The 115,343-nt window shown below is 73.1% G+C and carries 93 protein-coding genes and 3 pseudogenes; 49 read left to right on the forward strand and 47 right to left on the reverse strand.

The features are described 5' to 3' along the window. Positions 1-134 precede the first annotated feature (134 nt). The 3 genes from JT723_RS10995 to JT723_RS11005 are packed head-to-tail and all read right to left on the reverse strand — an operon-like array spanning position 135 to position 3,301. Positions 135-1,715 carry a CpaE/TadZ family protein gene (locus tag JT723_RS10995; RefSeq protein ID WP_205044369.1) on the reverse strand — a complete coding sequence of 527 codons (1,581 nt, stop codon included), beginning with the start codon at positions 1,713-1,715 and terminating at the stop codon, positions 135-137. Beyond that, positions 1,712-2,440 carry a Flp pilus assembly protein CpaB gene (gene cpaB / locus JT723_RS11000; RefSeq protein WP_205044370.1) on the reverse strand — a complete coding sequence of 243 codons (729 nt, stop codon included), beginning with the start codon at positions 2,438-2,440 and terminating at the stop codon, positions 1,712-1,714. Before cpaB ends, JT723_RS10995 begins: the two co-directional genes overlap by 4 nt. Positions 2,441-2,452: 12 nt before the next feature. Continuing rightward, positions 2,453-3,301, reverse strand: coding sequence for a hypothetical protein (locus JT723_RS11005; RefSeq protein ID WP_205044371.1), 849 nt, complete (start codon positions 3,299-3,301; stop codon positions 2,453-2,455). A 266-nt stretch (positions 3,302-3,567) separates the two neighbouring features. Between JT723_RS11005 and JT723_RS11010 the strand changes: the two genes are divergently transcribed. After that, entirely contained in the window at positions 3,568-5,109 is a 1,542-nt protein-coding gene (locus JT723_RS11010) for a chitinase (RefSeq protein ID WP_205044372.1), read from the forward strand. Positions 5,110-5,279: 170 nt separating this feature from the next. Here JT723_RS11010 and JT723_RS11015 read toward each other — a convergent pair whose 3' ends face one another. From JT723_RS11015 to JT723_RS11025, 3 genes are read right to left on the reverse strand one after another with little or no spacing between them, the layout of a single operon-like run. After that, positions 5,280-5,693, reverse strand: coding sequence for a RidA family protein (locus JT723_RS11015; protein WP_205044373.1), 414 nt, complete (start codon positions 5,691-5,693; stop codon positions 5,280-5,282). Continuing rightward, positions 5,693-6,472: an IclR family transcriptional regulator gene (locus JT723_RS11020; RefSeq protein WP_205044374.1), complete on the reverse strand. Its 780-nt coding sequence runs from the start codon at positions 6,470-6,472 to the stop codon at positions 5,693-5,695. The genes JT723_RS11015 and JT723_RS11020 overlap by 1 nt, the downstream gene beginning before the upstream one ends. After that, positions 6,469-7,494, reverse strand: a complete 1,026-nt coding sequence (locus tag JT723_RS11025) for a sugar kinase (RefSeq protein WP_205044375.1) — start codon at positions 7,492-7,494, stop codon at positions 6,469-6,471. The genes JT723_RS11020 and JT723_RS11025 overlap by 4 nt, the downstream gene beginning before the upstream one ends. A 162-nt stretch (positions 7,495-7,656) precedes the next feature. On the opposite strand from JT723_RS11025, the gene JT723_RS11030 reads away from it, so the two are divergent. Both JT723_RS11030 and JT723_RS11035 read left to right on the forward strand, forming a co-directional pair. Continuing rightward, positions 7,657-8,931 (forward strand): alanine racemase, encoded by a 1,275-nt coding sequence (locus JT723_RS11030; RefSeq protein ID WP_205044376.1) that lies wholly within the window; start codon positions 7,657-7,659, stop codon positions 8,929-8,931. Between the two features lie 390 nt (positions 8,932-9,321). Then, complete coding sequence (locus JT723_RS11035) at positions 9,322-10,893, forward strand: N-acyl-D-amino-acid deacylase family protein (protein ID WP_205044377.1); 1,572 nt, start codon at positions 9,322-9,324, stop codon at positions 10,891-10,893. Here the strand turns inward: JT723_RS11035 and JT723_RS11040 are convergent. Continuing rightward, positions 10,826-12,775 (reverse strand): P-loop NTPase fold protein, encoded by a 1,950-nt coding sequence (locus JT723_RS11040; RefSeq protein ID WP_205044378.1) that lies wholly within the window; start codon positions 12,773-12,775, stop codon positions 10,826-10,828. The two genes, JT723_RS11035 and JT723_RS11040, sit on opposite strands and share 68 nt — an antisense overlap. A 90-nt stretch (positions 12,776-12,865) precedes the next feature. Here JT723_RS11040 and JT723_RS11045 point away from each other — a divergent pair, with 90 nt between their 5' ends. Further along, the gene (locus JT723_RS11045) at positions 12,866-14,077 is read left to right on the forward strand and encodes a pyridoxal phosphate-dependent aminotransferase (protein WP_205044379.1); all 1,212 of its coding nucleotides are present in this window, start codon (positions 12,866-12,868) and stop codon (positions 14,075-14,077) included. A gap of 215 nt (positions 14,078-14,292) precedes the next feature. Here JT723_RS11045 and JT723_RS11050 read toward each other — a convergent pair whose 3' ends face one another. Beyond that, positions 14,293-16,134 carry a phosphoenolpyruvate carboxykinase (GTP) gene (locus JT723_RS11050; protein WP_205044380.1) on the reverse strand — a complete coding sequence of 614 codons (1,842 nt, stop codon included), beginning with the start codon at positions 16,132-16,134 and terminating at the stop codon, positions 14,293-14,295. Positions 16,135-16,410: 276 nt separating this feature from the next. Here JT723_RS11050 and trhA point away from each other — a divergent pair, with 276 nt between their 5' ends. The 3 genes from trhA to JT723_RS11065 all read left to right on the forward strand — a co-directional run bounded on the left by trhA (position 16,411) and on the right by JT723_RS11065 (position 19,467). Continuing rightward, on the forward strand, positions 16,411-17,082 hold the full coding sequence (trhA, locus tag JT723_RS11055; protein ID WP_240165455.1) for a PAQR family membrane homeostasis protein TrhA: 672 nt from the start codon (positions 16,411-16,413) through the stop codon (positions 17,080-17,082). Positions 17,083-17,222: 140 nt separating this feature from the next. After that, entirely contained in the window at positions 17,223-18,842 is a 1,620-nt protein-coding gene (locus tag JT723_RS11060) for an MFS transporter (protein ID WP_205044382.1), read from the forward strand. Between the two features lie 4 nt (positions 18,843-18,846). Continuing rightward, complete coding sequence (locus tag JT723_RS11065) at positions 18,847-19,467, forward strand: TetR/AcrR family transcriptional regulator (RefSeq protein ID WP_205044383.1); 621 nt, start codon at positions 18,847-18,849, stop codon at positions 19,465-19,467. Between the two features lie 406 nt (positions 19,468-19,873). Here JT723_RS11065 and JT723_RS11070 read toward each other — a convergent pair whose 3' ends face one another. Beyond that, positions 19,874-21,907: a thioredoxin domain-containing protein gene (locus JT723_RS11070; RefSeq protein WP_205044384.1), complete on the reverse strand. Its 2,034-nt coding sequence runs from the start codon at positions 21,905-21,907 to the stop codon at positions 19,874-19,876. A gap of 287 nt (positions 21,908-22,194) precedes the next feature. Here JT723_RS11070 and JT723_RS11075 point away from each other — a divergent pair, with 287 nt between their 5' ends. The 10 genes from JT723_RS11075 (at position 22,195) to JT723_RS11120 (ending at position 33,790) form a co-directional block, all read left to right on the forward strand. After that, complete coding sequence (locus tag JT723_RS11075) at positions 22,195-24,078, forward strand: NAD-dependent epimerase/dehydratase family protein (protein WP_205044385.1); 1,884 nt, start codon at positions 22,195-22,197, stop codon at positions 24,076-24,078. Then, positions 24,078-25,073, forward strand: coding sequence for a selenoneine biosynthesis selenosugar synthase SenB (gene senB / locus JT723_RS11080; RefSeq protein ID WP_205044386.1), 996 nt, complete (start codon positions 24,078-24,080; stop codon positions 25,071-25,073). The genes JT723_RS11075 and senB overlap by 1 nt, the downstream gene beginning before the upstream one ends. Beyond that, positions 25,070-26,443, forward strand: a complete 1,374-nt coding sequence (locus JT723_RS11085; protein ID WP_205044387.1) for a YcaO-like family protein — start codon at positions 25,070-25,072, stop codon at positions 26,441-26,443. The genes senB and JT723_RS11085 overlap by 4 nt, the downstream gene beginning before the upstream one ends. Continuing rightward, positions 26,440-27,108 (forward strand): TfuA-like protein, encoded by a 669-nt coding sequence (locus tag JT723_RS11090; RefSeq protein ID WP_205044388.1) that lies wholly within the window; start codon positions 26,440-26,442, stop codon positions 27,106-27,108. Before JT723_RS11085 ends, JT723_RS11090 begins: the two co-directional genes overlap by 4 nt. 9 nt (positions 27,109-27,117) lie before the next feature. Continuing rightward, entirely contained in the window at positions 27,118-27,267 is a 150-nt protein-coding gene (locus JT723_RS11095; RefSeq protein WP_205044389.1) for a hypothetical protein, read from the forward strand. Beyond that, the gene (locus JT723_RS11100; protein ID WP_205044390.1) at positions 27,264-28,664 is read left to right on the forward strand and encodes an MFS transporter; all 1,401 of its coding nucleotides are present in this window, start codon (positions 27,264-27,266) and stop codon (positions 28,662-28,664) included. Before JT723_RS11095 ends, JT723_RS11100 begins: the two co-directional genes overlap by 4 nt. Positions 28,665-28,684: 20 nt before the next feature. Then, positions 28,685-29,980 carry a nucleotide sugar dehydrogenase gene (locus JT723_RS11105; protein ID WP_205044391.1) on the forward strand — a complete coding sequence of 432 codons (1,296 nt, stop codon included), beginning with the start codon at positions 28,685-28,687 and terminating at the stop codon, positions 29,978-29,980. Between the two features lie 61 nt (positions 29,981-30,041). Beyond that, positions 30,042-31,856 (forward strand): asparagine synthase (glutamine-hydrolyzing), encoded by a 1,815-nt coding sequence (gene asnB / locus JT723_RS11110; RefSeq protein ID WP_205044392.1) that lies wholly within the window; start codon positions 30,042-30,044, stop codon positions 31,854-31,856. Continuing rightward, positions 31,853-32,578: a tyrosine-protein phosphatase gene (locus JT723_RS11115; RefSeq protein ID WP_205044393.1), complete on the forward strand. Its 726-nt coding sequence runs from the start codon at positions 31,853-31,855 to the stop codon at positions 32,576-32,578. The genes asnB and JT723_RS11115 overlap by 4 nt, the downstream gene beginning before the upstream one ends. A gap of 486 nt (positions 32,579-33,064) precedes the next feature. Then, positions 33,065-33,790 (forward strand): response regulator transcription factor, encoded by a 726-nt coding sequence (locus JT723_RS11120; protein ID WP_205044394.1) that lies wholly within the window; start codon positions 33,065-33,067, stop codon positions 33,788-33,790. Positions 33,791-33,925: 135 nt separating this feature from the next. Here JT723_RS11120 and JT723_RS35025 read toward each other — a convergent pair whose 3' ends face one another. Together JT723_RS35025 and JT723_RS11130 are read right to left on the reverse strand one after the other, a co-directional pair. Further along, positions 33,926-34,243: a helix-turn-helix domain-containing protein gene (locus tag JT723_RS35025; RefSeq protein ID WP_205044395.1), complete on the reverse strand. Its 318-nt coding sequence runs from the start codon at positions 34,241-34,243 to the stop codon at positions 33,926-33,928. Next, complete coding sequence (locus JT723_RS11130) at positions 34,240-34,602, reverse strand: type II toxin-antitoxin system RelE/ParE family toxin (RefSeq protein ID WP_205044396.1); 363 nt, start codon at positions 34,600-34,602, stop codon at positions 34,240-34,242. Before JT723_RS11130 ends, JT723_RS35025 begins: the two co-directional genes overlap by 4 nt. 140 nt (positions 34,603-34,742) lie before the next feature. Between JT723_RS11130 and JT723_RS11135 the strand changes: the two genes are divergently transcribed. The 4 genes and pseudogenes from JT723_RS11135 (at position 34,743) to JT723_RS11145 (ending at position 40,680) form a co-directional block, all read left to right on the forward strand. Further along, positions 34,743-35,099 carry a YciI family protein gene (locus JT723_RS11135; protein ID WP_205044397.1) on the forward strand — a complete coding sequence of 119 codons (357 nt, stop codon included), beginning with the start codon at positions 34,743-34,745 and terminating at the stop codon, positions 35,097-35,099. A 70-nt stretch (positions 35,100-35,169) separates the two neighbouring features. After that, a complete protein-coding gene (locus tag JT723_RS11140; protein WP_372441274.1) occupies positions 35,170-36,498 on the forward strand; it encodes an RNA polymerase sigma factor in 1,329 nt (442 codons plus the stop codon). Positions 36,499-36,810: 312 nt separating this feature from the next. After that, a pseudogene (locus JT723_RS36410) lies at positions 36,811-36,972 on the forward strand (S26 family signal peptidase); the annotation flags it as partial. Positions 36,973-37,491: 519 nt separating this feature from the next. After that, the gene (locus JT723_RS11145) at positions 37,492-40,680 is read left to right on the forward strand and encodes an ATP-binding protein (RefSeq protein ID WP_205044602.1); all 3,189 of its coding nucleotides are present in this window, start codon (positions 37,492-37,494) and stop codon (positions 40,678-40,680) included. A gap of 599 nt (positions 40,681-41,279) precedes the next feature. Here the strand turns inward: JT723_RS11145 and JT723_RS11150 are convergent. Beyond that, positions 41,280-41,525, reverse strand: a complete 246-nt coding sequence (locus JT723_RS11150; RefSeq protein WP_205044398.1) for a hypothetical protein — start codon at positions 41,523-41,525, stop codon at positions 41,280-41,282. Between the two features lie 6 nt (positions 41,526-41,531). Then, positions 41,532-42,404, reverse strand: a complete 873-nt coding sequence (mca, locus tag JT723_RS11155; RefSeq protein ID WP_205044399.1) for a mycothiol conjugate amidase Mca — start codon at positions 42,402-42,404, stop codon at positions 41,532-41,534. A gap of 136 nt (positions 42,405-42,540) precedes the next feature. On the opposite strand from mca, the gene JT723_RS11160 reads away from it, so the two are divergent. Continuing rightward, positions 42,541-42,963, forward strand: a complete 423-nt coding sequence (locus tag JT723_RS11160) for a DUF4307 domain-containing protein (protein ID WP_205044400.1) — start codon at positions 42,541-42,543, stop codon at positions 42,961-42,963. Between the two features lie 114 nt (positions 42,964-43,077). Further along, complete coding sequence (gene greA / locus JT723_RS11165) at positions 43,078-43,575, forward strand: transcription elongation factor GreA (protein WP_205044401.1); 498 nt, start codon at positions 43,078-43,080, stop codon at positions 43,573-43,575. A 100-nt stretch (positions 43,576-43,675) separates the two neighbouring features. Here greA and JT723_RS11170 read toward each other — a convergent pair whose 3' ends face one another. From JT723_RS11170 to ilvA, 3 genes are all read right to left on the reverse strand, one after another. Beyond that, positions 43,676-44,470: an ABC transporter permease gene (locus tag JT723_RS11170; RefSeq protein WP_205044603.1), complete on the reverse strand. Its 795-nt coding sequence runs from the start codon at positions 44,468-44,470 to the stop codon at positions 43,676-43,678. A gap of 59 nt (positions 44,471-44,529) precedes the next feature. Continuing rightward, entirely contained in the window at positions 44,530-45,546 is a 1,017-nt protein-coding gene (locus tag JT723_RS11175) for an ATP-binding cassette domain-containing protein (protein WP_205044402.1), read from the reverse strand. 193 nt (positions 45,547-45,739) lie between these two features. After that, the gene (gene ilvA, locus JT723_RS11180; RefSeq protein ID WP_205044403.1) at positions 45,740-46,969 is read right to left on the reverse strand and encodes a threonine ammonia-lyase; all 1,230 of its coding nucleotides are present in this window, start codon (positions 46,967-46,969) and stop codon (positions 45,740-45,742) included. 218 nt (positions 46,970-47,187) lie between these two features. Between ilvA and JT723_RS11185 the strand changes: the two genes are divergently transcribed. The 3 genes from JT723_RS11185 to JT723_RS11195 are packed head-to-tail and all read left to right on the forward strand — an operon-like array spanning position 47,188 to position 48,643. Next, on the forward strand, positions 47,188-47,745 hold the full coding sequence (locus tag JT723_RS11185; RefSeq protein ID WP_205044404.1) for a MarR family winged helix-turn-helix transcriptional regulator: 558 nt from the start codon (positions 47,188-47,190) through the stop codon (positions 47,743-47,745). Between the two features lie 32 nt (positions 47,746-47,777). Then, positions 47,778-48,350: a sigma factor-like helix-turn-helix DNA-binding protein gene (locus tag JT723_RS11190; protein WP_205044405.1), complete on the forward strand. Its 573-nt coding sequence runs from the start codon at positions 47,778-47,780 to the stop codon at positions 48,348-48,350. After that, positions 48,347-48,643: a hypothetical protein gene (locus JT723_RS11195; RefSeq protein WP_205044406.1), complete on the forward strand. Its 297-nt coding sequence runs from the start codon at positions 48,347-48,349 to the stop codon at positions 48,641-48,643. The genes JT723_RS11190 and JT723_RS11195 overlap by 4 nt, the downstream gene beginning before the upstream one ends. 14 nt (positions 48,644-48,657) lie before the next feature. Here the strand turns inward: JT723_RS11195 and JT723_RS11200 are convergent, their stop codons facing one another. After that, on the reverse strand, positions 48,658-49,800 hold the full coding sequence (locus tag JT723_RS11200; protein ID WP_205044407.1) for a cystathionine gamma-synthase: 1,143 nt from the start codon (positions 49,798-49,800) through the stop codon (positions 48,658-48,660). A gap of 127 nt (positions 49,801-49,927) precedes the next feature. Then, on the reverse strand, positions 49,928-51,994 hold the full coding sequence (locus JT723_RS11205) for a glycosyl hydrolase family 28-related protein (protein ID WP_205044408.1): 2,067 nt from the start codon (positions 51,992-51,994) through the stop codon (positions 49,928-49,930). Positions 51,995-52,402: 408 nt separating this feature from the next. Between JT723_RS11205 and JT723_RS11210 the strand changes: the two genes are divergently transcribed. After that, entirely contained in the window at positions 52,403-53,275 is an 873-nt protein-coding gene (locus JT723_RS11210) for a phosphatase PAP2 family protein (protein ID WP_205044604.1), read from the forward strand. 75 nt (positions 53,276-53,350) lie between these two features. On the opposite strand, the gene xylA is transcribed toward JT723_RS11210, so the two are convergent. Then, a complete protein-coding gene (gene xylA / locus JT723_RS11215) occupies positions 53,351-54,532 on the reverse strand; it encodes a xylose isomerase (RefSeq protein ID WP_205044409.1) in 1,182 nt (393 codons plus the stop codon). Positions 54,533-54,634: 102 nt separating this feature from the next. Here xylA and xylB point away from each other — a divergent pair, with 102 nt between their 5' ends. Further along, the gene (gene xylB / locus JT723_RS11220; RefSeq protein ID WP_205044410.1) at positions 54,635-56,053 is read left to right on the forward strand and encodes a xylulokinase; all 1,419 of its coding nucleotides are present in this window, start codon (positions 54,635-54,637) and stop codon (positions 56,051-56,053) included. 657 nt (positions 56,054-56,710) lie between these two features. Further along, positions 56,711-57,877 carry an ROK family protein gene (locus tag JT723_RS11225; RefSeq protein ID WP_205044605.1) on the forward strand — a complete coding sequence of 389 codons (1,167 nt, stop codon included), beginning with the start codon at positions 56,711-56,713 and terminating at the stop codon, positions 57,875-57,877. On the opposite strand, the gene JT723_RS11230 is transcribed toward JT723_RS11225, so the two are convergent. Further along, complete coding sequence (locus JT723_RS11230; protein WP_251512389.1) at positions 57,825-59,177, reverse strand: L,D-transpeptidase; 1,353 nt, start codon at positions 59,175-59,177, stop codon at positions 57,825-57,827. The two genes, JT723_RS11225 and JT723_RS11230, sit on opposite strands and share 53 nt — an antisense overlap. Positions 59,178-59,532: 355 nt before the next feature. On the opposite strand from JT723_RS11230, the gene JT723_RS11235 reads away from it, so the two are divergent. Next, positions 59,533-59,775, forward strand: a complete 243-nt coding sequence (locus tag JT723_RS11235) for a hypothetical protein (protein ID WP_251512387.1) — start codon at positions 59,533-59,535, stop codon at positions 59,773-59,775. A 25-nt stretch (positions 59,776-59,800) separates the two neighbouring features. On the opposite strand, the gene hutH is transcribed toward JT723_RS11235, so the two are convergent. From hutH to JT723_RS11280, 9 genes are all read right to left on the reverse strand, one after another. Then, entirely contained in the window at positions 59,801-61,381 is a 1,581-nt protein-coding gene (hutH, locus tag JT723_RS11240) for a histidine ammonia-lyase (RefSeq protein ID WP_205044412.1), read from the reverse strand. A gap of 328 nt (positions 61,382-61,709) precedes the next feature. Further along, positions 61,710-62,870 carry a GGDEF domain-containing protein gene (locus JT723_RS11245; RefSeq protein ID WP_205044413.1) on the reverse strand — a complete coding sequence of 387 codons (1,161 nt, stop codon included), beginning with the start codon at positions 62,868-62,870 and terminating at the stop codon, positions 61,710-61,712. Between the two features lie 605 nt (positions 62,871-63,475). Further along, on the reverse strand, positions 63,476-64,276 hold the full coding sequence (locus JT723_RS11250; RefSeq protein ID WP_205044414.1) for an enoyl-CoA hydratase/isomerase family protein: 801 nt from the start codon (positions 64,274-64,276) through the stop codon (positions 63,476-63,478). A gap of 34 nt (positions 64,277-64,310) precedes the next feature. Continuing rightward, positions 64,311-69,716, reverse strand: a complete 5,406-nt coding sequence (locus JT723_RS11255; protein ID WP_205044415.1) for a non-ribosomal peptide synthetase/MFS transporter — start codon at positions 69,714-69,716, stop codon at positions 64,311-64,313. Next, complete coding sequence (locus JT723_RS11260) at positions 69,716-70,855, reverse strand: 2-oxo acid dehydrogenase subunit E2 (protein ID WP_205044416.1); 1,140 nt, start codon at positions 70,853-70,855, stop codon at positions 69,716-69,718. The genes JT723_RS11255 and JT723_RS11260 overlap by 1 nt, the downstream gene beginning before the upstream one ends. Next, positions 70,848-71,822 (reverse strand): alpha-ketoacid dehydrogenase subunit beta, encoded by a 975-nt coding sequence (locus tag JT723_RS11265; RefSeq protein WP_205044417.1) that lies wholly within the window; start codon positions 71,820-71,822, stop codon positions 70,848-70,850. Before JT723_RS11265 ends, JT723_RS11260 begins: the two co-directional genes overlap by 8 nt. Before the next feature lie 40 nt (positions 71,823-71,862). After that, the gene (locus JT723_RS11270) at positions 71,863-72,810 is read right to left on the reverse strand and encodes a thiamine pyrophosphate-dependent dehydrogenase E1 component subunit alpha (protein ID WP_251512385.1); all 948 of its coding nucleotides are present in this window, start codon (positions 72,808-72,810) and stop codon (positions 71,863-71,865) included. Next, the gene (locus JT723_RS35030) at positions 72,807-74,255 is read right to left on the reverse strand and encodes a condensation domain-containing protein (protein ID WP_240165456.1); all 1,449 of its coding nucleotides are present in this window, start codon (positions 74,253-74,255) and stop codon (positions 72,807-72,809) included. The genes JT723_RS11270 and JT723_RS35030 overlap by 4 nt, the downstream gene beginning before the upstream one ends. After that, entirely contained in the window at positions 74,252-75,646 is a 1,395-nt protein-coding gene (locus JT723_RS11280; protein ID WP_251512383.1) for a class I adenylate-forming enzyme family protein, read from the reverse strand. Before JT723_RS11280 ends, JT723_RS35030 begins: the two co-directional genes overlap by 4 nt. A gap of 260 nt (positions 75,647-75,906) precedes the next feature. Between JT723_RS11280 and JT723_RS11285 the strand changes: the two genes are divergently transcribed. Genes JT723_RS11285 through JT723_RS11295 form a run of 3 tightly spaced genes read left to right on the forward strand, consistent with a single transcriptional unit; the run spans position 75,907 to position 83,521 of the window. Then, complete coding sequence (locus tag JT723_RS11285) at positions 75,907-81,861, forward strand: non-ribosomal peptide synthetase (protein ID WP_205044419.1); 5,955 nt, start codon at positions 75,907-75,909, stop codon at positions 81,859-81,861. Next, a complete protein-coding gene (locus tag JT723_RS11290; protein WP_251512381.1) occupies positions 81,858-82,106 on the forward strand; it encodes an acyl carrier protein in 249 nt (82 codons plus the stop codon). Before JT723_RS11285 ends, JT723_RS11290 begins: the two co-directional genes overlap by 4 nt. Then, on the forward strand, positions 82,106-83,521 hold the full coding sequence (locus JT723_RS11295) for a condensation domain-containing protein (protein ID WP_205044420.1): 1,416 nt from the start codon (positions 82,106-82,108) through the stop codon (positions 83,519-83,521). The genes JT723_RS11290 and JT723_RS11295 overlap by 1 nt, the downstream gene beginning before the upstream one ends. Positions 83,522-84,068: 547 nt before the next feature. On the opposite strand, the gene JT723_RS11300 is transcribed toward JT723_RS11295, so the two are convergent. Continuing rightward, the gene (locus tag JT723_RS11300; protein ID WP_251512380.1) at positions 84,069-85,280 is read right to left on the reverse strand and encodes an adenylate/guanylate cyclase domain-containing protein; all 1,212 of its coding nucleotides are present in this window, start codon (positions 85,278-85,280) and stop codon (positions 84,069-84,071) included. Between the two features lie 282 nt (positions 85,281-85,562). Further along, positions 85,563-86,444: a biotin--[acetyl-CoA-carboxylase] ligase gene (locus JT723_RS11305; protein WP_205044421.1), complete on the reverse strand. Its 882-nt coding sequence runs from the start codon at positions 86,442-86,444 to the stop codon at positions 85,563-85,565. A gap of 234 nt (positions 86,445-86,678) precedes the next feature. On the opposite strand from JT723_RS11305, the gene JT723_RS11310 reads away from it, so the two are divergent. From JT723_RS11310 to JT723_RS11320, 4 genes are all read left to right on the forward strand, one after another. Next, positions 86,679-88,268 (forward strand): acyl-CoA carboxylase subunit beta, encoded by a 1,590-nt coding sequence (locus JT723_RS11310; RefSeq protein ID WP_205044422.1) that lies wholly within the window; start codon positions 86,679-86,681, stop codon positions 88,266-88,268. A 34-nt stretch (positions 88,269-88,302) separates the two neighbouring features. After that, positions 88,303-88,521 (forward strand): acyl-CoA carboxylase subunit epsilon, encoded by a 219-nt coding sequence (locus JT723_RS11315; RefSeq protein WP_205044423.1) that lies wholly within the window; start codon positions 88,303-88,305, stop codon positions 88,519-88,521. A gap of 49 nt (positions 88,522-88,570) precedes the next feature. After that, the gene (gene mmpB / locus JT723_RS36415) at positions 88,571-88,708 is read left to right on the forward strand and encodes a morphogenic membrane protein MmpB (protein ID WP_372441276.1); all 138 of its coding nucleotides are present in this window, start codon (positions 88,571-88,573) and stop codon (positions 88,706-88,708) included. Positions 88,709-88,789: 81 nt separating this feature from the next. Continuing rightward, on the forward strand, positions 88,790-89,398 hold the full coding sequence (locus JT723_RS11320; RefSeq protein WP_205044424.1) for a nucleoside triphosphate pyrophosphatase: 609 nt from the start codon (positions 88,790-88,792) through the stop codon (positions 89,396-89,398). On the opposite strand, the gene JT723_RS11325 is transcribed toward JT723_RS11320, so the two are convergent. Next, complete coding sequence (locus JT723_RS11325) at positions 89,379-89,837, reverse strand: hypothetical protein (RefSeq protein WP_205044425.1); 459 nt, start codon at positions 89,835-89,837, stop codon at positions 89,379-89,381. The two genes, JT723_RS11320 and JT723_RS11325, sit on opposite strands and share 20 nt — an antisense overlap. A gap of 398 nt (positions 89,838-90,235) precedes the next feature. Between JT723_RS11325 and JT723_RS11330 the strand changes: the two genes are divergently transcribed. Beyond that, positions 90,236-91,993: an acetyl/propionyl/methylcrotonyl-CoA carboxylase subunit alpha gene (locus tag JT723_RS11330; protein ID WP_205044611.1), complete on the forward strand. Its 1,758-nt coding sequence runs from the start codon at positions 90,236-90,238 to the stop codon at positions 91,991-91,993. Positions 91,994-92,077: 84 nt separating this feature from the next. On the opposite strand, the gene JT723_RS11335 is transcribed toward JT723_RS11330, so the two are convergent. Beyond that, positions 92,078-93,511, reverse strand: coding sequence for an MFS transporter (locus JT723_RS11335; RefSeq protein ID WP_205044426.1), 1,434 nt, complete (start codon positions 93,509-93,511; stop codon positions 92,078-92,080). 124 nt (positions 93,512-93,635) lie between these two features. On the opposite strand from JT723_RS11335, the gene JT723_RS11340 reads away from it, so the two are divergent. Continuing rightward, entirely contained in the window at positions 93,636-94,175 is a 540-nt protein-coding gene (locus tag JT723_RS11340; protein WP_205044427.1) for a TetR/AcrR family transcriptional regulator, read from the forward strand. Positions 94,176-94,238: 63 nt separating this feature from the next. On the opposite strand, the gene JT723_RS11345 is transcribed toward JT723_RS11340, so the two are convergent. After that, on the reverse strand, positions 94,239-95,081 hold the full coding sequence (locus JT723_RS11345) for a DeoR/GlpR family DNA-binding transcription regulator (RefSeq protein ID WP_205044612.1): 843 nt from the start codon (positions 95,079-95,081) through the stop codon (positions 94,239-94,241). A gap of 421 nt (positions 95,082-95,502) precedes the next feature. On the opposite strand from JT723_RS11345, the gene JT723_RS11350 reads away from it, so the two are divergent. Beyond that, complete coding sequence (locus JT723_RS11350; protein ID WP_205044428.1) at positions 95,503-96,273, forward strand: hypothetical protein; 771 nt, start codon at positions 95,503-95,505, stop codon at positions 96,271-96,273. A 49-nt stretch (positions 96,274-96,322) separates the two neighbouring features. Here the strand turns inward: JT723_RS11350 and JT723_RS11355 are convergent, their stop codons facing one another. Further along, entirely contained in the window at positions 96,323-97,783 is a 1,461-nt protein-coding gene (locus tag JT723_RS11355) for an NAD(P)H-quinone dehydrogenase (protein WP_205044429.1), read from the reverse strand. A 99-nt stretch (positions 97,784-97,882) separates the two neighbouring features. On the opposite strand from JT723_RS11355, the gene JT723_RS11360 reads away from it, so the two are divergent. From JT723_RS11360 to JT723_RS11375, 4 genes and pseudogenes are all read left to right on the forward strand, one after another. Beyond that, entirely contained in the window at positions 97,883-98,320 is a 438-nt protein-coding gene (locus JT723_RS11360; RefSeq protein WP_205044430.1) for a gamma-glutamylcyclotransferase family protein, read from the forward strand. 113 nt (positions 98,321-98,433) lie between these two features. Further along, entirely contained in the window at positions 98,434-99,243 is an 810-nt protein-coding gene (locus tag JT723_RS11365) for a purine-nucleoside phosphorylase (protein WP_205044431.1), read from the forward strand. Positions 99,244-99,414: 171 nt separating this feature from the next. Further along, entirely contained in the window at positions 99,415-101,067 is a 1,653-nt protein-coding gene (locus tag JT723_RS11370) for a phospho-sugar mutase (protein WP_205044432.1), read from the forward strand. Between the two features lie 130 nt (positions 101,068-101,197). Further along, a pseudogene (locus JT723_RS11375) lies at positions 101,198-101,412 on the forward strand (serine/threonine-protein kinase); the annotation flags it as partial. A 17-nt stretch (positions 101,413-101,429) separates the two neighbouring features. Here JT723_RS11375 and JT723_RS11380 read toward each other — a convergent pair. Further along, a complete protein-coding gene (locus JT723_RS11380) occupies positions 101,430-102,050 on the reverse strand; it encodes an ATP-binding protein (RefSeq protein ID WP_205044433.1) in 621 nt (206 codons plus the stop codon). A gap of 79 nt (positions 102,051-102,129) precedes the next feature. Here JT723_RS11380 and JT723_RS11385 point away from each other — a divergent pair, with 79 nt between their 5' ends. Next, positions 102,130-102,507 (forward strand): hypothetical protein, encoded by a 378-nt coding sequence (locus tag JT723_RS11385; protein WP_205044434.1) that lies wholly within the window; start codon positions 102,130-102,132, stop codon positions 102,505-102,507. A 45-nt stretch (positions 102,508-102,552) separates the two neighbouring features. Here the strand turns inward: JT723_RS11385 and JT723_RS11390 are convergent, their stop codons facing one another. From JT723_RS11390 to deoC, 3 genes are read right to left on the reverse strand one after another with little or no spacing between them, the layout of a single operon-like run. Next, positions 102,553-103,431 carry an aldehyde dehydrogenase family protein gene (locus tag JT723_RS11390; protein WP_205044435.1) on the reverse strand — a complete coding sequence of 293 codons (879 nt, stop codon included), beginning with the start codon at positions 103,429-103,431 and terminating at the stop codon, positions 102,553-102,555. Continuing rightward, positions 103,424-104,863, reverse strand: coding sequence for an aldehyde dehydrogenase family protein (locus JT723_RS11395; protein ID WP_205044436.1), 1,440 nt, complete (start codon positions 104,861-104,863; stop codon positions 103,424-103,426). The genes JT723_RS11390 and JT723_RS11395 overlap by 8 nt, the downstream gene beginning before the upstream one ends. 3 nt (positions 104,864-104,866) lie before the next feature. Further along, positions 104,867-105,865, reverse strand: coding sequence for a deoxyribose-phosphate aldolase (deoC, locus tag JT723_RS11400; RefSeq protein WP_205044613.1), 999 nt, complete (start codon positions 105,863-105,865; stop codon positions 104,867-104,869). 530 nt (positions 105,866-106,395) lie between these two features. Here deoC and JT723_RS11405 point away from each other — a divergent pair. After that, positions 106,396-107,112 carry a PH domain-containing protein gene (locus tag JT723_RS11405; RefSeq protein WP_205044437.1) on the forward strand — a complete coding sequence of 239 codons (717 nt, stop codon included), beginning with the start codon at positions 106,396-106,398 and terminating at the stop codon, positions 107,110-107,112. Positions 107,113-107,133: 21 nt separating this feature from the next. Here JT723_RS11405 and JT723_RS11410 read toward each other — a convergent pair whose 3' ends face one another. The 3 genes and pseudogenes from JT723_RS11410 to JT723_RS36420 all read right to left on the reverse strand — a co-directional run. Next, entirely contained in the window at positions 107,134-108,186 is a 1,053-nt protein-coding gene (locus JT723_RS11410; RefSeq protein WP_205044438.1) for a CU044_5270 family protein, read from the reverse strand. Further along, positions 108,179-108,778, reverse strand: a complete 600-nt coding sequence (locus JT723_RS11415) for an RNA polymerase sigma factor (protein ID WP_205044439.1) — start codon at positions 108,776-108,778, stop codon at positions 108,179-108,181. The genes JT723_RS11410 and JT723_RS11415 overlap by 8 nt, the downstream gene beginning before the upstream one ends. 147 nt (positions 108,779-108,925) lie before the next feature. Then, a pseudogene (locus tag JT723_RS36420) lies at positions 108,926-109,057 on the reverse strand (aminoglycoside phosphotransferase); the annotation flags it as partial. 1 nt (position 109,058) lies between these two features. On the opposite strand from JT723_RS36420, the gene JT723_RS11420 reads away from it, so the two are divergent. After that, positions 109,059-109,193, forward strand: coding sequence for a hypothetical protein (locus JT723_RS11420; RefSeq protein ID WP_372441278.1), 135 nt, complete (start codon positions 109,059-109,061; stop codon positions 109,191-109,193). Positions 109,194-109,209: 16 nt separating this feature from the next. Here JT723_RS11420 and JT723_RS11425 read toward each other — a convergent pair whose 3' ends face one another. Further along, the gene (locus JT723_RS11425) at positions 109,210-109,902 is read right to left on the reverse strand and encodes a dienelactone hydrolase family protein (RefSeq protein ID WP_240165459.1); all 693 of its coding nucleotides are present in this window, start codon (positions 109,900-109,902) and stop codon (positions 109,210-109,212) included. A 221-nt stretch (positions 109,903-110,123) separates the two neighbouring features. Between JT723_RS11425 and JT723_RS11430 the strand changes: the two genes are divergently transcribed. After that, positions 110,124-111,287, forward strand: a complete 1,164-nt coding sequence (locus JT723_RS11430) for an adenosine deaminase (protein WP_205044441.1) — start codon at positions 110,124-110,126, stop codon at positions 111,285-111,287. 94 nt (positions 111,288-111,381) lie between these two features. Further along, positions 111,382-111,684, forward strand: coding sequence for an ATP-binding protein (locus tag JT723_RS11435; RefSeq protein ID WP_205044442.1), 303 nt, complete (start codon positions 111,382-111,384; stop codon positions 111,682-111,684). A 101-nt stretch (positions 111,685-111,785) separates the two neighbouring features. On the opposite strand, the gene JT723_RS11440 is transcribed toward JT723_RS11435, so the two are convergent. From JT723_RS11440 to JT723_RS11455, 4 genes are all read right to left on the reverse strand, one after another. Next, positions 111,786-112,358, reverse strand: a complete 573-nt coding sequence (locus JT723_RS11440; protein ID WP_205044614.1) for a VanZ family protein — start codon at positions 112,356-112,358, stop codon at positions 111,786-111,788. 77 nt (positions 112,359-112,435) lie between these two features. Next, complete coding sequence (locus tag JT723_RS11445) at positions 112,436-113,050, reverse strand: hypothetical protein (protein ID WP_205044443.1); 615 nt, start codon at positions 113,048-113,050, stop codon at positions 112,436-112,438. Further along, a complete protein-coding gene (locus JT723_RS11450; RefSeq protein ID WP_372441280.1) occupies positions 113,047-114,606 on the reverse strand; it encodes an ATP-binding protein in 1,560 nt (519 codons plus the stop codon). The genes JT723_RS11445 and JT723_RS11450 overlap by 4 nt, the downstream gene beginning before the upstream one ends. Then, positions 114,603-115,280 (reverse strand): response regulator, encoded by a 678-nt coding sequence (locus JT723_RS11455; RefSeq protein ID WP_198535922.1) that lies wholly within the window; start codon positions 115,278-115,280, stop codon positions 114,603-114,605. Before JT723_RS11455 ends, JT723_RS11450 begins: the two co-directional genes overlap by 4 nt. Positions 115,281-115,343: the final 63 nt, after the last annotated feature.

Below are 115,343 nucleotides of genomic sequence, written 5' to 3' on the forward strand. Positions count from 1 at the left end.
CAGAGGCACCCCCCAGGCGGCCTGCCCGGGGGCGGACAGCGCGCCCACGCGGCGCCAGCCGCAGATCAGACGCAGCCCCGCGCCCCTAAGAGCTCGGCCCCGCCGCAAGGGCGCCGTAAGGCGCGGGAGGGAGGTCATCGGGTCGGCCGTTCGTCGACCGTTTTGGCGTGGCCGTGGACGTGGAAGGGGAAGTCGATCGTGCCGGGGAAGAGGACGGGGACCTTGAGGGTGACGGTGGCCTCCACGGTGCCGTCGCCGTTGCGGTGGGCGTCGGTGTGCGCGTCGCCGGACCACGCGCCGGGGAGGTCGGATGCCGCGGCGTCCGCGCCGGCCGACTGCGGGTCGGAGGAGACGGCGGCGGCCCTCGCCGCCTGATCGGCGGCGTTGCCGGCCAGCGTGAAGGTGTAACCCGTGAGCACCGCCTGCCAGACCAGGATCAGGGTGATCAGGATGATCGGGGTCATCCCGAGGGTCTCCAGGGTGACCTGGCCGCGGTCGCCGCCGCGGCGGGACTTCTTGCCGCGGGGCGCGGGGAGGGATGCCCCGGTCACGAGGCCGAGTTCGCCGGCCAGGGACCAGATGCCGGCCTTGACGGTGGAGCGGGCGTCGAGGTCGTGGAGGCGGCCGGCGTCGATGACGGGCTGGAGTTCGCGGAAGGCGGCGGGGACGGTGGACGCGGCGATGCGGGTGCCGGTGATGCGGCCGACCAGGGTGGGCTGGATCTCGGTGGCGCGGGTGTGGCGGTTGACGACGGTGGTGGTGTCCTGCGGTTTGCGGATCTGGAGCCGGTCCCACATGCGGACCATGCGCTTGGCGGCGCGGACGGCGACGACGTCGGGCGTGGTCACCAGGACCGCGGTGTCGGCGACCTCGACGGCGGCCGCGTTGGCACTGGTCATCTGGGTGCCGCAGTCGACGACGACGACCTCGTAGCGCTGCCGGAGTGCGGCCAGGACGAGGCGGGCGGCGCGGTCGGTGACGTCCTCGCCGCGTTCGCCGTCGGCGGGGGCGAGCAGCAGGGCGGGGCCGGACTCGTGGACGTACATGGCGTCGTGCAGGACCCGGGAGGACACGTCGGCGATGTCGGCGAGGTCGGCGACGGAGCGGCGGAACTGCACGTCGAGGTAGGAGGCGATGTCGCCGCCCTGCAGGTCGAGGTCGACCAGGGCGGTGGAGCGGCCGGAGGCGTGGGCGGCGAGCGCGAGGTGGACGGCGGTGACGGTGGTGCCGACGCCGCCCTTGGCGCCGGCGACGGCGACCACGGTGCCGCCCGCGACGGCGGGCAGGGCGGCGCGCTGCGGGCCGAGGTGGCGGCGCACCCCGGCGGCCCAGGTGGCGGCGGCGTCCACCCGGGCGCCCAACTCGTCGTAGGACAGCGGGAGTCCGACGACACCGCGGGCGCCGGAGTTCATCGCGGCGGCGAGGACGGCGGGGCCGGGGTCGGGGGTGAGCAGGATGACGCCGACGGCGGGGAAGCGCAGCGCGATGTCGCGGACGAGGTCGAGCGCGGGCATCGGGCCGATCGTCTCGTGGACGACGACGACTTCGGGGAGTTCCTCGACGCCGGTCTCGGCGGCGCGGGCCAGCAGGTCGAGCAGCGCGGTGGAGTCGTGGACCGCGGGTGCCGGTTCCGCGCCGGGGAGTTGGCCGAGCAGCCCGAGCAGCGCGCGGGCCGCGTCGGGGTCCGAGGTGCCGGCGACGATGCGTACGGTCACGGGCGGCCGCCTCCTCCGCTGCCGCTGTCGCCGGCGAGCGTGTAGTCGCGGGCGCTGTCCGGCGGGGCGCTGGTGTCGCCGGGGGCGACCAGCGCGAGGCGGACGTGCTCGGCGAACGATTCGGCGTAGGCGACGCGTTGGGCGTCCTCGGCGTCGAGGGCGAAGGTGATGGGCACGCCCTCGGTGGACAGCCGCTGGGCGTCGGCGTTCTTGTCGAAGGCCTTGATCTCGCCGACGTCGATGACCTGGGCGGCGGCCACGATGATGCGGGAGGTGTCGGGGTCGGTGTCCTTGCGCCCGGCGAAGGTGGCGAAGATGTTGACCTTGGCGCCGGGGGTGATCTTGCCCGCGACGCCGGTCTCGGCGTCGATCATGATGGCGATCTCCATCTGCCCCGGCCGCAGTCGGGGCCGGGCGGCGACCATGTCGGTCTGCAGCAGCGAGCCCTTCTTGAGGGCGACGGCGGCGATCTTGCCCTGCACCTGGCCGAGGTCGCGGACCGCGGTGTCCGGCAGCCAGCGCGAGGGCACCCGTATCTGCCGTATGTTCGCGCTGCCGATCTGCTGGTAGGCGGGCACGTCGGCGGACAGTTCGTACGCCGTGACCTTCTCCCCGACCTCGGACCGTGCGTCGTTGACGACGGCGAGCACCCCGGCGAAGGCGGCGACCGCACACACGGCGGAGACCACCAGGAGGACGACACCACGGCGCTGACGTGAGTTCATGTGCGGGCGGACCTATCGCTTGTGGGGTTCGAGTTGGGGGCGGCGCGGGGTCTCCACGGCGCGGCCGCGGGGGTCGGCGGCGTGCTTGGCCGGGGTCTGCCGGTCCGCGAGCCGGGTGGCGCAGAACAGGCACTGGTCGCCGATGACTTCGAGCCCGCACCAGGTGCAGGTGTCGCGCCGCACGGAGGTGACGAGCTGGTAGAGCATGCCGACGTCGGCGATGTAGGCGGTGAACTCGACGAGTTTCCCGGTACCCCACCAGCGGGCCGAGTCGGGCGGCAGCGGCACTTCGCGCAGGTGCTGGGAGCGCCAGGCGGCGGCGAGCGGGCCGGTGATCCAGCCCGGGTCGAGGCCCTTGCCCGCGACGGCCAGCTGCGTCTGGTAGCCGGGTCCCTGCGGGATCGTGGTGGGGTCGGCCTCGCCGAGGTAGGGCTCGGGGTGCGCGAGGACCGCGAAGTGCCGCCCGGGCACGAGGGACTTGACGTGGCTGCCGACGCCGACGGGTACGCGGTCGAGCTTGGCGACCGAGCCGAGCAGGGCGCCGGAGTAGAGGTAGTACGACAGCAGGCGGGCCGCGCCGGCCAGGACGCCGGGGCCGAGGTCGGTGCCGGCCAGCTGCCGCAGCTGCTCGCCGAGCAGTGCCCTGGCCAGCGGCGGCAGGGAGAGCGGCACGATCGCCAGCCGGTCGGCCTCCAGGGCGGACCGTACGGTGTGCAGCCGGCGCCTGACCGGGTCGTCGGCCTCGGCGGGGGCGAGCGCGACGACGTGGCCGTGGGCGTCGAGCGCGGCGGCGACCCGCGTCACGTGCTCCTCCAGCGGAAGTGCGAGGTCGTCCGACGTGACCGTGATGACGCTCAGCATCCGGAACCTCCCCCTTTCCGCCTGTTCTGCGCGTGTGGCCTGGCGATTTCCGCTCGCCAGCTTATCGATGTGTAGCGGGTTGGGTGCGCAAAGTTGCGGATCGGCGACGGTGAACGGCAGCTGTCCGCAAGAGGTCTTGACAACCCAATTGGTCTGGACCAACTTTCTCCCTTACCGGGCCATCCCCGGTGATCCCGACGGCCTGCCCGGCTTTCCGGGTCCCGCACTCCCACCACCCCCCAACTCCTTGCCCCCAGGAGGCAGTCGTGGAACGTGCATCGCACGCGAATCGAACCAGCCACACGCACCGCAGATCGACCGTCAGGCAGCGTACGGTCGCTGCGCTGAGCGCGGCGGCGGTGATCGGCGCGGGCGTAGCGGTCGTCACCGTCGGCAGCGCGAGCGCCGCCACCACCAACCTGGTCGCCAACCCCGGCTTCGAGAGCGGGCTGTCGAACTGGACCTGCACCGCGGGCAGCGGCGCCGCCGTCTCCAGCCCCGTGCACTCCGGCTCCGCCGCCCTCAAGGCGACCCCGTCGAACAGCGACACCGGGCAGTGCTCGCAGACCGTCAGCGTGCAGCCCAACTCCCAGTACACGCTGAGCGCGTGGGTCCAGGGCAGTTACGTCTACATCGGCGCCAGCGGCACCGGCGGCACCGACCCGTCGACCTGGACGCCCGGCGCGTCCTCCTACCAGCAGCTCAGCGTCAACTTCACCACCGGCGCGAGCACGCACTCGGTGACCGTCTACACGCACGGCTGGTACGCGCAGCCCGCCTACTTCGCCGACGACATCACGCTGTCCGGCCCCGGCGGCTCGACCACCCCGCCCACGACGCCGACCACCACACCCCCGACGACCCCGACGACGACTCCCCCGACCACCCCGACCACGACCCCGCCGACCACCACACCGCCGTCCACCGGCCTGCCCAAGCACGTGGTCACCGGTTACTGGCAGAACTTCGACAACGGCGCCACCGTGCAGACCATCGCGCAGGTGCAGAGCCAGTACGACATCATCGCCGTGGCCTTCGCCGACGCGACGACGACACCCGGTGCGGTGTCCTTCACCCTGGACCCCTCGCTCGGCTACAGCGTCGCGCAGTTCAAGGCCGACATCGCGGCCAAGCAGGCCGCGGGCAAGAAGGTGATCGTCTCGGTCGGCGGCCAGAACGGCACGATCTCGGTACGCGACTCCGCCTCGGCGACCAACTTCGCCAACAGCGTGTACTCGCTGATGCAGACCTACGGGTTCAACGGGGTCGACATCGACCTGGAGAACGGCATCGACTCGACGTACATGCCGCAGGCGCTGCGGGCGCTGAGCGCCAAGGCGGGCTCGGGCCTGATCATCACGATGGCGCCGCAGACGATCGACATGCTGTCGGCCGGCAGTGACTACCTGGCGACCGCGCTGAAGGTCAAGGACATCCTGACGATCGTCAACACGCAGTACTACAACAGCGGTTCGATGAACGGCTGCGACGGCGGCGTCTACAGCCAGGGCTCGGTGGACTTCATCACCACGCTGGCGTGCACCGCGATCCAGGCCGGCCTGTCACCGTCCCAGGTCGGCATCGGCACCCCGGCGTCCACCAGCGCGGCGGGCTCGGGCTACGTCAGCCCGAGCGTCGTCGACAACGCACTCGACTGCCTCGCCAAGGGCACCGGCTGCGGCAGCTTCCACCCGTCCACCACCTGGCCCGGCATCGGCGGCGCGATGACCTGGTCCACCAACTGGGACGCCTCCGCCGGCAACACCTGGTCCAACGGCGTCGGCCCCCACGTCCACTCCATGCCGTGACGGCACGTCATTAAGGGGCGCGGGGAACTGCGCGCGCAACCCACCACCGGCCGGTGGTCCGGCACGGACGGAACTGCCCCTTCGGGGCGGTGACGACCCGCGCGTGGTCGGTGGCTGGGCGCGCAGTTCCCCGCGCCCCTGAAAAACGCTCGCCCGCCAGGGCAGAAAGGTCAGCCCAGCACGGCCAGGGCGTCGATCTCGACGAGGAGCCCGGCCGGGAGGCCGACGTACACGGTCGTACGGGCGGCCGGCGGACCAGCAAGCGCAGCGAAATATTCGTCGTACAGCTCGTTGAACTCCGCGAAGTGACCCGTGTCGGTCAGGTACACCCGCACCATCACCGCGTCCTCCCAGGAGGCGCCGCCCGCCTCCAGCACCGAGCTGACGTTGGCCAGGGTCTGCAGGACCTGGGAGCGCAGGTCGGGACCGGCCGGGGTCGGGGCCCGGCCCTCGACGGCCGGGAGGAAGCCGACCTGTCCTGCGACCTGGAGGATGTTCCCCTTGCGCACCCCGTGCGAGAACTTCGCCGGGGGCGCGGTGTGGGTCGGCGGGGTGACCGCCGTCTTGGCGGTGTCGTGGGACATCAGGTCGCACCTTTCGTCGCGGGCTGGTGGTGGGCGGGTGTCACGCCCGACAGTTCGGCGCCGATCGCCTCGGCGGTCCGCAGGACGAGCGGCCGCAGCCGCAGCAACTCCTCCGCGCTGACGACCACGTTGGGCGCGGACACGGACATGGCCGCGCAGACCCGCCCGTCGGGGCCGTGCAGCGGTGCGCCGACGCAGTTGATGGACTCCTCGTGGCCGCCCAGGTCGCTCGCCCAGCCCTGCTCGCGCACCCGGGCCAGCTCGGCGAGGAAGGCGCCCGCGTCGGGGGTCGAACGCGGGGTGTAGCGCGGGTAGTCGAGGCCTTCGGCGACCGCCCGGCGCTCGGGCTCCGGCAGGTCGGCGAGCAGCAGTTTGGCGACGGCGGCGACCGTGATGGCGACCGGGCGGCCGATCCGCGAGTACATGCGCACCGGGTAGCGGCTCTCCACCTTGTCGATGTAGACGACCTCGCCCTGCTCGTAGACGGCCAAGTGCACGGTGTGGCCGGTGCGTTCGTTGAGTGCGGCCAGGTGCGGGTGGGCGATGCCGCGGATGTCCAGCGCCTCGACGGCCTGCTGGGCGAGCGCGAACAGCCGGGCGCCGAGCCGGTAGCGCTGGTCCTGCTGCCGGTAGACCAGGCCGTGGTCGTGCAGGGTGCGCAGCAGCCGCAGCGCGGTGGACTTGTGGACGTCGAGCCGGGTGGCGACCTGCTCCAGGCTCGCGGGTCCCTCGGCGAGCAGCGGCAGGATGGTCAGCGCGCGGTCGACGGTCTGGCTCACCGCGCCACCTCCTCGTCCTGCCGTGTCCACCCGGGGCCGAGTCGCAGTCTGCCCCATGCGGTGTCGTCCAGTGCGGCCAGGCCGTCGGCGTGGCCGCGGGCGGGCGGCGCCGCGAGGTCGCCCGGCACGGTCAGTGCGGCGGCGGCCAGCAGGTGCCCGTGCCGCAGCCGGTCGCGCAGCGGCAGGCCGCGCAGCGTCGCGGACAGGAAGCCGGCCGCGAAGGCGTCGCCCGCGCCGACGTGGGCGACCACGTCCACTGCGGGTGCCGGTACGTGCACGCGCTCGCCGCCGCTGAAGGCGGTGGCGCCGGCCGCGCCCTGCTTGACCACGACGGTCGCCGGTTCCGGCAGCGCGGCCCTGATCGCGTCGGCGTCCGCAAGGCCCCAGGCGGCCTGCGCCTCGTCCTCACCGACGAAGACCAGGTCGCAGCCGCGGGCGATCTCCGCCAGCAGCCACGGGTCGGCGCCGTGCCACAGCGCGGGCCGGTGGTTGACGTCGAAGGACACCAGCGGGCGGCCGGGTTCGCGGTGGGTGAGCCGCCGCATCAGCGACGCGCAGGTGGCCGACAGGGCGCAGGTGATCCCGGTCAGGTGCAGCACCCGCCCGGCCCACACGTCCCTGCGCTGCACCAGTGCGGGCGACAGGGCGGAGGCGGCGGAGCCCTTGCGGTAGTAGACGACCTCGGCGCGGCCCGGCGCCGCGTCCACGGTGGTGGCGCGCTCGCCCGCGGTGCGGAAGTAGATGCCGGTGGGGCGGTGCGGGTCGCGCTGGACCGCGCCGACGTCCACCCCCGCGGCGGCGATCGCGGCGACCAGGTGGTCGCCGAAGCCGTCGGCGCCGACGCGGCTGACCCAGCGGGCGCTGTGCCCGGCGCGGGCCAGGGTGCACGCGACGTTCGACTCGGCACCGCCGATGGACCGGTGGAAGGCGGGTACGTCCGCCAGCCGCCCGTCCTGGCTCGGCACGAAGGTCACCATGGACTCCCCCAGGCATACGACGTCCACGGTCGGCGTCACGCTCATGCTCGCTCTCACTGGGGTAGGGCTGCGGGTACTGCTCCTGCGCGACTGCGGTACGGCACTGCGGCCGTTGACCAGGCACAGGCCCGGATGTTAGACAGCTCGAAACACCATACGCAATGGCCGTTGCGCATGCTGCAACGCCCTGCGGGCTACGGAGGGTGCATGGACGTCGTCGCCGAACGGGTCGCCGCGCTGCGCGGGGAACGCGTCGACCACCGCTTCAAGGGCCTGCCGCCGGACGCGGCAGGACTCACCGTCGGCGAACTCGCCGCCCAGCGGCGCACCCTCACCGACGGCGGCTTCACCACCCCGCTGCTCGTCCTGTCCGCGGAAGCGCTCGACCACAACCTCGGCGTACTCGAACACTGGACGGCACAGCGCGGCCTCGCCTTCGCCCCGCACGGCAAGACGTCCATGGCCCCGCAGCTCTTCGCCCGCCAACTGGAGCGCGGCGCCTGGGGCATCACCGTCGCCGTACCCCACCAGGTGCGGGTCTGCCGGGCCTTCGGCGTCCCCCGGATCTTCCTCGCCAACGAACTCGTCGACGCCGCCGCGCTGCGCTGGATCGGCGCGGAACTCGACGCCGACCCCGGCTTCGAGTTCGTCGCCTACGTCGACTCCGTGCGCGGCGTCCAGCTCATGCAGGACGCGCTCGCCGCCGCAGGCGTACGCCGGCAGGTCGACGTCGTCGTGGAGCTGGGCGCGGGGGACGGCGCCCGGACCGGGGCGCGTACCGAGGCGGACTGCGCCGCCGTCGCCGCCGCCGTCGCCGCGGCCGGGCAGCTGCGGCTCGTCGGCGTCGCCGGATACGAGGCCGAGGTCCCCGACGCCGGCCCCGAACAGGTACGCGCCTGGCTGCGGCGGCTCGTCGCGCTCGCCGCGGAGCTGGACCGGGGCGGTGCGTTCGGCGGCGCCGAGCAGATCGTGGTCAGCGCGGGCGGCTCCGCGTGGTTCGACGCGGTCGCCGATGTCTTCGCCGGCATCGGCGGGATGTCGCGGCCCGTGCTGCCGCTGCTGCGGTCGGGGGCGTACGTGACGCACGACGACGCGCACTACGCCCGGGTCACGCCCTTCACCCGGGTGCCCGGGCACCTGGAGCCGGCCTTCCGGCTGTGGGCGCAGGTCGTCTCCCGGCCCGAGCCGGGGCAGGCCTTCCTCAACGCGGGGAAGCGGGACGTGCCGTACGACCTCGGGCTGCCCACGCCCGTGGCCGTGCGGTCCGCTGCGGGGCTGCGCCCCGCGCCCGCCGGGCTCGGCGTCAGCCGGCTGTCCGACCAGCACGCGTGGCTTTCCGTGCCGCCGGACGACGGGATCGAGGTCGGGGACCTCGTGTGCCTCGGGCTTTCGCACCCGTGCACCACCTTCGAGAAGTGGCCGCTCATTCCCGTCGCCACGGCCGACGGCACGATCACGGACTACGTCCGCACCTTCTTCTAGCCCCCGAGCGCCCCCCGGCGGTGGGTTGCGCGCGCAGTTCCCCCCGCCCCTGGGTGATTGCCCCTTGCTGTAGGCAGTCGCCTTTCCCACCGTCGCGGCTGGTCTCGCAGTTCCCCGAGCCCCTGAGGTCCTGCCACTTGCTGTGGCGTTGCTTCTTTCCCACTCCTCGGGCTGGGCGCGCAGTTCCCCGCGCCCCTAAAAACGCTCGCCCTCCTGCCCAGAGGGCGCCGCCTGCTGGCGCCAGCTCTGCGGGGAGAGGGCACCCCTCAGGAGGCGCTGGGGGTACCCCCAGGCGAAGCTCTGGGGGCGGAACTGCGCGACCAGCCACCCACCGGCCGAAAGGTGCAAGCCCACAGCAGGTGGCACCCACCCAGGGGCTAGGGTCCTGGTATGGACCTGGTCGTGCGGGGTGTCCGCGTGGTGGACGGGAGCGGGGCGCCCGCGTTCACGGGCGACGTCGCCGTCGAGGACGGGCGGATCGCCGAGGTGCGGCGAGGGCGCGGCAGGGGGCCGGCCGGGGGCAGGGTCGTCGATGGGCGCGGGCTCGTGCTCGCGCCCGGCTTCATCGACATGCACGCGCACAGCGACCTGGCCCTGCTGACGGACCCGGCCCACGAGGCGAAGGCGGCCCAGGGCGTCACCCTGGAGGTCCTGGGCCAGGACGGCCTGTCGTACGCGCCCGCCGACGACCGCACCCTGGAGACGCTGCGCACCCTGATCGCCGGGTGGAACGGCGACGGCTCGGACGTCGAGTTCGACTGGCGCACCGTCGGCGGCTACCTGGACCGCCTGGACCGCGGCGTCGCGGTCAACGCCGCCTACCTCGTACCGCAGGGCACCGTCCGGATGGCGGTGGTCGGCTGGGAGGACCGGCCGGCGACGCCGGACGAGTTGCGCAGGATGAAGCAGCTGGTCGCGGAGGGTATGGAGCAGGGCGCGGTGGGGATGTCGTCGGGCCTGACGTACACCCCGGGGATGTACGCCCCCGACACCGAGCTGACGGAGTTGTGCCGGGTGGTCGCAGAGCACGGCGGCTACTACTGCCCGCACCACCGTTCGTACGGCGCCGGGGCGCTGCGCGCGTACGAGGAGATGATCGCCGTCGCGACGGACGCGGGCTGCCCGCTGCACCTGGCGCACGCGACGATGAACTTCGACGTCAACGCCGGCCGCGCCCCGGATCTGCTCGACGTGCTGGACAAGGCGCTCGCGGACGGCGCGGACATCACCCTGGACAGCTACCCGTACACCGCCGGGTGTACGACGCTGGTGGCGCTGCTGCCGAGCTGGGCGGCGGTCGGCGGCCCGGAGGCCACGCTGGCCAGGCTGCGCGACGCGCCCACCGCGGAGCGGATCAGGCACGCCCTGGAGGTCGAGGGCTCCGACGGCTGCCACGGGGTGCCGGTGGACTGGTCGACCGTCGAGGTGTCGGGCACCGCGGACCCGGCGCTGGCCGACCGCGTCGGCACCCGGCTGAGCGGCTGGCCCGCGGCCCGCGACCTGCTGCTGGCCGACCGGCTCGGCACCACGATCCTGCAGCACGTCGGCGACGAGCGGAACGTGCGCACGGTGATGCGCCACCGCACGCACACCGCCGGCTCCGACGGCATCCTGCACGGCAGCAAGCCGCACCCGCGGGCGTACGGCACCTTCCCGCACTACCTGGGGCACTACGTGCGCGAGCTGGGCGTGCTCGGCCTGGAGGAGTGCGTCGCCCACATGACCGGCCGCCCCGCCGCCCGGCTGCGGCTGCCGGACCGGGGCCTGGTCCGCGAGGGCCACCGCGCCGACCTGGTCCTCTTCGACCCGGACACGGTCGCCTCGGGCGCGACCTACGACCGGCCGCGCACCCTGCCGACAGGCATCCCCTACGTCCTGGTCGACGGTCGCTTCGTCATCGAGGACGGCCGTCGGACGGACGTGCTGGCGGGGCGGTCCGTGCGCTCGGCAGGCCGGCCCTGACTCTGTCGAGGTGATCGAGGAGGTCCCCGAAGTTCACGGTCACGTCGAGCGCCCCCACCTCGCGGGCCTTCGCCAGCCGCGCCTGAGTGGCCTCCGAGCTGTAGTAGACGACGGGTCCGGTGTACGTCCGCTCGGCGCGCAGCCGCCGCACGTAGTCGAAGCCCGCCTCGCGCTCGCGGCCCCGCTGGATGTCGGAGACCATCACGTCCGGCACGAAGGCGGCGATGGCGTCGTCGGCTTCGTCCTCGTCACCGGCCACTTTGACGATGGCGCCCGAAAGGCGCAGGAAGGACGCCCCGGCCACCTCGATGTTCCCCGGCTGGTCGTCCACCCACAGCACGCGCATCCCGGCGTACCGCCGCCGGTTCGGGCGCTCCTCCAGGCCGAACGCCCGGTCGACGACCGGCTGCGGCAGGCCGTAGCTGCTCTCGGGTTCCGGGTCGGGGACCGGCACGGGCACCGGCAGCAGCTGCAGGCGGGCGACCAGCTCCCCCGTCCCGTCCAGGGCCAGCAGCTCGTCCAGCAGCGAGGTGAAGCCCCGGTCGGCGGCGAGCCGCGGGAAGTCCGCGGGCAGCCGGCGCTCCAAGTCGGGCAGCGCGTCCTGCAGGGCGGCCGGGTGGAAGGCCACCTCGTGGTACGTCAGCTGCGCGGTCATCCGGTCGGCGTCCTCGGCGGGCGGGCCGGCTGCGTCCGGCGGGCGGTGCGCCAGCGCCCGCAGCAGCCGGTAGTCGCGGAACTCGGTGAGGGTGTCCCGCTCCGAGGGCGCCCGCGGGATGGTCATCATGCGGTAGAAGTCGGCGTAGAAGTACTGGAGCAGCAGCACCCGCAGCACCGCCTGCGGGCCGAAGTCGCGCCAGGCCGGGTTGAGGGTCGCTTCCAGCACGAAGCCGTTGACCAGGCGTTTGATACGCCGGGGGTTGCGCCCCGAGCGTTCGATCAGCAGCCGGGTGAGGTCGCCGTCGAGGTAGGCGGAGATGCCCGCGTGCCGGGCGCAGCGCTCGACGTAGGCGGTGATGTCGCGGTCGGCGGCCGCCGGGACGCGGTAGACGGTCTGGAAGATCTTCTCCATGAAGGCCGACGCGGCGGGCGACAGGTCGCGCAGCAGCCCGCCGGGGGCCAGCGCCGAGCGGTCGCAGCCGATGACGAAGGCAAGGCCGGGCACGTCGAGGTACAGCTTGAGCGCCTCGCACACCGCGAGCACGGTCTCCTCGGAGCAGCGGTCGAGGTCGTCGATGAAGACCACGAGCAGCCGCCCGCCGGTGCTGCCGGGACCGCGCTGCGCCCAGTCGTCGACCATGCGGCGCAGCACGTTGCGCATCTCGTTGCGGGTACGGGCGTCGGCGCTCATCCGGTTCCACAGCTCGTTGACCGGCCCGGCCGCCTGGAAGAGGCCCGCGGCGGCGGTCAGCAGCGCGCGCAGCGTGCCGGCCAGCGGGCGGTTGCCGCGCAGTTTGTTCAGACCGCGGCGCAGCACGTTCGGGTCGAGGCCGGTCAGCACCGACTTGATCAGGCCTTCGAGCACGTCACCGCCGGAACCGGAGGCGGTCCACGCGTTGTACCAGACCTGGCTGACCCCCCGCTCCCCGCGCAGCCGGCAGTCGGTCAGCCGCATCAGGCTGGACTTGCCCATGCCCCACCCGCCGTCGACGGCGAGCGTGAAGGGCGTGGAGCGGCGGGAGGACACCAGCAGCCGGCACAGCCGCTCCGCGGTCTCGGTCGCACCCAGCGCGTCCTGCTCACCGCCCGCCACCGGCTCGTCACCGAGCAGCGAGAACCCCGCCGCCTCCGGCGCCCCGCTGCCGTCGGCCGGCAGTCCCTGCCGCGGCCACGGCTGCTCCCCCAGGTCACCGGGAGGAGGCGGCGCGGCAGGCGGCGGAGGCACGCCACCAGTGTCCCAGCGAGGCCCTGCCGCGTCCCCCGGGTGGCGAAAAACACCGCGCGGCGGACGTGACCTGCCCGTAAGGTGACCGGCATGCAGGTGATCCAGTCCACGAAGCTCGCAAACGTCTGTTACGAGATCCGGGGTCCGGTTCTTGAGGAGGCGATGCGGCTGGAGGCGGCCGGACACCGCATCCTCAAGCTGAACACCGGGAATCCGGCCGGGTTCGGGTTCGAGTGCCCGCCCGAGATCCTTGAGGACATGCTGCGCACCCTGAAGGACGCGCACGGATACGGCGACGCCAAGGGTCTGCTGTCGGCACGCCGGGCGGTGATGCAGCACTACCAGACCAAGGGCATCCCGCTGGACGTCGAGGACGTCTACCTCGGCAACGGCGTGTCCGAGCTGATCCAGATGTCGATGCAGGCGCTGCTGGACGACGGCGACGAGGTGCTGGTCCCCGCGCCCGACTACCCGCTGTGGACGGCCTCGGTCGCCCTGGCCGGCGGCACCGCGGTGCACTACCGGTGCGACGAGCAGTCCGACTGGATGCCGGACCTGGCAGACATCGAGCGCAAGGTGACCGACCGCACCAAGGCGATCGTGATCATCAACCCGAACAACCCGACCGGTGCGGTGTACGACGAGGAGCTGCTGCGCGGGCTCACCGACATCGCACGCCGGCACCGCCTGGTGGTCTGCTCCGACGAGATCTACGACAAGATCCTCTACGACGACGCCACCCACACCCCGACCGCGGCCATCGCCCCCGACCTGCTCACCCTGACCTTCAACGGCCTGTCCAAGGCCTACCGGGTGGCCGGCTACCGCAGCGGCTGGATGGCGGTGTGCGGCCCCAAGACGCACGCGGGCAGCTACATCGAGGGCCTGACGATCCTGGCCAACATGCGGCTGTGCGCCAACATGCCGGCCCAGCACGCGATCGCCACCGCGCTCGGCGGGCACCAGTCGATCACCTCGCTGGTGCTGCCCGGCGGGCGGCTCGCCGCCCAGCGGGACGCCACGTACGAGGCGCTGACCGCCATCCCCGGCGTGACCTGCGTCAAGCCCAAGGGCGCGCTGTACGCCTTCCCGCGGCTCGACCCGCAGGTCTACAAGATCAAGGACGACCGGCAGATGGTCCTCGACCTGCTGCGGGCCGAGAAGATCATGATCGTCCACGGGACCGGGTTCAACTGGATCGAACCCGACCACTTCAGGATCGTCACGCTGCCGCGTGCGGAGGACCTGACCGAGGCCATCGGCCGTATCGGCCGCTTCCTGGACGGCTACTCGCAGCGTTAGCGCTGCCGCGCGGGCCGAGCGTTTTAGGGGCGCGGGGAACTGCGCGCCAAGCCGTCCTCCGGCCGGTGGTCCCGAGCGAAGCGAGATGGGGGCACCCCCAGGCGGAGCTCTGGGGGAGGACCGAACAGCCCCTTTCGGACGGTGGCGACGTGCAGCCCGTCGTGGGCTGGTCGCGCAGTTCCCCGCGCCCCTGGTGGTTGCCCTCCAGGGCAGGGTCAGCCCAGGCGGGCGACCAGGGCCTCGTACTCGGCCCAGAGCTCGGGCGGGGTGTGATCCCCGAAGGTCGAAAGGTGGCCGGGCATCAGCGCGGCCTCCTCGCGCCAGACCTCGGGGTCGACGGACAGGAGCAGGTCGAGGTCGGACGGGGCGAGGCCGAGACCCTCGGTGTCGAGGGCGCCCGGGGCCGGGAGGATGCCGATGGGGGTGCGGACCCCCTCCGCCGTACCGTCGAGGCGCTCGACGATCCACTTCAGCACGCGGCTGTTCTCGCCGAAGCCGGGCCAGACGAAGCGGCCGTCCGCGTCCTTCCTGAACCAGTTGACGTAGTAGATCGCCGGCAGCTTCGCCGGGTCGTGGGCCTTGCCCACCTCCAGCCAGTGCGCGAAGTAGTCGCCCATGTTGTAGCCGCAGAAGGGCAGCATCGCGAACGGGTCGCGGCGCAGTTCGCCGACCTTGCCCTCGGCGGCGGCGGTCTTCTCGCTGGCGATGTTCGCGCCGAGGAAGACGCCGTGCTGCCAGTCGAAGGACTCGGTGACCAGCGGTACGGCCGAGGCGCGGCGCCCGCCGAAGAGGATCGCGGAGATCGGGACGCCGCGCGGGTCCTCCCACTCGGGGGCGATGATCGGGCACTGCCCGGCCGGGACGGTGAAGCGGGCGTTGGGGTGGGCGGCGGGCGTGCCGGACGCGGGGGTCCAGTCGTTGCCCTTCCAGTCGGTGAGGTGCGCCGGGGGTTCCTCGGTCATGCCCTCCCACCACACGTCGCCGTCGTCGGTGAGGGCGACGTTGGTGAAGACGGAGTTGGCGTACATCGTCTTCATGGCGTTGGCGTTGGTGTGCTCGCCGGTGCCGGGGGCGACGCCGAAGAAGCCGGCCTCGGGGTTGATGGCGTACAGGCGGCCGTCGTCGCCGAAGCGCATCCAGGCGATGTCGTCGCCGATGGTCTCGACGCTCCAGCCGGAGATGGTGGGCTCCAGCATCGCCAGGTTGGTCTTGCCGCACGCGGAGGGGAAGGCGGCGGCGACGTAGCGGGCCTGCCCGCGGGGCGGGGTGAGCTTGAGGATCAGCATGTGCTCGGCCAGCCAGCCCTCGTCGCGGGCCATGACCGAGGCGATACGCAGGGCGTAGCACTTCTTGCCGAGCAGGGCGTTGCCGCCGTAGCCGGAGCCGTAGGACCAGATCTCCCGGTCCTCGGGGAAGTGCGAGATGTACTTGGTGTCGCTGCAGGGCCACGGCACGTCGGCCTGGCCCTCGGCGAGGGGTGCGCCGACGGAGTGGACGGCCTTGACGAAGTCGCCGTCGGTGCCCAGTTCGTCCAACACGGCGCGGCCCATCCGGGTCATCGTGCGCATGGACACGGCGACGTAGGCGGAGTCGGTGATCTCCACGCCCATCGCGGACAGCGGCGAGCCGAGCGGCCCCATGCAGAAGGGCACGACGTACATGGTCCGGCCGCGCATCGACCCGCGGAAGAGACCTCCCCCAGAGCCTCCGGCCTGGGAGGTAGCCCCATCTCCGCTAAAGATCTCCCGCATCTCCGCGGGGTCCTTCCAGTGGTTGGTGGGGCCTGCGTCCTCCTCGCGGGCGGAGCAGATGAACGTACGGTCCTCGACGCGCGCCACGTCGGAGGGGTCGGAGGCCGCGTGGTACGAGTTCGGCCGCAGGGTCGGATCGAGCCTGGTGAAGGTGCCCTTGGCGACGAGTTCCGCCGCCAGCAGGTCGTACTCCGCCTGCGAGCCGTCGCACCAGACGACCTCGTCGGGCTGGGTGAGTTCGGCGATCTCGCCGACCCATCGGATCAGTTCCTGGTGTTCGGTGGGAGCCGCAATACCGCGCGCCACGATCGCTCCGTCCCGCCGGGTCCGCACAGACCGGCGTGAGAGTTGAGGGTTGGTTCGGCCCCTTGGGGGCTGCGGCCCGGACGCGTTCGTGGAGTGCTCATCCGGTACCGACCGCACTCATATGAGTGTGAGGCCGATCGAATGAGTCTGTCCAGAGGAGCGGAAGTGAGCCCCGCCACGGCCGCGACGACGCCCGCACCCGTGGCCTGCGACAGGGCAACCTACGGTGACGTAGGTAGGATTGACGCCATGAGCGCCGTCGATCACACTGCAGAAATGCCATCCGACATCGACGGTCCCGAGCCGCCCACACCCATAAAGCCCAAGCTCAGAGGGTGGCTGCACGCGGGCATGTTCCCCGCGGTGCTGATCTCGGGTGTGGTGCTCACCGCCTTCGCGCAGAGCACCAGGGGGCGCATCGCGTGTGCCGTCTTCACGGTGTCGGCGTGTGCGCTCTTCGGTGTCAGCGCCCTCTACCACCGCGGTGACTGGGGTCCGCGCGGCGCCGGAATTTTGCGCCGGCTTGACCATGCGAACATCTTCCTGATCATCGCCGGCACCTACACACCGCTGGCGATACTGCTGCTGCCGGGCGGTACGTCCCATCTGCTGCTGTGGCTGGTGTGGGCAGGAGCGCTGGCCGGAATCGCCTTCCGGGTCTTCTGGGTCGGCGCGCCCCGCTGGCTGTACACGCCCTGCTACATCGCGCTGGGCTGGGTCGCGGTCTTCTTCCTGCCGGACTTCCTGCGCACCGGCGGTGTCGCCGTGCTGGTCTGCGTGATCGTCGGCGGGGTGCTCTACAGCACGGGGGCCGCGGTCTACGGCTTCAAGCGGCCCAACCCGTCGCCGCGCTGGTTCGGCTTCCACGAGGTCTTCCACTCGTTCACGCTGGCCGCCTTCATCGTCCACTACGTCGGCATCTCGCTGGTGGCCTACACCCACGGCTGACAGCCGGCGGCGCGCCCGCACAGGCCCGTACCCCCTCGGGGGGTGCGGGCCTTTCTGCTGTCGGGTTGGCAGGACTCGGTGCGAGAGCTACTCTTTTTTGAGAGTCACTACCAATTGATGTTCTCTCGCAGGAGACCGCGATGTCCGCTCCCCCGACCGCTTCACCGACCGCTTCACCGACCGCTTCACCGACCGCTCCTTCGCAGCCCGACCCCCGGCGCTGGCTCGCCCTGGTCGCACTCAGCCTGAGCATGCTGGTGCTCAGCTTCGACACCACGATCCTCAACGTGGCCCTGCCGACGATGGCCGACCGGATCGGCGCGGACACCGGCGACATGCAGTGGATCGTCGACTCCTACACCGTCGTCTTCGCCGCCCTGATGCTGCCCGCCGGCCTGCTCGGCGACCGCTTCGGACGGCGCACGATGCTCGTCGCGGGCCTGGCGGTCTTCCTGGCCGGCTCGCTGCTCGGCTCCCTCGTCCACAGCCCGGGACCCGTCATCGCCGCCCGGACGGTCATGGGCCTCGGCGGTGCCTTCGTGATGCCGCTCGCGCTGTCGGTGATCCCGTCGCTGTTCGGCCCCGCAGAACGCCCCAGGGCGGTCGCCATCGCCAGCACCGCGATGGCCTTCGGTATGCCGCTCGGGCCGATCATCGGCGGCGCGCTCCTCGAGCACTTCTGGTGGGGCTCGGTCTTCCTGGTCAACATCCCGCTGGTCGCGCTCGCCATCGCCGCGTGCTTCGCGCTGCTGCCCGAGACCACCGACCCGGCCGCCCCGCGGGTGCGCGCCACCAGCACCTTCTGCACCGCCGCGGGCCTGGGCGCACTCGTCTACGGCATCATCGAGGCGCCCACCCGCGGCTGGGGCGACCCGCTCGTCGCCGCCATGCTCGCCGCCGGAGCCGTCCTGCTGGCCACGCTCGTCCTGCGCGAGCGCAGCGTCGAACGGCCCATGCTCGACATGGGCCTGCTGCGGCAGCGCGGCTTCCTGTGGAACACCGTCGCCGCCACCCTGGTCAGCTTCATCCTCACCGGCATGGTCTTCGTCCTGCCCTCCTACCTGCAGAGCACTCTCGGCTACGACGCCCTCGGCACCGGGCTGCGGCTGCTGCCGATGATGGGCGGGCTCATGGTCGCCGCCCGGATCGCCCCCGCGCTCACCGCCAAGGGCGGGCCGCGCCCGGTGATCGTCGCGGGCCTGCTGGTCCTGGCCGCCGGCGCCTTCCTCGGCGCCACCACCGCCGACGGCGACGGATACAGCCGCACCGCCGGATGGCTGGCCGTCGCGGGCGTCGGCTTCGGCCTGTCCATCGTCCCGGCCATGAACAGCGCACTCGGCGCGCTGCCCAGAGAGCGCGCCGGCAGCGGCTCGGGCCTGCTCCAGACGCTGCGGCAGACCGGGGCCGCCGTCGGCGTCGCGATCCTCGGCAGCGTGCTCGCCGCCGGCTACACCGGGCGGCTCGACACCGCGGGGCTGTCCCCGGACGCCGCGGCCACCGCACGCGACTCCCTCGTCGGCGCGCACGCGGTCGCCGCGCGGCTCGGCGACCGCGCGCTCGCCGCGTCCGCGGACTCCTCCTACCTGCACGGCATGAACCTCACGCTGGTCGTGTGCGGGGCGGCCGCACTGGTCACCGCACTGCTGGTGGCCGCCTTCCTCCCCAACCCCCGCCAGGAGCGCACCGCGGCACCGCCCGCCGCCCAGGGTGCGGAGGGCGCCGACACGATGGCCGCGCGGCCCGCGGATGCCCGACAATGACGTCATGTCCCCTCGAACCCCCGACGCCACCGCCCCCCGGGCCGGACTGCGGGAACGCAAGAAGATCCAGACCCGGCTGGCGATCCGCGAGTCCGCCTTTCGGCTCTTCGCCGAGCACGGATACGACGCCACGCCGGTGGACCGGATCGCGGCGGACGCGGACGTGTCGCCCAGCACCGTCTTCCGCTACTTCCCGACGAAGGAGGACATCGTCCTCACGGACGAGTACGACGACGTGATGGCGGACAAGCTGCGGGCCAGGCCCGAGGGCGAGGCACCGCTGGTGTCAGTGCGGATGGTGCTGCACGAGCTGTTCAGCACCGTACTCAACGACCCCGCCCAGCGGGCGGAGCTGGTGCTGCGCGAGCAGCTCGTACGCGACGTGCCGGCGATTCGTGCGCGCGCGCACGAATCGTTCTCGCTGACCGGGCGGCTGCTCGGCGGCATCATCGCCAGCCGCACCGGGCGGACCGCTGACGCGCTCGAAGTCCGGGTCTTCACCGCGGCGGTGTTCGCCGCGATTCATGAGGCCACGATGTTCTGGGTCGAGAAGGCGCCGGACGAGGACCTCCTGGTCCTCATCGACCGCTCCCTCCGCATCCTCACCCGCGGCCTCGCCATCTGACCCCCGGGGGGGTCACCCCCCGCCCCAGGGTGATTGCCACTTGCTGTGCGCTTGCACCTTCCGGTGCGTGGGTGATTGGGCGCGCAGTTCCCCGCGCCCCTGAAAAACGCTCACCCTGCAGGGCGAGGGCACCCCACCAGGGGCGCGGGGAACTGCGCGCCCAGCCCGGGCGGACGGGAAGAAAGCGACGCCACCGCAAGTGGCAATCACCCAGGCGCCCCCACCGGCGGAAAGGTGAACGCCCGCCGCAAGAGGCACCCACCCAGGGGCGCGGGGAACTGCGAGACAAGCCCCAACGGTGCTGGGGCCGACCGCCCACCGCAAGGGGCAGGGCCTAAGGGGCGCGGGGAACTGCGCGCGCAACCCGCCACCGGGTCGCAGACCCGCCACCGGGTCGCAGGTGAGGTCACCCCTGAGAGCGGAGCTGGCTCCGCAAGGCGCGGGGGTCGGACGTCGGCGCGTCGCAGACGAAGTGGCGGCAGACGTACGCGGCGGCCCGACCGGCCCGGGTAGGCCGGTCGTGGAGGAGCGGGAACTCCGTGGAACCCTCCTCGCCGACGGCGACGACCGCCCCGGGCGCACCGCCCAGCAGAGCCGTGCGGTGCAGTTCCGCCGTGAGCGGATCACCGGTGCCGCCGACCACGGCGACCTCGCGCGGCCCGTCGAGCGCGGCTTCCGCGACGGCGAGGCCCCAGCCGATGAAGCGCGGCGCCCGCGCGGCGAGCACGCCGACGACGCCGAGCGCCCGTTCCGCCGCGGTGCGGTGCGGCTCGGCCGCGGTGTGAGCGGCGTAGGAGAGCAGCGCCCCGGCGGCGGCCGTCCACCCGGAGGGCGTGGCGTTGTCCGTGGGGTCCTGGGGCCGCCGGATCAGGGCCTCCGCATCGTCGGCGGTGTCGTACAGCGTCCCGTCGTCGGCGGTGAAGTGGTGCAGGACGGAGTCCAGCAGGAGTCCCGCGAAGTCGAGCCAGACCCCTTCGCCGGTGACGGAGGCGAGCGCGAGGAAGCCTTCCGCGACGTCGGCGTAGTCCTCCAGGACGCCGTCGTTGGTGCCGGCGACCCCGTCGCGCGAGGTGCGGGTGAGCCGGCCGCGGCCGTCGATGTGGACGCGGACCAGCAGGTCGGCGGCGTCGACGGCGGCCTGCACGAGGTCGGTGCGGTCGAAGTACGCCCCGGTCTCGGCGAGTGCGGCGATGGCCAGGCCGTTCCAGGCGGCGACGACCTTGTCGTCGCGGCCCGGGCGGGGGCGCCGGTCGCGGGCGGCGAGCAGCCGTTCACGCACGGAGGCGACGCGTTCTGCGTCCACCACCCGCCCGTTCTGCGGGAGTTGCAGGACGGAGGCGCCTTCCTCGAAGGTGCCCTCCGGGGTGACGCCGAAGTAGTCGGCGGCGAATTCGCCGTCGGCTTCGCCGAGCTCGGCGGCGAGTTGGGCGGGCGTCCACACGTAGTAAGCGCCTTCGGCGTGCTTCCCGGTGCCGTCGTCGCTGTCGGCGTCCAGCGCGGAGGCGAACCCGCCCTCTTCTGTGGCGAGTTCGCCGACGATGAAGTCGGCGGTCTCCAGGGCGACCCGGCGGGCCAGGTCGGATCCCGTGGTCCGCCACAGGTGCGCGTAGACCCGGGTGAGCAGCGCGTTGTCGTACAGCATCTTCTCGAAGTGCGGGACGGTCCAGTCGCGGTCGACGCTGTAGCGGGCGAAGCCGCCGCCGAGCTGGTCGTAGATGCCGCCGCGGGCCATGGCCTCGCAGGTGTCGCGGGCCATCTGGAGCGCGCCTTCCGCGCCGGTGCGGGCGTGGTGGCGCAGCAGGAACTCCAGCGCCATCGACGGCGGGAACTTCGGTGCGCCGCCGAACCCGCCGCGCCGGGCGTCGTACTCGCGGGTGAGCCCGAGCAGTGCGGCGCTCATCTCGGCGTCGCCGGGCGGCACGGCGGCGCCGTAGGCCCCGGCCCGGTCGGCGAGGTCGCGCACGATGCGCCCTGCGACGTCGCCGACCTCCTCGCGGCGGTCCCGCCAGGCGGTGACGACGCCCTCCAGCACGTCCATGAAGCCGGGCATGCCCTGCCGCGCCCGCGGCGGGAAGTACGTACCGAAGTAGAAGGGCTCGCCGTCGGGGGTGAGGAAGACCGTCATGGGCCAGCCGCCCTGCCCGGTCGCGGCCTGCACGGCCTCCATGTACACCGCGTCGACGTCGGGCCGCTCCTCCCGGTCGACCTTGACGCAGACGAAGTGCTCGTTGAGATACGCGGCCGTCGACTCGTCCTCGAAGGACTCGTGCGCCATGACGTGGCACCAGTGGCAGGCGGAATATCCCACGCTGAGCAGCACCGGCACGCCGCGCTTGCGGGCCTGCTCGAACGCGTCCCGTCCCCACGGCCACCAGTCCACCGGGTTGTCGGCGTGCTGCAGCAGATAGGGCGATGTCGCATCCCCGAGTCGGTTCACCATGTCACCCTCTCACGGTCCCGTGTGCGGAGCCTGCTTCCGGCGGCCGCGGGCGGGGTGGGCCGCCGGGGGCCGGGCGGAGACGGGGGCAAGGGTGGCGCCGTACAACCTTTTCTGCGGTACCGCACGGTTGCGACAGGGGAGTGTCAATTCCCCGCAAGGAAGCGCTGTCGGCCGGCCGCGGTGCCTAGCCTCCTGGGTGGCGGGGGCCGGGATCAGCAGTGGCCCCCGTGTGGTCCCACACGGAGGGAAGACCGATGCGGATGATGCCCCGGCTCAGCGGTGCCGTCATGGCACATCCCAGACGCCGGCGTGAGGCGGAGGTGCTGGCGGGGCTGGATGCGACGGGGCGGCTGCGGGTCGTCCTCGACCCCGAGCCCGAGGGGCCGCCCACCGCGCTGCGGACCGCGGCCGCCGCGTGGGCCGCGGTGGAGCCCGGCGCCACCCACCACCTGGTCCTGCAGGACGACGTGCAGCTGGCCGACGGCTTCTTCGAGCACGCGGCCGAGGCGGCCCGGGTCGCCCCGGACGACGCCGTCGCCTTCTACACCAACTGGAACTCCCGCAACGGCGCCGCCGTCCGCGCCGCCGCCCTGACCGGGGCGTCCTGGGCGGAGGCGCTGGACGAGTACGCGCCCTGCGTCGCCCTGATGCTGCCGGCTCAGGTCGCCGCGGGCTACGGCGGCTTCGCCGCGGGGGACGGGGCGGGCTGGCCGTACGACGTGCTGATGTACCGCCACCTGCGGGCGAGCGGGACCCGGCTGCGTATCGCCGTGCCGAACACGGTCGAGCACTCGGGCCTGCCCAGCATCGCGGGCAACGCGGCCCACGGGCTGCGGCGTGCCGCGGTGTTCGCCGCCGCGGCGCCCGGCGCGGGCACGGCGGACTGCGCGGCCCTGACGGTCGTGCCCTTCCTCAAGCACGGGACCGCCCAGTGCGCGGTGCGGACCGGCTCGGGTTCTGGCCTCGGGTCCAACTCCGGCTCCGGCTCCGGCTCCGGCTGGGAGTACCTGGAGACCGAGCGGTATCTGCGCCGGGCCGGCTGGTCGTTGCGGGCGGTGCGCGCGGACTTCGAGGCCGCGGGCGCCGCCGGCGCGCTTCCCCCGCGGGCCGCGTGGAACACCTGGCTGACCGCCTTCGCCCTGGGCACCGCCCTGCGGGCGCACGGCGGCGGCGACGCGCCGCACGGCGACGCGGCCCTGCGGACCCTGGGTCCCGGCGGGGTGTGCGACGACCTGTCGCCCGCGCAGATCGAGTCGGCCGCCGACGCGCTGCACGCGCTGAGCAAGGCCGGTGTCGAGGCGGGGCGCAGCGCGGGGAGCCGGCTGCGCAGGACCGGTGTCACCGCGACGGTGACCGCGGCCCCCGTCACCGCGGTGACCGGCGCGGGCGGGGACTTCGCCCGCGGCATCGGCCTGCTACTGGGCGACCTCGGGCACGCGGTGCACTTCCTGCCGGGGCCGGTGAGCGCGGCCGACCTGCGCGGATGCGACCGTGTCGCCTACCTCGCCGACGGCCTGGCCGCAGGCGGCACGCAGCCGCCCGGCGTGGACGAGGTCCTGCGGGCGGCGGCGGAGGCCGGGGTGCGCCGGCTGGTGTACGTCGGCACGGCCGCGGCCTGCGGCGGCACCGTCGTACCGGAAGGGCCGCTGGCGGAGCCGGACGAGGGCGACCCGGGCCGGGGGCAGTGGCTGGCGGAGTCGGCCGTCGCCCGGTGGGCGGCGCAGGGGCGTACCGCGACCGTGCTGCGTACGGCGGAACCGGTCGGCCCGCACGCGCCGGCCGGCACGGTGACCGCCGACTGGATCCTGCGCGCCTGGACCCGCAGGGACCTCCCGCTGGAGTCCGACCGGCTGCACCAGCTGGTGGACCACCGTGACCTGGCAGCCGCCGTGCACGCGGCGCTCACCGGCCCGGCGGGCACACCCGGCGCGGCCCCGCAGGTCGTGCACATCGTCTCGGCCGTGCACGACGAGGACGCCTGGGCGGCGCAGGTCGCCGCGGTGACCCGGCCCACCGCACGGACGGTGCCGGCGCAGCGCGGCTCCGGCCGCCTGCCGGCCCTGGAGACGGGCCTGGCGGGCGCCCTGCTCGGCTGGAAACCGACGGCACCGCTGGCCGACGGGCTGCGCGCGCAGGCCCAGTGGCTGGCCTATGACACGGAGTGTTGTTGATGAAGATCCTGATGGCCAGCCCGGAGCCGCCGGCCAGCGACTACGGCAACGGCGTGACCGCCCGCAGGTGGGCGGGCATGCTGCGGGAACTGGGCCACGACGTACTGATATCCCTGGGCTACGAGGGCGGCGGCTACGACGCGCTGGTGGCCCTGCACGCCGGCCGCAGCGCCGAGTGCATCCGCCGCTTCGCCGCCGAGCACCCCGGCGCCCCGATCGTCATCGGACTGACCGGCACCGATCTCTACCCGGACTTCGCCACCAGCGGTGTGGACCCGGCCGTACTGGAACTGGCCGACCGGTTCGTCACCCTGCAGAGCCACGGCGTGCAGCAGCTCCCGCCGCAACTGCGGCCCCGGGCACGGGTGATCACCCAGTCCCTGCCGCCGGTCCCCGCCGCCGAGCCGCGCACCGACTGCTTCGAGGTCGCCTTCCTCGCCCACGTCCGCCCGGTCAAGGACCCGCTGCTGCCCGCGAAGGCGGTACGGCTGCTGCCCGCGGACTCGCGGATCGCCCTGACCCACGCGGGCGGCGCCCGTGACGAGGCGTCGCAGCGCGAGGTGGCCGCCGAGGCCGCGGACAACCCCCGCTACACCTGGCTGGGCGCGCTGCCGCGCGCCGACGCGCTGCAGGTGCTGGCCAGGAGCCGCCTGCTGGTGCTCTCCTCGCGGCACGAGGGCGGCGCGAACGTGGTCACCGAGGCGCTCGCCGTGGGGGTGCCGGTGATCTCCACGCACATCCCGGGCTCGACCGGCCTGCTCGGCGACGACTACCCCGGATACTTCCCGGTCGGCGACGCCGACGCCCTCGCCGCGGCCCTCTACGCCGCCGAGCGGAACGACGGCGGCGTGTACGACCGGATGAAGGAACGCTGCGGCGCTCTGCGGCACCTCGCGGAGCCCGGCCGCGAGAAGCACGCATGGGCCGAACTGTGGGCCGAACTGCGGGCCGAACAACCTTCCCTTACCGAGCGTGTCAGGAGAGGACAGCCGTGAAGCTCCGAGACTCCGTACCCAAGGTGAACGGCGGCGGCGTGCACCGGGAGTACACCTCCGCGCAGACCTACGAACGGGTCCGCCCGCACCTGCGGCGGATGGGGGTGACGAGGGTGGCCGAGATCACCTGGCTCGACCGGATCGGCATCCCGGTCTACAACGCCATCGCCCCCCGCTCCAACGACATCATCTCCGTCTACAACGGCAAGGGCCTGAGCCAGTCGGACGCCAGGACGTCCGCGGTCATGGAGGCGGTGGAGCGTTTCTCCGCGGGCCTGCCGATCCGCCCGTCGGTGATCGCCTCGTACGCGGAGCTGGTGAAGGCCGGCCGCACCGTGCTCGACCCGCGCGAGAACCTGATCACCCTGTCCAGGTACTACCGCGACGACACCCCCATCTCCTGGGTGGAGGCGCACGACCTGATGAGCGGTGACGCGGTGCTGGTCCCGCAGGACTGCGTGGCCTACTCGCTGGCCTCGCACGAGCCGCCGACGTACGAGGTCTCCACGACCAACGGCCTGGCCTCGGGCAACAGCCTGGAGGAGGCGATCTGCCACGCGCTGACCGAACTGGTCGAGCGCGACTCGATGACCGGCGCGGAACTGGTGAGCAACCAGCTGTGCCAGATCCTGGAGAAGGGCATACTCGCCGACCGGCAGCCCGAGGAGCTGACCGACCTGCTCAAGGAGGCCCACCCGCACGTCGACCCCGACAGCCTGCCGCCCAAGGCGCTGGCCCTGGTCAAGCTCTTCAGGGACGCGGGCCTCGAACTGCGGGTCGTGCACCTGACCTCGGACCTGGGCATCCCCAGCTTCCTCGCGGCGACCTCGGAGGAGATCAGCCCGACCACCTCGCAGGGGCACGGCGGCTTCGGCACCCACCCCGACGCGGAGGTCGCGATCATCCGGGCGATCACCGAGTGCGCGCAGAGCCGGGCCGTCGACATCCAGGCGATGCGCGAGGACATCCGGCTGCCCGACGAGGATGTCAGCAAGTACCAGAAGCACGTGCAGCGTTCGTCGACGATCGACAAGGGCGCGTGGGCCTGGCGCCCGCTGCGCAAGGTCGTGGACTTCGCGGACATCCCCTCCTGTCGCACCGGCGACGTCATGGACGACATGCGCTTCATGCTCGACCGCTTCCGGGAGTGCGGCATCACCCGCGCGCTCGCGGTGGACCTCTCGCCGCCCGGGATACCGGTGACGGTGGTGCGGGTGATGGTCCCGCAGTTGGAGTCGTGGGCGGTGGACCACGGCAGGATCGGCGCGCGCGGCGCCGCGGCATGGAACCGGGCGCTGGCCGAACTCTCGGCGCTCCAGCAGAAGTTGCAGCAGGAGCAGGACGACGAGGAGCAGGGGGTGCCGGCATGAGTGCCGTGGTGTTCATCGGTCCGAGCATCAGCCGGGAGGAGGCGGCGGCGGCGCTGGACGCGGAGTTCCTGCCGCCGGTCAAGCGCGGCGACATCGCGGAGCTGCTGGCCCGCCCGGAACCGCCCGAGGCCATCGGCATCGTGGACGGGAAGTTCCTGCAGAGCATGTGCATCTCCCCCAAGGAGGTGCTGGAGGCCATGGACGCGGGCGTGGCCATGTTCGGCTCGTCCAGCATGGGCGCGCTGCGGGCGGCCGAGTGCGAGCCCTTCGGCATGGTCGGGGTCGGGAAGATCTTCGACGAGTACGTGACCGGGCGGATCGACGCCGACGACGAGGTCGCGGTGGTCTACGACGAGAAGTCCGGCACCGCACTGTCCGAGCCGATGGTCAACCTGCGCTTCGCGGTCGCCGCGGGACTGGAGGCCGAGGCATTCTCCCCCGCGACCGGGGACCGCTTCCTGGACATCGCCAAGGGCCTGTACTTCCCGCAGCGCAACGCCCGCACGGTGCTGATGCTGCTGCGCAGGGAGCTGGACGCGGCCGAGTACGACCGGGTCGCCGGCTACTTCACCGAGTCGGCGCCCGACACCAAGCGCGACGACGCACTGCTGCTGCTGGCCCGTATGCGGGAGCGCCTCGGCGGCTCTTCCGCCCCCACCGCCTGAGGAGAGACCGTGCCCACCGGTACCGCACTGAACGACCTGACCGTGTCCGACCCCGAGGAGCTGCAGGAGTTCCTGGAGCAGGTCAGCGCCGAGTCCGGCGGCGGGATCGTCGCCACGATGGAGTCGCTGACCACCACGATCATGACGTCCATCGAATGAGCACTCCCACCCTGTCCGCTCCGGTGGCGGAGGAGGGGCTGTTCTCCCCCCGCTACCGGGGCAGCAGTCTGGCCTTCGCCGGGGTGATGTTCCTGGTGGGCTTCGCCGCGCTGGCGCTGGTCACCACCATGCCGGTGGCGGTGCGCTCGCTCGACGGCCTCGGCCAGTACCCGCTGGCCTTCGGCAGCTTCGTGACGGCCGCCCTGTTCGGCAGCGTGCTGGCCGGCCGGCTCAACGACACCTACGGGCCGCGCCGCCCGCTGGCCGCGGGACTCGTGCTGTCGGTGGGCGCCCTGGTGGTGTGCGGTGCGGCGCACTCGGTCTGGGTGCTGATCGCCGGGCGGTGCCTGGACGGGCTCGCCGGCAGCCTCGTCGTGGTCTCGGTGAACGTGACCGTGGCGCGTACGTACCCCTCCGGGCTCCGGCCGCGCGCGCTGTCGCTGATGAGCGTGTGCTGGATCGTGCCGTCGATGGCCGGTCCGCCCGTCGCGGGCGTGGTCGCCTCTGCGACGTCCTGGCGGTGGGTCTTCCTCGGCCTCGCGGTGCTCACCGCGGTCGTGGCCGCGGCCGCGGTCGTGCTGGCCAGGCACCGGATCGCCGACGCCGAGAACGATTCCGGAGAGGACGGCGCCGACACCGACTGGCAGCGGGTGGGCCTGTCGGCGCTGCTCGCGCTGGGGGCGGGGCTGCTGGTCTACGCCGGCTCCGGCCTGCACCCGGCGCAGGTCGCCGCCGCCGTGGTCGGCCTGGTGCTGCTGGTGCCGACCGCGCCCCGGCTGCTGCCGCCCGGCGCGCTGCGGGCCGCGGCCGGGCTGCCCACGGTGGTGCTGCTCAGCGGCCTGTGCTCGGGGGTGTACTTCACCCTGGAGTCCTTCGTCCCGCTGCTGCTGATCAACCACCGGCACGTCCCCGTGTCCCTCGCTGGCACCGCCTTCACCGGCGCGACCATCGGCTGGGCCGGCGCCTCCTGGCTCCAGGGCCACGTCTGGTCGGCGGTGCCGCGGCACCGCCTGGCGGCCGTCGGGACGGCGATGACCACCACCGCGACCGTGGTCGCCGCGCTCGGCGTGCCGCACGCGGCACCACGGCTGACCGCGGGCCTGGCCCTGGTGGTGGCGGGGGCGGGCATGGGCCTGGTCGCGCCCAGCCTGACCGTGCTGGCATTCGAGTACTGCCGCCCCGAGGAGCAGGGCCGCTACAGCGCGGCCCTGCAGGTGGCGCAGTCGCTGGGCCAGGTGCTGGTCATGGGCCTGGCCGGCGCGCTCTACGGCGCCGGCACCTCGGGCGGGCGGGCCGGCGGCGCCTTCGCCGCGGTCTTCGCCCTGCTCTTCGTCCTCGCCGCGGGCACGCGTCTGCTGGCACCGCGGACGACTCCCGCACGCACCGCAGCGCACTGAATTCCCCACGGAGGTTGACGATGCACACCGACAGTTCACCCGTGCCCGGCGAGGGCACCGCTCGGCAGGGCCTGGTCGTCGTCGGCCTGGGGTACGTCGGGCTGCCCCTGGCCCGGGAGGCGAGCCTGGCAGGCCTTTCCGTCACCGGCCTGGACCGCGACCCGGACGTCGCCGCCGCCCTGATGGCCGGCCGCTCGCACATCGACGACATCAGCGACGCCCAGGTGGCGCGGATGCTCGCGGCGGGCTTCCGGGCCACCGCGGACGAAGAGGTGCTGGCGGGCGCCGGCACCGTGGTGATCTGCGTGCCCACCCCGCTGACCGCCGACGGCGGCCCCGACCTCGGGGCGGTACGCGCGGCGTCCGCCGCGGTGTCCCGGCACCTGCGCCCCGGGACGCTGGTGGTGCTGGAGTCCACCAGCTACCCGGGCACCACCGAGGAGGTGGTCCTGCCGATCCTGGAGGAGTCGGGGCTCACCGCGGGCCGCGACTTCCGGCTCGCCTTCTCGCCCGAGCGGGTCGACCCGGGCAACGCCGTCTACGGCATCCGCAACACCCCCAAGGTGGTCGGCGGGCTCACCGCGGCCTGCACCGGCGCGGCCGCCGCCTTCTACGGCGCCTTCGTCGACAAGGTGGTCGAGGCGAAGGGCACCCGCGAGGCGGAGATGGCCAAGCTGCTGGAGAACACCTACCGGCATGTGAACATCGCCCTGGTCAACGAGATGGCGGTGTTCTGCCACGAGCTGGGCATCGACCTGTGGGACGCCATCGACTGCGCCGCCACCAAGCCCTTCGGCTTCCAGGCCTTCCGCCCAGGACCCGGCGTCGGCGGGCACTGCATCCCGATCGACCCCAACTACCTGTCGTACAAGGTCCGCACCCTCGGCTACCCCTTCCGCTTCGTTGAGCTGGCGCAGGAGATCAACGCGCGCATGCCGCGGTATGTGGTCGAGCGCGCCCTGCACCTGCTCAACCGTGCGGGCAAGCCGCTGGAGGGCTCGCGCGTCCTGCTGCTCGGCGTGACCTACAAGGCGGACATCGCCGACGAACGCGAGTCCCCGGCCCGCCGGGTCGCGGCGGGCCTGCGCCAACTGGGCGCCCAGGTGCGCTTCCACGACCCGCACGTCCGGCACTGGACGGTGGACGGCACCGAAGTGCCGCGGGACGAGCCGGAGTCGGGGGCGGCGCAGGCGGACCTGACGGTCCTGCTGCAGGCGCACGCCGGCTACGACCTGGACGCGATCGAGGCGGCGGCGGGGCTGCTGCTCGACACCCGGGGCAAGGTGCGGCCGCGCGCGGGCGTCGAGGCGCTGTGAGCGCCACCGACCTGCACCGCAGGAGTCACCGCAGGAGTTCGACCAGAGCCAGGAGGACGTGATGTGTGGCATCGCCGGATGGGTCGACTACGCGGCCGATCTGACGCAGGACCGGGACACGCTGCTGGCCATGGTGCGCACCATGGCGCCGCGCGGCCCCGACGACGAGGGGCTGTGGCTGTCGCCGCACGCGGCGCTCGGCCACCGCCGGCTGTCGGTGATCGACCTCGAAGGCAGCCGGCAGCCGATGGCCGCGGCGGCCGGGGCCGAGTCCGCGGTCCTCACCTACAGCGGAGAGGTCTACAACTACCGGCAGCTGCGCGCCGAACTGCGCTCCGCAGGACAGGAGTTCAGCACCGCGGGCGACACCGAGGCGGTGCTGCGCAGCTTCCTGGCCAGGGGCGCGGACGCGGTCGCCGGGCTCGACGGGATCTTCGCCTTCGCGGTGTGGGACGTGCACCGCGAGGAACTCCTGCTGGTCCGCGACCGGATGGGCGTCAAACCGCTCTACTACTGCCCGACGCCGACCGGTGTGGTCTTCGGCTCGGAACCCAAGGCGCTGCTCGCCCACCCGGCGGTCGGCCGCGAGGTCGACGGCGACGGTCTGCGCGACATCCTGTCGGTGGCCAAGAACCCCGGGCACGCGGTCTTCCGCGGCATGTACGAGGTGCCCCCCGGCTGCATGCTGCGGGTCGGCCGCGGCGGTTCCGTGCTGCACCGCTACTGGCAGCTGGAGGTCCGCGAGCACACCGACGACCTGCCGGCGACCGTGCAGCGGGTGCGCGGGCTGCTGGAGGACGTGGTCGCCGCGCAGCTGCGGGCCGACGTACCGCTGTGCACCCTGCTGTCCGGCGGCCTGGACTCCAGCACCCTCACCGCCTTCGCCGCGGCGGCCGCGGCAGCCGGCGGGGCCGACCCGGTGCGCTCCTTCGCGGTGCGCAGCGAGCCGTCCGCCAACGACGACCACGTCTACGCCCGGCTGCTGGCCGGCCACGTCGGCTCCCGGCACACCGAGGTGCTGGTCGACACCGCGGGCCTGCTCGATGCGGGGCTGCGGGCCGGCGTACTGTCCGCGTACGACCTGCCGCTGGCCAAGGGCGACGAACACGCCTCGCTGCTGCTGCTGTTCGAGAAGGTCAAGCAGCACTCCACGGTGGCGCTGTCCGGCGAGTGCGGCGACGAGGTCTTCGGCGGCTACCGCTGGCAGCGCAACCCCGACGCCGTGCACTCCGGCACCTTCCCCTGGGTCCACTCGGGCCGCCACCGGCACCGCGGGCTGGACGACCTGCTCGCCCCCGACCTGCTCAAGGGCCTGGACCTGGCCGCGTACGAGCAGGACAGCCACGCCTCCGCGGTCGCCGAGATCGACACCGGCTCCCTCGCCGACCCGGTCGAGGCCCGCTTCCGCGAGGTGACCTACCTGGCGCTGACCCGGCACGCGCAGGTGCTCTTCGACCGCAAGGACCGGCTCAGCATGGCGCACGGCCTGGAGGTGCGGGTCCCCTTCGCGGCCCACGAGCTGGTCGAGTACACCTTCAACATCCCCTGGGCGCTGAAGAGTTTCGACGGCAGGGAGAAGAGCCTGCTGCGGGCGGCCGGCCGGGAGCTGCTGCCCGAGGCGGTCTCCGCGCGGGTCAAGACCCCCTACCCCTCGGTCGTGGACACCGGCTACGACGCAGGACTGCGCGCGCAGCTGGCCGCCGCGGTACGCGGCGGCACCGCGCCGCTGCTGCCCTACCTGGACGACGGCCTGGTACGCGACGTGCGCCGGCGCGGTGCCGACGCGCTGCCCGGCGAGCTGAGCCGGGCGGCACTGGAGACGGTGCTGCAACTGGACTCCTGGCTCGCCGAGTACCGGGTGCGGGTGGCGCTGTGAACCGGCACCTGGAGTGGGAGGGCTGCTTCAACACCCGTGACCTGGGCGGTCTGCCCGCCGCCGGCGGCCGGTTCACCGCGCCGGGGGCGGTGGTCCGCACCGACGCGGTGGAAAGGCTCACCGAGAAGGGCTGGCTGCAGCTGTGGGAGTACGGCGTCCGCACGGTGGTCGACCTGCGCAATCCCGACGAGCACGGCGCGGACGCCGCGCCGCGCCCGCCGGGCCTGACGACCCTGGCGCTGCCGCTCGCACCGCCGCAGGACGGCGGTGCGCCCGCCGACCTGTGGAGCACCGGCATCCAGGGCACCCCGCTGCACTACCCGCAGCTGCTGGCGGAGTTCCCGCAGCGCACCGCCCGGGTGGTGCGGGCGGTGGCCCTGGCCGAGCCCGGCGGGATCGCCGTGCACTGCGTGGCCGGGCGGGACCGCACCGGGCTGGTCAGCCTGCTGCTGCTGGCGCTCGCCGGGGTGCCGGCCGCCGCCATCGCCGCCGACTACGAGCTGAGCGCGGAGCGGCTGCCCGGTCTCTTCGCGGCGGTCGGCGAACCGGACCGGCAGGCCGAGCTGGAGGCGCCGCTGCGGCGGGCCGGAACCACCGCCGCAGCGGCCGTCGTCGCGGCGGTGACGTCGTTGGACCCGGTGGAGCACCTGCGCGCCGGGGGCCTGTCGGACGCCGAGATCCAGGCGGCGCGCACCCGGCTGACCACCGGCCGCCTGCCGTGAACGGCGGACGGCGCGGCCCCGTGGAGGCCGCGCCGTCGGTGTGCGGGAATGCCTGCGGCCGGACACGGCTGCGGAAGTGCGGCGGACGTGCTCGCGAAGTGCGACATGTGCAGCTCTCCTGTCGAATGAGTCGCCGGGAGCTGCCAGCAGAGCACGGTCTCGGACCCTCGCCCCCGTAGGTCCGCGCGGCAATATACAGACATCCGAGTTCGCATCACAAGTGGCCCTGCGTCGATCTTGGAATGGTTTCAACAGAGCTATAGCAAAGCAGCAGAAGGGATATTTCCGAGCATTCCGCTGGATTCGGAGTCCCGCAATCCGCTTTCGTATACGACCATGGCGGCGGCCGGCCCCGCGCGCGGGCAACACGCCCGGGCAACCTCAATTCCATTGACAATCCGACAAGTATGTGTTTGTTATTTTGAGCGCACCGCAAACTTTTATCGGCCTGCCATACCGTGACCATGACCCCGCCTGGAGGATCACATGACCACGCAGGTTGCACCCGCCCTGGGTCCGGCGGACGCCCCGGACGGACGACACCGGGCCACCCTGCGATTACTGGTGGTCGAAAGTGACGCCAGGGCGAGCGACGCGCTGCTCAGGGGCCTGATCCGGCAGGGGTACGCCGCCCACGCGGTCTCCAGCGGCGCGGAGGCGCTGCGGGCGCACTTCGACGCCGACATGGTCCTGCTCGACCTCGACCTCCCCGACCTGGACGGCCTTGAGGTGTGCCGGCGGATCCGCGCCGCGGCCAACACCCCCGTCATCGCGGTGACCGCCCGCGACTCCGAGTTCGACCGGGTGCTCGGCCTGCAGGCCGGCTCCGACGACTACATCGTCAAGCCGTACGGGTTCCGCGAGCTGCTGGCCCGGATCGAGGCGGTGATGCGGCGCGTGCGGCCGCAGCCGCTGCCCGTGCAGACCATCGAGCACGGCCCGCTGCACATCGAACCCGCCGCCCGCAGGGCCACCCTGGCCGGCGAGCCGCTCGACCTGACCCGCAAGGAGTTCGACCTGCTCGTGCTGCTGGCGACGAAGATGCACTCGGTGGTGAGCCGGCAGCAGATCATGGCGCAGGTCTGGGAGGACCCCTGTTCGCCGCACGGCAGGACCGTCGACACGCATGTCAGCACACTACGCAGCAAACTCGGCTCGAACAGCTGGATCGTCACCGTCCGTGGCGTCGGTTTCCGACTCGGCCACGCCTAGCCCGCGGGCCGCGGGTCGCGTAAAAAACGTTCCTTTGTTGAAATCAATAATTTCCGGGTTCCCGGAATCCGATATCCGGACTTTACTCTGCCGATGCTCGTGCCGATGAACCAGGGGAATTGCGTGACGCCTGCTTCACGCGATGGCGGCGATGTCTCCGTCGTCGAAGTAGATCGCCTGGTGCAGGCGGCCGCCCAGTGCCGTGGCAAACCGGGCCAGCACTTCCTGACCGGAAATCTGGCCCCGCTCGATCTGCGAGACACGCCCCTTGGTGACGCCCATGCGGTCGGCCACATCCTGCTGCGTCAGCCCGCGGGCGCGACGCAGCTCGGCGAGGCGTCGCCCGGTGACCACCGCGAGCAGTTCCTCCTTGCCCGCCCGTACGGCGTCCTCGCCGCCGGCCCGTTCGACGTGCTCGGCGCGGATGTCCTGCCAGCGCGTGAAGCCACTCACGATCCCGCTCCTTCTGTCTTGGTTCGTTCCCTCACATACATCTCGTAGCGCTGCTCGGCCAGTGGAACGGCCTCTCGGTACCACTCGTTCCACTGGCCGGCCTTGTCCCCTGCCACCGGCAGGATGCTCGACCGCCAGGGGTCGAAGGCGAAGAGGATACGCACACTGCCCGGGCGCAACTCTTTCAGATCGGCCATCACCGAGCCATGGATGGTGTCCACCAGCGGGCGCCCCAGACCCGGTCCGCCCTCGGCGAGTGCGTCCAGCGCCTGGACCACCCGGGCGTGCGCCGCGTCGTCAAGGCCGCCGATCCAGTCGCGCACCTCGTCGACAAGGTAGATGTCCCATTCGCCGCTCACCTCCCAAGTATAGCAGGAGCTATACCCAAGAAATTTCTGCTCCGCCGTGTCGATTCCCGCCTCGCCCGCTCGACGCGTCGGTGAGGGCACGGTGAAGTGCCCCGGACAGCACAGCGGACGGACGGAAAGAGGACACCACGATGCGCTACATGATGCTGCTGCGACTCGACCCCGCGAAGGCGCCGGCCGGCGGTCCCAGCGAGGAGCTGATGACCGAGATGGGCGCACTGCTGGAGGAGATGACCAAGGCCGGCGTGCTGCTCGACACCGGCGGGCTGCAGCCGGCCGGCGAGGGCGGCGTCATCCGGCAGGCGGGCGGGAAGCAGACCGTGCTGGACGGGCCGTTCACCGAGGCCAAGGAGGTCATCGGAGGCTACGCCATGTTCCAGACGAAGTCGGCGGAGGAGGCGGCGCAGTGGGCCTCGCGCTTCCTGGCCATCCACGGCGACGAGTGGGAGATCACGGCCGAGGTCCGGCAGGTGGAGGAGCCCGCGTAAGGGCGTACGGGTGCAGCCGCGGGGCGGGCCGCTTTGCGCGGACGCCCCGCGGCTGCTGTGATGGGGGGTCGTGACAGCAGCCGACCGCACGGGGACCGGGCCGCCGCACGCGGAACCCGGACCCGACCGGGCGCGGCGGGCGGTGGAGGCGGTGTGGCGCATCGAGTCGCCGCGGCTGATCGCCGGGCTGACCCGGCTGGTGCACGACATAGGCGTCGCCGAGGAACTGGCGCAGGACGCGCTGGTCTCGGCCCTTGAGCAGTGGCCGCGCGACGGGGTGCCGCGCAACCCCGGCGCCTGGCTGATGACCACCGCCAAGCGGCGCGGCATCGACCTGATCCGGCGCAACGAGACCTTCGCGCGCAAGCTGCAACTGCTGGGCCACGAACTGGAGACCGCCCAGGGCGCGGCGGTCTTCGACGGACCCGGGGACGCGGCGCAGGACGCCGCCGCCATCGAGGACGACCTGCTGCGGCTGGTCTTCGTCGCCTGCCACCCGGTGCTGTCCCGCGAGGCCCGCGTCGCCCTGACGCTGCGGCTGCTCGGCGGGCTGACGACCGACGAGGTCGCGCGGGCCTTCCTGGTCGCGGAGCCCACGGTGGCCCAGCGGATCGTACGGGCCAAGCGCACCCTGGCGAAGGAGAAGGTGCCCTTCGAGGTGCCGCAGGGCGCGGAGCTCGCGGTACGGCTGGCGTCGGTGCTCGAAGTGGTCTACCTGATCTTCAACGAGGGCTACTCGGCGACCGCCGGCGACGACTGGATGCGGCCGGGCCTGTGCGAGGACGCGGTACGGCTGGCCCGGGTGCTCCAGGGGCTGATGCCCGCCGAGCCCGAGGTGCACGGCCTGGCGGCGCTGCTCGAAGTGCAGGCCTCGCGGTCCGCGGCCCGCATCAGGGACGGCGCCCCGGTGACGCTGCTCGACCAGGACCGCAGGCGCTGGGACCAGTTGCTGATCCGCCGCGGTTTCGCGGCGCTGGCCCGCGCCGAGGTGGCGGCCAGGGCGCGCGGGGCGGCGCCGGGACCGTACGCGCTGCAGGCCGCGATCGCCGCCTGCCACGCCCAGGCGGTACGGGCCGAGGACACCGACTGGCCGCGGATTGCCGGGCTGTACCGGGCGCTGGCAGCCACCGCGCCCTCCCCCGTGGTCGAGCTGAACCGTGCCGTCGCGGTCGGCATGGCCGAAGGCCCCGCAGCCGGCCTCGCCCTGGCCGACGCGCTCGCCGCGAGCGGCGAACTGGCCGGCTACCACCTGCTGCCGAGCGTCCGCGGCGACCTGCTGGCCCGGCTGGGGCGTACGGCCGAGGCGCGCGCGGAGTTCGTCCGCGCGGCCGGGCTGACCCGCAACGGCGCCGAGCAGGCGCTGCTGCTGCGCCGGGCCGCGGACCTCGACGAGGCATGAGGCCGGGCGGCTCCTGAGGCCGGGCCGCCGGAACTGAGAAGGCCCCTTCCGGCCGCGGGGTGTTGACGGCCGGGGAACGCGGATGCCAGGGTCACGGGAACGCCTTCCCCCCGGCCGGCGCCTGCTGGTGCTCCGCACACCCCTGGCCCGGATCCGGGTACGCCCCGGCACGGTGGTCGTCCTCCGCCTCCCCCGCACCGGCCCGGACGCGCCGGAGCCGCCGCTGGTCGTCAAACACGTTGCCGGTCGCGCGGGCGACCCGGTCCCCCCCGAGGTCCGCCCGGCCCTCCCCCCTCCGCCACCCGCGTCCCCCGCGGCCAGGTGATCGTCCTCGGCGACAACCCGTCGACCAGCACGGATTCCCGTACCTGGGGCTACGTCACTTCCTCCACGATCACCGCCATCCTCCTCACCCCCCTCCCCCCACCCGCCGGCGGTCCGGCTCCAAACCGAACAGCCCCTTTCCGCCGGTGACCCCCCGCACGCCCGGTGGGGGCTGGTCGCGCCGTTCCCCGCGCCCCTGAAAAACGCTCACCGCCCTGCGCAAGGGCACCTTTGCCCGGGAGGGCGCCATACAGGGGCGCGGGGCTGCATCTGATCTGCGCCTGGCGGCGCGTGGGCGCGGCCAGCCTCCCCCAGCGCTTCGCCTGGGGGGTGCCCCCACTCGCTTCGCTCGCCGGCCGGTGGTCCGGCACGAACCGAACAGCCCCCTTCGGGCGGAGACGACACGCGCCCCCAAAAACGCTCACCCTCCGCGAAGAGGGCACCCATCAGGGGCGCGGGGAACTGCGCGGCCAGCCCACCACCGGCCGGTGGTCCGGCACGAACCGAACAGCCCCCTTCGGGCGGAGACGACCCGCGCCCCTGAAAACGCGCCGCCCTGCGGAGGGGCGAGCCCATAGCCGGGGAAGGGGTGTGGGGGGTGGTGGGGGTGGGCACGAAACTTGTCCGACGGAATGCCGGGAGGACGATGTGCCGGAGTCACGAATCGCACTGCGGGAAGCCGACCGCGCCGCCGCGGAGAGGCTGTTGGCGCGGCTGGCCGCCGAGCAGGGCGCCGGGGACGCGGTGTTGCGGCGGGCGCGGGAGCGGTTCGACGAGATAAGCGGCACGGCGGCGGTCGAATACGCCGCCTACCGGCGTGCGTTGGAGGCAAGGCAGCCCGCGCCGCCGGCCCCCGGCTCGGGTGCCGCGAGCCGGACCGCGGGCGGCCTGGTGACCGGGGTGGCCGCGGCGGTCGCCTTCGGCGTGGACCTGGGGCACGGGCTGTCCGTGGGCGCGGCCCTGGTGACCGGGGCCGCGGTGGGTGCCGCGGGGGTCGCGACGCTGGGCACCGCGGCCGCCAGGGGCCGGGCGGCCCGCAGGTCCGCGGCGCCCGAACGCGGCGCGCCCGGCGGCGCGGAGCAGTTGCGGCTGCTGTGGCTGGCCGCACTGGAGCGGCGCGGGGTGCGGCCCTTCCTGGAGGCGGCGCCGCCCGCGAAGCCCGCGGAGGCCAAGCCGCCGCGACGTACCGGCGGCGACCGCAGCGCGGCGGCCCGCACGCGTGCGGTGCTGGAGCAGTCCTTCGGCCAGCTCCCGGCGGCGGACGGTGTCTTCACCGGCCGCACCGCGGAGATGGCGCAGATCTCGCAGGCCGTGCACCAGGCCCGCGCGGCGGTGGCCGGGCAGCCCACGGTGATGGTGCTGCACGGCCCGCCGGGCAGCGGCCGCTCGACGCTGGCGCTGCGTGCGGCACGGGAGTTGAAGGACCAGTTCCGCGGTGCGTGCGTGGTGGACCTGCGGGGCGCGGGCGACGGGCGGGCCCCGCTGCCGGTGCGCGACGCCCTGCTGCACCTGCTGAACCGGCTGGGGGCGCCGCGCGACCAGCTGCTGTTCAGGGAGCGGCAGGACCGGCAGGACCACGGCCAGCACCTGCGCCGGCTCAGCGAGCAGTACCAGCAGCACATGGCGGGCGTACCCGTGGTGATCGTGCTGGACGACGCGACCGACCCCGAGCAGGTGCGGGCGCTGGTGCCTGAGCGTTCGGAGAGCCTGGTGCTGGTCACCGCGCGTGAGCCGCTGGCGCTGGCGATGGACGGCGCCCGGGTGCGCCACCTGGAGGTGGCCCCGCTGTCGCAGGCGGGCACGCAGGACCTGCTGGGCCGGCTGGCCGAGTCCTCGGGGCTGCCGCATCCGGACGCCGGGCAGGCGGAGCGGCTGCGGGGGCTGTGCGCGGGTCTTCCGCTGGCGCTGCGGATAGCGGGTTCCGCGCTGGGCGACCACCACGGCCCGGCGCGGCTCGCCGACGACATCGAGGTGTTCGGGCCGCGTGACCCGGTGGACCGGGTGCTGGCGCTGCGCTACCACGACCAGCCGGAGCCCAACCGCCGGCTGCTGCGTCGCCTGGCGCTGGCGGGCCGGGCGAGTTTCGGGGCAGCGGCGGCGGCCGCGCTGATGGCCACCGACGACCAGGAGGCGGCCCGCCGGCTCGGGGAGCTGGCGGCGGCCGGGCTGATCGACAACGTCCGCGGCAACCGCTACCGCCCGCACGATCTGGTGCGGGCGTTCGCCGCGGAGCGGCTGCTGGACGAGGAGGACCCGGTCGAGCGGGCCGCCGCCCACGAGCGGCTGATCCGCTCGTACGCCGACCTGGCCAACACCGTGGTGCGACTGGTCGAGGGCAAGACCTCGACCAGGGCAGGGCGCTTCGGGCAGCACGGCTTCTCCTCGCTGGACCTGGCGCTGCGCTGGCTGGACGAGGAGTCCAGCTTCATCACGGCCGCACTGCGCGAGACCGAGGGCGTCGACCGGTCCGCGGTCCAGGCGCTGCTGGGCGCGCTGTGCGACTACTGCCTGCTGCGCGGCGACCTCTACCGGCTGGGCGAGATCAGCGAGATGGCGCAGGCCCAGCAGGCGCGGCAGCCCAGGTCGGGGCCTGACGAGGACCGTTCCGTGCTGGTGCGCTCGGTGCAGTGGCGTACCGGCATCGCGGCACGGCAGTTGGGCGACCTGGACAAGTCCAAGTCCACGCTGAGCACGGTGGTGGACCTCTACTTCGAGGCGCAGCACCCGGCGGGCGCGGCCCGCGCGCTGGACAGCCTCGGCATCACCCTGCACCACCAGGGCAACCTGCGCGAGGCCGAGGTCAAGCTGCGGGAGGCACTGGCCATCCAGGCCGACCCGGAGCTGGAGGAGGACCGGGCCTGGACGATGCACGCGCTGGGCGCGGTGCTGCGCGACATGGGCCAGCTCGACAGCGCCCTGGCGCTGCTCCAGGAGTCGCTGGCCCTGCACCGGGCCAACGAGAGCGTGCAGGGCGAGGCGTGGGCGCACCTCCAGCTCGGCCAGGTCCATCTGCGGCTCGGCCGCCTCGACCTGGGCGAGGCGGAGCTGCGGGCGGCCGGCCAGTCCTACGCCCTGGCCCGCGATCCGCGCGGCACCGCCTGGACGATGACGCAGCTGGCCCGGGCCAGGCTGCTGCGCGGGGAGCCCCGCGAGGCGGCCCGCGACCTGGACGAGGCGGTGCAGCGGCACCGGGCGAGCGAGGACGCCCGCGGCGAGGCGTGGACGCTGTACTACCTGGGGCAGGCCCTGGAGGAGTGCGGCGACACCGATGCGGCGCTGCGCACCCTGGAGCGGTCCCGTTCGATGTTCTCCCGCATGCGGGACGTGTACGGCCTGGCCTGCGCCCGGCACCACTCGGCGCGCGTCACCCGCGACCAGCGCGCCGCCAGGACCGGCAACCTGCGCAACAGCGGTTTCGCCCGGCAGCTGCTGCAGGACGCCAGGCAGGACTTCCGGCGGATCGGCGTGGAGCACGGCGAGGCCTGGTCGTGCGTGGAACTTGCGGTCATCGACGCCGGCAACGAGCGCATCGTGGAGGCGCTGACCCTGCTGGAGGAGGCCTACCAGCTCTTCGGCGGCCTCGGTGACCGGCGCGGGCAGGAATGGGCGGCGTTCCTGCGCGCGACGTTGCTCCCGCTCGTCGCCGCGGGCGGCAGCGTCGACCAGGCGCTGGCGATCCTGCACGACCTCGCGGGCCGCGAGGGTTTTCCGGGTCGCGACCCGGATCTCGACGAGTACGTCGCCGCGTATGCGCTGCTGCTCCAACGCGGGGCCGCTGCCGCGGGGGCCACGTGGGAGGCCTGGCGCCTCGGCATGACCCCGACCCGCAACTCCCGCACGGTCCTCGCCCCCACCTAGGCCGTGTTTTGGAAGTCCCGCCTGCCCCGCGACGCCTGGCACGCACGCTCGCTGCGTTGTCGGAGTCGTCCGAGTAGACCCACTACGAGGACGACCCTCCGCCTTGCGATCGCACGCACCAGACGCCGCGGGACCCGCCCTGTGGGCGGACGGCGCTACTTCCAAAACACGGCCTAGCCCCTACGCGGGGCGGCGCCCTTCCGCGGGCCGCGGTGGCTCGTGCGGTCCCCCTTCCGCAGGGGGTGCTTCTCGCTGGCCGCGTGACCTGGGGTGGGTGCCCGCTGCGCCGGGCGGTGCTCTTCGCGGGCCGCTGGGCTCCTCGCCGCGCTTGCCTGCGACGGCGCCCCTCAGGGGCGCGGGGAACTGCGCGCCCAGCCCCCACCGGGCGCGCGGGTCGTCACCGACCCAAAGGGGCTGTTCGGTCCGTGCCGGGCCACCGGCCGGTGGGGGCTGGTCGCGCCCACGCGGCGCCAGCCGCACATCAGACGCAGCCCCGCGCCCCTGAAAAGCACCGCCCAGCGCAGGGGCACCCCCCTCAGCCCGCGGCCGGCGGAAGGCCCGGCCCCGCCGAAGACGCACCCTGCGCAAGGGAGAGGCGCTTACCCCCGCCGGGGGGACTTGGGGTCGGTGGGGTGGGGCACCGCAGGGGGTGGTGCCTGCTCCTCGAAGTCGATCTTCTTCATCTGCTTGCCCATGTTCTTCATGAGCATCCACAGCCCGAAGGCGATCGCAGCGAAGATCACGAATCCGAGGAGCCCGGGCGTCACCTTGTCCTGGTTGACCTCGGCGAGGGAGACCAGGGGGCGGCCGAGAGCGTGGGCATGGGTTGCTGTCACGCCGCCCATTGTCCCTCAGGCCTCGCGGACGCCCGCAAAGAGGTCGTCCTCGGGGAGCGAGACGTCGACGCGGGTCTTGGCGAGCTCGTAGTCCTCGGTGGGCCAGATCTCCCGCTGGAGGTCCATGGGGACGCGGAACCAGCCGCCGTCGGGGTCGATCTGGGTGGCGTGGGCGAGCAGCGCCTTGTCGCGGATCTCGAAGAAGTCCGCGCAGGGCACGTGGGTGGAGATGTTGCGCTCGGGCCTGGCGAACTCGTCCCAGCGCTTGAGCCACTCCCCGTAGGGGGACTCCATGCCGCGGGCCTCGATCGCCTCGTGCAGGGCCAGGGTGCGGGCCTTGTTGAAGCCCTGGTTGTAGTAGAGCTTGAGCGGCGTCCAGGGCTCCCCGGCCTCGGGGTAGCGGGTGGGGTCGCCGGCCGCGTCGAAGGCCACCATGGTGATCTTGTGGGTCATGATGTGGTCGGGGTGCGGGTAGCCGCCGTTCTCGTCGTAGGTGGTGATCACCTGCGGCTTGAACTCGCGGATCAGCTTGACCAGCGCGCCGGCCGCCTCGTCGACGTCCTGCAGGCCGAAGCAGCCCTCGGGCAGCGGCGGCAGCGGGTCGCCCTCGGGCAGCCCGGAGTCGACGAATCCGAGCCAGGCCTGCTTGACGCCGAGGATCTCCCTGGCCTCGTCCATCTCCTTGGCGCGCACCTCGTGGATGTGCTCCTCGATGTACTTGTCGCCCTGGAGTTTGGGGTTGAGCACGGAGCCGCGCTCGCCGCCGGTGCAGGTGGCCACCAGTACGTCCACCCCTTCTGACACGTACTTGGCCATGGTGGCGGCACCCTTGCTCGACTCGTCGTCGGGGTGAGCGTGTACGGCCATCAGTCGAAGCTGCTCAGTCAAGGCTGGTGTCCTCAAAGTCCCGTTGGGTTGTGCCATTGGTCGTGGGGCCCCCTCGGTGGGCGCAGGGGGAACGCCTTCTATAGTGACCGAGCGAGGGGACGAATAATTCCGCGGTCAGTGAACGGGAGTAACGATCATGACGGCTGTCCAGGCCGGTCCGCACGGTTCCCCGCCCGACGGACGCTACGGCCCCGGTGCGGACGCCCGCGCGGACCGCAGGCTGAGGATCGCCGCGGTCGTGGCAGGTGTGCTGGTCGCGGCGGGTGTGGGGTGGTACGGCTACGACACGCTGAGCGGTGACAAGGTCAGCGGGCAGGTGGTGGCCTTCGAGGCGGTCTCGGACCAGGCCCTGCAGATCCACCTGGAGGTCCACAAGGGCGCGGGCACCGTCGCGGTGTGCACGGTCCGCTCGGTGGGCACCGACCACGCCGAGGTGGGCCGCAAGGACGTACGCCTGGCGCAGCACAGCAAGCAGGTCGACACGGTCGTCACGGTCCGCACGACCGCCCGCGGCGAGACCGGCGAACTGGTCGGCTGCAGCGTCGCGCCGCGCGGCTGACCCGCCCGCCGCTTACCCGCTCCCGTCTGTCGCCGGTAATTGTTAGGCTCGTGGTTTCGTCCCGGCTACCGGTGGCAATGCAATTCTTCACGACTGTACCGACGAGGAGCTCCTGTGACCCAGACCAGCGACAACGTCACCTGGCTGACCCAGGCGGCGTACGACCAGCTCAAGGCCGAGCTGGAGCATCTGTCTGGTCCCGCGCGCGCCGAGATCGTCGCCAAGATCGAGGAAGCCCGCCAGGAAGGCGATCTCAAGGAGAACGCGGGCTATCACGCGGCGCGTGAGGACCAGGGCAAGCTGGAGCTGCGCATCCGGCAGCTCAACCAGATCCTGGAGACCGCCAAGGTCGGCGAGGCCCCCGCGGACGACGGTGTGGTGGCCCCCGGCATGGTCGTCACGATCGCCTTCGACGGCGACCCGGACGACACCACGACCTTCCTGCTCGGCTCCCGCGAGGGCATCTCCAGCGACCTGGAGACGTACTCGCCGCAGTCCCCGCTGGGCCGCGGGGTCACCGGCAAGCGCAAGGGCGACGAGGCCACGTACGAGCTGCCGAACGGCAAGAGCGCGTCGGTGACGATCCTCGACGTCAGGCCGTACCAGGGCTGACCGCAGCGAGCAGACGTACGAGCCCCCGGCGGATGACCGCCGGGGGCTCGCTGTCGTGCACGGGGACGCCGTACGCCGTGGATGCCGTACGGCAGCGGCCTTACGCCGTCGCCGAGCGGTACTTGCGGACCGCCCAGGTGCGGAAGACCGCGATGATGACCACCGACCAGGCCAGCGACGCCCACACCGGGTGCTCCATCGGCCAGGCGTCGGACGGGGACACGCCCGGGTTGCCGAAGAGCACGCGGCAGGCCTGGACGGTCGCGGAGAACGGGTTCCAGTCGGCGACCGGCTGGAGCCAGCCCGGCATCTGCGAGGAGTCCACGAAGGCGTTGGAGACGAAGGTGACCGGGAAGAGCCAGATCAGGCCGCCGGATGTGGCCGCCTCGGGGGAGCGCACCGACAGGCCGATGAGCGCGCCGATCCAGGAGAAGGCGTAGCCGAGCAGGAGCAGCAGCGCGAAGGCGCCGAACATCTTCGGGATGCCGTTGTGGATGCGCCAGCCGACCAGCAGGCCGACGCAGGCGAGCACCACCACGGTCAGCGCGGTCTGCACCAGGTCGGCCAGGGTGCGGCCGGTCAGGACCGCGCCGCGGGACATCGGCAGCGAGCGGAAGCGGTCGATGAGGCCCTTGCTCATGTCGTCCGCGATGCCCGCGCCGGCGCCCGCGGTGGCGAAGGTGACGGTCTGCGCGAAGATGCCGGCCATCAGGAAGTTGCGGTAGTCGGTGGCGCTGAGCGAGCCGCCGACGGCGACGGAGCCGCCGAAGACGTAGCTGAAGAGCACCACGAACATGATCGGCTGGATGAGGCCGAAGATCACGACCTCGGGGATGCGGATCATCCGGCGCAGGTTGCGCTTGGCGACGACCAGTGAGTCGTGCGCGGACTGCATGACGCCGCCGCGGGCGTGCGGGGCCAGCGTCAGCTGGGGGGTGGTGTCGGTCGCGGCACTCACTTGACGGCCTCCTTGACGTCCGCGGCGGCCGTGCCCTCGCCGGCGCCGTCCTCGCTGTCGCCGTTCTCCGGCGCCTCGGCCGCGTGGCCCGTGAGCGAGATGAACACGTCGTCCAGGGTCGGGCGGCGCAGGCCGATGTCGTCGATCTCGATGCCCTGGGAGTCCAGGTCGCGGATCACCTCGGCGAGCAGCTTGGCGCCGCCGGTGACGGGGACCGTGATCTGCCGGGTGTGCTGCTCGACCTTGACCTCGCCCTTGCCGTGGACGGCGATGGCGCGGGCGGCGTCGTCGATGCGGTCCCGCTCGTGCACGACGACCTCGACGCGCTCGCCGCCGATCTGCGCCTTGAGCTGGTCGGAGGTGCCGCGCGCGATGACCTTGCCGTGGTCGATGACGCAGATGTCGTGGGCGAGGTGGTCGGCCTCCTCCAGATACTGGGTGGTGAGCAGCAGCGTGGTGCCGCCCGCGACCAGTTCCTGGATGACCTCCCACAGCTGCTGCCGGTTGCGCGGGTCGAGCCCGGTGGTGGGCTCGTCCATGAACATCACCGGCGGGCTGACGACCAGGGCCGCGGCCAGGTCGAGCCGGCGGCGCATGCCGCCGGAGTAGGTCTTGGAGACGCGGTTGGCGGCCTCGGTGAGGTTGAACCGCTCCAGCAGCTCGTCTGCCCGCCTGCGGGCGGCCCTGGGGCTGAGCTGGTACAGCTCGCCGACCATCTGGATGTTCTCCCGGCCGGTGAGGAACTCGTCCACGGCCGCGAACTGGCCCGACAGGCCGATGTGCCGGCGTACCTCGTTGGGGTGCTTGAGCACGTCGATGCCGGCGACGGTGGCCCGGCCGCTGTCCGGCTGCAGAAGTGTGGTCAGGACGCGCACCGCGGTGGTCTTGCCCGCCCCGTTGGGACCGAGCAAACCGAGGACCGTGCCCTCCGGCACGTCAAGGTCCACTCCCCCCAGTGCCCTGACATCACCGAAGGTCTTGACCAGACCCTCGGCATAGATGGCGCCCGGCATTTTTTCGCTCCTGTCCGTTGCTTTCGCTGTGTGCTGTCACGGCTGTACGACCGGTCCCGCAGCCGAAACTCATCGGCCGATGATCGCCGGATGCCCCGCGGTGTGCGAACGGATTACCGGGCACCCTCGCGATATGGCGACGATGCCAGACGCGATATATCGCGTCAACCCCCGGCAAGCGGTCCCGCGGTCGTCAGGCGATCACGACGTAACCCGCGTCCTCGAGCGCCGCGCCGACCGCGGCGCAGTGCTCGGGACCCTTGGTCTCCAGGTGCAGCTCGACCTCCGCCTCGGTGAGCCCGAGGCGCGGGTCGGTCCGCACATGACTGACGTCGAGCACGTTAGCGTCGACCACTGACAGCACCCCCAGAAGCGTGGCGAGCGCCCCCGGCCGGTCGGTCAGCCGCAGCCGCAGCGACAGGTAGCGGCCGGCCGCGGACATGCCGTGCCGCAGGATGCGCTGCATCAGCAGCGGGTCCACGTTGCCGCCGGACAGCAGCGCCACGACGGGTCCCTCGTACGCGTGCGGCGCCGCCAGCAGCGCCGCCACCGGGCTGGCACCGGCCGGCTCCACGACCAGCTTGGCCCGCTCCAGGCACAGCAGCAGGGCCGAGGACAGCTGGTCCTCCGAGACCGTCACGACGTCGTCGAGCAGGTCCCTGATCACCGCGAAGGGCACGTCGCCCGGGCGGCCCACCATGATGCCGTCGGCCATGGTGGCCACCGACCCCAGCGAGACCGGGTGGCCCGCGGTCAGCGAGGGCGGGTAGGCGGCGGCGCCGGCCGCCTGCACACCCACCACCCGCACGTCGGGCCGCAGCGCCTTGACCGCGACCGCGACACCTGCGGCGAGCCCGCCGCCGCCCACGCCCACCAGGATGGTGCGCACCTCGGGGCACTGCTCCAGGATCTCCAGGCCCACCGTGCCCTGCCCGGCGATGATGTCCGGGTGGTCGAAGGGGTGGATGAAGACCGCGCCGGTCTGCTCGGCGTACTCGATCGCGGCCCGCAGCGTCTCGTCCACGACCGCGCCGTGCAGCCGGACCTCGGCTCCGTAGTCGCGGGTCGCGGCGACCTTCGGCAGCGGGGCGCCCACCGGCATGAAGACGGTCGAGCGCACCCCGAGCAGCGAGGCCGCGAGCGCGACGCCTTGCGCGTGGTTGCCCGCGCTGGCCGCGACCACGCCCGCGGCGCGCTCCTCGGGGCTCAGGCCGGCGATCCGCACGTAGGCGCCGCGGATCTTGAAGGAGCCGGTGCGCTGCAGGTTCTCGCACTTGAGGTGCACCGGTGCACCGACCAGCGACGACAGGTGCCGGCTGGTTTCCATGGCGGTCATCCGGGCCACGCCGGAGAGCATTTTGTGGGCGCCGCGCACGTCGTCGAGGGTGATCGGGTGGGGCGCGGCAGAAGACGGTCGGTCCATGGGACCAGTCTCGCAGTCCCGCGCCCGCGCCACGCCCGGGGCACGACCGGGGCACGACCGGGGCAGGGGTGCGCCGGGCGACCTTCACAGTGGGGTCATCAGCCGATTGCGGTTTGTGCGTGCAGGGTCACTCGGGCAGCCGGTCCGCGTACTCTTCTCCCAACTTCCCGCCGTCCGATCGCCCTTCGCAGGACCGACAGAACGCGAGCTTCAAGGTCATGTCCAAACCGACGGAGACCTCGTCAGAACTCCTTGAGCGCCTCCAGCACCAGGTGGCCCTTTTCGCCCGCCGCGCGGAACAGACCCGGCTCGGCGGTGTGGGCAAGGCCCGCAACTCGATGGACCGCGCCGCCTATCTGCTGCTCAACCGGCTCGACCGGGAGGGTCCCATGGGGGTCAAGGCGCTGGCCGAGTCCATGGGCATCGACTCCTCCACGGTCACCCGGCAGGTCGCGCCGCTGGTCGACACCGGCCTGGTCAAGCGCACCTCGCACCCGGACGACGGCCGGGCGGTGGTGCTCGCGGTCTCACCGCGCGGCCGCGGCCGGCTCGACGAGGTGCGCGACTCGCGCCGCCGGCTGATGGCCCAGGTCACCGACGGCTGGTCGGACGGCGAGCGGGAGGTCTTCACCGACCTGCTCGTCAGGTTCAACACCGCGCTCGCCGACTGGCACGCGGGACTCGGCAGAGGCGACGACGAGGCGCCGGGAGCGGCGGAAGATGCCCCGCGGGCCAATGGTGCGTACGAACCGCAGGGGGACACGCAAGGGGCTTGACCTCGAACACCTGGTTGCCGTCCCATGGCCGCGTGGGGAAGCGCCGGGCCGCAGCCGAGATCCGACGGGACGCCGAATTCGCGGCGTTCACCGCCGGGGCGGCGGGCCGACTGCTGCACACCGCCACGCTGCTCACCGGCGACCGGGAGCAGGCCGAGCGGCTGCTGACCGCGACCCTGGCCCGTACGTACGCCGACTGGCTGCGGCTGCGCGCGGACGACCCCTACGACCAGGCGCGGGCGGAGCTGGTACGCCGCTTCGCCTGCCGCCCGTGGTGGCGGCGCCCGCGCGGCGGCGTGCTGGCGCGGCTCACCGCACAGGAGCGCCTGGTGGTCACGATGCGCTACTTCGAGGGCGTCGCGGAGGAGCAGACCGCGGCCCAGCTCGGGCTGCCCACCGACCGGGTCAGGGCGATCGGCGCCCGGGCCACCGCGACCCTGCGGTCCCGCCGCTACGACCCGGCGGGACCCGCGCCGCGGGCCGCGGACCGCACGGAGGGCCGCCCGCCGTCGGGAAGACCCCAGGAACCCGCGCGTACGGTCGCCGAGGCCCGCGACCGCGCGGACCGGGCCGCCCGGAGGGCCGCGGAGAAGGTGGCGCCGTGAGGGCGCCGAACCGGCGCGACGACGAGGTGCGCCAGCTGCTCGACACCCCGCACCCGGTGGTGCCGGCCGGCCTGGTGGCCTCGGCTGCCGCACGCGGCCGGCGTACGGTACGCCGCCGCCGGCTCGCGCGGCAGGTGCTGTGGGTGCTGCTGGTGGCCGCGGTGGTGGCCGGCATCGTGCTGGCCGTCGTCACCTGGCCCGACCGCCAGGACCCGGCGGGCGGCGACACCGGCGACGGCACATGGTGGTCGCCGGTGGGCATGGGCCCGATCTCGGCGCCCTTCCTGCGGTAGCCCAGGTCCTGTGCTCAGGCCAGGGCCTGGCTGAGGTCGGCCAGCAGGTCGTCCGCCGCCTCGATGCCGACCGACAGCCGCACCAGGTCGGCGGGCACCTCCAGAGCGGACCCGGCGACCGAGGCGTGCGTCATCCGGCCCGGGTGCTCGATCAGCGACTCGACACCGCCCAGCGACTCGCCGAGGGTGAAGAGCTTCGCACGGTCGCACACCGCGACGGCCGCCTCCTCGCCGCCCTCGACCCGGAAGGACACCATGCCGCCGAAGGCCTTCATCTGCTTGGCGGCGACCTCGTGGCCCGGGTGCTCGGGCAGCCCCGGGTAGTAGACCTGCGTCACCTTCGGGTGCGCGGACAGCAGGTGCGCGACCCGGGAGGCGTTCTCGCTGTGCCGGTCCATGCGCACCGCGAGGGTCTTGATGCCGCGCATCACCAGCCAGGCGTCGAAGGGGCCGGCGACGGCGCCCATCGCGTTCTGGTGGTAGGCCAGCTCCTCGCCGAGGGCGGCGTCCGAGGTCACCAGGGCGCCGCCGACCACGTCGGAGTGGCCGCCCATGTACTTGGTGGTCGAGTGCACCACCACGTCGGCGCCCAGCGACAGCGGCTGCTGCAGGTAGGGGCTGGCGAACGTGTTGTCGACCACGAGCCGCACACCGGCCTGCCGGGCCACCCCGGCGAGCGCGGCGATGTCGGTGATCCCCAGCAGCGGGTTGGACGGTGTCTCGACCCAGATCAGCCTGGTCTCCGGGCGCACCGCCGCACGTACCGCCTGCACGTCGGAGGTGTCGGCCACCGACCAGGCCACGCCCCAGCGCTCCACGACCTTCGCGAACAGCCGGAAGGTGCCGCCGTAGGCGTCGTCGGGGATCACCACGTGGTCGCCCGGGGCGAGCACGGTACGCAGCAGGCAGTCCTCGGCCGCCAGTCCCGACGCGAAGGCCAGGCCGCGGGTGCCGCCTTCCAGCGCCGCCAGGTTCTGTTCGAGCGCCGTCCTGGTCGGGTTCGCCGACCTGCTGTACTCGTAGCCGCCGCGCAGGCCGCCGACGCCGTCCTGCTTGTAGGTCGACACCTGGTAGATCGGTGTGACGACGGCGCCGGTCTGCGCGTCGGCCGGCTGCCCCGCGTGGATGGCCAGGGTCTCGAAGTGCTGATCGCTCATGCCGCCGAGCGTAGTGCCCCCGGGACGCCGCCCCCGGCAAGCGCTCCGGCGGCGGCCGGGTCCGCGGCTGCGGGCAGCCGTCCGGCCGGCCGCGGTGAACGCGACCGGCCGGGGCGGGTGTTGCCGGTTACTGCCAGAGCGACGGGGCCGGCGGGGGCACCACGTCGGGGCGGTCGTCGCAGGTGATGGTGTTGGGCAGCTCCCAGGGCGCCAGCCACGGGCCCGTGGTGCCGCCGCCGTCGTTGCTGCCGAGGTCGGTGACGGCGAACTCCGAGCCGGTGGCGGGGAAGTTGAAGGAGCCGCAGTTGTTGATGCCGACGGCGCCGACATTGCGCGCGTCGACGTTCTCGAAGGTCGCGCCGCCGGCGGCCCGGGCGCTGAGCACCGAGGTGCCGGTGCCGTCGACCTGGATGTCCTTGAAGTGGACGCCGGTGATCGAGTAGAGGTCCTTCACCGGGAAGTCGGTGACCAGCATGATCGCGTTGTAGGTGCTGTCCAGGAAGTGGTCGCCGGTCACCTGGATGTCGGCGTCGATGTTCTTCTCCAGCGCGTAGATCCAGATCGCGCCGAGCCCGATGTTCCAGTTCAGCTCGTACGTACCGGCCCTGACCGTGGTGTTGTCGGTGATCGCCAGCCTGCCGGTGAAGGCCTCGGCGCCGAAGCGCGAGCCGACGTGCAGGGCGCTGCCCTCGCGGATCGGGTCGGCGATCAGGTTCGCCGAGACGGTGTTGTCGGTGCCGCCGTAGACCGCGATGCCGTTGGCCAGCACCGGGGTCTGCACGGTGTTGTGGTCGACGGTGTTGCCCGCGTCCTCGGTCTTCTCCGACCACATCGCGATCGCGTCGTCACCGGTGTTGCGCAGGAAGTTGCCGGAGATCACCGAACGCGTCACCCCGGTGTGGAAGTTGATGCCGTCGGCGATCTGGTCGACGATCACGTTTCCGGTGATCTTGAGGTTGGTCATCGGCCCGTCGAACCACATGCCGACCTTGGTGTGCTGGATGTACAGGCCGTCGATCGTGGAGTTGCTCAGCGACCCGCCGATCCCGTTGACCTGGTCGGTGTCGATGCGCTCGCGCACGTCGCCCTGGATCGCGAAACCCGACAGGTGGACGTCGGAACTGCCGCCCGCCGCCGCCTCCTTGCCGTAGAAGCCGACCCCGGTGTGCACGCTCCCGTCGGGGGCCGGGGTCGCCAGGTCCACCTGGTGGCCCTTGATGACCGTGTACCAGCTGCCCGCGCCCTCGATGGTGACGTGGTCGACGACGATGTGCCGGTCGACCTGGTAGGTGCCCGGCGGGATGTAGACCTTCAGGTGCGTGCGCCGGGCGAAGGCGACGGCCTTGTCGATCGCGTCGGCCGAGTCGCGGCGGCCGGTCGGGTCGGCGCCGAAGAGCAGCACGTTCGCGGCCGGCAGGTCCACCTTCGGCGGCGCGACCAGCTGCGAGTCCATCAGGTCGACGGTGGTGGCCGCGGCGCCGGCCGGCACGCTCAGCCGCACGGTCTGCCCGGCCCGGTAGGTGCGGCCCAGCAGCAGCCGCTGCTCGTCGTAGAAGTGGTTGGGCCGGAAGGGCTTGGCGAAGACCGGCGCCGGGGTGGTCGCCTCCGGTACGCAGCCGCACTCGGTGACCCACCAGTCGGGGTGGGTGATGTCGGCGGTGGGGTCGTTCGAGAACGGGTAGAGGTTGTACAGCCAGGCGTACTGCGAGGTCAGCGTCATGGTGCGGGCCGCACCGCCGTCGACGCTGACCTTCAGCGGCGATGTCCGGCCGCCGCCGGCGGGGGCGTCGGGGATGCTGTAGCGCACGGTGACCGCGTTGGCCGCGCTCGGCAGCGTGAAGTCGACGTACTGCCCCGGCTGCAGCGTCACCGCGCTGCGGCCCGAGGCCTCGGCGGGCAGCGTGTAGGCGTCGCGGCCCGGGCCGATGACGGTGCCGTTCGTCACGGCGTTCTCCGCCTCCTGCTCGGCGAAGCCGACGTCCGCGCCGCGGCCCGCGGTCAGCGCCGGGTCCAGGGCGGCCCTGGTCACCACGGCCTTGCCGGCGCCGCGCGCCGGCGCCCCGGCCACCGCGGTGCCGCCGCCCAGCACGCCGAGCGCGGCCGCCGCCGCGGTCACCGACGCGACCGTGACGGCGGCTCTTCGCCGCGGACCTGACGACCATCTCGCCACAGCACCGGTGATGCTCCGTGACATCGAAAGCTCGATTCTCTCCGGCCACGCTCAGGTGGGGGTTCCGCTCACCCCGGCAGCCACCGGGGTGAGCCGAACCTAGGACGGCGACGTCCGGTTCCACAAGGTTCGTGCATGCGTATTTTCGCATCCTTGCCGCACAACTTCATTGGCCTGCGCAGTTTTTGCGCGATTCCGTGGCGTGCGGTGCGACCCGCGGGTGGGCGGAAAGGGTTGAGCGGGCGTGGCGTGGGATTGACCTCACGGACATTTCGGCGAGGTTTTGCGAGGATGGCCCGGAGCGGTCGGCTTCACGTCGGGTCTGCGGGGCAGGCGGAGGGGCGAACGCTGCGTCCGGGCTGTCGGTGGATTCGATGGAGGGGCAGGGGCTGCGGTATGGGGCTGGGGCTGGGCAACGGGATGTCGTCGGTGATGGCCGCCAAGCACCCCTTCCCCAGACCGCCCAGATTCCCGCTGCCGGCCAGACTCCCCCAGCTGCTCCCCGAGTTGGTGCTGCTCTTCACCGTCAACGCGGTGTACAAGTACGGCCGCAGGGTCGCCAACGGCCACACCGACGAGGCCTACCACCACGCGGACGGCGTCTGGTCGTTCGAACGCCGGGTGCACCTGCCCAGCGAACAGGCCGTGCAGAAGCTGCTGCTGCACAGCGAGACGCTGGTCCACACCGCCAACTACCTCTACGCCACGGTGCACTTCCCGGCGATGGTGGTCTTCCTCGGCTGGATGTTCGTCAAGAAGCGGGCGCACTACCTGTGGATCAGGCGGGCCATCGTCATCCAGACGATGCTGGCGCTGATCGGCCACCTGTTCTTCCCGCTGGCCCCGCCGCGCCTGCTGCCGGGCGACGGCATGGTCGACACCGCGGCGGTCTACGGACCCGCCGTGTACGGCAAGCCGGAGAGCGGCTCCATGGCCAACCAGTTCGCGGCGATGCCGTCGCTGCACGTCGGCTGGGCGCTGGCCATCGCGGTCGGGCTGATCGCCGCGTACCGCTCGCGCCTGCGGTGGCTGTGGCTGCTGCACCCGCTGGTCACCATGCTGGTGGTGGTCGGCACCGCCAACCACTACTGGCTGGACTGCCTGGTCGGCTCCGCCTTGCTGGGCGTGGCCCTCGCGGTCATCCCCGGCCCGGTCACCGACCCGCCGGCGCCCCGCCCGGGCCGCGCCCACTGGGCGTGGCCGCTGCGCCGCGCGAGCGTGCCGGGCCCGTCCGTCCTGCCCCTGTCCGCGGCAGCCGGACCTTCCCAGCGTCGTGGCCGGTCGCGCAGTTCCCCGCGCCCCTGATGGCGTGCCCTCTGGGCAAAGAGCGACCGTCTTCCGGGGGCGCGGGGAAGGGATTCCCCGCGCCCCCGGCGGGGCTCAGCGGGCGCCGAGCAGGTGCTCCATCGCCAGCTGGTCGAGGTGCTCGAACGCCATGCCGCGCGCGGCGGCGGCGTCCACGTCGAAGTCCTCGAACGCGGACTTGTCGGCCAGCAGGCCGGCCAGGCCCTCGCCCTCGGCGAGGGTGGGCTGCGCGAGCTGGTCCAGGCGCGCGGCCACCAGGGCCTCCTGGACGGCCGGGTCGGCGCGGAAGGCGGCGGCCCGGTCCTTGAGGATCAGGTAGTTGCGCATGCAGCCGGCGGCCGACGCCCACACACCGTCGTAGTCCTCGGTGCGCGGCGGCTTGAAGTCGAAGTGCCGCGGACCCTGGTAGCCCGCCGACTCCAGCAGGTCCACCAGCCAGAAGGCCGAGCGCAGGTCACCGGCGCCGAAGCGCAGGTCCTGGTCGTACTTGATGCCGGTCTGGCCGTTGAGGTCGATGTGGAAGAGCTTGCCGTGCCACAGCGCCTGGGCGATGCCGTGCGGGAAGTTCAGCCCGGCCATCTGCTCGTGGCCGACCTCCGGGTTGACGCCGACCAGCTCGGGGCGCTCCAGGGTGTTGATGAACGCCAGCGCGTGGCCGACGGTCGGCAGCAGGATGTCGCCGCGCGGCTCGTTCGGCTTGGGCTCGATGGCGAACCTGATGTCGTAGCCCTTCTCGGTGACGTAGTCGCCGAGCAGGTCGAAGGCCTCCTTGAAGCGGTCCAGCGCGACCCGCACGTCCTTGGCGGCGCCGGACTCGGCGCCCTCGCGCCCGCCCCACGCGACATAGACCTTGGCGCCCAGCTCGGCGGCCAGGTCGATGTTGCGGATGGTCTTGCGCAGCGCGTAGCGGCGTACGTCGCGGTCGTTGGCGGTGAAGCCGCCGTCCTTGAAGACCGGGTGCGTGAAGAGGTTCGTGGTCGCCATCGGGACCGTCAGCCCGGTGGCGTCGAGCGCCGCACGGAAGCGCTTGATGTGCGCGTCGCGCTCGGCGTCGGAGGACCCGAACGGGATCAGGTCGTCGTCGTGGAACGTCACGCCGTACGCACCGAGCTCGGCGAGCTTGGTGACGGTCTCGACCGGGTCGAGCGGCGCGCGGGTCGCCTCACCGAAGGGGTCGCGCCCCTGCCAGCCCACCGTCCACAGGCCGAAGGTGAACTTGTGCTCGGGACCCGGGGTGAGGTTCGTCTCGGAAGTCATTACGGCTCGCTCCTATTCGTCAGACTGTTGAACAAATTAGTATGCGAGGCCGATGATGGGAAGTGGCAGCTCACTACGGGCTCCGGAAGGGACAGGAATCACATGGGGTCGGACAGCGCATCGCAGGTCGTACTCGGGGTCGACAGTTCCACGCAGTCCACGAAGGTGCTGGCGGTGGACGTCGAGACCGGTGAGGTGCTGGCCTCCGGCCAGGCACGGCACACCGTGAGCAGCGGCGCGGGACGGGAGACCGATCCTGAGGTCTGGTGGACCGCACTGCAATCCGCACTGGGCCAGACGGGCGAATGGGCCGGCCGCGCCGAGGCGGTCTCGGTCGGCGGGCAGCAGCACGGCCTGGTCGTGCTCGACGCCGCCGGGCGGCCGCTGCGGCCCGCCATGCTGTGGAACGACGTGCGGTCCGCGCCGCAGGCCGCGGCCCTCGTCGACAAGTACGGCGCCGGGCACTGGGCCCAGCGCTTCGGCTCCGTGCCGGGGGCCAGCTTCACCGTCTCCAAGTGGGCCTGGCTCGCCGAGCACGAGCCCGAGACCGCGGCCGCCGCCCGCGCCGTCCGCCTCCCCCACGACTTCCTCACCGAACGCCTCTCCGGCGCCGCCGTCACCGACCGCGGCGACGTCTCCGGGACCGGCTGGTGGCGCTCCGACACCGAGGCCTACGACCACGGGCTGCTCGCCGAGATCGGGCTCGACCCCGAACTCCTTCCCGCCGTCCTCGGCCCCGGCGAACAGGCCGGCACCGTACGCGACGGGCTCGGCCTGCGGCCCGGCGCGATCGTCGCCGCCGGCACCGGCGACAACGCCGCCGCCGCACTCGGCCTCGGCCTCACCCCCGGCCGGGCCGCCCTCAGCCTCGGCACCTCCGGCACCGTCTACGCGGTGTCGCGGCAGCGGCCCACCGACGCCACCGGGGTCGTCGCCGGGTTCGCCGCCGCCGACGGCGGGTGGCTGCCACTCGCGTGCACCCTCAACTGCACGCTCGCCGTCGACAAGGTGGCCGCGCTGCTCGGCCGCGAGCGGGAGGACGTCGAGCCCGGCGGCTCGGTCGCCTTCCTGCCCTTCCTCGACGGCGAACGCACGCCGAACCTGCCGTACGCGTCCGGCCTGCTCACCGGGCTGCGGCACGACACCACCGCCGGGCAGATCCTGCAGGGCGCGTACGACGGTGCGGTGTACGCGCTGCTCGGCGCGCTCGACCAGGTCCTCGCCGTGGACGGCGGCGCACCCTCCGACGAGCCGCTGATCGTCATCGGCGGGGGGTCGCGGGGGGCCGCGTGGCTGGAGACGGTGCGGAGGCTTTCCGGGCGGGCGGTGCAAGTCCCCGACGCCGGGGAACTCGTCGCCCTGGGCGCGGCCGTGCAGGCCGCCTCCGCGCTCACCGGCGAGCCCGCCCACGCGATCGCGGCTCGCTGGTCCACCACGTCGGGCCGCGTCCACCCGGCCCTCCCCCAGGACCACGCCACCCTCACCCGCCTTGCGTCCGCCATCCCCCTGGCGTCCGCCTAGGCCCTCCCGGGGGGTGCCCTCTCCCCCGGCGGCGAGTCGGTCGCGCAGTTCCGCCCCCAGAGCTTCGCCTGGGGGTACCCCCAGCGCCTCCTGGGTGACTGCCGCTTGCGGTGGGCTTGCACCTTCCGGTCCGTCGTGGCTGGGCGCGCAGTTCCCCGCGCCCCTGGGCGACTGCCACTTGCGGTGAGCTTGCACCTTCCGGTCCGTCGCGGCTGGGCGCGCAGTCCCCCGCGCCCCTGGGCGACTGCCACCTGCGGTGGGCTTGCACCTTCCGGTGCGTGGGGGCTGGGCGCGCAGTTCCCCGCGCCCCTGATGGTTGCCCTCTTCCCGCAGGGCCGGCGCCTTCAGGTGGCGCCCTCTGCCTGCGAGGGTGAGCGTTTTTCAGGGGCGCGGGGCTGCATTTGATGTGCGGCTGACGCCGCGCGGGCGCGACCAGCCCCCAGGGCTAGGGGCAGGACCTGAAGGGGCGCGGGGAACTGCGCGCGCAACCCCCCCGCCGGGGGAGAGGGGCTCGCCCCGGGCGGGGCGGGGGGCTGGCAGGGTGAAGGATGCAGGGCGGGGCTGCGGCCCCGACGTCACAACCGGACCGGAGGTCACATCGTGGGGAAAGCCACCGGCGCACAAGCCGGTCTCCGCCGCCGGAACATGGCGCTGGTCATGAAGGCCCTCGCCGCGGGCGAGAACGTGACGCGGGCCGCGGTCGCCGCGGAGGTCGGCCTGACCCGGGCCACCGTCTCGACGCTGGTGGACGAGCTGCTGGCAGCTGGCCTGGTGGAGGAGCTGGGCGCGCAGCGCCCCGGCACGGTGGGCCGCCCCGGCACGGTCCTGGCCCTGTCCGGGACGGGTCCCGCCGGCATCGGGGCGGAGATCGGCGTGGACCACCTGGCCGCGTGCGCGGTGGACCTGCACGGCAGGGTGCGGGCGCGCGCCGAGCGCCCGGCGGCGAACCGCACCCGCCCGGCCGCCGCGGTCCTGGCGGAGCTGGCGGAGCTGACGGAGGGCGTCGTCGCGGAGGCGGCGGAGTCCGGCCTGCGGCCGGTGCGGACGACGGTCGCGGTGCCCGGCCTGATCGGCGAGGACCGCGGCACGGTGCTGCGGGCGCCGAACCTCGGCTGGGAGGACGTACCGCTGGCCGCGGCTTTCGGCGCGGACGCGGCCGTGGAGAACGAGGCGAACCTCGGCGCCCTGGCCGAGCTGTGGCTGGGCGGCCACGACGGCCGCCTGACGGATTTCGTGCACGTGTCCGCCGAGATCGGCATCGGTGCCGCCCTGGTCGTGGAGGGCCGCCTGTTCCGCGGTGCCCGCGGCTTCGCGGGCGAGCTGGGCCATGTGCCGGTGCGCCCTGAGGGGCCGCGCTGTTCGTGCGGTGCGAACGGCTGTCTTGAGACCTACGCTGGCGAGGAGGCGCTGCTGCGTGCGGCCGGTGTGCGTACGGGACGCGGCCCGGCACTGAAAGCGGCGGCTGTCGCGGGCGACCCCGCGGCACTGCGTGCGCTGGAGGAGGCAGGCGCCGCCCTGGGTATAGCCCTCAGCGGTGCGGTCAACCTGCTCGACCCGCAGGCCGTGGTGGTCGGCGGCCCGCTCGCGGACCTCGCGCCCTGGCTGCTGCCGGGCGTGCGCCGCGAGCTCGCCGCCCGCGTCACGGACCGCCAGTGGCGGGCGCAGGACGTGCTGGTCTCCCGCCTCGGGCACGACGGCGTGCTGCGCGGGGCCGCCTACAGCTCGGTGCGTACCGTGCTGGACGACCCCGCGACGTGGATCCGTACCGCTCTTACAGAGCCGAGCCTGCCAGCCACTGGCTCCACGTCATGTTCCAGCCGTTGAGGCCGTTGCTGGGCTGGATGACCTTGTCGGGCGAGTTGACGACGGTGACGACATCGCCGACCAGCGAGTTGTCGAAGAACCACGCGGCGTCGGTGCTCGGGTCCTTGCCGCCCTTGACGTCCTCGATGCCGATGCAGCCGTGGCTGGTGTTGGCGTGGCCGAAGACGGACGGGTCGCCCCAGTAGTTGCCGTGGATGAAGGTGCCGGAGTTGCTCAGGCGCATGGCGTGCGGCACGTCGGGGATGTCGTACTCGCCCTTGCCGTCGTCGTCGGTGAAGCCGACGGTGGCGCCGTTCATGCGGGTGGTCTGGTCCTTCTCCTCGATGACCAGCTGGCCGTCGTAGGTGGTGTGGCCCTCGCCGCCGGCGGATATCGGGATCGTCCTGACGACCTGGCCGTCGCGGACGACGGTCATCATGTGCGATTTGGTGTCGACGGTGGAGACCTGGGAGCGGCCCACGTCGAAGCCGACGGTCTTGTGCTGGACGCCGTAGACGCCGGGTGCGCCCTTGACGCCCCTGAGGTTCAGGTCGAGCGTGACGTGCGAGCCGGCGACCCAGTAGGACTGCGGGCGCAGGTCGAGCCGCTTGGCGCTGAACCAGTGGCCGACCACCTGCTGCCCGCTGCTGGACGTCACGGTGACGCCCCGCTGCACGGCGGCCCGGTCGGCCTTGGAAATGGCGTGGTCGAAGTTGACCGACACCGGCATGCCGACGCCGACGGTGGAGCCGTCCTCGGGTGTGAAGTAGCCGACGAAGGTGGACGGCTTGGCCGCGGCGGTCGCGAAGGTGGCGGTCGCGGCGGCGGGCCGTCCCTGCGTGTCGGCGGCGGCCGCGGCTATCGAGTACTGCGTGCTGTGCGCGAGCGCCTTGGACGGGGTCCAGCTCTTCTTGTCGGCGGACAGCTTGCCCGCGACGGTGTGCCCGGTGGCCTTGGACTTCATGGTCACCGAGGTCAGCGTGCCGCCGCTGACCGACACCTTGACCGCACCGCTGACCTTGGCGCCGGTGGCGCCGGACTTCGGGGTGATGGTGATCTTCGCGGCGGATGTGTGCTTGGCCGCCGCCGCGTCCTGGCTCGCCTGGCTGAGCGCGGACGGCGTCTGGGACGGCGTAGGCGCCTGCGTGGTGGGCGCGGAGCTGGCCGCGGCCTTGCTGTCCGCGTGCCCGCCGCCCCCGGTGCTGCACGCGGTGACGGCGACACTGCCGCCGATCAGCACCGCGGCGGCCGCAGCGAGGGTGCGGCGCTTGGTGATCTTCGGGTGCTTGGCGGGGGCAGTTCCGTTGTCGGGCGGCGTCACGCATCTCTCCAATGCGGGTGGGGTCCCCCGCGGCGGCACCACGGGCTTCTTCCGTCCCCATGGAAACAGCCACTCCGGAGCAAATCACCCTTTCCGGGCATAATTGTGGCCTTTCCCACGCCGCCCCCTCCCGGGGCGCCCCGCACGCCACCCTCCGTGCCCGCCGGACTCCGCCGCGTGGATGCGGCCGGGCGCCCTGCGGCGGCAGGTGCGGGCCGTGCGGCTGATCAGGGGAGAGCGGGGACGGTGGGGCGGGAGGCGACTTCCCAAGCAGTGGCCTGAGTCACTACGATCGGCCACCACGGTCAAGTCGTCGCAACCCCTGGGGGTTCCATTGGCCTCGCCCCGCCCTTACGTGGCCGCCGCCGCAGCTTCCGTGCTGGCCGCGCTGTACTTCGTACCGTCCGCGAGCGCCAGCCCCCAGCACGCGCCCGCGACGTCCGCGCACGCCGCACCGGCCTCGGCGCAGCACCTCGACCTGGCCGACACCGGCAGCATCGACACCAAGCCGTACGTCATCGGCGGCTCCGCCTTCCTGGTGGCCGGCGCCGCCCTGGTCGTCGACGCGACCCGGCGCGCACGCCGGGCCGCGCTCTGACCTGCGACGTCACACGGCAGGCGCTCTACGCCAGCGGTCCCGTGACGGTCTCCGCCGCCCGGACCAGGCCACCTGACCGTACGAAGGCGTGGGCCGCCTCCAGGTCGGGGGCCAGGAAGCGGTCCCTGCCAGGACCCGGCACCCCCGCCTCCCGTACAGCCGCGAGCACCGCCGCCGTCGCGGGCGCGGGCCGGCCGCCCGCCGTCGCCCTGATCTCCAGCGCCCGGGTCGCCGCGAACATCTCCACCGCGATCACCCGCGCCAGCGCGTCCACCGCGGTACGCAGCTTGCGCGCCGCCGACCAGCCCATCGACACGTGGTCCTCCTGCATCGCAGAGGACGGGATCGAGTCGACCGAGGCCGGCACCGCCAGCCGCTTCATCTCGCTGACCAGCGCGGCCTGCGTGTACTGGGCGATCATCAGCCCGGAGTCCACCCCCGGGTCGTCGGCCAGGAAGGGCGGCAGGCCGTGCGACCTGTTCTTGTCCAGCAGCCGGTCCGTGCGCCGCTCGGCGATCGAGCCGAGGTCGGCGGCGGCGATCGCGAGGAAGTCCAGGACGTAGCCGACGGGGGCGCCGTGGAAGTTGCCGTTCGACTCCACGCGCCCTCCCCCAGAGCCTCCGGCCTGGGAGGTGCCCCCATCCAGGACGACGGGGTTGTCGACGGCCGCCGCCAGCTCGCGGTCCGCGACCAGCCGGGCGTGCGCCAGGGTGTCCCGGCCCGCACCCGCCACCTGCGGGGCGCACCGGATCGAGTACGCGTCCTGCACGCGGGGCGCGTCGTCCTGGTGGTGCCCGGTCAGCCCCGACCCCGCCAGCACCTTCGCCATGTTCGCCGCGGCAGCCGCCTGCCCCGGGTGCGGGCGGATGGCGTGCAGCTCCGGCGCCAGCACCCGCTCGGTGCCCAGCAGCGCCTCCAGGGACAGGGCGGCCGTGATGTCCGCCGCGGTGAACAGGCCCGCGAGGTCCGCACACGCCATCACCAGCATGCCGAGCATGCCGTCGGTGCCGTTGATGAGGGCAAGGCCCTCCTTCTCCCGCAGCTCGACCGGCTCGATGCCGTGCGCCGCCAGCAGCTCGGCCGCCGGGCGCACCTGGCCGTCCCGGCCTTCCGCCTCGCCCTCGCCCATCAGCACCTGGGCGCAGTGCGCCAGCGGCGCGAGGTCGCCGGAGCAGCCGAGGCTGCCGTACTCGTGGACCACGGGCGTGATGCCCGCGTTCAGCAGCGCGGCCATCGTCTCCGCGACGAGCGGGCGCACGCCGGTGCGGCCCGACGCGAGCGTCTTGAGCCGCAGGAACATCAGCGCGCGGACCACCTCGCGCTCCACGCGCGGGCCCATGCCGGCGGCGTGCGAGCGCACGAGCGAGCGCTGGAGCTGCGCTCGCAGTTCGGGGGAGATGTGGCGCACTGCCAGTGCGCCGAAGCCGGTGGAGACGCCGTACACCGGTTCCGGCTTCGCCGCGAGGGCGTCCACGGTGGCCCGTGCCGCCGCCATGCCCTCGCGGGCGGCCTCGCCCAGTTCGACCGCGGCGCCGCCGCGGGCCACGGCGAGGACGTCCTCGGGGGTGGCCCCGTGGGGGCCGATCACCACGTTGTGCATATCCATATTCACGCACCCTAGGCACTGAATCCCTACCTGTCACCATCCTCCCGTCCACCCCTGCGCCCCCCGCGGGGGGAAAGGCGACCGCCCGCCGCAAGGGGCAGGACCTCAGGGGCGCGGGGAACTGCGCGACAAGCCACGACGGCGCCGCAGGCAAGATGCTCACCGCAGGTGGCAATCACCCAGGAGGCGCTGGGGGTACCCCCAGGCGAAGCTCTGGGGGCGGAACCGCGCGCCCAGTCACCCACGCACCGGAAGGTGCGAGCCCGCAGCAAGTGGCAACCACCTGCGCACCCCCCGCCGGGGGAGAGCGGGGCGCCCACCGCGGGAGTCAGGACGGGGGTACGTACCCCCGGAGGCGGCGGCGCTCCGCGGGGGCCGCGGGGGGAGGGGAGTCGGCCAGGTGGACCACCGGATCCTCCGGGCCTTCGCGGCCCGCGACAATCGGCCTGGTGGAGCGCAAGGCCTTGGCCCGGTACTGTGCCGCGTCGGCAAGACGGAAGAGCCGTCGTGCCGACCGCACCGGCCCGATCGGATCCGCCGTCGAAGCCACGCCGCAGGCGACCCCTTCCCCGACGTCCAGCTTGGCGGCCCGCAGGCACAGTTCGCCGGCGGCCCGTACGACCTCGTCCGCGGGGCTTCCCACGGCGACGATGCAGAACTCGTCGCCGCCCAGCCGTGCCGCCAGGCTCCCCGGGAGCATCGCGCCGCACAGCGACAGGAGCGAGCCGAAACGTTCGAGCAGGCGGTCGCCGACCTCGTGGCCGAGGCGGTCGTTGACGCGTTTGAGGCCGTTGAGGTCGCAGACCATGAGGCTGACGGCCGTACCGTCGGCCCGGTGCCGCTCCAGCGCCTCGTCGAGGCGCTGGTCGACGGCGCGGCGGTTGCCGAGGCCGGTGAGCGGGTCGGTGAAGGCGAGCCGCTGCACTTCGGCCAGCCGCTCGGTCTGGGCGATGCCGGAGGCGATGACCGCGGCGAGGACCGTCGCGAAGTCGGCGTCGGGGCGGGCGAAGGGGGGTTCGCCGTGGCCGCGGGCCACGTACACCTCGCCCCAGGCGCGGCCGTGCAGGACCAGCGGGGCGACGACGCAGCTGCCGCGGCCGCGGCGGCGCAGGGCCGCGGCCCTGCCCCAGCTGCTGCCGCCGGGCGAGGCGCCCGTGCCCTCCGAGGTCTCGACCCAGGCGTGCGGTTCGCCGCCGCGGGCCCAGCTGCCGTGCAGGAACTCGGCGATCTCCGGGAAGTCGTGCACCGAGTACGACTCGTCGGCCGGTTCCGGTTCCTCGCCGGGGGCGAGGTCACCGTCGTTGACCAGCACGCGCAGGCGGCCGGTCTCGCGCTCCCAGGCGGAGACGGCGGCGAAGGAGCCGCCCATCGCCACGCGCGCGCGGCGCGCGCCCGCGCGTGCCGCGTCCTGCGGGGTCTGCGCGGTCGCCAGCGCCTGGGCCAGCTCGACGACAGCCCTGAGCCGAAGGTCGGCCGTACCGTCCACCATCTCCCCAGGCTAGAGAGCTTTGCCCCTTTTCGTCCCCCAGCTACGCCGAACGGCTCCCGCCCAGGGGTGTCCCACTGCCCTCCCCGCGGATGCGCGCGGGTCGCCACCGACCGAAAGGTCCTGCTCCTGTCGAAGCCGGACCACCGGCCGGCGGTGGGCTGGGCGCACAGTTCCCCGCGCCCCTATATGGCGCCCTCCCAGGCAAGGGCACACCCCCCGCCGGGTGAGGCGTTGCCGCTGCGGACGGCGTGCCTTTCAGGGGCGCGGGGAACTGCGCGACCAGCCCATCACCCGCGTGCGGGTCGTCACCGGCACAAAGGGGCTCTTCCTGTCGGAGACGGACCACCCGCCGGCGGCCGGCTGAGCGCGCAGTTCCCCGCGCCCCTAAAAAGCGCTCGCCCTCCGTCACAGAGGGGACCCCCCAGGGGCGCGGGGAACTGCGCGGCCAGCCCACCACAAGCGTCGTGTGGCGACGGACCGCCACCACCCCAGGGGCGCGGGGAACTGCGCGACCAGCCCACCACCCACGCGCGGGTCGTCACCGGCGCAAAGGGGCTGTTCGGGTCGGAGGCGGGCCACCGGCCGGTGAGGGCGGGGCCGCCGGGCTAGGCGGAGGGCCAGCGAGGGGGGCGTTTGGACGCGAAGGCCGAGACGCCCTCGGCTCGGTCGGGGGAGAAGGCCACCGTCCGCCAGGCCGCGTCCTCGATGTCGAGGCCGGACCGGAGGTCGAGTCCGTGGCCCAGCCGCAGCGCGCGTTTGGCCGCGCGCAGTCCCACGGGGGAATTGGCCGCGATGCGCTCGGCCAGAGCGAGTGCCGCGTCGCGGGCGCCGGATCCCGCGGGGGCGAGCTCGTCGACCAGGCCAAGTGCGGCGGCTTCCGCCGCCGCCACGCGGCGGGCGGTGAAGATCAGCTCGGCGGCACGTGCGGCGCCGACGCGGCGCGGCAGGAGTTGCGTGCCGCCGCCGCCGGGGATGACGCCGACGGAGACCTCGGGCAGGCCGACGACCGCGGTGTCGTCGGCGACGATGACGTCGCAGGCGAGGGCCAGCTCGAAGCCGCCGCCGAGGGCGTAACCGTGCACGGCGGCGACCGTGGGCATGGGCAGTTCGAGTACGCCGGTGTAGCAGGCGCGGGCCAGCGGGCGCTGGCGCGCAAGCTCGGCGTCGGTCAGGGAGTTGCGCTCCTTGAGGTCGGCGCCGACGCAGAAGGCCTTGCTGTTGGAGGAGCTGAGCACGGTGACGCTCACCGCGGGGTCCGCCGCGAGGTCGGCGCAGGCCGCCGCGACGGCCCCGGCCATCGCCGTCGAGACGGCGTTCATCGCCTCGGGCCGGTCGAGCACCAGCTCGGCGACGCGCTCGCCGTGCCTTTCGACCCGTACCAGACCGCCGTACCGCACCTCACCCATCGGACCGCCTCCCGGTTAACGACCGTGAACCGGCTCATCCTCCCATGCGCCCGGCGAGCGCTTCCACGCCGAGCAGGTCGTCGGGCTGCGCGTCGGGCATGTCGGTGTCGAAGCGGGCGAGCCGCCTGATCCGCAGGGCGCCGGCGACGACGAGCGCCATGCCCACCGAGCACAGCAGGAACATGAAGGCGATCCCGCGCCCGGGCCCGGTGCCGACGACCGCGCCGGCGCTGGAGGCGAGCGCACCGTGCTCGGTGAGCAGGCGGTCGAACAGCTCGGAGCCGAAGGGTGCGACCAGGCCCATGCCGATGGGCAGCGTGGACCAGGCCACGAGGGTGTTCAGCGCGAAGACCCGGCCGTGGTAGCGGTAGGGCACCTTGAGCTGCACGATCGTGGTGTAGAGGGAGTTCATGACGGTCAGGAAGTAGGTGAGGGCGAAGGCGCCGGCGCCGATGAGCCACAGGTCGGGGCGCAGGCTGACCAGGACGCCGCCTGCGCCCATGCAGAGCGTGGCGGCCAGGACGCCCTGGAAGCGGCGGCTGCGCGGCCCTCCCCACAGCGCCATGGTCGTACCGCCGAGCATCACGCCGAGGCCGCTGACGACGGAGACCCGCCCGACGTCGCCGAGGGTCGCGAAGGACAGCACGAGCGGTGAGACGAGCAGCAGCAGCGGGGACAGGAAGACGTTGAGCACGGCGAAGTAGGTGAGGATCGAGCGCAGCCCGCGGTCCCGCCAGGTGTAGCTGAAGCCCTTGGCGATCTCGGTCGTCAGGGGTTCCCTGGGCCGCCAGGGCAGCGTGTCGGGGAAGCGGACGAGCAGGACGACGCCGATGGCGAAGGCGTAGCTGATGACGTCGATGACGACGATGCCGCCCAGGCCCATGACGCCGAGCAGGCCTGCCGCGACGAGCGGTACGACGAGCTGGGCGACGCCGTTGGTCATCTGCGTGACGCCGATGGCGTGGCCCAGGTACTGCTTGGGGACGAGCTGCGGCACCGCGGACCCGTAGGCGAGCCGCTGGAAGGTCGTACTGACCGACAGGGCGGTGACCAGCAGGTAGATCTGCCACAGGTGGACGCCGCCGGTGAGGACCAAGACGGCGAGCACCGCTTCGATCGCGCCGGAGGCGCAGTCGGCGGCGAGCATGACGGCCCTGCGGCTTCCGCGGTCCACGACGGCGCCGGCGAGCGGGGAGATCAGCAGGCCGGCGAGGTTGAGCACCGCGAGCAGCGAGAACTGCGCGAGCGACTTGTGGTCGACCAGGACGGTCAGCGGCAGCGCCCAGCCGGTCAGTGCGGAGCCGATGAGCGAGATCTGCTGGCCGCTGGCGATGGTCAGGAAGCGGCCCATGCTGGGCCGCACGCCCGCGTCCTTCGCCTGGACCGCCGCCTCGGTCCCGGCGGTGGCGACGTCCTCGACCCACCACGTGTCGGCGGGGGTCCGGGGCGGCGGGTCGGCGAGCCGGGTGTGCGTCCTGACCACGTCGGCCAGTTCGGCGGCGCGGTAGCGCAGGAAGAAGTGGCCGCCTTCGTCCAGGACGACGAGCGCGGAGGTGCCGGTGAAGGCGCGCCACTCCTTGAAGCGCTCCTCGTACAGCTGGGTGGCGGGGTCGCGTTCGCCGACCACGGAGATGATGGGCGCGTCGAGCTTGCGCAGCGCGGGGGTGTCGAAGAGCTTGGTGAAGTACTCCTCCGCGGCCTTGGAGTCGTGCCGCATGGTCCTGATGATGCGGTCGGCGACGGCGGGGTCGAGTTCGTCGAGGTCGACCCCGCGGGCCTTGAGGGAGTCCAGGTCGCTCCGGCTGCTGCGCAGCCTGTCGAAGAAGTCGGGGCGGGTCAGGCCGCGCCACATGCCGCCGGGTTTGGCGAAGGGGAAGATGGCCCCGATGTAGCAGGCCTCGACGGCCCGGCCTGCGGCCTCGACGCGGCGGGTCAGTTCCACGGCGAGGGCGGCGCCGACGCCGCAGTGGCCGTAGACCACCAGCGGCCCTTCGATCCGCAGGATCTCCTCGGTGGTGCGCGCCGCCAGCTCGTCGAAGTCCATGGGGTCTTCGTCGAGCCCGATGTCGTTGCCGGGGATGGACAGCGCGTAGAGGGCTTCGTTGAGCGGCAGTTGATCGGCGAGCGGCTGGTAGACGACGGCGCTGCCGGAGCCGTAGGGCACGCAGACGTAGGAGACGGCGGCGGTGGCACGGCGCTGCGGGGTGAGCAGTTGGAGCAGGGCGCGCGGGCCTTCGGGGGCGGACTGGGCGGCGAACGCGGCGAGTTCCGCGACGGTGCGCAGCGAGAACATGTCGACCAGGCCGACGGGCCGGCCGCCCGCGGGGAGTGCGGCCCGCAGTTTCGCCACCGCCTGGATGGCCAGCAGCGAGTGGCCGCCGAGGTCGAAGAAGTCGTCGTCCAGGCCGACCTGTTCGACCTCCAGGATCTCCGCCCACACCGCGGCGACGGTCTGCTCGGTCTCGCTGACCGGTGCGCGGTACGCGGCCGCGGTGGCCTCGGGTTCGGGCAGCGCCTTGCGGTCGAGTTTGCCGTTGGGGGTGAGCGGGAGGGCGTCGAGGGCGACGATGTGCGCGGGCACCATGTAGTCGGGGAGGGTGCCGCGGACCGCGTCGCGGACCTGGGCGGTGTCCTGCGGGCCGCCGACGACGTAGCCGATCAGCCGCTGGTCGGCGCTGACCACGACGGCCGCCTCACGGGCGCCCGCCTTGTCGCGCAACGCCGCCTCGATCTCGCCGAGTTCGATGCGCAGGCCGCGCAGCTTGACCTGGTTGTCGAGGCGGCCGAGGAATTCGACGGTGCCGTCGGGGAGCCGGCGTGCCGCGTCGCCCGTGCGGTAGAGGCCGTCGACGAAGCGCTCCGCCGTCAGCTCGGGCCGCCGGTGGTAGCCGAGCGCCACGGCGACCCCGCCGAGGTGCAACTCCCCCGGTACGCCGACGGGTGCGGGCTCGCGGTGCTCGTCCAGGATGTGCATGGTGGCGTTCTGGATGGGGCGGCCGACGGGGACGCGGGCGCGCCCGGCGAGCCCGGCCGGGGTGCACTGCCAGGACGAGACGTCGATGGCGGCTTCGGTCGGGCCGTAGAGGTTGTGCAACTCGGCGCCGGGCAGCGTCCGCAGGCAGCGCCGGGCCAGGTCGACGGGCAGTTCCTCGCCGCTGCAGATGATGCGGCGCAGCGATGCGCAGCCGGCGTCCCCGGTCTCCTCGGGCAGGAACAGCGCGAGCATGGAGGGCACGAAGTGGGCGGTGGTGATGCGTTCCTGGGCGACAAGTGCCCGCAGGTAGCCGGGGTCGCGGTGGCCGCCGGGTTCCGCGAGCACCAGCCGCGCGCCGGCCAGCAGCGGCCAGAAGAACTCCCACACCGACACGTCGAAGCTCGCGGGCGTCTTCTGCAGCACCGCGTCGTCGGCGGTCAGCCCGTACCGCTTCTGCATCCAGTCAAGGCGGTTGACGATGCCCCGGTGCGCGTTGGGCACCCCCTTGGGGCGTCCTGTGGAGCCCGAGGTGTAGATCATGTACGCGGCTGCCGCCGGGTCGCCCGCGACCTGCGGGTCCGTCTCGGGCCGGCCCTGCCAGACCTGCGGGTCGTCGAGGACGAGGACCGTGGCGTCGCTGCCCGCGAGTGCCGCCGCGGTGCCCGCGGTGTCGCCCAGCGCGCCCTGCGCGGCGCCCTCGACCAGCCGGCGCTGGGTCAGTACGACCGGGGCGGCGGCGTCGGACAGCATGAACGCCAGCCGCTCAGCGGGGTATTCGGGGTCGAGCGGTACGTAGGCGGCGCCGGTCTTGAGGGTGCCGAGCAGTGCGACGGGCAGGTCGAGGGAGCGTTCCGCGCACACCGCGACGAGCGAGCCGGGGCCGACGCCCTCGGCGATCAGCCGGTGCGCCACCTGGTTGGCGCGGGCGTCGAGCCGGGCGTAGGTCAGGGAGCCGCCGCCGAAGGTGACGGCTGTGGCGTCGGGGGTGCGGCGCACCTGGTCGGCGACCAGGCCGTGCAGGGTGCGGTCGGCGGGGAAGTCGGCGGCGGTGTCGTTCCAGCCGGCCAGCTGCGCCCTTTCCGCGTCGTCCAGCATCGGCAGCCGGCTGACCGGGGTGCCGGGGGCGGCCACCGCGGCCCGCAGCAGCGTCTCCAGGCGGGCGGCGGTGCGGGTCATGGTGTCGACGGTGAAGAGCGAGGTCTTGTACGTGAAGGTGCAGCCCAGTCCGCCGTCGGGGGTCGGCACGACGTACAGCTCCAGGTCGTGCCGGCTGGAGCCGGGGGTCAGCGGGAAGTCGGCGGCCTCGATCTCCGCGCCGCCGTCGGCGCCGGTCGCGACGGGGAAGTCGTGCATGGAGAACAGCGCGTCGATCAGCGGCTGCCTGCTGGGGTCGCGGGGGACGTTCAGCTCCTCCACGAGCCGCGCGAAGGACAGCTCCTGGTGGTCCAGCGCGTCGATCACCACGTCCCTGGTGCGGGTCAGCAGCTCGGCGAAGGGCGGGTCGTCCGTCAACTCGGCCCGCAGCACGAGGGTGTTGACGAACATGCCGACGACGTCCTCGAACTCGGGCCTGGTCCGCCCGGCGACCGGGGTGCCGACGCCGAAGTGCCGCTGCCCGGTGCTGCGGGACAGCAGCGTCTCGAAGGCGGCCAGCAGCACCATGAAGCGGGTCGCGCCCTGGCGTGCGCCCAGCTCCGTCAGCCGGGCGGTGAGCGCCGGGTCGAGCAGCCGTACGACGGAGGCGCCCTCGAAGCGCTGCCGGGCCGGGCGCGGCAGGTCGGTGGTCAGGTCCAGCCGCGGCAGGTCGGCGAGTTGGCGGGTCCAGTAGGCGGTCTCGCGCTCCAGGGGGCGTTCGCGCTGCCAGGCCGCGATGTCGCGGAAGCGGACCGCGGGCGGTGGCGGTGCCTCGACGCGGTAGAGGGCGACCAGGTCGCGCACCAACAGCTGGGCGGACTGCCCGTCGGCGGCGAGGTGGTGGACCAGCAGCGCCAGGACGTGCTCCGCGGGGCCGCGTTCGACCAGCAGTGCCCGCAGCAGGGGGCCGTTCGCCGGGTCCAGCGGGGTGCCGCACTCGGCGTCGATGGCCGCGACGGTCTCCTCGTCGCTGCCGGCGACCGCCCGGGCCAGCGGCACCGGGGCCTCCGCGACGACGTGGACGGCGGGGTGGCCCGCGTCGTCCGCGGGGAAGCGGTGCCGCAGGCTGCCGTGCCGGCGCGGGAGTTCGGCGAGTGCGGCTTCCAGCCGTGCCAGGTCCAGCGGGCCGCGCAGCCGTACCGCGAGCGCGACGGTGTACGTGGCGGTGCCCGGCATGTACTGCTCCATGAACCACAGGGGTTCCTGGGCGGGCGCCAGCATCGGCCGCTCCCCCGCGGGCCGCACCGGTACCGCCGGCGGCGCCTCGCGGCGCCCGCTGAGCCGGCGTCTGAGCAGTTCCCGCTTCGCCGCTGACAGTTCGACGGCCGACATCAGGCGAGCCCTTCCATGGAGGTCTTCAGTGCGTGCAGGAACAGCGAGGCGTCCCGCCCGTTGATAAGCCGGTGGTCGTAGGCGAGCCCGATGTTGGCGGGCGAACCGTCGGCGGGCGAGGTGACCGCGAGGGCGCAGACGGTGCCGGGGAAGACGAAGGGGACGGCCAGCACCACGTCGCCCTCCGTGTGCAGTGTGATGACGAAGTTGGCGCCGCCGAGGTCGCTCTCGCGGAAGGTGCCGCCGGACGCGGCGACGCGGAAGGCCATCAGCCGGGTGGCGATCTCGGCGATGGTCAGCTCCGCGGGGTTGCGGACGCAGGGCACGTACAGCCCCTCGCCGAGGTCGACGGTCACCCCGATGTGCGGGGCGTCGGCGAAGACCGCGGTGGTGCCGTCGATGGCGGCGAAGAAGCGCGGGAAGTGCGCGTGCAGCGCGGCGACCTGCTGCACGAACAGTTCGGCGAGCCCGACCGGCCTGCGCACGGCCCGGGTCAGTGCCGCGCCGTGCGCCCGCGCGGGGCCGAGGTCCATGCGCACCACGGTGTAGGCGGCGGGGATGGTGCGGTGCGAGATCTCCACGGCCCGGGCCACGCCCTGCTGGACCCGGCTCAACGGAACGCCTGCGGGGGCCTGTCGAGCGGCGGGCGCCTCCGCGGCCGGGGCGGGCCGCAGCGCCTCGACGTCCGCGCGGCGGACGACCGCCAGGCCGAGCGCGGCCAACTCCGCGGGGGTGACACCGAGTTCGTCGGCCAGGTCCTGTGCGGGGCGGGTGATCAGCGGGGCGCCCGCGGGCTGCGCTGCCGCGGTGGGGTGCGGTGGTGCGGTGGGGTGCGGTGGTGCGGTGGGGTGCGGTGGTGCGGGCTCCGCCACGTCCTCCCGCCGGTGGTCCGCATCCGCCGGGGTGCCGCCGTCGCGCACGTCGGCGATGCGCTCACCGGGGCGGCAGCGGGCGCCGGCCGCGACGCGGTGGCGCAGCGTCCCGGCGGCGCAGGCCTCCAGTTCCTCGGTCGCCTTGGACGTCTCCACCACCGCGACCGGGTCGCCCGCGGCGACCGGCTCGCCGTCCCCGACCAGCCAGTCGGTCAGCACGTAGTCGGTGTCGTTGTTGTTGAGCTTGGGCACCAGCAGCTCAGCCACGGAGCTTCTCCCGGATCGTGCGGTGGACGTCGGCGGCGCTGACCAGCACCTCGCGCTCCAGATGGGCGGCGGTGGGGACGACCGAGTCCGCCGAGTGGACGAGGGTGACGGGGCCGTCGAGCCGCGACCAGTGCCGCTGGTGGACGACATGCGCGACCTCCGCGCCCCACGTGCCGCCCGCGGTGCCCTCCTCGACCACGAACACCTGCCGCACGTCGGGCAGTTCGAGGTCGACGGGGTAGATCCGGGAGGGCACGAGCAGGGTGCAGACGATCTCCTCCTCGACCAGCAGCGAGCGCATCGCCTCCAGCACCCGGTGCGCGACCCCGCCACCCGCGACGACCACGCAGTCGGGGTCCGCCCCCGGCAGTGACACCTGTGCGGTGCCGCCGCCGTCCGCCGCCCGCAGCGCGAACGGCGGCTCGACCTCGTACATCGGCCGGGTGTAGAGCACCTTGTCCTCGAACAGGACGCAGGGCTCGGCGCGTTGCAGCATCTCCGCCAGCACCTCCGCGTGGTCGTGGAAGGGCGATGCCTCGTAGAGGGCGAGCCCGGGGACGCCCAGGAAGTGCTTCTGCAGGCTCTGGCTGTGGGTGGGGCCGTAGCCGCGCCCGCCGCCGACCGGGCAGCGCAGGACCATCCGCATCGGCACCCGCTCGCCGTACATCGACACGGACTTGGCCGCGAAGTTGACCAGCTGGTCGAAGGCGAGCGCGGCGAAGTCGCCGAACATCATCTCCACGATCGCGCCGTCGCCCGCAAGCGCGAGCCCGGCCGCGACCCCGGTGATGGCGTTCTCGCTGATCGGGGTGGACAGCACCCGGCCGGGGAAGCGGTCGGAGAGCCCGCGGGTGATCTTGAAGGCGCCGCCGTAGGGGTCCATGACGTCCTCGCCCAGCACGTACAGGTCCGGCTCGCGCTCCAGCAGGCCGTGCAGCGCCGCGTTGAGATTCTCCGCGACCCTCATGACGGCTCCCTCGTGGCGGGCTTCCTCACGACGGGCTTCCTCACGACAGCTCCCTCGCGACGACGTCCGCGGTAACGGCCGCGATGTGCGCCCGGGCCACCGCGTCCAGGCGCGCGAAGCGCTCGGGGTCGGCTGCCGCGTAGCGCGGGTACCAGTCGGCCGCGCGGGCCTGCGCGATGTCCATGGCGCTGCGGGTGTCGTCGCCCTTGCTGTGCGGGCCGAGCCGGTGGGTGGCGAACTCCACGACCAGCGGGCGCCCTTGGCGTACCGCACGCACCGCCGCGTCCAGCCCGCGGCGGATCGCGGCGACGTCGACGGTGTCCACCAGCCGGTGCTCGACCGCGAAGGCCGCGGCACGGCCCGCGATGCTGCCCGCCATGTTCGCGGCCAGCGGGGTGGACTGGGCGATCCCGTTGTTCTCGACGACCACCAGCAGCGGCAGGTCCCACAGCGAGGCGATGTTCAGCGCCTCGTAGACCGCGCCCTCGCCGAAGGTGCCGTCGCCGACGTAGACGCAGGCCAGCGCGCCCGGCTCGGTGCGCTTCAGGTGCAGCGCGACACCGCACGCCACCGGCAGGCTCTCGCCCTGCACCCCCGTCGACAGGTAGCGGTCGCGGCGGATGTGCTGGCTGCCGCCGACGCCGCCGCAGACCGCGCCCCTGCGGCCCATGATCTCGGCGAGCAGGCCTTCCGGGTCACGGTGCCTGGCCAGGTAGTGGCCGTGCCCGCGGTGGTTGCTGAAGACGTGGTCGCCCGCGGCCAGCAGCCCTTCGAGCGCCACGGGGACGTACTCCTGGCCGAGGCAGGTGTGGGTGGTGCCGTTGAGCATGCCGCGGTCGAAGAGGTCGAGCAGCGCCGACTCGAAGGCCCGGATCGTCAGCATCGACGACAGGTCCTCGTCGGGGAGTTCACCGAGCGGGGCGTGCGCACCCTCATCGTGCGGGAGGTCGTCGCGGGAGCGCTCCCGCGGCGGGGCCGGGGCGCTCACCGCCGGACCACGGCGACCACGCCGGCGATCGTGGAGTTGTCGAAGAAGTCGTCCAGGCCTATCTCCACGCCGAGTTGGGTCTGCATCCTGGCGATGATCTGGGTGATGGTCAGCGAGTGGCCGCCGAGGTCGAAGATGTCCTCGTGCGGGCCGATCGGTGAGCGCTCGAGCACCTGCTCCCATATCTCCGTGACCTGGGCGGCCAGCGGGTCGCCGCCCGCCGGGAGCGGCGCGTCGGGTGCGGCCCGCGCCGCGCGCGGCTCGGCCGCCGCCACCGGCGCGAAGTCCGCAAGCCCGCCCAGCGGCCGCTCCGGGTCGGCGGCGACCGCGGCGAGCACGCGGGCCAGGTCCGCGGCGAACCGCCCGGCGTCCGCCAGCTCCAGCGGGTCGTGCCGCAGGCTCACCAGCGCGCCCGACGGGCCGTGCGCGACCTGGAGTTGCAGTGCGCCGCGCACACTGTGGTTGAACTCCAGCCAGCGCACCCGGCCCAGCGGGCTCTCGGTGCCCGGCAGCCGCCGGTAGCTGATCGACACCGGGGCGAGCGCGGCATGCGGGCGCAGCCCCGGCACCGCGCGGGCCAGCGGCACCTCCCGGTAGCGGTAGACCTCCCGCAGCTCGCCGCGGATCTGTGCCGCGAAGCGCGCGAAGGGCATGTCGGCCGACGGCTTGGAGAACAGCGGGAGTTCGTTGACGTACGGGCCGATGTGGCCGGCCTCCCGCTCGGTGCGGGTCGACAGGTCCAGTGCGGTGGCGACCTCGGCGTTGCCGTACGAGGCGAGCACCACGTGCACCGCGGCGACCAGCACCTCGAAGTGCGTCGCCGCCGCCAACCGCGGCAGCTCCAGCGGGAATTCCAGCACCTCGGCGTCCGCCGCCCGGCGCGAGCGCAGCCAGCCGCCGGGCACGGCCGTGTCGTCCGGCTCGTGCCAGCGCCCGGCCCAGAACTCGCCCGCGTCCGGCAGCAGCGCCGCCACCCGCTCGCGCTGCGCCGCCACCCGCTCGCCGTGGCCGGAGTGCTCCAGCTCGGCCGGCATGCCGCCCTGGACGTAGGCGGCCAGGTCCGCGACCAGCAGGTCCTTGGACTGGCCGTCGAAGACCAGGTGGTGGGCGACGGCCACCAGCATGTCGTCGCCGACCAGCGCGAACCGCACCAGCGGGCCGCGCGCCAGGTCGAAGGGCCGGGTCACGACCTCTTCGACGGAGCCGGCCTCCTCAAGGCCCGGCAGCTCGGCCGCGGGGACCAACTGCGGCTCCCCGCCGACCTCCTGGACCGCGCAGCCGAGCAGCGGGTGCCGTTCGACGACGGCCCGGCAGGCCTTGGCGAGCGCACCGCGGTCCGGGTCCGCGTCGAGCGCCACCACGACCGGCATGTGGTAGGCGGTGGCCGCACCCGTCCGCGCGGCGATCCACATTCCGTGCTGGGTGGAGGAGAGCTGGCTGTTCATCGGACGACCTCTCGGAGCGCGCGTTTGTCCACCTTGCCGCCGTGGTTGCGGGGCAGGGCGTCGAGCGTGATCAGGTGCTGCGGCAGTTCGTGGGGTGCCAGCCGGGACCTGAGGAAGGCCCGCAGGTCCGTGTGGTCGACACCGCCGACCACCGCGACGGCGACCGCCGTGCCGAGCGCGGGGTGCGGCACCCCGAAGGCCGCGGCCTCGACCACCGACGGGTGCTCGTAGACCGCCTCCTCGACGTGCAGCGTGGAGACCTTGTGCGCACCGGACTTGACGACGTCGCTCTCCCGGTCGACCAGGTAGAGGTAGCCGTCGCCGTCCAGGTAGCCCAGGTCGCCCATCCGCACCCACCCGCCGCGGAAGACGCCCGCGGAGGCGGCCGCGTCGCCGTAGTAGGTGCGTGAGGCGGTCGGCGAGCGCATCCACACCTCGCCGGTGGCGCCCGCGGGCAGCGGTTCGCCGTCGGCGGTCGCGACCCGGACCGCGCCGCCGGACGCCGGGCGGCCGACGCTTGAGGGGCGGGCCGCGTCGTAGAGCATCACGGTCTGCGCCGGGGCGGCTTCTGTGGAGGTGTAGTAGTTGGCGATCGTCGCCCGCGGGAAGGCCGCGCTCAGGTCGGCGGCGACCTTGCCGGGCAGCGGCGCCGCCGCGGAGCCGAGCAGCAGCACACTGGACAGGTCCGACTTCAGGTGCGCACCCGCGGCCAGCAGTTCGATCGCCATGGTGGGCACCAGGAAGACGGTGCCGACCCGGTGCTCCTCGATCATGCGGGCGAAGCGGCCGGGGGTGAAGTGCCCCAGGGTCAGCACCGCCGGGTGCGCGCCGACCGCGTTGGCCAGCATCCACTGCCCGGCGTTGGTGCCGATCGGGAAGGCGTGCGCGAGGGTGCGTGAGTGCGCGAAGGGCCTGCGCCGCCCGCCCCACCCATAGGCCAGGTTGCCGTGCGTGGCGGCAACTCCCTTGGGGCGCCCGGTGGTTCCCGAGGTGTAGAGGATCTGCGCCAGGTCCCCGGGCTCCGGGGTGCGCACCGGCCCTTCCGCGGTGGGCAGTTGCCCCGCCCGCAGCACCAGGGCGGCACCGCAGTGCGCGAGCATCGCGTCGGTGTCCGCGCCGCTCAGCCGGTCCGAGAGCGGCACCGCGACGGCCCCGGCCTTCAGCACCCCGAAGAAGGCGACGGCGTAGTCGAGCCAGTCGGGGCTGCCGAAGACCAGTCCGACCCGGTCCCCCGGCGCGACACCGCGGCGCATCAGCCCCGCCGCCACCGCATCGGAGCGCCGCCACCAGTTTTCGAAAGTCAGCGTCCCGGAACCCGCAACTTTTAGCGCGTCCTGGTCGGGTTCTGCGGCTGCGCGCGCACGCAGCAGCTCGGACAGGGTCGTGCTCACGTACTGATCCCCCTGATGCGCACCGGCCTGCCACCGGCGAAGTGAAGGAATCGGCTCCGCCAGAAGGCGAGCAAACCCCCTACAACAGCTCATTGACTGAGCGGGCTCACCCTGGCATTGTCGCCCAGAGCCGTCAACCCTTTCGAATGTGTCGGCGCGATTTACGAAATCGCACGCCCCGACTTTCGCGGCCCGTTCCCCCGATCCCCCCGTTCCCCCCGTTCCCCCTGAGCACGCCAGCACAGCACGTGGAGACACCTGTGAAGACCGGACCGCTCTCGTTCGGGCAGCAAAGACTGTGGTTCCTGCACCAGTTCGACCCGAAGGACCCCGCGCACAACGCCGGGTACGCCTACCGGCTGCGCGGGGCGCTGGACGTGGTCGCGCTGCGGGGGGCCTTCACCGCTGTGGTCGCGCGGCACGGGGCACTGCGGACGCGGTTCACCTCCGACGGCGGGCAGCCGCTCGCGGTCGTGGAGGAACCCGGGCCTGTGCAGGTGGAGTTGGTGGAGGCGGGCAGTGTCGCCGACGCCGAACGGGTCGTCGCCGCGCGGGCGAACACGCCCTTCGACCTGGCCGCCGGGCCGCCGCTGCGGGTCACGCTGGTGCGGCTGGCCGAGGACGACCATGTGCTGTGCGTCGTCATCCACCACATCAACGGCGACGGCTGGTCCTTCAACGTGCTGCGGGACGAGATCGCCGCGCACTACGCCGGGCAGCCGCTGCCCGACGTCCCGCTGCAGTACGCGGACGTGGTGGCCGCAGCCGGCGAACCCGCCGACCCGGGCTGGTGGATCGAGCGGCTCGCCGGGGCGCCCGACCTGGAGCTGCCCACCGACCGGCCGCGCCCGGCCGAGCGCAGCACCGACGGTGACGACGTGCGCTTCACGCTGCCGTCGGAAACGGCCGACGCGATAAGGGAGTTGGCCCGGCAGGCGCGCTGCACGCCGTACATGGTGCTGCTGACCGCCTTCCAGGTGCTGCTGGCCCGGCACAGCGGGCAGCGCGACTTCTGCGTCGGCACCCCGGCCGCGGGGCGCGGCCGGGCGGAGCTGGAGCGGGTCGTCGGCTTCCTGTCCACGACGATGGTGCTGCGCTGCGACCTGACGGGAGACCCGTCCTTCGCCGACCTGCTGCGGGCCACCCGGCGCAATGTGCTGGCCGGCCTCGCGCACCCCGACGTGCCCTTCGAGCACCTGATGGGCGCCCTCGGCATCGAACGCGACCTGAGCAGGACCCCGCTCTACCAGGCGATGTTCGCCCTGCACACGCACGGCCTGGTCACCGAGCCGCTGCCGGGCCTGGACGCCGAGTCCTTCCCGCTGGGCTGGCACTCGGCGCGCTGCGACCTCTCGCTCGACCTGTACGAGCAGCCCGACGGCAGCATGGACTGCTTCCTGATCCACAGCACCGACCTCTTCGACCCCGGCACCGCCCGGCGGATCACCGAGCGCTTCCTGCACCTGCTCGGCTCGGTGCTCGCCGACCCTCAGCAGGCGGTGGGCGCACTGGAGCTGCTGCCGCCAGGCGAGCGGGCACTGCTGGAGTCCTGGAACGACACCGCCGTCGAGCTGCCCCCGGTGACGCTGGTCGACCTGGTGCTGGAGCGGGCCGCGGCCGACCCCGACGCGGTCGCCGTCGTCGCGGGCACCACCGTCCTCAGCTACCGGCAACTGGTCGGCGCCGCCGCCGCGCTGGCCTCCGACCTGCGAGGCCGCGGCATCGGGCGGGGCGCGCTGGTCGCCGTGCAGTCCGGGCGGCGGGCCGAGATGGTCGTGGCGCTGCTGGGCGTGGCGATGTCGGGGGCCGCGTACGTACCCGTGGACCCCGAATACCCCGCGGCCCGTATCGCCTACGTGGTGCAGGACTGCGGGGCCGCGCTGGTCCTCACCGACGCCGACCTCGACGGAGTGCTCGACGTGGTGCCGGGGCAGGTCCCGGCGCCGCTGCCCCGCCCCGGGGACACCGCGTACGTGCTCTACACCTCGGGGTCCACCGGCCGGCCCAAGGGCGTCGTCGTGCCGCACCGGGCGCTGGCCAACTTCCTGCTGGCGATGCGCACCCTGGTCGGCAGCACACCCGGCGACCGCTGGCTCGCGCTGACCTCGCTGTCCTTCGACATCTCCGCACTGGAGCTGTACCTGCCGCTGGTCACCGGCGGCCGGGTGGTGGTCGCAGGCGCCGACGCCTCGCGGGACGGGCACACACTCGCCGCACTGGTCAGGGACGAGGGCGTGACCCACGTCCAGGCCACCCCTTCCGGCTGGCGGGTGCTGCTGACCGGTGACCTGCCGCGGGTCGCGGGCCTGACCGGGGGCGAGCCGCTGCCGCTCAAGCTCGCCCTCGAACTGCGGTCCAGGACCAGCCGGCTGGTCAACGTCTACGGACCCACCGAGACCACCATCTGGTCCACCGCGTGGGAGGTGCCCGAGTACCCGCAGCGCATCACCGTGGGCACGCCGATCGCCAACACCACGGTCCACGTGGTCGATCCGCACGGCGCTCCCGCGCCGATCGGCGTGCCCGGCGAACTGCTCATCGGCGGCGCGGGTGTCGCCGACGGCTACCTCGGCCGCCCCGAGCTGACCGCGGAGCGCTTCACCGAGGCCGATGGAACGCGCCTGTACCGCACCGGAGATGTCGTACGCCGGCTCCCCGACGGCACGCTGGAGTTCTTCGGCCGCTCCGACGACCAGGTCAAACTGCGCGGCCACCGCATCGAGCCCGGCGAGGTCGCCGCCGCCCTGGAGACCGCACCGGGGGTGCGGCAGGCCGCCGTCGCCGTCCGCGACGAGAACCTGGTGGCCTTCTACGTCGCCGAGGCCGCCGCGGACCCCGGCGCGCTGCGCGGCCACCTGGCCGGGCTGCTGCCCGGCTACATGGTGCCCGCCCAGTACGTCCGTCTGGACGCGCTGCCGCTGACGCCCAACGGCAAGGTCGACCGCAAGGCGCTCCCCCACCCGGGCGGCGAACGGCGCACCGGCGGCGGCCGGGAGCCGCGCACCGACGCCGAGAAGCTCGTCGCGGAGGTCTTCGCCGAGGTGCTGGACGCCGAGGACGTACGCGCCGACGACGACTTCTTCGCGCTCGGCGGCCACTCGCTGCGGGCCGCGATGCTCACCGCCCGGCTCGGCGCCCGCACCGGTGCGGTCGTCCCGATGAGCGAGGTCTTCCGGCACCCGGTGGTCGAGGAACTGGCCGCACTGGTCGAGGCGGCGGTGCCGGGTACGGTCACCTCGCCCGTGCCGCGGCCCGCGGGCACCCAGGCCCCGCTGTCCTTCGCCCAGGAGCGGCTGTGGTTCCTGGCCCGGCTCGACCCGCGGGACGCCTCGTACAACATGTGGCTGGCCAAGCGGCTGCGCGGCCCGCTGGACGTGGCGGCGCTGCGCGGCGCGCTCGACGCGGTGACCGCGCGGCACGAGATCCTGCGCACCCGCTTCCCCGAGGTGGACGGTGCGCCGGCCGCACTGGTGGAGCCGCCGGGGCAGGTGCCGCTGGAGCTGCTGGCGGCCGACAGCGAGGGCGCCGCCTTCGACATGGTGTCGGCCAGGACGAACACCCCGCTGGACCTCGGGGTGGCGCCGCCGCTGCGGGCCTCCCTCATCGAGATCGCCGCGGACGACCACGTGGTGTGCCTGGTGATGCACCACATCCTCGGCGACGGCTGGTCGCTGAACATCCTCCACGACGAGCTGGCCGCGCTCTACTCGGGGCGCGAACTCCCGCCGCTGCCCGTACAGTTCGGCGACATCGCGATATGGCAGCGCGACCAGGACACCACGGGCCTGCTCGACTACTGGCAGCAGCGGCTCGCCGACCCCGGCCCGCTCGGGCTGCCGGTGGACCGCCCGCGCACGGCCCTGCCCAAGCGCAGCGGCGGCATCACCGCGCTGCGGCTGGACGAGCGGGAGACGGCGGCCCTGAACCGGCTGGGCCGCGAGCACCGCTGCACGCTCTTCATGGTGCTGCTCGCCGCCTACCAGGCGGTGCTGGCCCGGCACACCGGCGGCAGCGACATCCTCGTCGGCACCGTCACCGCGGGCCGCGACCGGCTGGAGCTGGAGCCAGCGATCGGCTACCTCACCGACGTGCTGGTGCTGCGCGGCGACCTGTCCGCGAACCCCACGGTGGCGGAACTGCTCGACCGCACCCGCACCGACGTGCTGGAAGCCTTCGCCCACCAGGGCATCCCCTTCGAGGAGCTGGCGGCCGGGCTGCGGGTGGTGCGCGACCCGTCGCGCACCCCGCTCTTCCAGACGATGGCGATCCTGCACACCCAGGGCGCCGACCACGACGCGGACGCCTTCGCCGGGCTGCGCAGCAGCCCCTTCGACGGCGGCTTCCAGCAGGCGAAGTTCGACCTGATGCTGGAGGCCTGGCAGGACGGCCCCGAACTGCTGCTGTCCCTGGTCTACGACGCGGAACTCTTCGACGCGGGCACCGTCACCCGGCTCACCGAGCGCTTCGGGACACTGCTGCGCGCCCTGCCCGGGCACACCGCGACACCCTTCTCGGCGATCCCGATCCACACCCCGGAGGACACCGCGGTCCTCGACGGCCCGCCGCTCGGCGAGACCCCCGCGGTGCCCGACCTGTTCGCCGCCGCGGTACGGGAGCGCCCCGGCGCCGTCGCGCTGTCCTGCGGCGAGCAGCTGGTCACTTACGCCGAACTCGACGCCAGGGTGGAGGAGTTGGCGGCCGGCATGCCGTCGGGCGGGGTCGTCGGCATCCGGCTGGGCCGCTGCGTCGACGCCGTCGCGGCCATGCTCGCCGCCTGGCGCGCGGGCAGCGCCTACCTGCCGCTCGACCCCGAATACCCGCCGCAACGGCTGGAGTTCATGGCGCGGGACAGCGGCGCCGGCCTCGTCCTGACACCGGAGGGGCCGCTGCGGTACGAGACAACGTCCGCGGCGGCCGATGCCGCGTACGTGATCTACACCTCGGGCTCCACCGGGGTGCCCAAGGGCGTCGCGGTGGGGCACACGGCACTCGCCGCGCGCGTGGCCTGGATGCGCCAGGCGTACGAACTGCGGCCCGGCGACCGGATCGTGCAGTTCGCCTCGCTCAGTTTCGACACCCACGCCGAGGAGATCTTCCCGGCGCTGGCCGCGGGAGCCCGCGTCGACCTGCTGCCCGACGGTGCGATCACCCTGACCGACCACCTCGACGGCGTCACCGTCCTCGACCTGCCCACCGCGTACTGGCACCACCTCGTCGACGAGATCGACCGCATCGACTGGCCCGACACGCTGCGGCTGGTCATCCTCGGCGGCGAACAGGTCCACGAGGCCGCGGTGGCCCGCTGGCACGCCCGCTTCGGTGACCGGGTGCGGCTGGTCAACACCTACGGCCCCACCGAGGCCACGATCATCGCGACCGCGGCGGACCTGACCGGCGAGGGCGGCCGGCCGCCGATCGGCCGGCCGATCGGCGGCACCAGGATCGTGCTGCTCGGCCCGCACGGCGAACCCGTACCGCCCGGCACACCGGGCGAGTTGTGCATCGGCGGCGCGGGCCTGGCCGACGGCTACCTCGGGCGGCCCGACCTGACCGCCGAGCGGTTCGTGCCGGTGGACGGCGCGTTGGTCTACCGCAGCGGCGACCGGGCGCGGCTGCGGCCCGACGGGCAGCTGGAGTTCCTCGGCCGCCTGGACGACCAGGTCAAACTCCGCGGCTTCCGCATCGAACCGGGCGAGATCGAGGCCAGGCTCGGCGGGCGCGGGGCCGTCGCCGTCCACGGCGAGACCCTCGTCGGCTACACCGTCGGCGAACACACCTCGCTCGCCGAGGAGTTGCGGGCCGCCCTGCCGCCGCACCTGGTGCCCGCGGTGTGGGTCGAACTCGACGCGCTGCCCCTGACCCCCGGCGGCAAGCTCGACCGGGCCGCACTGCCCGCCCCCGCCAGGACCACCGCGGCCCTCGCCCCGCGCACCGACGCGGAAGTCCTGGTCGCCGAGGTCTTCGCCGACGTCCTCGGGGCGCCGGAAGTCGGCGCCCTGGACGACTTCTTCGCGCTCGGCGGCCATTCGCTGCTCGCCGTGAAGGTCGTCGCCCGGCTGCGCGCCGCCACCGACGTCGACCTGCCGATCAGGACGCTGTTCGACCACGGCACCGTGGCGGGGGTCGCCCAGGCCCTCGAAGACGCCCTGCTCGCCGAGATCGACCAGCTGACCGAGGCGGAGGCCGACCGCCTCCTGACGGAAGGATCCCTGTGACCGACCTCGCGACCAAGCAGCGGCTGGCCGAACTCGTCGCCGAGGCCTCCGACGGTGCCATCACCGCCGCCCAGGCCCTCAGCACCCGGCTGCCCCTCACCGACCTCGGCCTGACCTCGCTGTCCCGGATGCGGCTCATCGACGCGGTCGAGGACGAATACGGCGTCGACATCGAACTCGACGGCGCCGGCTGGGACCTGGTCGACGACCTGGACGCGCTCAGCGCCCACCTGGCAGCCCGCTGATGCCCGTCACCGGGTCCGGGGCCCCGGCGGACACCGACACGCGCCTGTCGTGGCAGGCCGTCCCCTTCCGTGCGGAAGGCGGCAGCGGGCCGGTCACCTGGGGGCAGCTGCACATGTGGCACCCCATGCTGCGCTACGGTGCCGCCTTCGCGACCCTCTCCCTGCGGCAGGTCGTCGCGCTGCCCGCGCCCGGCGTCGAGGTCGGCGAATGCCTCGACGCGATACGGGAGCTGGTCGAGACCCACCAGGCGCTGCGTACCCGCTTCGCCGACCGGTCCGGCACCGGGGACGTCCGGCAGGACGTCGCCGCCGAGGGCACCCACCTGGTCGAGGTCTACGAGACCGGCGAGCACGCGTCCGACGGGGCGGTGGCCGCCGTCGCCGAGCGCCGCGGCAGAAAACTCGCCGCCGAGCCCTTCCGGCACAGCCACGAATGGCCCGTCCGCTTCGGGCTGGTGTGCCGCGGGCGGCGGGTACGAGCCGTCGCCGTCGTCTGCTCGCACGTCGCCTTCGACGCGTGGGCCGCCGACCTCGTCGGCGGTGCGCTGCGCCGGCTCATCGCCGGGGAGCCCGCGCCCCCGGGCGGGATCTGGCAGCCGCTCGACCAGGCCGCCCACGAGCGCTCCGAGCGCGGCCGGCGCGAGGACGCTCGCGCCATGCGGCACTGGCGGGCACGGCTGGCCGAGGTCCCCGACACCGCGCCCCGGCCTGCTGACGACCCGCCCGCCGCACCCCCCATCCAGCAGTGGTGGCTCACCTCCAACGCCCTCGCCGCGGCATCCGTCGCCGTCGCCGAACGCACCCGCACCTCCACCTCCGCGGTGCTGCTCACGCTGGCCGCCACCGCGCTGTCCGCGATACGCGGGCAGCGCACCGTCCCGCTCAAACTGATCGCGGGCAACCGCCTCACCGACCGGCAGCAGCGGCTCGCCACCTCGGCGGCGCAGGACGCGCTGCTGGTCTTCGAGCGGGCCGACGTCGGCCTGGACGAGGCGGTACGCGAGGTCTACCGGCGGTCGACCAGCGGCTACATGCGGGGGGCCTACGACCCCCGCTCGCTCGCCGCGCTCACCGACGAGCTGAACGGCGAGCGGCGCCATCCGCTCGACCTGACCGGGTACTTCAACGACGCGCGGCTCGCCCACGCGTGGGCGCTCCCTCCCGGGCCTGCCGCGCCCTCGTCGCGCGGGCCGACGTTCGTCCGCGGGTACGAACGCAACGACATGGGCTTCTGTCTCGTGCTCGCCCAGCAGGGACCGGACTGCCAGGTCTCCCTCCTGGCCGACACCACCCGCCTCCCGGCGGACCGCATCCCCGTCCTCCTCTCGGGCCTCGAATCCCTCCTCTGCGAGGCGGCCCACCACGACCTCCCCCTCCACGAGGTCCCCTCCACCCTCGGCCTCCCCCCGCCTTAGCCCTCCGGGGCGCCCTTACGCAGGCCGGCGAGCGCTTTCCAGCGGCACCCTCACGCAGGCCGGCGAGCGCTTTTCAGGGGCGCGGGGAACGGCGCGACCAGCCCCCACCGGGCGCGCGGGTCGTCACCGGCCCAAAGGGGCTCTTCGGTCCGAAGCCGGACCACCCGCCGCGAGCGAAGCGAGATGGGGGCACCCCCAGGCGAAGCGCTGGGGGAGGCTGAGCGCGCAGTTCCCCGCGCCCCTGGGGGGGTGCCCTCTCTACGGAGGGTGCGCGTTTTTCAGGGGCGCGGGGAACGGCGCGACCAACCCCCAGCGGGCGCGCGGGTCGTCACCGGCCCAAAGGGGCTCTTCGGTCCGAAGCCGGACCACCCGCCGGTGGGGGGCTGAGCGCGCAGTTCCCCGCGCCCCTATGTGCTCGGCCCCGCCGCAAAGGGACCCCTGGGGGGCGCCCTCTGCGGAAGGGGGGCCGCACGAGCGCCGCGGTCGGCGGAGGCGCGCCCCACGGGCGGAGGCGTACCCCCCTGAAGCCACCGCGGCAAGCGGGTGGCTAGGGGCGGCGGGTGAGGAGCCAGGGTTCCACGACGCCGAGGCCGCGGACGGGGCGGCGCCACATCGGTTGGAGCGCGAAGCGGTACTTCTCGGAGTCGCCCGCGTCCACATCCGCCTCCGACAGCGGCGCGTCCCCGGCCTCGCCGAGGGCCTCGGCGAAGTCGCCGTCGACGAGGACGGCGTCGCGGGGCGCTATCGAGGTGAGCCGGGATGCCAGGTTCACCGTCGTGCCGAACACGTCGCCCATCCGTGTGGTGACCGTGCCGAACGCCATGCCGACGCGGAGCGCCGGCATGGTCTCGTCGCCGGTCATCGTCTCGATGAGCCGTATCCCGATCTCCGACGCCGTCCCGGGGTCGTCGGCGACGAAGAGCACCTCGTCGCCGAGCGTCTTGATCAGCCGCCCCCCGTACGCGGCGACCTGGTCGGCCGCGGTGGTCTCGAAGGCCTCGACGAGTTCGCCCAGCTCCTCCTCCTCCAGCCGCCGGGTGAGCCGGGTGAATCCGACGAGGTCGGCGAATCCGACGGCGAGCCGCCGGTCGACCGCTTCCTCGTCGTCGGACTGGACGACCCGGCTGGTGGCGGCCGCGACCTGGCGGCGCCACACGTAGATGAGGAATTCCTCCAGCTCGGGCAGCAGCAGTTCGACCAGCGGGTAGGCGACCTCGGCCCTGGTCATGCCGGGCTCGGGCGGTTCCGTGAGGCCTTCGAGGAAGGAGTCGGTCTGCCAGTCGGCGAGCCTGGCGGTGGTCTGGCCGGTGGAGCGTGCCACCTGGATGGCCATGGACTCCGACAGCAGGCCCGCCTCGACGAGGCCGGCGAGCCGGCGCAGTGCGAGGACGTCGGCCTCGGTGAGCGCCTTGGCCTGTCCGATGTCGGCGAAGCCCATGGCCCGCCAGAAGCGGGAGGCGAGGTCCATGGAGACGCCGGCGGTGCGGGCCGCCTGGAAGGGGGTGTAGCGGCGGGGTGCGCCGAGGATGAGCTGTTCGAGCCGCAGCGCCAGCGGATGCTCACCGGTCTCGGTGACGCCGTCAGCGTCCGGGTCGCCGTCCGGGTCGGTGTCCGGACCGCTGCCGGTGTCGTTGCCGGTGTCGGCGCCGCTGCCGCCGTCGAAAGCGGCGTCGCGGGGCCGGCCGCCCGGGTCCGTGCCCGGTTCGGCGTCGGACGGTTCGTCCGGAACGGGTGGGCCGCCCGGGTCGTCCACGCTCACCGCCCGGCCCCTGAGGAACTCCTGCGCACAGCCCTTCCGATCATCGAGACGACGCAGCGAGTCCACGATACGGCAGGTGTGCCGCAGCTCACTCTCACCGGTGCGCTCCGGGTTTCGCGGCCCCCGCGGCCTCCGGCCCCGCGGACGGCGCACCGGCCACTCCCGGCCCGCGGGTCACCGCGAGCGCGCCGCGCGCCGCGCGGACGCGATCCGCCGGGAGCCCGCGGGCCGCCGCAAAGGCGCGGGCCACCGCACGGGCCGGGGACGGCCGGCGCGTACGGGTCACCGTGCGGGCCGCAGGTGGACGACGTCGCCCGCGCCGACGGCGTGTTCTCCGTCGGGGGACGCGATCACCAGGCGTCCGTCGCCGTCGACGTTGACCGCGGTGCCGGACAGTTCGCGCCCGCCGGGCAGCTCCGCGCGGACCTGGCGGCCGAGGGTGGCGCAGCCGGCCGCGTAGGTCTGCTGGAGGCGGGAGGCGGCGGGGTCGCCGCCGGCCGCGCGCCAGGCGTCGTACCAGTCGGCGAGGGAGCGCAGGACGGCCCGCAGCAGGGGGTCGCGGTCGGTGCCCTGGGCGCCGGCGAGGGCGAGGGAGGCGGCGGCGGGGACGGGGAGTTCCGCGGCGCGCAGCGAGACGTTGACGCCGATGCCGATGACGACACCGGTCCGGCCGGTGCGCTCGGCGAGGATGCCGCCGGCCTTGCGTTCCTCGCCGTCGACGGTGACCAGCAGGTCGTTGGGCCATTTGAGTGCCGTGTCGACGCCGGCGGCGCGGGAGAGCGCGGTGGCGGTGGCGACGCCGGCGAGCAGCGGCAGCCAGCCCCAGCGGTGCACGGGCACGGCGTCACTCGGGGCGCCGCCGCCCGCGCGGGCGGGTGCGGGGTCGCCGGGCCGCAGGAGCACGGAGAAGAAGAGCCCGGAGCGCGCGGGCGCGGACCACCGGCGGTCGAGCCGGCCGCGCCCGGCGGTCTGCTCCTCGGCGACGAGCACCGCGCCCTCGGCGGCGCCCGCGGCGGCCCGGGCGGCGAGGTCGCTGTTGGTGGAGCCGGTGGCCTCAACCACGTCGAGGGCGGTCCACAGCGAGTCGGGGGTGACGACCGCTCGGCGCAGGGCCGCTTCGTTGAGCGGCGGTCGGTCGAGGTCGGACCAGCGGCTGGACGTCATGCGTCCACCCTACGAGCGCGGCGGCGGGTGACACGCCGGGCCGCGGAGGCGCCGCCGCCCCGGCGGGTGCAGGCTGGTGAGTGTGGTGAACGCCGCAGTGCCCGTACCCGAGAGTCGCCACTACGCTACGGAACACAGCGTTACTCACGAGTTAAGAAGCGTCCGTCAGCAGCGGGTGGCAGCCGGCAGCCGCCGGGCGCGTCACCGCCGCCGAGAGCAGGAGAGCCGCCTCCCATGGCCGAGCCGGACCACGACATCCACACGACCGCGGGCAAGCTCGCGGACCTGCGCCGCCGTATCGAGGAGGCCGACCATGCGGGCTCGGGCAAGGCGGTGGACAAGCAGCACGCGAAGGGCAAGCTGACCGCCCGTGAGCGGATCGAACTGCTGCTGGACGACGACTCCTTCACGGAGCTGGACGAACTGGCGCGGCACCGCTCGACGAACTTCGGCCTGGAGGCCAACCGCCCTTACGGCGACGGGGTGATCACCGGCTACGGCACCGTCGAGGGGCGCCCGGTCGCGGTGTTCTCGCAGGACTTCACGGTCTTCGGCGGCGCGCTCGGCGAGGTGTACGGCGAGAAGATCGTCAAGGTGATGGACTTCGCGCTGAAGACCGGCTGCCCGGTGATCGGCATCAACGACTCGGGCGGCGCGCGCATCCAGGAGGGTGTGACCTCGCTGGGGATGTACGGCGAGATCTTCCGCCGCAACACCCATGCGTCCGGGGTGATTCCGCAGATCAGCCTGATCATGGGACCGTGCGCGGGCGGCGCGGTCTACTCGCCCGCGATCACGGACTTCGTGGTGATGGTGGACCAGACCTCGCACATGTTCATCACCGGTCCCGACGTGATCAAGACGGTGACCGGCGAGGACGTCGGCATGGAGGAGCTGGGCGGTGCGCGCACCCACAACTCCACGTCGGGCAACGCCCATCACCTGGCCGGCGACGAGAAGGACGCCTTCGAGTACGTCAAGGCGCTGCTGTCGTACCTGCCGAGCAACAACCTGGAGGAGGCGCCCTCCTTCGCCGCCGCGGCGGACCTGGCGGTCACCGCGGAGGACCTGGAGCTGGACACGCTGATCCCGGACTCGGCGAACCAGCCGTACGACATGCACAAGGTGATCGAACACCTGGTGGACGACGCCGAGTTCCTGGAGACGCAGGACCTGTTCGCGCCGAACATCATCACCGGTTTCGGGCGGATCGAGGGCAGGCCGGTGGGCCTGGTCGCCAACCAGCCGCTGCAGTTCGCGGGGTGCCTGGACATCAACGCCTCGGAGAAGGCCGCGCGTTTCGTGCGCACCTGCGACAGCTTCAACATCCCGGTGGTCACACTCGTGGACGTCCCCGGCTTCCTGCCGGGCACCAGCCAGGAGTGGGACGGCATCATCCGCCGCGGCGCCAAGCTGATCTACGCGTACGCCGAGGCCACGGTGCCGCTGATCACGATCATCACGCGCAAGGCGTACGGCGGCGCCTACGACGTGATGGGCTCCAAGCACCTGGGCGCGGACCTCAACCTGGCCTGGCCGACGGGCCAGATCGCGGTGATGGGCGCGCAGGGCGCGGTCAACATCCTGCACCGCCGCACCCTCGCCGAGGCGGGCAGCCCGCAGGAGGCGGACGAGCTGCGCAGGCAGCTGGTCACCGACTACGAGGACACCCTGCTCAACCCCTACATCGCCGCGGAGCGCGGTTACGTGGACGCGGTGATCGCGCCCTCGCAGACCCGTGCCCAGCTGGTCAAGGCGCTGCGGACGCTGCGCAACAAGCGGGAGAGCCTGCCGCCGAAGAAGCACGGCAACATCCCGCTGTAGCCGCAGGGCAGGAACCCGCAGAAAGGAGCGACCCGTGGTCATCAAGGTGGAGCGCGGCAGGCCGACGCCGGAGGAGCTGGCCGCCGTCGTGGCGCTGGTCCAGGCGCGGGCCGCGGCGATCGAGGCCGAGCAGGACGGCCCCGCCGGCCGGCCCGCCGGCTGGTCGGCCCCGGCCCGCAACATGCCCCGTACGCTGCCCCGCCCCGCGCCGGGTGCGTGGCGCATGTCGGCGTGGCCGGGGGGCCGGGGCTGAGTACGCGTACTCAGGCGCGGCGGTGCCGCCGCGGAGCAACCTGGGGGGCATGTTGTGGCCGGACGATCAGCGCGAAGACCAACACTCCGAGCAGATGCGGCACGCGCTGAAGATGCTGCGCCGGGCGATGCTGGTCGCCGCGGTGGTCGCGGGCCTGCTGATGGCCTTCGCCACCCTGCGGGTGTGACCGCCCGCGGCGGCGTACGGCCGCGTACCGGTACCTACGGCCGCGTACGGCCGCCCGCCCGGCGCTGCCTACGATGGTGCGATGACCTCCACCCCCCGTGTGCTCGTGCTCGCCTCCGCATCGCCCGCCAGGCTCGGCCTGTTGAAGCAGGCGGGCCTCGACCCGCGGGTCGTGGTCAGCGGGGTGGACGAGGACGCGATCAGCGCGGACAGCCCCGGCGAGCTGGCCAGGGTGCTGGCCGAGGCGAAGGCCGACGCGGTGGTGTCGGGCGGCATGCTGGACGGCGGTGAGATCGTCGTGGGCTGCGACTCGGTGCTCGACCTGGACGGCGAGGCACTGGGCAAGCCCGCGGACGCCGCCGAGGCCACCGCCCGCTGGCAGGCGATGCGCGGCCGCGCGGGTGTGCTGCGGACCGGGCACTGCGTGGTCGACACCGCGACCGGGCGCCGGGTGTCGGCGACCGCGTCCACGACCGTGCGGTTCGGCACCCCGGACGACGCGGAGATCGCCGCCTACGTCGCCAGCGGTGAACCGCTGTACGTGGCGGGCGCCTTCACTCTCGACGGGCGCTCTGCGCCCTTCGTGGACGGTGTGGAGGGCGACCCGGGCAACGTGATCGGCCTGTCGCTGCCGCTGCTGCGCTCCCTGCTCGCCGACGTCGGCGTGCGGATCACGGACCTGTGGACGTAGCCGGCGCCCCGGGCGGTGCGGGCGGTGCCGCGGCGGGGGTCTCGCCGCGGTCCTCGGGGGCGTAGAGCAGCAGGGTGCCGACCAGCAGGGCGAGTATCAGCATCAGCACCGCGAAGGCGTACCAGCCGACCAGGCCGACCACGACCGCGCCGACGACGCCGTGCACGACCGCGCAGACGATGAGCACGATCCGGCCCACCCGGCCCGACATGCGGTCGCGCAGCGCGATACGGGCGACCAGGACGGCGCAGGCGATCAGGAAGAGGGCGAAGAGCCCGCCGCCGGCCCACGACCCGGCGGCCATGGCGTCGGGGTCGAGCCCGGCGAGCGACATCTCCTGGTGGCGCACGGCCAGGCCCAGTATCCAGTTCACGAAGGCGATCGTGAGGGCTTCGAGCACCAGGACGACCGCCGTGCCGACGGCTATACCTCTGCGCACAGTTGTCCCCCTCCGGCGGCCTGTTCGTGCGCGTCGCAGGCTACTCACGGGTACGGGACCGGGCAAGGCCCGGCGCACCACCGGCTTGCGACACGCGGTCACCCACCGGTCGGCCGTCACTCGTCAGGGGGGACCCGACCGCAAAGTTTGCGCGCACTATTCGTGGGGTTTCTACAAAAGAACGTCAGCACCGTGCGGGGACTTCGAGCGAGATCTCCCCCACACCCGGTAGTGCGGGACATCGGTGGGAGCAGGGCCGTACCGTGGACTGAGCAGGCGTTCACGGGGTGTTGTGGCCCTGGGATCACCCTCCGTGTGGGCAAGCTCACGTGCAGGGGTGCCTCGGCATCAAGTGTGGCCAGTACCTAAACTCGGCTTGTTTCATGGAGGGAGCCATCGTGCGCAAGGTGCTCATCGCCAACCGCGGTGAAATCGCAGTACGCGTCGCCCGTGCCTGCCGGGATGCCGGGATCGCCAGCGTAGCCGTCTACGCGGACCCCGACCGGGACGCGCTGCATGTCCGCGCGGCCGACGAGGCGTACGCACTGGGCGGTGACACACCGGCCACCAGCTATCTGGACATCGCCAAGGTGCTCGGGGCGGCTGCCGAGTCGGGGGCCGACGCCGTGCACCCCGGCTACGGTTTCCTGTCGGAGAACGCCGAGTTCGCCCAGGCGGTGCTGGACGCGGGGCTGAACTGGATCGGCCCGCCGCCGCAGGCGATCCGCGACCTGGGCGACAAGGTCGCAGCGAGGCACATCGCCCAGCGGGCCGGAGCGCCCCTGGTGGCCGGCACCCCCGACCCGGTGTCGGGCTCCGACGAGGTCGTGGCCTTCGCGAAGGAGCACGGCCTGCCGATCGCCATCAAGGCCGCCTTCGGCGGCGGCGGGCGCGGGCTGAAGGTCGCCCGCACCCTGGAGGAGGTCCCGGAGCTGTACGACTCGGCCGTCCGCGAGGCGGTCGCCGCCTTCGGGCGCGGCGAGTGCTTCGTGGAGCGCTACCTGGACCGGCCGCGGCACGTCGAGACGCAGTGCCTGGCCGACAAGCACGGCAACGTCGTGGTGGTCTCCACCCGCGACTGCTCGCTCCAGCGCCGCCACCAGAAGCTCGTCGAGGAGGCCCCGGCCCCGTACCTGACCGAGGAGCAGAACCGGCAGCTGTACACCGCGTCCAAGGCGATCCTGCGCGAGGCGGGTTACGAGGGCGCCGGCACCTGCGAGTTCCTGGTCGGCCAGGACGGCACGATCTCCTTCCTCGAGGTCAACACCCGCCTGCAGGTCGAGCACCCGGTCACCGAGGAGGTCTCCGGCATCGACCTGGTGCGGGAGATGTTCCGGATCGCCGACGGCGAGGAACTGGGGTACGACGACCCGCCGCTGCGCGGCCACTCCTTCGAGTTCCGCATCAACGGCGAGGACCCGGGACGCAACTTCCTGCCCGCACCGGGCACCGTGACACGGTTCGACGCGCCCAGCGGCCCCGGTGTGCGGCTCGACGCGGGCGTGGAGTCGGGCAGCGTCATCGGCCCCGCGTGGGACTCGCTGCTGGCCAAGCTGGTCGTCACCGGCGCCACCCGGGAGCAGGCGCTCCAGCGGGCGGCCCGTGCGCTGGGCGAATTCCAGGTCGAGGGCATGGCCACCGCGATCCCCTTCCACCGCGCGGTGGTCCAGGACCCGGCCTTCGCGCCGTCGCAGGGGCCCTTCACCGTCCACACCCGGTGGATCGAGACCGAGTTCGCCAACACGATCCCGCCCTTCAGCGGTGGGGCGGTGGACGAGGAGGAGGCCCAGGGCCGCGAGACGGTCGTGGTCGAGGTCGGCGGCAAACGCCTGGAGGTGTCGCTGCCCGCGTCGCTCGGCATGACCCTGGCGCGTACCGGCCTGGCCGCGGGCGCCAAGCCCAAGCGGCGGGCGGCGGCCAAGTCCGGCCCCGCGGCGTCCGGCGACTCGCTGGCCTCGCCCATGCAGGGGACCATCGTCAAGGTCGCCGTCGAGGAGAACCAGAAGGTCACCGAGGGCGACCTGATCGTGGTCCTGGAGGCGATGAAGATGGAGCAGCCGCTGAACGCGCACCGCTCCGGCACCGTCATGGGCCTCAAGGCCGAGGTCGGCTCCTCGGTCTCCTCCGGTGCGGTCATCTGCGAGATCAAGGACTGATCCCGCTCCTTCCGTACGACGAAGCGGCGCGGCACCCGGGTCCGGGTGCCGCGCCGCTCGCGTGCACGTACCGCCGCATGTGCCTCAGCGCAGCACGTTCGCCTTCGGCTGCTTGAGGGAGAGCACCAGCAGCAGGGCGACGCCGGTGAAGACCGCGGACAGCGTCCAGGCGGCCGTGGCGCCCTCGATGAAGGGGTCGGCGGGGTGGTGCCGCGAGACCGTGCCGAAGACCGTGACCAGGACGGACAGGCCGAGGCTGCCGCCGACCTGCTGCATGGTCTGCAGCAGACCGGACGCGGACCCGGCGTCCTTGGGCTCGACGCCGGACAGGATGAAGGTGTTCAGCGGCATCACGGTCCAGCCCATGCCGACGCCCATCAGGATCAGCGTGGGCAGGATGCCCTGCGCGTATCCGTCGGAGGCGCTCAGCTGGGTGATCCAGATCGCGGCGACCAGGGTGAGCGACGAGCCGACGGTCGCCACCCGCTTGGCGCCGAAGCGGGCCAGGGCGCGCGGCGCGATCCTGGCTGCGACGAAGAGCGGCCCGGCCAGCGGCAGGAAGGCGAAGCCGGTCTTGAGCGGGCTGTAGCCGAGGAAGGTCTGCAGGTACTGCGTGGAGAAGTAGAAGGTGCCGAACATGCCGGCCACCATCAGCAGCATCACCGCGTACGCCAGCGCCCGGTTGCGGTTGGCGAACAGCCGCAGCACCACCAGCGGGCGCTCCACCCGGGTCTCGTTGACCAGGAAGGCGGCGAGCAGCGCGAGCGCGATCACGAAGGTGGTCACCGCCCGGGTGTCGCCCCAGCTGCTCTCGCCGACGCGGATGAAGGCGTAGACGAGCGAGGCCATGCCGAGGGTGCCGGTCAGTGCGCCGGCGATGTCGAAGCGCCCGCCGCGGTGCCGCTCGGTCTCCTTGATGTAGCGCGGGGCGAGCAGCACGATGGCGATGCCGACGGGGATGTTGACGAAGAAGACCCAGCGCCAGGAGCCCCAGTCGGTGAGCATGCCGCCGACGGTCAGGCCGACCGCGGAGCCGGCGCCGGAGATCGCGGAGAAGACGCTGAGCGCCCGGTTGCGCTCGCTGCCCTCGCGGAAGGACGTGGCGATCAGCGCGAGGGTGCTGGGCGCGGCGAGTGCCGCGGCGGCGCCCTGGAAGCCGCGGGCGACCAGCAGGGTGGTGGAGTCGTTGGCGACGCCGCCGGCTATCGAGGCCAGGGTGAAGGCCGCGACGCCCCACACCAGCGCGGTGCGCCGGCCGATGAGGTCGCCGATCCTGCTGCCGAGCAGCAGCAGGCCGCCGAAGGCCAGGGTGTAGACGTTCAGGACCCAGGACATACCGGTGGGCGAGAAGCCGAGGTGGCTGCCGATGCCGGGGAGGGCGACGTTCACCACCGTCGCGTCGAGCAGCAGCATCAGCTGGGTACCGAGGATGGCGGCGAGGGCGAAGAATGAGTGCACGCCGGAGGGGGCCGGCGCGCGGGTGGTCGAGGTCTGGTCCTGCACTACGTGCGTGGACATGGCTGGTAAGCCTCCAGCGGAGAAGACAAACGGAGGTCGTCTCCGTTAACTATACGGAGACATCCTCCGGTTCTACAATCGGATTCGGGGAAGCGATCCCCGGCACCGCGGGAGGCGGAACGGCATGCGGGCAGACGCGCAGCGCAACTACGACCGGTTGCTGGAGGAGGCCAAGCAGGCCTTCATCGTGCACGGGACGGACGTCGCCCTGGAGGACATCGCCCGCCATGCAGGTGTGGGGATCGGCACGCTCTACCGGCACTTCCCCGACCGCTACTCGCTGATGAACGCGGTCTTCATCCGGGAGCTGGACGCGCTCACCGAGCGTGCCGAGACCCTGATCGACGCGGACGAGCCCGCCGACGCGCTCTTCGTCTGGCTGCGCTCGGTCGGTGCGCACTCTGCCATGTACCGCGGGCTGTCCTCGGCGATCCTGGCCCAGTCGGACGGGCGGATGCTCCAGTGCAAGGCGCGGCTGCGCGAGTCCGGCGGCGCACTGCTGGCCCGCGCGCAGGAGGCGGGCGCGGTCAGGGAGGGCATCGAGATCGCCGACCTGCTCAAGCTGACGTCGGCGATCGTGCTGTGCGCGGAGAAGAACCCCGAGGACCGCAAGACCTTCGACCGGCTGATGTCGCTGGCCGTCAACGGCATCCTGGTGGGCTGACCAGCGCGGGCGCGCACCGGTTGGCCCCCACGAGCCGCCCACCGGTCCGTAGGGACACCCGCCTCAGCGCGGGCGCAGGTCCGCCAGCCGGGGGACCGTCGGGGGCCGCAGCGGGTGCGGGCGGCGCGGCGCCGGGAGCGGGGCGGCCGGCTCGGCCTGGCAGGCCGGCGCCACGGCGAGCTGCACCCCCCGGTCGGCGAGCGCCTGCAGCTCGGTCGCGGCACGGTCGTCACCCGGCGGCGGCTCGTCGGTGACCAGATGGGTGATCAGGTCGGTCGGCACCGTCTGGAACATCGTGTCGGTCCCGAGCTTGGTGTGGTCGGCCAGCACCACGACCTCCGCCGCCGCCTGCACCAGCGCCCGGTCCACGCTGGCCGACAGCATGTTGGACGTGGACAGGCCGCGCTCGGCCGTCAGGCCCGCGCCCGACAGGAAGGCGCGCGAGACCCGCAGGCCCTGCAGCGACTGCTCGGCACCGCTGCCGACCAGGCCGTAGTTGGAGCCGCGCAGCGTCCCGCCGGTCATGACGACCTCGACCCGGTTGGCGTGCGCCAGCGCCTGGGCGACCAGCAGCGAGTTGGTGACCACGGTGAGCCCGGGGACCCGGGCCAGCCGCCTGGCCAGCTCCTGCGTGGTGGTGCCCGCGCCGACGACGATGGCCTCGCCCTCGTCCACGAGCGAGGCCGCGAGGTCGGCGATGGCCGTCTTCTCCGCGGTCGCTAGATGGGATTTCTGCGGAAAGCCGGATTCACGGGTGAAGCCACCCGGCAGAACCGCACCGCCGTGCCGGCGGTCCAGGAGTCCTTCTGCCTCCAGTGCCCGCACATCGCGGCGCACGGTCACTTCGGAGGTCTGGACGACGCGGGCGAGCTCCCGGAGCGACACCGCTCCGTTGGCCCGCACCATTTCGAGGATCAATTGGCGACGTTCTGCAGCGAACACGGAACCGACAGTAACCCCAACGACCGCTACTTTCAGCGTTTTGCACCAGATGAGGGAACTTCCGCGTGAAACAGACCGTCAGGTGCTATAGGCCGACCGTACGTTCGCACTGCGCCGCCCGCGCGCCGCACGCCGCGCACCCCCCGGCGCACCCCCGGACCCCACCGGTATGCGAAACCGGAATCCCGTATTCGCCCGCGGACATCCATGCATGAACCACTGACTTCGCGTCAACACCACATTCGTGTCCGCCAAGTGAAGCACTCGCGCGTAAACAGACCCCGGATTCCTCGCAGTTCAGGGCTCATCTAGGCTGACGGTACGCCACGCCCCCCCTGCTCCGGCAATAACGCTTCCAGCCAACGACAACCCAACGGGAAATTTGATGTCCATACAGAAAACGGCCGTGAGGGCCGCGGCGCTTCTCGCCTGCGCGGTCGTGCTCGCCGCCTGCAACAACGACGACAGCAGCGACACCTCGGACGCTCCCCCGTCGACCACCGCGGCGGCCCCCACCACCAGCGCGGCCGCCGAGCCCACCGCCACCACCGCCGCCCCCGACGCGGGCGGCAGCGGCTCCGCGGCCAGCGGCACCAAGCTCAAGACGCTGCTGCCGACCGCCGCGACCGCGCCCAAGGGCTGGAAGGTCGACGACAGCGCGGCCTTCGACACCGGCGCCAACGTCAAGGCCGACCCGGGCTCGCCGCTGCTGCCGGACGACGACTGTGCGCGGGCGCTGACCAACGGCGGTGCCCAGACACTGACCTCCGACTACGCGGCGGCCTACGCCACGACCGGGCTCACCGACCCCAACGACGGCTCGTCGACGGTGGTGTTCAACAGCTACCAGCCCGGTGACGCCGCCAAGCAGATGGCCGAGGTCACCGCGCTGACCAAGCGCTGCGCGTCGTTCAGCAGCAAGGACATGTCCGGCAAGGCCGTCAAGATGACCGTCACCGCCAAGCCGGTGGCCGGCGCCGGCGACCAGTCGCTGGACATCACGGTCAAGCCGACCGGCAACTACGTCGGCTCGGAGATCGTGCTGGTGCAGTCGGGCGACGTCATCATGGCCGTCGACCAGTCCGACGCGGCCGGCGCGATGAAGCCGCTGGGACCGGTGGCCAAGCAGCTCGCCGCCGTGCTCCCGCTGAAGTAGCCGCGGGACCGCGAGGCGCGCGGCGCCAGGACCGGGGCCCAGGAGCGGCCTATGCCAGGCCCTGGTCCGCGCTGCCCGCCTTGCGGTTGTGCAGCTGGCGTGCCACCTCGGCGATCGAGCCGGACAGCGACGGGTAGACGGTGAAGGCGTTGGCGATCTGCTCGACGGTCAGGTTGTTGTCGACCGCGATCGAGATCGGGTGGATCAGCTCGCTCGCCTTGGGCGCGACGACCACCCCGCCGACCACGATGCCCGTGCCGGGGCGGCAGAAGATCTTCACGAAGCCGTCCCTGATGCCCTGCATCTTGGCCCGCGGGTTGCGCAGCAGCGGCAGCTTCACCAGCCGCGCGTCGATCCTGCCGCTGTCCACGTCGGCCTGCGAGTAGCCGACGGTGGCGATCTCCGGGTCGGTGAAGACGTTGGAGGAGACGGTCTTGAGGTTCAGCGGGGCCACCGCGTCGCCGAGGAAGTGGTACATCGCGATCCGGCCCTGCATGGCCGCGACCGACGCGAGCGCGAAGATCCCGGTGACGTCGCCGGCCGCGTAGACGCCCGGCGCACTGGTGCGGGAGACCTTGTCGGTCCAGATGTGGCCGGACTCGGTGAGCCGTACGCCCGACTCCTCCAGGCCCATCCCGGAGGTGTTCGGGATCGCGCCGACCGCCATCAGGCAGTGCGTGCCGGTGATCACCCGGCCGTCGGTCAGCGTCGCCTCGACACCGTCGCCGACCCGCTTGACGGACTGGGCGCGCGAGCGGGACATCACGTTCATGCCGCGCCGCCGGAAGACGTCCTCCAGGACCGCGGCGGCGTCCGGGTCCTCGCCCGGCAGCACCCGGTCGCGCGACGAGACGAGCGTCACGGTCGAGCCGAGCGCCTGGTAGGCGCCCGCGAACTCCGCGCCGGTCACACCGGAGCCCACCACGATCAGCTCGCGCGGCAGCTCGTCGAGGTCGTAGACCTGCGTCCAGTTCAGGATGCGCTCGCCGTCGGGCATCGCGTCGGGGAGTTCGCGCGGGCGCGCGCCGGTGGCGACCAGCACCGCGTCCGCGGTCAGCCGCCGCTCGGTGCCGTCCGCGGCGGTGACCACGACCGTACGGGTGCCCTCGGCGGTCTGCGGCCCGTCCAGCCGGCCGCGCCCGCGCATCACGGTCGCGCCCGCCCGGGTCACCGAGCCGGTGATGTCGTGCGACTGGGCCAGCGCGAGCCGCTTGACACGGCGGTTGACCTTGCCCAGGTCCACCCCGACGACCCGCGCCGAGCCCGCGAGCGGCGGGGTGTCGTCGGCGACGATGATCCCCAGCTCCTCGTAGGAGGAGTCGAAGGTCGTCATCACCTCGGCGGTGGCGATGAGCGTCTTGGACGGCACGCAGTCGGTCAGCACCGACGCACCGCCCAGGCCGTCGCAGTCGACGACGGTCACCTCCGCGCCGAGCTGCGCGGCCACCAGCGCCGCCTCGTAGCCGCCGGGTCCGCCACCGATGATCACGATCCTTGTCACGTACCCCATTGTCCCGCACGCGCCAAGCGCTCACCGCCACGGGGCACGCCTGCTCCTGTGCGCTTCCTTACGCCGGGCCGCACCCGCGCCTCCCGTACCCTCGTCCTCATGTCGCTCTACGCCGCTTACGCAGGCAACCTCGACGCCCGCCTGATGACCCGCCGCGCACCGCACTCCCCGCTGCGCGGCACCGGCTGGCTCGACGGCTGGCGGCTGACCTTCGGCGGCGAGCAGATGGGCTGGGAGGGCGCGCTCGCCACCCTGGTCGAGGACCAGGGCAGCCAGGTCTTCGTAGGTCTGTACGACATCGCGCCGGTCGACGAGGAGTCGATGGACCGCTGGGAGGGCGTACCCCTGCAGATCTACCGGCGCACGACCGTACGGGTGCACACCCTGGACGGCGACCTCGCCGCGTGGCTCTACGTGCTCAACGACTACGAGGGCGGGCTGCCGTCGGCCCGCTACCTCGGCGAGATCGCCGACGCCGCGGAGTCCGCGGGGGCGCCGCACGACTACGTGATGGGCCTGCGCAAGCGGCCCTGCTGACCGGTCCGCGACCGGACGGCGTCCGGCTGCGCAATTGTCTGAAGCTCCGATTTCCCGTGCTGCCGAAGTCAGGCCGTCTACGCGCGTAGGCCCTGACAGGTTACGCTCAGCGCGTGAACGCTTCTGTGAACCCCGACCCCTATGCCGCGGCCGACGCCGCCGCCGCCCGTCTGCGCACGCTGACCGGTGCGCAGACGCACGACGTCGCCCTGGTCATGGGCTCGGGCTGGGTGCCCGCCGCCGACCAGCTCGGCACCGCGGACGCCGAGCTGCCGATCACCGACCTGCCCGGATTCCCCGCCCCGTCGGTGGCCGGCCACGCGGGCCGCGTCCGCTCGGTACGCGTCGGGGGCCTGCGCGCCCTGGTCTTCCTCGGCCGCACCCACCTCTACGAGGGCCGCGGCGTCGCCAGCGTCGCCCACGGGGTGCGCACCGCGGTGGCCGCGGGCTGCAAGACGGTCGTCCTCACCAACGGCTGCGGCGGCCTGCGCCCCGGCTACCGCCCCGGCCAGCCGGTGCTCATCAGCGACCACATCAACATGACGGCGACCTCGCCCATCGCCGGCGCGAACTTCGTCGACCTCACCGACCTCTACTCGCCGCGGCTGCGCGCGCTGTGCCGCGAGATCGACCCCTCGCTCGAAGAGGGCGTCTACGTGCAGCTCCCCGGGCCGCACTACGAGACGCCGGCGGAGATCGGCATGGTCCGGGCGATAGGCGGCGACCTCGTCGGCATGTCCACCACGCTGGAGGCGATCGCTGCGCGCGAGGCGGGTGCCGAGGTGCTCGGCATTTCCCTGGTCACGAACCTGGCGGCCGGGATGACCGGCGCTCCCCTGAATCACGAGGAAGTCCTCGCGGCGGGTCACGAGTCCGCGACGCGCATGGGCACGCTTCTGGCCAGCTTGCTGGCCCGCCTATGACCTCGCCCCTGCCCCGGGCACGCGCCTCGCAGTTCCCACCGCACCGGAAGGTGCAAGCCCACAGCAAGTGGCAATCACCCGGGGGCGCTGGGGGTACCCCAGGCGAAGCTCTGGGGGCGGAACTGCGCGACGAGGCACAGCGGACCTGAAGCTGGACGGAGAGGGATCCCCATGGAAGATGTGTTGGCGCGGGCACGGGCGTGGGCGGCGGAGGACCCGGATCCTGAGACGCGCGCGGAGCTGACCGCACTGATCGAGGCGCGGGCTCTGCAAGAGCTCAGCGCCCGCTTCAGCGGCACGCTGGAATTCGGCACCGCGGGACTGCGCGGAGCCCTGGGCGCGGGCCCGAACCGCATGAACCGGTCCGTGGTGATCCGGGCAGCCGCCGGCCTGGCGGCGTACATGCGCAGGAACGGCGGCACCGCCACGGTGATCGGCTACGACGCCCGCCACAAGTCGTACGACTTCGCGAGAGACACCGCCGCGGTGATGACCGCGGCGGGCATGCGCGCGTACCTGCTGCCGCGCCCGCTGCCGACGCCGGTGCTGGCGTTCGCGATCCGCCATCTGGGCGCGGACGCGGGCGTGATGGTGACCGCGAGCCACAACCCGCCGCAGGACAACGGCTACAAGGTCTACCTGGGCGACGGCTCGCAGATCGTGCCGCCCGCCGACGCGGGGATCGCGGCGGAGATCGCGGCGGTCGGCCCGCTGGCCGGTGTGCCGAGGGCGGCGGACGGCTGGGAGGTGCTGGGCGAGGACGTGCTCGCCGCGTATCTGGAGCGTGCGGTGGGCGTCCTGGCGCAGGACAGTGCGCGTGAACTGTCCACCGTCTACACGCCGTTGCACGGCGTGGGCCTGGAGACGCTGACGGCGGCCTTCGCCCGTGCGGGCTTCCCCGCCCCGGTGCCGGTGGCCGAACAGGCGGCTCCCGACCCGGACTTCCCGACCGTGGCCTTCCCGAACCCGGAGGAGCCGGGGGCGATGGACCTGGCGTTCAAGACGGCCAGGGACGCCGCTCCCGACCTGGTGATCGCCAACGACCCGGACGCGGACAGGTGTGCCGTGGCCGTGCCGGACCCGGCGGCGGACGCGGGGTGGCGGATGCTGCGGGGCGACGAGCTGGGCGCGCTGCTGGCGGCGCACCTGGTGCGGCGGGGCGCGGCGGGTCACGGCGACGTCTTCGCGGCGAGCATCGTGTCGTCCTCGCTGCTGTCGAAGATCGCGGCCGCGGCGGGCCTGGCGTACGAGGACACCCTGACCGGCTTCAAGTGGATCGCCCGGGTGCCGGGGCTGCGCTACGGCTACGAGGAGGCGCTCGGCTACTGCGTGGACCCGGCGGGGGTCAGGGACAAGGACGGTGTCACCGCGGCGCTGCTGATCGCGGAGATGGCCGCGCAACTGCGTGCCCGGGGGCGGACGGTGGGAGAGGTGCTGGACGAACTCGCCGTCGAGCACGGCCTGCACGCCACCGACCAGCTGTCGGCGCGGGTCTCCGACCTGTCGCTGATCGCGGACGCGATGGCGAGGCTGCGGTCCCGTCCGCCGGCCCGGCTGGCGGGTCTCGACGTCGTGTCCGCCGAGGACCTGCTCGACGGTGCGGGCGGCCTGCCGCCGACGGACGGCCTGCGCTACCGGCTGGCGGGCGCGGGCGTGGACTCGGCGCGTGTGGTGGTCAGGCCCAGCGGGACCGAGCCGAAGATCAAGTGCTACCTGGAGGTCGTCGTGCCCGCCGCGGCGGACGGGGTGCGTGCGGCCCGCAGGACCGCGGACACCCTGCTGGCGGCCCTGAAGTCGGACCTGGCGGAGGCCGCGGGCCTGTAGGGAAGAGGGCCTGCGGCGCCCGCAGGCCCTCCCCCGCCGTTCTGGCATGATGCGCTCACAGTGACCGATGAGAGCACTGGTGCTTGGAGAATCCGTGTTCGACGTCCTGGAAGGCGACGACCCGCGGCAGGTGGGGCGTTACCGCATCGTCGCGCGGATCGGTGCGGGCGGCATGGGGCAGGTGTACCTGGGGCGTTCACCGGGCGGGCGCCCGGTCGCGGTGAAGGTGGTGCGGCCCGAGCTGGCCGGGGACGGCGACTTCCGCCGCCGTTTCACCCGCGAGGTGGCGGCGGCCCGCCGGTCAACGGGGCCTTCACCGCCGGGGTGGTGGACGCCGACGCCGGGAGCGCTTCCACCCCCTGCTACGGGGCCACCGCCTCGGCGACCGGAGCGGTGCGGATACGGGCCAGGGCCGCGTCCGCGCCGCAGGGGTGGCAGCCCAGGGTGACCTGCCGGGCGACGATGGCCCGCTCGGCCCGCATCAGGTGCCAGCCCCTGCGCAGCAGGAAAGGCAGCGCTTTCCTGCCTTCCCGCAGGTCGCGCAGGAAACGGCGGCGGGCCGTCGTGGAGGGCCGCCCGCGCAGGCACAGCGCGTCCGCCAGCACGCCCAGCTCCCGGCAGCGGCCGACGATCTCCGCGGCGAAGATCCCCTCGGCCACGAACAGCGGTGCGCCGCCGAGGTCCAGCCGGGCGGTGCCGGTGGCCGCGCTCGCGGCGATGTCGTAGACGGGTGCGTCGGCGGCGCCCTCCGCGCACAGGGCGGAGATCGCGGCGAGCGCGGCGTCCGCGTTCCAGGACCCGGGTGCGTCCCAGTCGGTCCCGCTGCCGCCGGGGAGCAGCGGCAGCGACGGGTCGTCGCCGTCCTTGTAGAAGTCGTCGAGCGCCAGCACCGGCAGACCTGCGCGGGCGGCGAGCGAGGACTTACCCGAGCCGGACGGCCCGGACAGCAGGATCACACGGGCGGGAAGTGAACTCACGGACAACCATTCTCCCGTATCCCGCCCGGGTGACCCCCGCCGGTACCGCAACTACTCAGCGCACCCGAACCGTTACGCTGAGCCCATGCCATCTCTGCGTAGCGCACTCGCCCTCACCCTGACCGCGGCCGCCGCGGCCCTCGTACCGGCCGCCGCCGCGGCAGCCGCCACCGCGCCCGCCGGTCCTGCCCCGGCGACCGCCCTGGACGGCGTGCTGCCGCTGGACGCCCTGCCGACCCAGACGGTGACCGGCGCCCTGGGCGCGGGCGTCGACCCGGTCAGGAACCTGACCCTCGACCCGCTGTCCGACACCGGGGTCGACCCGCTGGACAACGGCCTCGGCTCCCAGGTCGCCGACTTCAAGCCGCTGTCCACCACGGCCGTCACCGACCAGGTCACCCACGGCGGCTCCCTGTCCACCCTCCCGGTCGTCGGCCCCGCCAGCGGCCTGCTCTCCGGCTGAGGCCCGGGGCCGGACTCCGGGCCCGACCCCGCCGTCGGACCGCCGTCAGACCCCGATCGGGTGCCAGACGGTCTTGGTCTCCAGCCAGGACGTCAGCCGGGACGTGCCCGGATCATTGGTCCAGACCTCCGCCGACGGGCGGCGCACCCGCTTGAGGGTGTCGGCCGCCGCGGCTTCGAGGTCGGCCGCCAGGTCCGCCGGCGCACCGGTCAGGTCCAGGCCGTTGACGTCCTGGTGGGCCGCCAGCGGGGCGGACAGCTCCGCTGTGCGGCCGGACAGGATGTTCACCACGCCAGCGGGCACGTCGGAGGACGCCAGGACCTCGCCGAAGGACAGCGCGGGCAGCGGCGCCCGCTCGGCGGCGACCACCACGGCCGCATTGCCGGTGGCGATCACCGGCGCCAGCACCGAGACCAGGCCGAGCAGCGAGGAGTCCTGCGGGGCCAGCACGGCGACCACACCGGTCGGCTCGGGCGTCGACAGGTTGAAGAACGGTCCCGCGACCGGGTTGGCGCCGCCCACCACCTGGGCGATCTTGTCGGTCCAGCCCGCGTACCAGACCCAGCGGTCCACCGCCGCGTCCACCGCGGCCGCCGCCTTGGACTTCGACAGCCCCTCGGCGTCGGCGACCTCGCGGGCGAACTGCTCGCGGCGGCCCTCCAGCATCTCCGCGACCCGGTAGAGCACCTGCCCGCGGTTGTACGCCGTCGCGCCCGACCAGCCGGGCACCGCCTTGCGGGCCGCGACCACCGCGTCACGGGCGTCCTTGCGGGACGACAGGGGCGCGTTGGCCAGCCAGGTGCCGCCCTTGGAGTCCGTCACCTCGTACACCCGGCCGCTCTCGGAACGCGGGAACTTGCCGCCCACGTACAGCTTGTAGGTTTTGAAGACGCTCAGCCGCTGCTGCTCGGACTTGTCAGACATCGAGGTACGCCTCCAGGCCGTGCCGGCCGCCTTCACGCCCGTAACCGGACTCCTTGTAACCGCCGAACGGCGAGGTCGGGTCGAACTTGTTGAACGTGTTCGCCCACACCACACCCGCGCGCAGCTTGCTCGCCATCGACAGGATGCGAGAGCCCTTCTCGGTCCAGATGCCGGCCGACAGGCCGTACGGCGTGTTGTTCGCCTTCTCGACCGCCTCCGCCGGGGTGCGGAAGGTCAGCACCGACAGCACGGGGCCGAAGATCTCCTCGCGGGCGATCCGGTGCGCCTGCGTCACCCCGGTGAAGAGGGTCGGCGCGAACCAGTAGCCCGACGTGGGCAGTTCGCAGGCCGGCGCCCAGCGCTGCGCGCCCTCCGCCTCGCCCGCCTCGGCCAGCTCGGTGATCCTGGCCAGCTGCTCGGCGGAGTTGATCGCACCGACGTCGGTGTTCTTGTCCAGCGGGTCGCCGACCCGCAGCGTGCTCATCCGCCGCCGCAGCGCGTCCAGCACCTCCTCCTGCACCGACTCCTGGACCAGCAGCCGCGACCCGGCGCAGCACACATGGCCCTGGTTGAAGAAGATGCCGTTGACGATGCCCTCGACGGCCTGGTCGACCGGCGCGTCGTCGAAGACGATGTTCGCGGCCTTGCCGCCGAGTTCGAGCGTCACCTTCTTGCGCGTGCCCGCGACCGTACGGGCGATGGCCCGGCCGACCTGCGTGGAACCGGTGAAGGCCACCTTGTCCACGTCCGGGTGCGCCACCAGCGCGGCGCCCGCGTCGCCGTAGCCGGGCAGGATGTTGACGACCCCGCGCGGCAGCCCCGCCTGGCGGCACACGTCGGCGAAGAACAGCGCCGACAGCGGGGTGGTCTCGGCCGGCTTGAGCACCACCGTGTTGCCCGCGGCCAGCGCGGGGGCGATCTTCCAGGCCAGCATCAGCAGCGGGAAATTCCACGGAATGACCTGCCCGGCCACACCCAGCGGGCGCGGGTCGGGGCCGTAGCCGGCGTAGGCCAGCTTGTCGGCCCACCCGGCGTAGTAGAAGAAGTGCGCGGCCACCAGCGGGAGGTCGACGTCGCGGGTCTCGCGGATCGGCTTGCCGTTGTCCAGCGTCTCCAGCACCGCCAGCTCGCGGGAGCGCTCCTGGAGGATGCGGGCGATACGGAACAGGTACTTGCCGCGCTCGGCGCCCGGCAGCGCGCCCCAGCTCCCGAACGCCTTCCTGGCCGCCTTCACCGCCCGGTCCACGTCGGCCTCGCCGGCCCTGGCGACCTCGGCCAGCACCTCCTCGCTGGACGGCGAGACCGTCTTGAAGACGGTGCCGTCGGCGGCGTCGGCGAACTCACCGTCGATGAACAGCCCGTAGGACGGGGCCAGATCGACGATCGCGCGGGACTCCGGCGCGGGTGCGTAGGCGAATTTCTCGTTGGCCATGGGTCAGTCCACCGTGACGTAGTCGGGACCGGAATACCGGCCGGTGCTGAGCTTCTGCCGCTGCATCAGCAGGTCGTTGAGCAGGCTTGAGGCGCCGAAGCGGAACCATTCGGGCGACAGCCAGTCGTCGCCGAGCGTTTCGTTGACCATCACCAGGTACTTGATCGCGTCCTTCGACGTCCTGATGCCGCCGGCCGGCTTGACCCCGACCTGCACCCCCACGGCCTCGCGGAAGTCGCGCACCGCCTCCAGCATCAGCAGCGTGTTCGCGGGCGTGGCATTGACCGCGACCTTGCCGGTCGAGGTCTTGATGAAGTCCGCGCCCGCCAGCATCGCCAGCCACGAGCAGCGGCGGATGTTGTCGTACGTCGACAGCTCGCCGTTCTCGAAGATCACCTTCAGGTGGGCGGCGGTCTCGTCCTTCCGGACGCAGGCCTGCTTGACCGCACGGATCTCCTCGAAGACCTCCATGTAGCGGCCGGACAGGAAGGCGCCGCGGTCGATGACCATGTCGATCTCGTCCGCGCCCGCGGCGACCGCGTCCGCGGTGTCGGCGAGCTTGACCGGCAGCGCGACCCGGCCGGCCGGGAAGGCCGTCGCCACCGAGGCCACGCTGATCCCCGAACCCTCGCCCAGCGCCTCGCGCGCCACCGCGACCATGTCCGGATACACGCAGATCGCAGCGACGTGCGGGGTCCCCGGGTCCGTCGGATCGGGCCTGCGGCCCTTGGCGCACAGCGCCCGGACCTTGCCGGGGGTGTCGGAGCCTTCCAGGGTCGTCAGGTCGATCATCGAGATCGCCAGGTCGATGGCGTACGCCTTGGCGGTCGTCTTGATCGAGCGCGTACCGAGGCCGGCGGCTCTGGCTTCGAGACCGACGGCATCGACCCCGGGCAGCCCGTGCAGGAACCTGCGCAAGGCCGCGTCCGAGGCCGTGACATCGGCCAGGCCGGCCAGCCGGGCGGGGGCGTCTGGGCCGAATGCGGGAACAACAGAGGACATGGTCACAACCCCAGCATATCTACGCGCGTAGCAGTCCACCACCCCCCGAACCCGCGCCTGGGCGCGGGTCCGGCCCCCAGCATCCCTCTCCCGCCGAGGCCGCCTTCCCGGCGGGTGCCCTCTCCCGCAGAGAGCAAGCATTTCAGGGGCGCCCCCACCCGCAGGGTGAACGCCTTCCCCCCTGCCGCAGAGGGTGAGCGTTTTCCAGGGGCGCGGGGAACTGCGCGCGCAACCCACCACAACCGTCGCATGACGACGCACCGCCACCCACTCGGGGGCGCGGGGAACTGCGCGACCAGCCCCCACCGGGGCGCGGGTCGTCACCGGCCCAAAGGGGCTCTTCGGTCCGTACCGGACCACCGGCCGGTGGGGGGCTTGGCGCGCAGTTCCCCGCGCCCCCAGGGGGGTGCCCCCACCCGGAGGGTGAACGCCGGTCGGGCGTCCCCGGCGGAAGGGGGACGTCGGGCGAGACGGGAACGCAACCGGGTCGTGGCCCGCGGGGCCATGCACGTCGGGCACAATCGGTCGTTATGACGAGTCCGAGGTCCGACCGCCCGACCCCGCCGTCCGGGGGCGCCCCCGGGGGCGCCCCGGGGCAGCCGCAGTACGCCGACCGCGCCTACCGCTCGATGGCCGGAATGATCGGCGGCGCCGGCCTGGTCGTGGTCGCGTGCTGGCTCGGCGCCGACACGATCGCCAACGGCAAGGGCCACGCCCCGTGGCTGGCCATCGCCGGCCTGCTGCTCGCGCTGCCGGTGATCGTGGCGCTGACCTTGCGTCCGGCGGTGTTCGCGAACTCCGACCGCATCCGCGTCCGCAACCCCTTCCGTACGATCACCGTGCCCTGGTCGGGGGTGGACGCGGTGCGTTCCTCGTACTCCACGGAGCTGCTGGCGGGCGGCAAGAAGTACCAGCTGTGGGCGATCCCGGTGTCGCTGCGGGCGCGTAAGCGGGCGGCGAAGCAGACCGCCCGGGCGAAGGCGGCGGGCGACGACGCCTTCACGCCCGGCTCGGGCCGCCGCCCCACGACGGTGGGCCGCAACCTGCGGCCGGTCCCCGGCGCGGACCCGACCGTACGGGCCTGGTCGGACCAGGCGCTGTCCGAGCTGCGCGAGCTGGCGGAGCGCCACGAGGCCCCCGCGGGCACGGAGGCGTCCGACGCCCCCGTGGTCCGCTGGTGCTGGGAGGTCCTGGCCCCCGCGGCAGCGGGCGCGATCGTCCTGATCGTCCTGCTCTCGATCGGCTGAGCGTCCGCGCGGCGCCGCAGGTCAGCAGCTGGGATCCTTGATCGTGAAGGGGCGTACGGTGATCGACGACGGCGGAGGAACGGGGCCGCCGGGCCGCTGGCCGGGGTGGTCGACGACGGCGACACCGAGTCGCGCCGACGAGTACTTCCAGGGGCCGCCTTCCACGCGCAAGCCGCGGTAGGCGTACGTCTTCGGGTCGAGGATCAGGGTCGAGCGGATGTCGTGTCCGGCCGCCCGCTGTGTGGACTCCACCGCGAGGCCGGGCCGTCCCGCGGCGTCCTTCACCGGTCGGGGGAGCAGGTGGACGCCAGGGATGTAGGAAATTGCGCGGTAGAGCGCCGCGGCCGTGCGCGGCGGTGCCGTCTCGGTCAGGGACAGCAGGACGACGACCCGGTCGAACGCGGCGGCGGGCGACGATGCAGGGAGCTTGTCGATCTTGGTGGAGACGGCGGCGAAGTAGGGGTCTTCCCGGAGCGCCTCCAGCAGCGCGCGCGGTTCTGTGGGGAGGGCGGCCAGCCGTGCACGGGTCTCCTGCGGCCGCGCGCCCGCGTCCTCCACGATCTTGCACAACCCGGCCGGTGCGACCCGCGGTCCGAAGTCGTTGACCAGCACGCGGACACCTTTCGCCATCGGGTCGCGGAAGGCCTTCTGGTTGCCGTCGTAGCGGTACCACTCCTCCTGCGTGCCGCAGGTGGCCATGCACCCGTACTCACGGCTGAACAGCCACTGGTGGGCGCTCGGCTCCTTTGCAGGGGCGGCGGCGGCATGCGCGGCCGCGGAGTCGAGGACGTCGGCGATCGTGAGAGTGCGGGCCGGCTCGTCCCGCGCTCCGGAGCCGGGGAGGGCCACGAGGACGCCCGCGGTGACCGCGGCTGCCGTCAGCCCCGCCAGGCAGGCCCTGCGCACACCGGTGGCCACCGCGAACCGCAGCACGTCGCCTGCGGCCGTCCGCCGGCGGGCGGGCGTGGTGCCGCGGATCTGCTCCGTCAGGCGCCGGGCGCCGGCGTCCAGCTGTTCCGCGTCGAGCGCGGCGGTGTCGGCACGGAAGTCGCGCAGTTTGGTCAGTTCATCCATGGTGGTGCATCTCCTCGTCGAGGATCGGGTCGAGTTCGGGGATCGCGGCGCGCATTTTCTTCCGCGCCCGGTTGAGCCGGGAGCGCACCGTCCCCAGCGGGATGCCGAGGGCTTCGGCCACCTCCTGGTAGGACAGGTCGGCCCAGGCGACGAGCAGCAGCACGTGGCGGTCGCCGTCGGACAGCGAGCGCAGCGCCGCGGCGATGGCGGGGCCCGACGCCTGCGCGGCGACCTTGCCGTCGACGGCGTCGGCGTCTGCGTCGCTGCCGCCGGTCCGCGCGACGGGGTCGGCGCCCGTCCTGGCGAACGCCCGGTAGGCGCGCAGCTCGCTCCTGCGGTGCCCGCTGATGAGGTTGGCGGCTATGCCGTACAGCCAGGGCAGCGCCAGCGGACGCCTGGCGTCGTAGCGCTCGCGCCTGCGGAAGGCGACGAGGAAGGTCTCGCCGACCACGTCGTCGGCCAGGTCGGACCCCAGCCGCCGCGCGACGTAGCGGTGCAGCTCGGCCGCGTGCCGGTGGTAGAGCTGCGCGAAGACCTCGGGCTCGTCCGCCGAGCGGGCGATCAAGGTGGCGTCGTCAGGACCGTCCGGCACCGCTGGTGCGTCGGACGGCCCGTTCGGAGAGGAACGTACGGAGGAGATCGCGGGACTCCGTTCTCGTCACGGCGCACCCGGTCGGCGCGCCCTCCTCCCCTTGACCGCAGCCCCCACTCGGGTTCACGCACCCCCCACCCGGTACTCCGCCCACCGCCTGGCTCCGGCCGGCATCCTCGCCCCGAACGGATCGCCGCCGGCGATCAACCAGATGACCCAGTACGCGGCATCCAGCCACGTCGCCCCGCGGGACGCCCATGCCCGGTCGACCAGCCTGGCCGTGGTCGACACCACCCATCCGCGCGTCGAGGCGCTGTACGAAGCCTGGGGGTACCGCCGGGTCGGCACGCAGCGCCCGTTCGCGGACTCGCCGCTCTACGCCGTCATGGTGGCGGAGCTGCCGCTGACGTCCTGAGCCCCGCGCGGGCGGTTCACGCCCGCAAGGCGCGGCCGAAGCCCGTTGCCAGGGGCATGCGCAGGCCCAGGGGCGGGGGGGCCGCCAGGGCGTCGGCGACCGGGCGGGCGTAGGGGCGGTCGAGGAGGGAGCCGAGGACGAAGTCGGCGGTGAGGGCGAAGACCTCGGAGCGGTGCTGGTGGAGGCTGTGGCCGTCGGAGTGGACCTCGAAGCGGCAGACCTGGCGGTTGACCTTCTTGGCGCGTTCGGCGAAGCGGTAGGACAGGTCGGGGTCGGTGGAGTCGTCCTGGGTGCCGTGGACGATCAGCACGCGGCGGCCGATGAGCTGCTTGACCGGCTCGGGTTCCGGGCCGCCGGGGAGCCAGGGGGACAGGGCCACCACGGAGCCCACCGCGGGGTGGCCCGCGGCGTGCAGGGCCGCCCGGGCGCCCATGTCCATGCCGACCAGGCACACGGGCACGTCGCCGTACCGCCTGACCGCCTCGCCGACGGCCCATTCGGCGTCCTCGGCCGGGTGGGCGTGGCCGCCGTTCCAGCCGCGGAAGCGGTAGTGGACGACATGGGCCGCGACGCCGTCGGCGTACCCCTGGCGCACCAGTTGCCTGGCCAGCGGCCACATCAGGGCGGCGGCCACGGGGGAGCGGCGCCGGGTGCTCAGGGCGTCGCCGCCGGGCAGTGCGAGCACGACGGCGCGGACGGTGGCGCCCATGGCGCCCTCGTCGGGTCGTTCACTCCCCCTGAGCCGCTGGCCCGGGAGTGCCGGCACCAGGCCGGGTGCGACAGGGCGCCCCAGCCGGGCGCCACGCGCCGGTAATGCTTGTGAAGCCATGGCGCAACGATGGCAGACGCAGGGGCGTGCACAGTATGGCCGGGCGGAAAATAATTGCCCCATTGGCCAGTTCTACGCGCGTAGGGCGTAGAGTTCCGAGCATGCAGAACCCGAAACCGGGCGTTCCGACCCGGGAACAGATCCGCCGTGCCCCCAAGGTGCTGCTGCACGACCACCTGGACGGTGGCCTGCGCCCCGGCACCGTTGTCGACATCGCACGGGAGACCGGCTACGACGCGCTGCCCGAGACCGACCCCGACAAGCTCGGGACGTGGTTCCGCGCGGCCGCCGATTCAGGCTCCCTCGAACGGTACCTGGAAACCTTCGCGCACACCTGTGCCGTGATGCAGACCCGTGACGCACTTGTGAGGGTCGCCGCCGAGTGCGCCGAGGACCTGGCGGCCGACGGCGTCGTCTACGCCGAGGTGCGGTACGCCCCCGAGCAGCACCTGGAGGGCGGGCTCACCCTCGAAGAGGTCGTGGAGGCGGTCAACGCGGGCTTCCGCGAGGGCGAGCGGCGGGCAAGGGAGGGGGGCAACCGCATCAGGGTGGGCGCGCTGCTCACCGCGATGCGGCACGCGGCCCGCTCCCAGGAGATCGCCGAACTGGCCAACTCCTACCGCGACTCGGGCGTCGTCGGCTTCGACATCGCGGGCGCGGAGGCCGGTTACCCGCCCACCCGCCACCTCGACGCCTTCGAGTACATGAAGCGGGAGAACAACCACTTCACGATCCACGCCGGCGAGGCGTTCGGCCTGCCCTCGATCTGGCAGGCGCTGCAGTGGTGCGGCGCCGACCGCCTGGGCCACGGGGTGCGCATCATCGACGACATCGAGGCCGGCCCCGGCGGCCAGGTCTCGCTCGGCCGCCTGGCGTCGTACGTGCGCGACAAGCGCGTACCGCTGGAGATGTGCCCGACGTCCAACCTGCAGACCGGTGCGGCCAGTTCATACGCCGAGCATCCGATCGGCCTGCTGCGCCGGCTGTACTTCCGGGTGACGGTCAACACCGACAACCGCCTCATGTCGGGGACCAGCCTGAGCCGGGAGTTCGAGCACCTTGTCGAGGCCTTCGGATACACGCTCGACGACATGCAGTGGTTCACCGTCAATGCGATGAAATCAGCGTTCATCCCTTTCGATGAACGTCTCGCGATGATCAACGAGGTGATCAAGCCGGGTTACGCCGAGCTGAAGGCCGAATGGCTCTTCGACCAGGCGACCTCGGAAAGGCCGCTGGCCAGCGGTTCCGCCCGCGGCGAGTGACGGGCGCGGGCCGCCGCCAGGCCCCGGGTGCGGGCGGCACCGGCGCGCCACGCCGGTTGCACGGCAGGTGAATGCGTGACTACGTTCCGGAGTCATGCAGACCCGAACGAAGAAGACTCTCGCGGCCGGCGCGCTCGGCCTGGCCTTCGCCGCCGCGGCGGCCGGCACCGCGTCCGCCGCCGCCCCGACCGATGTGCTCGGCTCGCTCCCCGTCGGCTCGGCCGCGGGCCTCGTCCCCGGCGCCGCCGACTCGACCACCGGCGCCCAGAACGCCCTGTCCAACGGCACGTCGGCACTGCCCGGCAACCCGACCAGCCTGCTGCCCTCGGGCAACCACCTGGACGGGAACCAGGTGGCACCCGTCACGGGGCTGCTCGGGGGGCTCCCGATCGGCTGACCCCCTCCGCGGGGTAAGCGCCTCTGCCCGGGCGGCGCGATTGCCCGGGCGGCGCCCCACAGGGGCGCGGGGAACTGCACATATCGCCGTGGTGCGGGTCGTCACCGGCCCAGCGGGGCGGTCCGGTTCGCTCCGGACCGGCGGTCCGCGGTGGGTTGCGCGCGCAGTTCCCCGCGCCCCTGGGGGGCGCCCTCTTGCGTGCGCGCAAGCTCAGCGCGAAGTGTCAGCCGCTGCCGCAGGCGGCGGCGTACCGCCGGGACCACGAGGAGGTGGGCCAGGGCCACCCCCGCCGTGTTGAGGATGAGCGCGTCCACGTCGAAGAGCTGGCCCGGGACCATGGTCTGGGTGAACTCGACGGACATCGACACCATCAGGCCGGCGAAGACCGTGCGGACGAAGGACGCCACGCCCGAGGTCTCGATCCGGCCGCCGGCCATCGGCAGCAGGATGCCCAGCGGGGCCAGCAGGCCGAGCCCGGCGAGCAGATGGCGTGCCGCCTGCGCGGGCTCCATGCGCAGGTCCGCCCTGATCGTGCTGAAGGGCCGCAGGTTCGGCGACGGCACCCATGCCACGTAATGCGGGCGCAGCAGCAGCCAGGCGGCGAAAGCGAGATACGCGGCGGTCAGCAGGAGCCCGGCCGCGCGCACCCGGTACTTGGAGCCTTCGTGCTGCACACCGCCCAAGACGCGGGACTTTCGCCGTCCGGTTCCACCGCGCGGTGTGACGCCCCGCACGCCGTGCGCCCGCGCCCCTACGAAACCTCGGTGCCGGCGGTGTCCGCGGCCTGCGGACGGGTGCGCAGGTCGGGCGTACAGGTGTAGCGGCGTACCTTGCTGCCGGCCTCGGGGCCGCCCAGGACCACGCTGTGACCCGGGGAGGCCAGGGCGCTGCCCGCTACCGTGCAGACGATCTGCGCGAGCGCGAAGGACGGCAGGTCCTCGATCGGCTGGCCGAGCCGCAGCGCGTCGACCGGATCCCCCGGGGCGGGGCCCTCGACCTCGAGGGTGCCCGGCACCGCGGTGGCGAAGCCGGCCTTCGCCTCGGCGCCGAGCACGCTGCGCTGCAGTTGCGCGACCAGTTCCCTGACCTGCTCGGTCCTGCCGGCCGCACGCGCACGTACCTGCACCGTCCGCGGCACCGGCGTGGTCTGCATGCCGCACACCAGGTACACCTGCACGACCTGCGCGTCGGTGACGCCGGGCGAGTTCTCCGGCTCGGGCACGGCGCAGGACACCCGGGAGGGCGCGGGTCCCGCGTCGACCGGCACCGAGGTCGTACGGATGCCGCAGCCGGCGGCCAGCACCGCGAGCAGCACGGCAGCGGCGGCTGCGGGCCTGCCGGGCGTACGGGGGCGGGGTCTGCTCATCGCGCACCGCCGGCGGTGCCGCCCTCGGGGGTGCCGCCTTCCGACGGGCCGCCGTTGACGGCGTCCGAGGCCTCGTCGCGGCGCGGGTGCCGGGGCAGCCGCAGGGTGAAGACGGCGCCGCCGGAGGGGCCGTTGGCGGCGGTGATGTCGCCGCCGTGGATGTGGGCGTTCTCCATGGCGATGGACAGGCCGAGGCCGCTGCCCTCGGAGCGGGCGCGGGAGGCGTCGGCCTTGTAGAAGCGGTCGAAGACGTGCGGCAGGACGTCCTCGGGGATGCCGGGGCCGTTGTCGGAGACGGCGACCTCGATGGAGCCGTCGGCGTCCGTACCCGTGCCGCGGACGGTGACGCGTACCGGCGAACCGCCGTGCTTGAGCGCGTTGCCGATCAGGTTGGCCATGATCACGTCCAGCCGGCGCGGGTCGAGGGTGGCCAGCACCCCGCGGGGCGCGTCCAGCTCGACGGAGTCCAGCCAGGCCCTGGCGTCCATGCAGGCCATCACCTGCTCACCGACGTCCACCTCGTCCACCCGCAGCTTCGCGGTACCCGCGTCGAACCGGGTGACCTCCATCAGCGTCTCCACCAGTTCGTTCAGCCGCCGGGTCTCGCTGACCACCAGGCGTACGGCCGGGGCGATCATCGGGTCCAGCGCCTCCGCCTCGTCCTCCAGCACGTCGCTGACCGCGGTGATCGCGGTCAGCGGGGTCCGCAGCTCGTGCGACATGTCCGCGACGAAGCGGCGGCTGGCCGCCTCGCGGGCGCTCAGCTCCTCGACCCGGGTCTCCAGCGCCTCCGCCGCGTTGTTGAAGGTGCGCGACATCTCGGCCAGCTCGTCGGTGCCCGACACCTTCAGCCGGGTGTCCAGGTGCCCCTCGCCCAGCCGCTGCGCGGCCTCGCCGAGCCGCCGCACAGGACGCAGCACCGCGGCGCCCGCGGCCTGCGCGAGCAGCGCGGAGCCGATCAGCGCCAGCAGCGTGGCGATGCCCAGCGACCAGGCCAGCGAGTTGAGGTCCTTGCGCTCGGCCTCCAGCGACTTGAGCATGTAGCCGGTCGGTCCGTCGCCGTTGATCCGCGCGCCCGCCACCAGGTAGGGGCGGCCCTGCAGCGAGATCCGCTCCCAGTGCAGGTGGTATTTGCCGTCGTCCTTGGTGTGCCGGGTGTTGACCGCACGCTGCAGCGTCGCCGGCACGTCGTCCAGCGTGAAGACGTCCCGGTTGGAGGCCGCCGCGCACTCCTGGCTGTCCTGGCCGGTGCTGAGCAGCACCACCTGGTAGGTGTCGGGGCCGCCGATGCGGCTCGCGGTGCTCTCCAGCGACTGGCAGGTCGGGGCGACCGGCAGCGAGGCGGCGTTGCGCTGCAGCGAGTCGCGGAAGTCGTTCAGCGCGCTGTTCTGCGCACGGGTCAGCACCGCGTCGCGGTTGAGCCAGTACGCGATGCCGGACACCGACACCGCGGCGGTCAGCGCGACCGCCGCGAAGACCGCGACCAGCCGCAGCCGCAGGCTCGTCCAGCGCAGGATGCCGGACCCCCACCTGCCGCCGTGTGGGCCAGAGGTCACTGCGGGGTGTCCAGGCGGTAGCCGACCCCGCGGACGGTACGGATCAGGGCCGGCGAGGAGGGCACGTCCTCGATCTTGGCCCGCAGCCGCTGCACGCACGCGTCCACCAGGCGCGAGTCGCCCAGGTAGTCGTGCTCCCATACCAGCCGCAGCAGCTGCTGGCGGGACAGCGCCTGGCCGGGCCTGCGGCTCAGCTCCAGCAGCAGCCGCAGCTCGGTCGGGGTCAGCTGCAGGTCCTCGCCGTCCTTGGTCACCGTCATCGCACTGCGGTCGATGACGATCGAGCCGAAGGCGGCCGAGTCGGTGCTGTCCCGCTCGCCGCGGCGCAGCACGGCGCGGATCCGGGCGTCCAGCACCCGGGGCTGCACCGGCTTGATCACGTAGTCGTCGGCGCCGGACTCCAGGCCGACCACCACGTCGATGTCGTCACTGCGCGCGGTGAGCAGGATGATCGGCAGCTGGTCGGTGCGCCGGATCCGCCGGCACACCTCGAAGCCGTCGATACCCGGCAGCATCACGTCGAGCACGATCAGGTCGGGACGCTGCTCCTTGAGGAGCTTCAGGCCGTCCTCGCCCGTCGCCGCGGCCACCACGCGGTGGCCCTGGCGGGACAGTCCGAGTTCGAGACCGGTACGGATGGCGTCGTCATCCTCGATCAGCAACAGGAAGGGCACGCCGGACATTGTTGCCTACCTCTGGTGGCCTGATGAAGTGCGGGGACAACTCGTGCCCCGGCC

This window comes from Actinacidiphila bryophytorum (genome assembly GCF_016916835.1).
Classification (GTDB): Bacteria; Actinomycetota; Actinomycetes; order Streptomycetales; family Streptomycetaceae; genus Actinacidiphila; species Actinacidiphila bryophytorum.

Bases quoted from the DNA above. Each gene is read 5' to 3' on its own strand.
- JT723_RS11320 (WP_205044424.1), top strand. From the start codon at position 88,790: ATGACCTCCACCCCCCGTGTGCTCGTGCTCGCCTCCGCATCGCCCGCC.
- JT723_RS11170 (WP_205044603.1), bottom strand. From the start codon at position 44,470: ATGCAGTCCGCGCACGACTCACTGGTCGTCGCCAAGCGCAACCTGCGC.
- JT723_RS11345 (WP_205044612.1), bottom strand. From the start codon at position 95,081: ATGGTGCGGGCCAACGGAGCGGTGTCGCTCCGGGAGCTCGCCCGCGTC.
- JT723_RS11250 (WP_205044414.1), bottom strand. From the start codon at position 64,276: ATGGGTGAGGTGCGGTACGGCGGTCTGGTACGGGTCGAAAGGCACGGC.
- JT723_RS11225 (WP_205044605.1), top strand. From the start codon at position 56,711: ATGAAGGCCCTCGCCGCGGGCGAGAACGTGACGCGGGCCGCGGTCGCC.
- JT723_RS11075 (WP_205044385.1), top strand. From the start codon at position 22,195: ATGGCACATCCCAGACGCCGGCGTGAGGCGGAGGTGCTGGCGGGGCTG.
- JT723_RS11385 (WP_205044434.1), top strand. From the start codon at position 102,130: ATGCCATCTCTGCGTAGCGCACTCGCCCTCACCCTGACCGCGGCCGCC.
- JT723_RS11090 (WP_205044388.1), top strand. From the start codon at position 26,440: ATGAGTGCCGTGGTGTTCATCGGTCCGAGCATCAGCCGGGAGGAGGCG.
- JT723_RS11265 (WP_205044417.1), bottom strand. From the start codon at position 71,822: ATGAGGGTCGCGGAGAATCTCAACGCGGCGCTGCACGGCCTGCTGGAG.
- JT723_RS11060 (WP_205044382.1), top strand. From the start codon at position 17,223: ATGTCCGCTCCCCCGACCGCTTCACCGACCGCTTCACCGACCGCTTCA.
- trhA (WP_240165455.1), top strand. From the start codon at position 16,411: ATGCCATCCGACATCGACGGTCCCGAGCCGCCCACACCCATAAAGCCC.
- JT723_RS11305 (WP_205044421.1), bottom strand. From the start codon at position 86,444: ATGACGTCCAGCCGCTGGTCCGACCTCGACCGACCGCCGCTCAACGAA.
- JT723_RS11395 (WP_205044436.1), bottom strand. From the start codon at position 104,863: ATGGCCAACGAGAAATTCGCCTACGCACCCGCGCCGGAGTCCCGCGCG.
- JT723_RS11200 (WP_205044407.1), bottom strand. From the start codon at position 49,800: ATGAGCGATCAGCACTTCGAGACCCTGGCCATCCACGCGGGGCAGCCG.
- JT723_RS35030 (WP_240165456.1), bottom strand. From the start codon at position 74,255: ATGAACAGCCAGCTCTCCTCCACCCAGCACGGAATGTGGATCGCCGCG.
- JT723_RS11175 (WP_205044402.1), bottom strand. From the start codon at position 45,546: ATGCCGGGCGCCATCTATGCCGAGGGTCTGGTCAAGACCTTCGGTGAT.
- JT723_RS11390 (WP_205044435.1), bottom strand. From the start codon at position 103,431: ATGTCTGACAAGTCCGAGCAGCAGCGGCTGAGCGTCTTCAAAACCTAC.
- JT723_RS11160 (WP_205044400.1), top strand. From the start codon at position 42,541: ATGACGGCTGTCCAGGCCGGTCCGCACGGTTCCCCGCCCGACGGACGC.
- JT723_RS11335 (WP_205044426.1), bottom strand. From the start codon at position 93,511: ATGTCCACGCACGTAGTGCAGGACCAGACCTCGACCACCCGCGCGCCG.
- JT723_RS11255 (WP_205044415.1), bottom strand. From the start codon at position 69,716: ATGTCGGCCGTCGAACTGTCAGCGGCGAAGCGGGAACTGCTCAGACGC.
- deoC (WP_205044613.1), bottom strand. From the start codon at position 105,865: ATGTCCTCTGTTGTTCCCGCATTCGGCCCAGACGCCCCCGCCCGGCTG.
- JT723_RS11030 (WP_205044376.1), top strand. From the start codon at position 7,657: ATGGACGTCGTCGCCGAACGGGTCGCCGCGCTGCGCGGGGAACGCGTC.
- JT723_RS11370 (WP_205044432.1), top strand. From the start codon at position 99,415: ATGGAAGATGTGTTGGCGCGGGCACGGGCGTGGGCGGCGGAGGACCCG.
- JT723_RS11025 (WP_205044375.1), bottom strand. From the start codon at position 7,494: ATGAGCGTGACGCCGACCGTGGACGTCGTATGCCTGGGGGAGTCCATG.
- ilvA (WP_205044403.1), bottom strand. From the start codon at position 46,969: ATGGACCGACCGTCTTCTGCCGCGCCCCACCCGATCACCCTCGACGAC.
- JT723_RS11405 (WP_205044437.1), top strand. From the start codon at position 106,396: ATGACGAGTCCGAGGTCCGACCGCCCGACCCCGCCGTCCGGGGGCGCC.
- xylA (WP_205044409.1), bottom strand. From the start codon at position 54,532: ATGACTTCCGAGACGAACCTCACCCCGGGTCCCGAGCACAAGTTCACC.
- xylB (WP_205044410.1), top strand. From the start codon at position 54,635: ATGGGGTCGGACAGCGCATCGCAGGTCGTACTCGGGGTCGACAGTTCC.
- JT723_RS11430 (WP_205044441.1), top strand. From the start codon at position 110,124: ATGCAGAACCCGAAACCGGGCGTTCCGACCCGGGAACAGATCCGCCGT.
- asnB (WP_205044392.1), top strand. From the start codon at position 30,042: ATGTGTGGCATCGCCGGATGGGTCGACTACGCGGCCGATCTGACGCAG.
- JT723_RS11350 (WP_205044428.1), top strand. From the start codon at position 95,503: ATGTCCATACAGAAAACGGCCGTGAGGGCCGCGGCGCTTCTCGCCTGC.
- JT723_RS11015 (WP_205044373.1), bottom strand. From the start codon at position 5,693: ATGTCCCACGACACCGCCAAGACGGCGGTCACCCCGCCGACCCACACC.
- senB (WP_205044386.1), top strand. From the start codon at position 24,078: ATGAAGATCCTGATGGCCAGCCCGGAGCCGCCGGCCAGCGACTACGGC.
- JT723_RS11340 (WP_205044427.1), top strand. From the start codon at position 93,636: ATGCGGGCAGACGCGCAGCGCAACTACGACCGGTTGCTGGAGGAGGCC.
- JT723_RS11150 (WP_205044398.1), bottom strand. From the start codon at position 41,525: ATGGGCGGCGTGACAGCAACCCATGCCCACGCTCTCGGCCGCCCCCTG.
- JT723_RS11120 (WP_205044394.1), top strand. From the start codon at position 33,065: ATGACCACGCAGGTTGCACCCGCCCTGGGTCCGGCGGACGCCCCGGAC.
- mmpB (WP_372441276.1), top strand. From the start codon at position 88,571: ATGTTGTGGCCGGACGATCAGCGCGAAGACCAACACTCCGAGCAGATG.
- JT723_RS11355 (WP_205044429.1), bottom strand. From the start codon at position 97,783: ATGGGGTACGTGACAAGGATCGTGATCATCGGTGGCGGACCCGGCGGC.
- JT723_RS11445 (WP_205044443.1), bottom strand. From the start codon at position 113,050: ATGAGCAGACCCCGCCCCCGTACGCCCGGCAGGCCCGCAGCCGCCGCT.
- JT723_RS11245 (WP_205044413.1), bottom strand. From the start codon at position 62,870: ATGGTGGACGGTACGGCCGACCTTCGGCTCAGGGCTGTCGTCGAGCTG.
- JT723_RS11295 (WP_205044420.1), top strand. From the start codon at position 82,106: ATGCCCGTCACCGGGTCCGGGGCCCCGGCGGACACCGACACGCGCCTG.
- JT723_RS11135 (WP_205044397.1), top strand. From the start codon at position 34,743: ATGCGCTACATGATGCTGCTGCGACTCGACCCCGCGAAGGCGCCGGCC.
- JT723_RS11210 (WP_205044604.1), top strand. From the start codon at position 52,403: ATGGCCGCCAAGCACCCCTTCCCCAGACCGCCCAGATTCCCGCTGCCG.
- JT723_RS11100 (WP_205044390.1), top strand. From the start codon at position 27,264: ATGAGCACTCCCACCCTGTCCGCTCCGGTGGCGGAGGAGGGGCTGTTC.
- JT723_RS11035 (WP_205044377.1), top strand. From the start codon at position 9,322: ATGGACCTGGTCGTGCGGGGTGTCCGCGTGGTGGACGGGAGCGGGGCG.
- JT723_RS11310 (WP_205044422.1), top strand. From the start codon at position 86,679: ATGGCCGAGCCGGACCACGACATCCACACGACCGCGGGCAAGCTCGCG.
- cpaB (WP_205044370.1), bottom strand. From the start codon at position 2,440: ATGAACTCACGTCAGCGCCGTGGTGTCGTCCTCCTGGTGGTCTCCGCC.
- JT723_RS11205 (WP_205044408.1), bottom strand. From the start codon at position 51,994: ATGTCACGGAGCATCACCGGTGCTGTGGCGAGATGGTCGTCAGGTCCG.
- JT723_RS11185 (WP_205044404.1), top strand. From the start codon at position 47,188: ATGTCCAAACCGACGGAGACCTCGTCAGAACTCCTTGAGCGCCTCCAG.
- JT723_RS11435 (WP_205044442.1), top strand. From the start codon at position 111,382: ATGCAGACCCGAACGAAGAAGACTCTCGCGGCCGGCGCGCTCGGCCTG.
- JT723_RS11045 (WP_205044379.1), top strand. From the start codon at position 12,866: ATGCAGGTGATCCAGTCCACGAAGCTCGCAAACGTCTGTTACGAGATC.
- JT723_RS11410 (WP_205044438.1), bottom strand. From the start codon at position 108,186: ATGGATGAACTGACCAAACTGCGCGACTTCCGTGCCGACACCGCCGCG.
- JT723_RS11070 (WP_205044384.1), bottom strand. From the start codon at position 21,907: ATGGTGAACCGACTCGGGGATGCGACATCGCCCTATCTGCTGCAGCAC.
- JT723_RS11360 (WP_205044430.1), top strand. From the start codon at position 97,883: ATGTCGCTCTACGCCGCTTACGCAGGCAACCTCGACGCCCGCCTGATG.
- JT723_RS11005 (WP_205044371.1), bottom strand. From the start codon at position 3,301: ATGCTGAGCGTCATCACGGTCACGTCGGACGACCTCGCACTTCCGCTG.
- JT723_RS11105 (WP_205044391.1), top strand. From the start codon at position 28,685: ATGCACACCGACAGTTCACCCGTGCCCGGCGAGGGCACCGCTCGGCAG.
- JT723_RS11425 (WP_240165459.1), bottom strand. From the start codon at position 109,902: ATGGGCGCCACCGTCCGCGCCGTCGTGCTCGCACTGCCCGGCGGCGAC.
- hutH (WP_205044412.1), bottom strand. From the start codon at position 61,381: ATGGATATGCACAACGTGGTGATCGGCCCCCACGGGGCCACCCCCGAG.
- JT723_RS11065 (WP_205044383.1), top strand. From the start codon at position 18,847: ATGTCCCCTCGAACCCCCGACGCCACCGCCCCCCGGGCCGGACTGCGG.